Annotated in this window: 94 protein-coding genes, 3 tRNA genes and 3 pseudogenes (1 of these 100 running past the window's edge); 58 read left to right on the top strand and 42 right to left on the bottom strand. The window is 72.2% G+C overall.

Going from position 1 to position 115343, the window contains the following annotated elements:
* On the top strand, window positions 1–371 hold the end of the coding sequence (locus AB0O11_RS20345) for a glycosyltransferase 87 family protein (RefSeq protein WP_363388625.1). 1207 nt of this gene lie to the left of the window's left edge; the window shows 371 of its 1578 coding nt (coding positions 1208–1578); its start codon lies off the left edge, out of view; its stop codon occupies window positions 369–371.
* Between the two features lie 63 nt (window positions 372–434).
* Here the strand turns inward: AB0O11_RS20345 and AB0O11_RS20340 are convergent, their stop codons facing one another.
* From AB0O11_RS20340 to AB0O11_RS20330, 3 genes are all read right to left on the bottom strand, one after another.
* On the bottom strand, window positions 435–1469 hold the full coding sequence (locus AB0O11_RS20340; RefSeq protein WP_363388622.1) for an alanine racemase: 1035 nt from the start codon (window positions 1467–1469) through the stop codon (window positions 435–437).
* A gap of 13 nt (window positions 1470–1482) precedes the next feature.
* Window positions 1483–2601 (bottom strand): peptidoglycan bridge formation glycyltransferase FemA/FemB family protein, encoded by a 1119-nt coding sequence (locus AB0O11_RS20335; RefSeq protein ID WP_363388619.1) that lies wholly within the window; start codon window positions 2599–2601, stop codon window positions 1483–1485.
* Window positions 2602–2804: 203 nt separating this feature from the next.
* Window positions 2805–3104, bottom strand: coding sequence for a hypothetical protein (locus AB0O11_RS20330; RefSeq protein WP_224277694.1), 300 nt, complete (start codon window positions 3102–3104; stop codon window positions 2805–2807).
* Between the two features lie 320 nt (window positions 3105–3424).
* Between AB0O11_RS20330 and rpsF the strand changes: the two genes are divergently transcribed.
* The 4 genes from rpsF to rplI all read left to right on the top strand — a co-directional run bounded on the left by rpsF (window position 3425) and on the right by rplI (window position 5197).
* Window positions 3425–3715: a 30S ribosomal protein S6 gene (rpsF, locus tag AB0O11_RS20325; protein WP_188298654.1), complete on the top strand. Its 291-nt coding sequence runs from the start codon at window positions 3425–3427 to the stop codon at window positions 3713–3715.
* Window positions 3716–3811: 96 nt separating this feature from the next.
* Window positions 3812–4417 (top strand): single-stranded DNA-binding protein, encoded by a 606-nt coding sequence (locus AB0O11_RS20320; RefSeq protein WP_363388616.1) that lies wholly within the window; start codon window positions 3812–3814, stop codon window positions 4415–4417.
* Window positions 4418–4496: 79 nt separating this feature from the next.
* The gene (gene rpsR, locus AB0O11_RS20315; RefSeq protein WP_030059640.1) at window positions 4497–4733 is read left to right on the top strand and encodes a 30S ribosomal protein S18; all 237 of its coding nucleotides are present in this window, start codon (window positions 4497–4499) and stop codon (window positions 4731–4733) included.
* 17 nt (window positions 4734–4750) lie between these two features.
* Entirely contained in the window at window positions 4751–5197 is a 447-nt protein-coding gene (rplI, locus tag AB0O11_RS20310; protein ID WP_224277698.1) for a 50S ribosomal protein L9, read from the top strand.
* Window positions 5198–5271: 74 nt separating this feature from the next.
* On the opposite strand, the gene AB0O11_RS20305 is transcribed toward rplI, so the two are convergent.
* Entirely contained in the window at window positions 5272–6618 is a 1347-nt protein-coding gene (locus AB0O11_RS20305; protein WP_363388612.1) for an MATE family efflux transporter, read from the bottom strand.
* A 451-nt stretch (window positions 6619–7069) separates the two neighbouring features.
* Here AB0O11_RS20305 and dnaB point away from each other — a divergent pair, with 451 nt between their 5' ends.
* Window positions 7070–9892 carry a replicative DNA helicase gene (gene dnaB, locus AB0O11_RS20300; RefSeq protein ID WP_363388609.1) on the top strand — a complete coding sequence of 941 codons (2823 nt, stop codon included), beginning with the start codon at window positions 7070–7072 and terminating at the stop codon, window positions 9890–9892.
* Between the two features lie 29 nt (window positions 9893–9921).
* On the opposite strand, the gene manA is transcribed toward dnaB, so the two are convergent.
* Window positions 9922–11121, bottom strand: coding sequence for a mannose-6-phosphate isomerase, class I (gene manA / locus AB0O11_RS20295; RefSeq protein ID WP_363388606.1), 1200 nt, complete (start codon window positions 11119–11121; stop codon window positions 9922–9924).
* A gap of 316 nt (window positions 11122–11437) precedes the next feature.
* Between manA and AB0O11_RS20290 the strand changes: the two genes are divergently transcribed.
* A complete protein-coding gene (locus AB0O11_RS20290; RefSeq protein ID WP_363388604.1) occupies window positions 11438–12202 on the top strand; it encodes a polyprenol monophosphomannose synthase in 765 nt (254 codons plus the stop codon).
* An 81-nt stretch (window positions 12203–12283) separates the two neighbouring features.
* Here AB0O11_RS20290 and AB0O11_RS20285 read toward each other — a convergent pair whose 3' ends face one another.
* The gene (locus AB0O11_RS20285) at window positions 12284–12694 is read right to left on the bottom strand and encodes a helix-turn-helix domain-containing protein (RefSeq protein ID WP_363388601.1); all 411 of its coding nucleotides are present in this window, start codon (window positions 12692–12694) and stop codon (window positions 12284–12286) included.
* A gap of 108 nt (window positions 12695–12802) precedes the next feature.
* Between AB0O11_RS20285 and AB0O11_RS20280 the strand changes: the two genes are divergently transcribed.
* From AB0O11_RS20280 to AB0O11_RS20235, 10 genes and pseudogenes are all read left to right on the top strand, one after another.
* Window positions 12803–13450: an NAD(P)H-dependent oxidoreductase gene (locus AB0O11_RS20280; RefSeq protein WP_363388598.1), complete on the top strand. Its 648-nt coding sequence runs from the start codon at window positions 12803–12805 to the stop codon at window positions 13448–13450.
* A gap of 142 nt (window positions 13451–13592) precedes the next feature.
* Complete coding sequence (locus AB0O11_RS20275; RefSeq protein WP_363388596.1) at window positions 13593–14549, top strand: MBL fold metallo-hydrolase; 957 nt, start codon at window positions 13593–13595, stop codon at window positions 14547–14549.
* Window positions 14550–14565: 16 nt separating this feature from the next.
* A pseudogene (locus AB0O11_RS20270) lies at window positions 14566–15508 on the top strand (NTP transferase domain-containing protein).
* The gene (locus tag AB0O11_RS20265) at window positions 15505–16713 is read left to right on the top strand and encodes a molybdopterin molybdotransferase MoeA (protein ID WP_363388593.1); all 1209 of its coding nucleotides are present in this window, start codon (window positions 15505–15507) and stop codon (window positions 16711–16713) included. The pseudogene AB0O11_RS20270 and the gene AB0O11_RS20265 overlap by 4 nt, the downstream one beginning before the upstream one ends.
* Window positions 16714–16840: 127 nt before the next feature.
* A complete protein-coding gene (locus AB0O11_RS20260; protein WP_363388590.1) occupies window positions 16841–17902 on the top strand; it encodes an NAD-binding protein in 1062 nt (353 codons plus the stop codon).
* Window positions 17903–17944: 42 nt separating this feature from the next.
* Window positions 17945–18922, top strand: coding sequence for an NAD(P)H-quinone oxidoreductase (locus AB0O11_RS20255; protein ID WP_363388587.1), 978 nt, complete (start codon window positions 17945–17947; stop codon window positions 18920–18922).
* Window positions 18923–19071: 149 nt separating this feature from the next.
* Window positions 19072–19896, top strand: coding sequence for a hypothetical protein (locus tag AB0O11_RS20250; RefSeq protein WP_363388584.1), 825 nt, complete (start codon window positions 19072–19074; stop codon window positions 19894–19896).
* Window positions 19897–20217: 321 nt separating this feature from the next.
* Window positions 20218–20832, top strand: a complete 615-nt coding sequence (locus AB0O11_RS20245) for a bacterial proteasome activator family protein (protein WP_363388581.1) — start codon at window positions 20218–20220, stop codon at window positions 20830–20832.
* 293 nt (window positions 20833–21125) lie between these two features.
* Window positions 21126–22571 (top strand): protein kinase, encoded by a 1446-nt coding sequence (locus tag AB0O11_RS20240; protein ID WP_363388578.1) that lies wholly within the window; start codon window positions 21126–21128, stop codon window positions 22569–22571.
* A 112-nt stretch (window positions 22572–22683) separates the two neighbouring features.
* Window positions 22684–24393, top strand: a complete 1710-nt coding sequence (locus tag AB0O11_RS20235; RefSeq protein ID WP_363388575.1) for a protein kinase — start codon at window positions 22684–22686, stop codon at window positions 24391–24393.
* A gap of 5 nt (window positions 24394–24398) precedes the next feature.
* Here the strand turns inward: AB0O11_RS20235 and AB0O11_RS20230 are convergent, their stop codons facing one another.
* Together AB0O11_RS20230 and AB0O11_RS20225 are read right to left on the bottom strand one after the other, a co-directional pair.
* The gene (locus tag AB0O11_RS20230) at window positions 24399–25502 is read right to left on the bottom strand and encodes a phosphotransferase (RefSeq protein ID WP_363388573.1); all 1104 of its coding nucleotides are present in this window, start codon (window positions 25500–25502) and stop codon (window positions 24399–24401) included.
* Window positions 25503–25567: 65 nt separating this feature from the next.
* Entirely contained in the window at window positions 25568–26227 is a 660-nt protein-coding gene (locus tag AB0O11_RS20225) for a response regulator transcription factor (protein WP_074001879.1), read from the bottom strand.
* Between the two features lie 419 nt (window positions 26228–26646).
* On the opposite strand from AB0O11_RS20225, the gene pdhA reads away from it, so the two are divergent.
* Genes pdhA through AB0O11_RS20210 form a run of 3 tightly spaced genes read left to right on the top strand, consistent with a single transcriptional unit; the run spans window position 26647 to window position 30242 of the window.
* On the top strand, window positions 26647–27807 hold the full coding sequence (gene pdhA, locus AB0O11_RS20220; protein ID WP_363388569.1) for a pyruvate dehydrogenase (acetyl-transferring) E1 component subunit alpha: 1161 nt from the start codon (window positions 26647–26649) through the stop codon (window positions 27805–27807).
* Window positions 27804–28781 carry an alpha-ketoacid dehydrogenase subunit beta gene (locus AB0O11_RS20215; RefSeq protein WP_363388701.1) on the top strand — a complete coding sequence of 326 codons (978 nt, stop codon included), beginning with the start codon at window positions 27804–27806 and terminating at the stop codon, window positions 28779–28781. The genes pdhA and AB0O11_RS20215 overlap by 4 nt, the downstream gene beginning before the upstream one ends.
* Before the next feature lie 15 nt (window positions 28782–28796).
* Window positions 28797–30242, top strand: coding sequence for a dihydrolipoamide acetyltransferase family protein (locus tag AB0O11_RS20210; protein ID WP_363388567.1), 1446 nt, complete (start codon window positions 28797–28799; stop codon window positions 30240–30242).
* A gap of 91 nt (window positions 30243–30333) precedes the next feature.
* Here AB0O11_RS20210 and AB0O11_RS20205 read toward each other — a convergent pair whose 3' ends face one another.
* Window positions 30334–31299: an LPXTG cell wall anchor domain-containing protein gene (locus AB0O11_RS20205; protein ID WP_363388564.1), complete on the bottom strand. Its 966-nt coding sequence runs from the start codon at window positions 31297–31299 to the stop codon at window positions 30334–30336.
* Between the two features lie 399 nt (window positions 31300–31698).
* Between AB0O11_RS20205 and AB0O11_RS20200 the strand changes: the two genes are divergently transcribed.
* Window positions 31699–32895: a M64 family metallopeptidase gene (locus AB0O11_RS20200; protein WP_363388561.1), complete on the top strand. Its 1197-nt coding sequence runs from the start codon at window positions 31699–31701 to the stop codon at window positions 32893–32895.
* 155 nt (window positions 32896–33050) lie between these two features.
* Window positions 33051–34376: an MFS transporter gene (locus tag AB0O11_RS20195; RefSeq protein WP_363388558.1), complete on the top strand. Its 1326-nt coding sequence runs from the start codon at window positions 33051–33053 to the stop codon at window positions 34374–34376.
* Between the two features lie 214 nt (window positions 34377–34590).
* Here AB0O11_RS20195 and AB0O11_RS20190 read toward each other — a convergent pair whose 3' ends face one another.
* Complete coding sequence (locus AB0O11_RS20190; RefSeq protein ID WP_363388555.1) at window positions 34591–35412, bottom strand: maleylpyruvate isomerase family mycothiol-dependent enzyme; 822 nt, start codon at window positions 35410–35412, stop codon at window positions 34591–34593.
* A 174-nt stretch (window positions 35413–35586) separates the two neighbouring features.
* On the opposite strand from AB0O11_RS20190, the gene AB0O11_RS20185 reads away from it, so the two are divergent.
* The 3 genes from AB0O11_RS20185 (at window position 35587) to AB0O11_RS20175 (ending at window position 38314) form a co-directional block, all read left to right on the top strand.
* A complete protein-coding gene (locus AB0O11_RS20185; RefSeq protein WP_363388552.1) occupies window positions 35587–36384 on the top strand; it encodes a carbon-nitrogen family hydrolase in 798 nt (265 codons plus the stop codon).
* Window positions 36385–36533: 149 nt separating this feature from the next.
* Window positions 36534–37550, top strand: a complete 1017-nt coding sequence (locus tag AB0O11_RS20180; protein WP_363388549.1) for a GntR family transcriptional regulator — start codon at window positions 36534–36536, stop codon at window positions 37548–37550.
* 116 nt (window positions 37551–37666) lie between these two features.
* Entirely contained in the window at window positions 37667–38314 is a 648-nt protein-coding gene (locus AB0O11_RS20175; RefSeq protein ID WP_363388546.1) for a hypothetical protein, read from the top strand.
* Window positions 38315–38324: 10 nt separating this feature from the next.
* Here AB0O11_RS20175 and AB0O11_RS20170 read toward each other — a convergent pair whose 3' ends face one another.
* On the bottom strand, window positions 38325–39107 hold the full coding sequence (locus AB0O11_RS20170; RefSeq protein ID WP_363388543.1) for an SLATT domain-containing protein: 783 nt from the start codon (window positions 39105–39107) through the stop codon (window positions 38325–38327).
* Window positions 39108–39474: 367 nt separating this feature from the next.
* Here AB0O11_RS20170 and purD point away from each other — a divergent pair, with 367 nt between their 5' ends.
* The 4 genes from purD (at window position 39475) to AB0O11_RS20150 (ending at window position 45751) form a co-directional block, all read left to right on the top strand.
* Window positions 39475–40722, top strand: a complete 1248-nt coding sequence (purD, locus tag AB0O11_RS20165) for a phosphoribosylamine--glycine ligase (protein WP_363388540.1) — start codon at window positions 39475–39477, stop codon at window positions 40720–40722.
* A 640-nt stretch (window positions 40723–41362) separates the two neighbouring features.
* The gene (locus AB0O11_RS20160; protein WP_363388537.1) at window positions 41363–42961 is read left to right on the top strand and encodes a hypothetical protein; all 1599 of its coding nucleotides are present in this window, start codon (window positions 41363–41365) and stop codon (window positions 42959–42961) included.
* A 228-nt stretch (window positions 42962–43189) separates the two neighbouring features.
* The gene (locus AB0O11_RS20155; protein WP_363388534.1) at window positions 43190–44797 is read left to right on the top strand and encodes a N,N-dimethylformamidase beta subunit family domain-containing protein; all 1608 of its coding nucleotides are present in this window, start codon (window positions 43190–43192) and stop codon (window positions 44795–44797) included.
* Between the two features lie 54 nt (window positions 44798–44851).
* Window positions 44852–45751, top strand: a complete 900-nt coding sequence (locus AB0O11_RS20150) for a phosphoribosylaminoimidazolesuccinocarboxamide synthase (protein WP_363388531.1) — start codon at window positions 44852–44854, stop codon at window positions 45749–45751.
* A gap of 25 nt (window positions 45752–45776) precedes the next feature.
* Here AB0O11_RS20150 and AB0O11_RS20145 read toward each other — a convergent pair whose 3' ends face one another.
* The 7 genes from AB0O11_RS20145 to AB0O11_RS20115 form a co-directional block, all read right to left on the bottom strand.
* Complete coding sequence (locus tag AB0O11_RS20145; protein ID WP_363388528.1) at window positions 45777–46397, bottom strand: response regulator transcription factor; 621 nt, start codon at window positions 46395–46397, stop codon at window positions 45777–45779.
* Between the two features lie 13 nt (window positions 46398–46410).
* The gene (locus tag AB0O11_RS20140) at window positions 46411–47703 is read right to left on the bottom strand and encodes a sensor histidine kinase (protein WP_363388525.1); all 1293 of its coding nucleotides are present in this window, start codon (window positions 47701–47703) and stop codon (window positions 46411–46413) included.
* 58 nt (window positions 47704–47761) lie between these two features.
* Complete coding sequence (locus AB0O11_RS20135) at window positions 47762–48592, bottom strand: ABC transporter permease (RefSeq protein ID WP_363388522.1); 831 nt, start codon at window positions 48590–48592, stop codon at window positions 47762–47764.
* Window positions 48589–49599 carry an ABC transporter ATP-binding protein gene (locus tag AB0O11_RS20130; protein ID WP_363388519.1) on the bottom strand — a complete coding sequence of 337 codons (1011 nt, stop codon included), beginning with the start codon at window positions 49597–49599 and terminating at the stop codon, window positions 48589–48591. The genes AB0O11_RS20135 and AB0O11_RS20130 overlap by 4 nt, the downstream gene beginning before the upstream one ends.
* A gap of 171 nt (window positions 49600–49770) precedes the next feature.
* A tRNA-Gly gene (locus AB0O11_RS20125) sits at window positions 49771–49846 on the bottom strand.
* A 39-nt stretch (window positions 49847–49885) separates the two neighbouring features.
* Window positions 49886–49958: transfer RNA gene (locus AB0O11_RS20120), tRNA-Gly, on the bottom strand.
* 143 nt (window positions 49959–50101) lie between these two features.
* The gene (locus tag AB0O11_RS20115; RefSeq protein ID WP_030056585.1) at window positions 50102–50419 is read right to left on the bottom strand and encodes an Lsr2 family protein; all 318 of its coding nucleotides are present in this window, start codon (window positions 50417–50419) and stop codon (window positions 50102–50104) included.
* A 467-nt stretch (window positions 50420–50886) separates the two neighbouring features.
* Between AB0O11_RS20115 and purS the strand changes: the two genes are divergently transcribed.
* From purS to AB0O11_RS20095, 4 genes are all read left to right on the top strand, one after another.
* Entirely contained in the window at window positions 50887–51141 is a 255-nt protein-coding gene (purS, locus tag AB0O11_RS20110; RefSeq protein WP_049654013.1) for a phosphoribosylformylglycinamidine synthase subunit PurS, read from the top strand.
* The gene (gene purQ / locus AB0O11_RS20105) at window positions 51138–51815 is read left to right on the top strand and encodes a phosphoribosylformylglycinamidine synthase subunit PurQ (protein ID WP_363388516.1); all 678 of its coding nucleotides are present in this window, start codon (window positions 51138–51140) and stop codon (window positions 51813–51815) included. The genes purS and purQ overlap by 4 nt, the downstream gene beginning before the upstream one ends.
* Window positions 51815–54070, top strand: a complete 2256-nt coding sequence (gene purL / locus AB0O11_RS20100; RefSeq protein ID WP_363388514.1) for a phosphoribosylformylglycinamidine synthase subunit PurL — start codon at window positions 51815–51817, stop codon at window positions 54068–54070. The genes purQ and purL overlap by 1 nt, the downstream gene beginning before the upstream one ends.
* Window positions 54071–54136: 66 nt before the next feature.
* Window positions 54137–54949 carry a sterol carrier family protein gene (locus AB0O11_RS20095; protein WP_363388511.1) on the top strand — a complete coding sequence of 271 codons (813 nt, stop codon included), beginning with the start codon at window positions 54137–54139 and terminating at the stop codon, window positions 54947–54949.
* A gap of 76 nt (window positions 54950–55025) precedes the next feature.
* On the opposite strand, the gene AB0O11_RS20090 is transcribed toward AB0O11_RS20095, so the two are convergent.
* Window positions 55026–55823: a DUF3152 domain-containing protein gene (locus AB0O11_RS20090; RefSeq protein WP_363388508.1), complete on the bottom strand. Its 798-nt coding sequence runs from the start codon at window positions 55821–55823 to the stop codon at window positions 55026–55028.
* 221 nt (window positions 55824–56044) lie between these two features.
* Between AB0O11_RS20090 and AB0O11_RS20085 the strand changes: the two genes are divergently transcribed.
* Window positions 56045–56464 (top strand): DUF3151 domain-containing protein, encoded by a 420-nt coding sequence (locus AB0O11_RS20085; RefSeq protein WP_049659647.1) that lies wholly within the window; start codon window positions 56045–56047, stop codon window positions 56462–56464.
* Window positions 56465–56557: 93 nt separating this feature from the next.
* Here AB0O11_RS20085 and fbaA read toward each other — a convergent pair whose 3' ends face one another.
* A complete protein-coding gene (fbaA, locus tag AB0O11_RS20080) occupies window positions 56558–57580 on the bottom strand; it encodes a class II fructose-bisphosphate aldolase (protein WP_363388505.1) in 1023 nt (340 codons plus the stop codon).
* Between the two features lie 367 nt (window positions 57581–57947).
* On the opposite strand from fbaA, the gene AB0O11_RS20075 reads away from it, so the two are divergent.
* A complete protein-coding gene (locus tag AB0O11_RS20075) occupies window positions 57948–58667 on the top strand; it encodes a VTT domain-containing protein (RefSeq protein WP_363388503.1) in 720 nt (239 codons plus the stop codon).
* A gap of 85 nt (window positions 58668–58752) precedes the next feature.
* On the opposite strand, the gene pyrE is transcribed toward AB0O11_RS20075, so the two are convergent.
* The 4 genes from pyrE to AB0O11_RS20055 all read right to left on the bottom strand — a co-directional run bounded on the left by pyrE (window position 58753) and on the right by AB0O11_RS20055 (window position 62956).
* A complete protein-coding gene (pyrE, locus tag AB0O11_RS20070; RefSeq protein WP_224284783.1) occupies window positions 58753–59289 on the bottom strand; it encodes an orotate phosphoribosyltransferase in 537 nt (178 codons plus the stop codon).
* Window positions 59290–59333: 44 nt separating this feature from the next.
* A complete protein-coding gene (locus AB0O11_RS20065; protein WP_363388499.1) occupies window positions 59334–60341 on the bottom strand; it encodes a hypothetical protein in 1008 nt (335 codons plus the stop codon).
* A gap of 283 nt (window positions 60342–60624) precedes the next feature.
* Window positions 60625–62271, bottom strand: coding sequence for a polyamine aminopropyltransferase (locus tag AB0O11_RS20060; RefSeq protein ID WP_363388496.1), 1647 nt, complete (start codon window positions 62269–62271; stop codon window positions 60625–60627).
* Between the two features lie 154 nt (window positions 62272–62425).
* Window positions 62426–62956, bottom strand: coding sequence for a DUF2617 family protein (locus AB0O11_RS20055; protein ID WP_363388493.1), 531 nt, complete (start codon window positions 62954–62956; stop codon window positions 62426–62428).
* A 616-nt stretch (window positions 62957–63572) separates the two neighbouring features.
* On the opposite strand from AB0O11_RS20055, the gene AB0O11_RS20050 reads away from it, so the two are divergent.
* Window positions 63573–64091 carry a hypothetical protein gene (locus AB0O11_RS20050; protein ID WP_363388490.1) on the top strand — a complete coding sequence of 173 codons (519 nt, stop codon included), beginning with the start codon at window positions 63573–63575 and terminating at the stop codon, window positions 64089–64091.
* Window positions 64092–64098: 7 nt separating this feature from the next.
* Here the strand turns inward: AB0O11_RS20050 and AB0O11_RS20045 are convergent, their stop codons facing one another.
* Window positions 64099–65259: a pyridoxal phosphate-dependent aminotransferase gene (locus tag AB0O11_RS20045; protein WP_363388487.1), complete on the bottom strand. Its 1161-nt coding sequence runs from the start codon at window positions 65257–65259 to the stop codon at window positions 64099–64101.
* Between the two features lie 88 nt (window positions 65260–65347).
* On the opposite strand from AB0O11_RS20045, the pseudogene AB0O11_RS20040 reads away from it, so the two are divergent.
* Both AB0O11_RS20040 and AB0O11_RS20035 read left to right on the top strand, forming a co-directional pair.
* Window positions 65348–65623 (top strand): annotated as a pseudogene (locus AB0O11_RS20040) (UTRA domain-containing protein); the annotation flags it as partial.
* Between the two features lie 133 nt (window positions 65624–65756).
* Window positions 65757–66857: an alanine racemase gene (locus AB0O11_RS20035; protein WP_363388484.1), complete on the top strand. Its 1101-nt coding sequence runs from the start codon at window positions 65757–65759 to the stop codon at window positions 66855–66857.
* A gap of 94 nt (window positions 66858–66951) precedes the next feature.
* Here AB0O11_RS20035 and AB0O11_RS20030 read toward each other — a convergent pair whose 3' ends face one another.
* The 3 genes from AB0O11_RS20030 to AB0O11_RS20020 all read right to left on the bottom strand — a co-directional run bounded on the left by AB0O11_RS20030 (window position 66952) and on the right by AB0O11_RS20020 (window position 71680).
* On the bottom strand, window positions 66952–67509 hold the full coding sequence (locus AB0O11_RS20030) for a YbjN domain-containing protein (protein WP_363388481.1): 558 nt from the start codon (window positions 67507–67509) through the stop codon (window positions 66952–66954).
* Between the two features lie 494 nt (window positions 67510–68003).
* Complete coding sequence (gene clpB / locus AB0O11_RS20025; protein ID WP_363388478.1) at window positions 68004–70610, bottom strand: ATP-dependent chaperone ClpB; 2607 nt, start codon at window positions 70608–70610, stop codon at window positions 68004–68006.
* Window positions 70611–70726: 116 nt separating this feature from the next.
* Complete coding sequence (locus tag AB0O11_RS20020; protein ID WP_363388475.1) at window positions 70727–71680, bottom strand: LysR family transcriptional regulator; 954 nt, start codon at window positions 71678–71680, stop codon at window positions 70727–70729.
* Window positions 71681–71750: 70 nt separating this feature from the next.
* On the opposite strand from AB0O11_RS20020, the gene AB0O11_RS20015 reads away from it, so the two are divergent.
* From AB0O11_RS20015 to AB0O11_RS20000, 4 genes are all read left to right on the top strand, one after another.
* Window positions 71751–72860, top strand: a complete 1110-nt coding sequence (locus AB0O11_RS20015; RefSeq protein WP_363388472.1) for a TDT family transporter — start codon at window positions 71751–71753, stop codon at window positions 72858–72860.
* Window positions 72861–73532: 672 nt separating this feature from the next.
* Window positions 73533–74522, top strand: coding sequence for a LuxR C-terminal-related transcriptional regulator (locus AB0O11_RS20010; RefSeq protein ID WP_363388469.1), 990 nt, complete (start codon window positions 73533–73535; stop codon window positions 74520–74522).
* Window positions 74512–75480: a helix-turn-helix domain-containing protein gene (locus AB0O11_RS20005; protein ID WP_363388466.1), complete on the top strand. Its 969-nt coding sequence runs from the start codon at window positions 74512–74514 to the stop codon at window positions 75478–75480. Before AB0O11_RS20010 ends, AB0O11_RS20005 begins: the two co-directional genes overlap by 11 nt.
* Window positions 75473–76435, top strand: a complete 963-nt coding sequence (locus AB0O11_RS20000) for a LuxR family transcriptional regulator (RefSeq protein WP_363388463.1) — start codon at window positions 75473–75475, stop codon at window positions 76433–76435. The genes AB0O11_RS20005 and AB0O11_RS20000 overlap by 8 nt, the downstream gene beginning before the upstream one ends.
* A gap of 7 nt (window positions 76436–76442) precedes the next feature.
* Here AB0O11_RS20000 and AB0O11_RS19995 read toward each other — a convergent pair whose 3' ends face one another.
* The gene (locus AB0O11_RS19995) at window positions 76443–77060 is read right to left on the bottom strand and encodes a hypothetical protein (RefSeq protein WP_051709310.1); all 618 of its coding nucleotides are present in this window, start codon (window positions 77058–77060) and stop codon (window positions 76443–76445) included.
* Window positions 77061–77355: 295 nt separating this feature from the next.
* Here AB0O11_RS19995 and AB0O11_RS19990 point away from each other — a divergent pair, with 295 nt between their 5' ends.
* Window positions 77356–77553 carry a hypothetical protein gene (locus AB0O11_RS19990; protein ID WP_363388460.1) on the top strand — a complete coding sequence of 66 codons (198 nt, stop codon included), beginning with the start codon at window positions 77356–77358 and terminating at the stop codon, window positions 77551–77553.
* A 133-nt stretch (window positions 77554–77686) separates the two neighbouring features.
* On the opposite strand, the gene AB0O11_RS19985 is transcribed toward AB0O11_RS19990, so the two are convergent.
* The 5 genes from AB0O11_RS19985 to dnaK all read right to left on the bottom strand — a co-directional run bounded on the left by AB0O11_RS19985 (window position 77687) and on the right by dnaK (window position 83180).
* Window positions 77687–78688 (bottom strand): helix-turn-helix domain-containing protein, encoded by a 1002-nt coding sequence (locus AB0O11_RS19985; RefSeq protein WP_363388458.1) that lies wholly within the window; start codon window positions 78686–78688, stop codon window positions 77687–77689.
* A 189-nt stretch (window positions 78689–78877) separates the two neighbouring features.
* Window positions 78878–79408, bottom strand: a complete 531-nt coding sequence (locus AB0O11_RS19980) for a helix-turn-helix domain-containing protein (protein ID WP_363388455.1) — start codon at window positions 79406–79408, stop codon at window positions 78878–78880.
* 7 nt (window positions 79409–79415) lie between these two features.
* Complete coding sequence (dnaJ, locus tag AB0O11_RS19975; RefSeq protein WP_224281947.1) at window positions 79416–80576, bottom strand: molecular chaperone DnaJ; 1161 nt, start codon at window positions 80574–80576, stop codon at window positions 79416–79418.
* 145 nt (window positions 80577–80721) lie between these two features.
* The gene (gene grpE / locus AB0O11_RS19970; protein ID WP_363388450.1) at window positions 80722–81342 is read right to left on the bottom strand and encodes a nucleotide exchange factor GrpE; all 621 of its coding nucleotides are present in this window, start codon (window positions 81340–81342) and stop codon (window positions 80722–80724) included.
* Entirely contained in the window at window positions 81339–83180 is a 1842-nt protein-coding gene (dnaK, locus tag AB0O11_RS19965) for a molecular chaperone DnaK (protein WP_363388447.1), read from the bottom strand. The genes grpE and dnaK overlap by 4 nt, the downstream gene beginning before the upstream one ends.
* A gap of 308 nt (window positions 83181–83488) precedes the next feature.
* On the opposite strand from dnaK, the gene AB0O11_RS19960 reads away from it, so the two are divergent.
* From AB0O11_RS19960 to AB0O11_RS19945, 4 genes and pseudogenes are all read left to right on the top strand, one after another.
* Window positions 83489–85714: a heterodisulfide reductase-related iron-sulfur binding cluster gene (locus AB0O11_RS19960; protein WP_363388444.1), complete on the top strand. Its 2226-nt coding sequence runs from the start codon at window positions 83489–83491 to the stop codon at window positions 85712–85714.
* Between the two features lie 343 nt (window positions 85715–86057).
* Window positions 86058–87131 (top strand): annotated as a pseudogene (locus AB0O11_RS19955) (NDP-sugar synthase); the annotation flags it as partial.
* A gap of 219 nt (window positions 87132–87350) precedes the next feature.
* The gene (locus AB0O11_RS19950) at window positions 87351–88343 is read left to right on the top strand and encodes a Yip1 family protein (RefSeq protein ID WP_363388442.1); all 993 of its coding nucleotides are present in this window, start codon (window positions 87351–87353) and stop codon (window positions 88341–88343) included.
* Between the two features lie 95 nt (window positions 88344–88438).
* Window positions 88439–89329, top strand: coding sequence for a metal-dependent hydrolase (locus AB0O11_RS19945; protein WP_224281316.1), 891 nt, complete (start codon window positions 88439–88441; stop codon window positions 89327–89329).
* 73 nt (window positions 89330–89402) lie between these two features.
* On the opposite strand, the gene dcd is transcribed toward AB0O11_RS19945, so the two are convergent.
* Together dcd and AB0O11_RS19935 are read right to left on the bottom strand one after the other, a co-directional pair.
* The gene (gene dcd, locus AB0O11_RS19940) at window positions 89403–89978 is read right to left on the bottom strand and encodes a dCTP deaminase (protein ID WP_363388439.1); all 576 of its coding nucleotides are present in this window, start codon (window positions 89976–89978) and stop codon (window positions 89403–89405) included.
* 71 nt (window positions 89979–90049) lie between these two features.
* Window positions 90050–90271: a hypothetical protein gene (locus AB0O11_RS19935; RefSeq protein WP_174315667.1), complete on the bottom strand. Its 222-nt coding sequence runs from the start codon at window positions 90269–90271 to the stop codon at window positions 90050–90052.
* A 276-nt stretch (window positions 90272–90547) separates the two neighbouring features.
* Between AB0O11_RS19935 and AB0O11_RS19930 the strand changes: the two genes are divergently transcribed.
* Window positions 90548–90621, top strand: a tRNA-Gly gene (locus tag AB0O11_RS19930).
* An 803-nt stretch (window positions 90622–91424) separates the two neighbouring features.
* The gene (locus AB0O11_RS19925) at window positions 91425–92360 is read left to right on the top strand and encodes a hypothetical protein (RefSeq protein WP_363388437.1); all 936 of its coding nucleotides are present in this window, start codon (window positions 91425–91427) and stop codon (window positions 92358–92360) included.
* 393 nt (window positions 92361–92753) lie between these two features.
* On the opposite strand, the gene AB0O11_RS19920 is transcribed toward AB0O11_RS19925, so the two are convergent.
* Both AB0O11_RS19920 and AB0O11_RS19915 read right to left on the bottom strand, forming a co-directional pair.
* Window positions 92754–93353, bottom strand: a complete 600-nt coding sequence (locus tag AB0O11_RS19920) for a GNAT family protein (RefSeq protein ID WP_363388434.1) — start codon at window positions 93351–93353, stop codon at window positions 92754–92756.
* A 23-nt stretch (window positions 93354–93376) separates the two neighbouring features.
* Entirely contained in the window at window positions 93377–94789 is a 1413-nt protein-coding gene (locus tag AB0O11_RS19915; protein WP_363388431.1) for a hypothetical protein, read from the bottom strand.
* A 373-nt stretch (window positions 94790–95162) separates the two neighbouring features.
* Here AB0O11_RS19915 and AB0O11_RS19910 point away from each other — a divergent pair, with 373 nt between their 5' ends.
* From AB0O11_RS19910 to alaS, 6 genes are all read left to right on the top strand, one after another.
* On the top strand, window positions 95163–95996 hold the full coding sequence (locus tag AB0O11_RS19910) for an aspartyl/asparaginyl beta-hydroxylase domain-containing protein (protein WP_363388428.1): 834 nt from the start codon (window positions 95163–95165) through the stop codon (window positions 95994–95996).
* A gap of 36 nt (window positions 95997–96032) precedes the next feature.
* Window positions 96033–96905: a hypothetical protein gene (locus AB0O11_RS19905; RefSeq protein WP_363388426.1), complete on the top strand. Its 873-nt coding sequence runs from the start codon at window positions 96033–96035 to the stop codon at window positions 96903–96905.
* Window positions 96902–97501, top strand: a complete 600-nt coding sequence (locus AB0O11_RS19900) for an LOG family protein (RefSeq protein WP_363388423.1) — start codon at window positions 96902–96904, stop codon at window positions 97499–97501. The genes AB0O11_RS19905 and AB0O11_RS19900 overlap by 4 nt, the downstream gene beginning before the upstream one ends.
* Window positions 97498–98049 (top strand): phosphoribosyltransferase family protein, encoded by a 552-nt coding sequence (locus AB0O11_RS19895; protein WP_363388420.1) that lies wholly within the window; start codon window positions 97498–97500, stop codon window positions 98047–98049. Before AB0O11_RS19900 ends, AB0O11_RS19895 begins: the two co-directional genes overlap by 4 nt.
* Window positions 98046–98714: an HAD family hydrolase gene (locus AB0O11_RS19890; protein WP_363388417.1), complete on the top strand. Its 669-nt coding sequence runs from the start codon at window positions 98046–98048 to the stop codon at window positions 98712–98714. Before AB0O11_RS19895 ends, AB0O11_RS19890 begins: the two co-directional genes overlap by 4 nt.
* A 229-nt stretch (window positions 98715–98943) precedes the next feature.
* Complete coding sequence (gene alaS / locus AB0O11_RS19885) at window positions 98944–101604, top strand: alanine--tRNA ligase (protein ID WP_363388414.1); 2661 nt, start codon at window positions 98944–98946, stop codon at window positions 101602–101604.
* A 63-nt stretch (window positions 101605–101667) separates the two neighbouring features.
* Here the strand turns inward: alaS and AB0O11_RS19880 are convergent, their stop codons facing one another.
* Together AB0O11_RS19880 and AB0O11_RS19875 are read right to left on the bottom strand one after the other, a co-directional pair.
* Window positions 101668–102174, bottom strand: a complete 507-nt coding sequence (locus AB0O11_RS19880) for a GNAT family N-acetyltransferase (RefSeq protein ID WP_363388411.1) — start codon at window positions 102172–102174, stop codon at window positions 101668–101670.
* 125 nt (window positions 102175–102299) lie between these two features.
* The gene (locus AB0O11_RS19875) at window positions 102300–102845 is read right to left on the bottom strand and encodes a hypothetical protein (protein WP_363388408.1); all 546 of its coding nucleotides are present in this window, start codon (window positions 102843–102845) and stop codon (window positions 102300–102302) included.
* Window positions 102846–103002: 157 nt separating this feature from the next.
* Between AB0O11_RS19875 and AB0O11_RS19870 the strand changes: the two genes are divergently transcribed.
* Complete coding sequence (locus AB0O11_RS19870; protein ID WP_363388405.1) at window positions 103003–103779, top strand: hypothetical protein; 777 nt, start codon at window positions 103003–103005, stop codon at window positions 103777–103779.
* A 345-nt stretch (window positions 103780–104124) separates the two neighbouring features.
* On the opposite strand, the gene AB0O11_RS19865 is transcribed toward AB0O11_RS19870, so the two are convergent.
* On the bottom strand, window positions 104125–104601 hold the full coding sequence (locus AB0O11_RS19865) for an ASCH domain-containing protein (RefSeq protein ID WP_363388402.1): 477 nt from the start codon (window positions 104599–104601) through the stop codon (window positions 104125–104127).
* The gene (locus AB0O11_RS19860; protein ID WP_363388399.1) at window positions 104598–106652 is read right to left on the bottom strand and encodes a GNAT family N-acetyltransferase; all 2055 of its coding nucleotides are present in this window, start codon (window positions 106650–106652) and stop codon (window positions 104598–104600) included. Before AB0O11_RS19860 ends, AB0O11_RS19865 begins: the two co-directional genes overlap by 4 nt.
* Before the next feature lie 508 nt (window positions 106653–107160).
* Here AB0O11_RS19860 and AB0O11_RS19855 point away from each other — a divergent pair.
* Window positions 107161–107712 (top strand): hypothetical protein, encoded by a 552-nt coding sequence (locus AB0O11_RS19855; RefSeq protein ID WP_363388396.1) that lies wholly within the window; start codon window positions 107161–107163, stop codon window positions 107710–107712.
* Window positions 107713–107726: 14 nt separating this feature from the next.
* Entirely contained in the window at window positions 107727–115292 is a 7566-nt protein-coding gene (locus AB0O11_RS19850) for a LamG-like jellyroll fold domain-containing protein (RefSeq protein WP_363388698.1), read from the top strand.
* The last annotated feature ends 51 nt before the right edge of the window (window positions 115293–115343 follow it).

The following is a 115343-nucleotide window of genomic DNA, read 5'->3' as shown; positions in this document are numbered from 1 at the left end:
TCCTGGTCTGGCAGGCCTGCGAGGTGCTCTACACCTTGGGCATCTGGTCCCACCTGGGCCTGGTCACCGGCTCCAAGCAGCACGGGATCGGCGAGGGCTGGTACCACTTCGCGATCGGGCTGCACCTGCTGGGCACGCTCTACCTGGTCGCCCTGGTGGTCCGCGACGTCCTCCACCCGGACCGCGACCCGGTCCGCTGGGACGGCAGCGACGACCCCTCCGGCGGGGTCCTGGACCACGCCCCGGACGTGTTCGTGCTGGGCACCGCCCGCCGGCTGCGCGAGGAGGAGACCTACGCCGGATACGCGCCGGCCGGCCCCGAGCAGTGGCTCACCGAGCCCGGACTGCCGGAGCCGGCCGAGAAGCCCTAGGGCCCGTCTTCAAACCCCGCCCTCCGGGCGGACGACGGGGGTTTGAAGACGGACCCTAGCGGCTCAGCGGTCCACCACGCGGTCGAAGTGCGTGGTGGTGTGCCGGACCTGGAGACCGAGTTCCTCGCCGATCGCCGGGGGCTTGGTCTCCCCGTCCAGGAACAGCAGCGAGACCTGCATGTGCGGCGGCTCGGCGAACCACAGCTGCTTGCCGGCCCAGTGGAACGGCGACTTGGTCTTGTTGACCGTCGCCAGGCCGGCCCGGGCGATGCCCTTGGCCCGCGCCCCCATGCTCTGGAGGTACTTGGGCGCCTCCAGGCCGATGCCGTGCGCGGTGCCGCCGGCGACCACCAGGATGTGGCCGTCGGTGGGCGCCGGGTGCTGGCGGTAGCCGTAGCGGTCGCCCTTCTGCACCGGGGTGACGTCCAGGACGGTGGCCCGGACCTCCAGCGCGGCGTGGTCGCCCAGCCAGAGCCGGGTGCCGATCCGGGCCCGGAAGACCGTCTGCGGGTAGCGCTGGGCCAGCTGGTCCATGCCGGCCGCGCCGAGGTGGCTGACGAACACGGTGTGCACTGGGATGCCGGCCGCCACTGCGGTGTCCACCCAGTACGCGACCTCCTCGACCGGGCTGGAGCCGTCCGGCCGGTCCATCGGCAGGTGCAGCGCCAGGCCCTCGAAGGCGACGCCCTCCAGGTCGGCGGCGACCGTGCGCAGGTCGGCCGCGCTCACGCCGTGCCGGCGCATGGTGGTCATGCACTCCAGCACCACCCGGGCGCCGTGCAGCGTACGCAGCGCGTCCACACTGGCCACCGTCCGGATCACCCGGGCGTGCGGCAGCGGGAGCACCTCCTCGCCGACCCGGTACGGGGTGAGCACCAGCAGCTCGCCGCCGTACCACTCGGCGGCGTCGGCCGCCTCGTACGCGGTACCGACGGCGAGCACCCCGGTGCCCAGCAGCGTCGCCTCCTCGGCCAGCCGGTGGTTGCCCAGGCCGTAGCCGTTCCCCTTGGCGACCGGCACCAGGCCGGGGAACTCGGCGAGGACGGAGCGCTGGTGGGTGCGCCAGCGTTCGGTGTCGAGGTAGAGCGACAGCGTCATCGGGTCAGCCTCCTCAGCGGCGGGACATGTAGAGGTCGAGGGCCTTGTGCAGCAGCTTGTTGAGCGGGAAGTCCCACTCGCCGAGGTACTCGGCCGCCTGGCCGCCGGTGCCGACCTTGAACTGGATCAGACCGAACAGGTGGTCGTCCTCGTCCAGGGTGTCACTGATGCCGCGCAGGTCGTACACGCCGCCGCCGAGGGCGTAGGAGTCGCGCATCATCCGCCACTGGATGGCGTTGGACGGCTTGACCTCGCGCTTGTGGTTGGCCGAGGCGCCGTAGGAGTACCAGACGTGCTCGCCGACCACCAGCATCGTGGTGGCGGCCAGCGGCTCGCCCTCGTGGTAGGCGATGTAGAGCCGCATGCGGTTCGGGTCCTCGGACACGAGGGCCTTCCACATCCGCTGGAAGTAGGCCAGCGGGCGCGGGGTGAACTTGTCGCGCTCGGCGGTGACCAGGTAGAGCTGGTGGAAGATCGGCAGGTCGTCGTAGCCGCCCTGGACCACCTCGACGCCGCTCTTCTCGGCCTTCTTGATGTTGCGGCGCCAGAGCTGGTTGAAGCCCTTCTGGATGTCGTCCAGCGAGCGGTTGGCCAGCGGAACCTGGAAGACGTAGCGGGGCTGGACGTCACCGAAGCCGGCGCCGCCGTCCTCGCCCTGGAGCCAGCCGGCCTTGCGCAGCCGGTCGGCCACCTCGAAGGCGCGGGCCTCGTACCAGTCGGCCTCGACGTCGCGCAGCCGCTTGGCCTGCTTGGCGGCGATGGCCTCCTTGATGGTGGGGGCGTTCCAGCGGCGGATGACCACCGGCGGGCCCATCTTCACCGAGAACGCGCCCTGCGACTTGAGGTGCGCCAGCATCGGGGAGAGCCAGCGGTCGAGGTCGCGGTCGAACCAGTCGATGACCGGGCCCTCGGGCAGGTAGGCGAGGTAGCGCTTGAGCTTCGGGAGCTGGCGGTAGAGGACCAGGCCGGCGCCGACGAGCTGGTCGGCCTCGTCGAACCAGCCGATCGACTCGGACCGCCACTCGGCCTTCACGTCACCCCACGACGGCACCTGCATGTGGCTGGCCGAGGCGCGGCTCCTGATGAAGGCGAGGTGCTCCTCGCGGGTGATCGTCCTCAGGCGCAGGCTCATTGCTCGGTGCTCCTCGTCGGTCGGGCTGCGGTGGCCCCAGGTTCTCGGGCTGACCTTATCGTCCGGGGCTCGGGCGCCCGTCGCGGCGGGCACGACGGCGCCCCCGTCGGGTACCTGTCTCCTCTGCAGATACGCGACGGGGGCGACGAGGGTTCCGGGCGGGCCCTGTGGGCTCGGTCCCAGCGGGTCGGGCGCGGGGCGGTTCAGCCCCAGAGACCGCCGCGGGCGATGCCGAGGTAGAAGCCGAGCGCGGAGGCGCCGAGCGTGATCATCAGGACGAAGCGCTCGGCGGTGGTGACCGAGACGAACATGCCCCACAGACCCGTGATGATGCCGAACAGGCCGGTCCACGAGGTCAGCAGGTGCAGGTTGTGGAAGAACGAGGTGGTGAAGGCGATCACGCCGAGGAGAGCGGTGATGCCCACCAGGGTGTTCTCGCGCGGGTGCGGGTGGCCGTCGGTGTTCAGCGTGAGCGCGGGCATGCGATGGACGGATTGGGCCATGGGTCCCACCTCCTGGCGTGGAGACGAACGGGCAGGAATCCCGTTCCGTCCAGATTGCGGGGGTTGGGTCGCTCTCACAACCCCTATGCGTTTTGTTCGGCCGTCCGGGTGCAGGTAGGCTGTGCCGTCTGCACTGGTGTAGTTGTGCCCCCTTGCGCCCTCTTCCGGGCGACACCCTCTTTCGGGTGGAGCGGGGGCCGACTGTCCGACCCTCCCGTTACGGTGGGCCGGAGTCGTCACTGCTCCGGTGCCGACGCTACGCACAACCCTCCTGCCACGGAGAGACCGTGGCCGCTGAGTCCAAAGGAGGTGGGTTACTCATGCGTCACTACGAGCTGATGGTCATCCTCGACCCCTCGGTCGAGGAGCGCGCTGTCTCCCCCCTGATCGAGAGCTTCCTCGCTGTCGTCCGCAACGCCGGCGGCAAGGTGGAGAAGGTCGACACCTGGGGTCGCCGCCGTCTGGCTTACGAGATCAACAAGCAGTCCGAGGGCATCTACTCGGTCATCGACCTCAAGGCCACGCCTGAGGTCGTCAAGGAGCTCGACCGCCAGCTGGGCCTGAGCGAGTCGGTTCTGCGGACCAAGGTCCTGCGCCCGGACACCCACTGAGCCACCTCTGAGGCCTTCGGGTCTCGGGTAGCTCGCGTCCGCTGTTTCACGTGAAACAGCGGTGAACGGACATCTTCCCGAGAGGTCATCACCACCATGGCAGGCGAGACCGTCATCACCCTCGTCGGCAATCTCGTCGACGACCCCGAGCTGCGCTTCACCCCGTCGGGTGCGGCGGTCGCGAAGTTCCGCATCGCGTCCACCCCCCGCACCTTCGACCGTCAGACGAACGAGTGGAAGGACGGCGAGAGCCTCTTCCTCACGTGCAACGTCTGGCGGCAGCCGGCGGAGAACGTGGCCGAGTCGCTGCAGCGCGGCATGCGCGTCATCGTGCAGGGCCGACTGCGCCAGCGGTCTTACGAGACCAAGGAAGGCGAGAAGCGGACGGTCTTCGAGGTCGAGGTCGACGAGGTCGGCCCGAGCCTGCGCTCGGCGACCGCCAAGGTCACCCGGGCCAACCGGTCCGGCGGCCCCGGTGGCGGCTTCGGCGGCCAGCAGGGTGGCGGCCAGGGCGGTGGCGGCTGGGGCGGCGGCGGTGGCGGCCAGCAGGGCGGCAGCGGCTGGGGTGGAAACTCCGGCGGCGGCCAGTCCGGCCCCTCCGACGACCCCTGGGCCTCCAGCGCCCCGTCCGGTGGCAACCAGGGCGGCGGCTGGGGTGCCCCGTCCGGTGGTGGCGGCTACTCGGAAGAGCCCCCGTTCTAAGAGCTGACAGATTTCGTGCGGCCCGGCCGCCGGCGTCCTCGGACGCTTGCCGGGCCGTGAACCCCAAATGGAGCACACAATGGCGAAGCCGCCTGCTCGCAAGCCGAAGAAGAAGGTTTGCGTCTTCTGCAAGGACAAGGTCAACTACGTTGACTACAAGGACACGAACCTGCTGCGGAAGTACATCTCCGACCGCGGCAAGATCCGTGCCCGTCGGGTGACCGGCAACTGCACCCAGCACCAGCGTGACGTCGCCACGGCCGTGAAGAACAGCCGTGAGATGGCGCTGCTGCCCTACACCAGCACCGCGCGCTAAGAGAGGGTGACCGAGTAATGAAGATCATCCTCACGCACGAGGTGCCGGGTCTCGGCTCCGCCGGCGAGGTCGTCGAGGTCAAGGACGGCTACGCCCGCAACTACCTGGTTCCGCGTGGCTACGCCATCCGCTGGACCAAGGGTGGTCAGAAGGACGTCGACGCCATCCGTCGCGCCCGCAAGATCCACGAGATCCAGACCCTCGAGGCCGCCAACGAGGTCAAGGGTCAGCTCGAGGGCGTCCAGGTCAAGCTGGCCGTCCGCTCGGGCGAGGCCGGCCGCCTGTTCGGCTCGGTGACCCAGTCCGACGTCGTCGAGGCCATCAAGGCCGCCGGCGGCCCGGCGGTGGACAAGCGCGCCGTCGCGATCGCCTCGCCGATCAAGACCGTGGGCTCCCACAAGGTCTCGGTCAAGCTGCACTCGGACGTCGTGGCCAACCTCGACGTCGCCGTCGTGGCTGCCTGAGCTCCGTAGCGAAGGCCCGAGGGCCGGACTCCTCCGGGAGTCCGGCCCTCGGTCTTTTCCGGTCCGGTCCGGCCCTAGCCGCGCACCGCTCCGGTGACCAGCCACCTGCCGCCGCGGGCGCGCCAGGCCAGGAAGCCGGCCCGCAGCAGCATGAACAGGTTCATCGCCCACCAGAGCCCGGCCAGTCCGGTGCCGGTGGCCGGCACCGCCAGGGCCACCGGGACGAACACCGCCAGGGTCGCGAGCCCGGCCCAGGCCAGGTAGGGGCCGTCCCCGGCGCCCATCAGCACGCCGTCCAGCACGAAGACCAGGCCGGCCACCGGCTGGGTGAGCGCGAGCAGCAGCAGGGCGGTGTCCAGCTGGGCCCGGACGGCCGGATCGGGCGTGAACAGCGGGACGTACAGCGGGCGGGAGACCACCACCAGCAGGCCGAGCACCAGCCCGGAGACGATGCCCCACTCGACCATCCGCCGGGTGGCGGCCCGGGCGCCGGAGGCGTCCGAGGCGCCCAGGTAGCGGCCGATGATGGCCTGGCCGGCGATCGCGATGGCGTCCAGCGCGAAGGCCAGGAAGTTGAACAGCGTCATGGTGATCTGGTGGGCGGCCACCTGGTCGTCGCCGAGCCGGGCGGCCACCGCGGTGGCGGTCATCAGCACCGCGCGCAGGCTGATCGTCCGGATCAGCAGCGGGCCGCCGGCCCTGGCACTGGCCCGGATGCCCGCCGCGTCCGGACGCAGCGAGGCCCGCTCCCGGCGGGCGCCGCGGACCACCACGACCAGGTAGGCGGTGGCCATCCCGGTCTGCGCGAGCACGGTGCCCCAGGCCGAGCCGGCCACCCCGAGCCCGGCGCCGTACACCAGACCGGCGTTCAGGCCGATGTTGGCGGCGAAGCCCGCGACGGCCACCACCAGCGGGGTGCGGGTGTCCTGGAGCCCGCGCAGCACCCCGGTGGCGGCCAGCACCATGAGCATCGCCGGGATGCCCAGGGAGCTGATCCGCAGATACGTCACTGCATGCGGTGCGGCGGTCGCCGAGGCACCGAGCGCGTCGGCCGCCCAGGGGGCCAGCAGCAGGGTGAGGAGGACCACCGGGACGGCCAGGCCCAGGGCGAGCCAGATGCCGTCGATGCCCTGCTGCACGGCGCCCCGGCGGTCCCCGGCGCCGATCCGGCGGGCGACCGCCGCGGTGGTGGCGTAGGCCAGGAAGACGAACACACCGGTCGCGGTGGAGAGCGCCGCGGAGGCGACGCCCACCCCGGCCAGCTGGGGGGTGCCGAGGTGGCCGACGATCGCCGAGTCGGCCATCAGGAAGAGCGGTTCGGCGACGAGTGCGCCGAAGGCCGGGACGGCCAGGGCGAGGATCTCCCGGTCGTGCCGGCGTCGCGGGGCGGCCGGAGCGGGGGTCGGGGGCGAGGCGGTCATGGGCTCCAGGCTACTCATCCACAGGTAATGGATGTAAGTGGCTCGTGGCCATTACTCGTCATCCTGAGCGACATGGTTCGTCCGCTCTGTGCCCACAGCCATTCGGAGGTGTGTGAAGAATTTCTCATGCACAGGCCCGGGAAGAGGTAATCCCAGGTCAGCAGGTTGACAGTGGATCGATCGTCCGGTTATCCACAGGGACGTCCACAGGGGTGTCCACAGCTTTGCGGCAGTTCTCCACAGGACGGGGCCGTTCATCCACACCCCCTGTGGATAACCGCCTTGGCGCAACGGTGCCCGGCGCCTTAGCGTGGGCCCTCCGCCCGACACTCGCACCGCTCCGGCGTCCGATTTGTCGGAGCCGTGGCGTACAAAGAGGGGCGGATCCGCTCCACCCAGCCACCGGCAAGCCCGCTCCAACTTCGCACCACTCGCTGATCGGGGAACACGCGTGACCGGCCCCCAGTACGACGACCACGACGCCCCGCCGCCGGAGGATGACTGGCAGACCGCCGAGGACCCCTTCCCGGCCGGCGCCTTCGACGACGCACCCTTCCCGGACGGCCCCGGTGACCGGCTTCCGGTCTCGCGCGGCCGCGGCGAGGGGCGTCAGGGCGGTGGCCGCGACGGGTTCCAGCAGGGCGGCAAGGGCGGTTTCCAGAAGGGTGGCAAGGGCGGGCGGCCGGAGGGCGGCTGGCAGCGCCGGGACGAGGGCGACGGCGGCGGGGCGGAGGGCTTCGAGCGTGTTCCGCCGCAGGACCTGGACGCCGAGAAGTCCGTCCTCGGCGGCATGCTGCTCTCCAAGGACGCCATCGCGGACGTGGTGGAGGTGCTCAAGCCGGCCGACTACTACCGGCCCGCGCACGAGATGATCCACGGCGCGATCCTCGACCTCTACGCCCGCGGCGAGCCGGCCGACCCGATCACCGTGGCCGGCGAGCTGACCAAGCGCGGCGAGCTCCAGCGCGTCGGCGGCGCCTCCTACCTGCACACCCTGGTCAACTCCGTCCCGACCGCGGCCAACGCCGAGTACTACGCCCAGATCGTCAACGAGCGCGCCGTCCTGCGCCGGCTGGTCGAGGCCGGCACCCGGATCGCCGGCATGGGCTACGCGGCCGAGGGCGACGTGGACGAGATCGTCAACGCCGCCCAGGCGCAGATCTACGCCGTCACCGAGCAGCGCACCAACGAGGACTACGCGCCGCTCGCCGACATCATGGAGGGCGCCCTCGACGAGATCGAGGCGATCGGCTCCCGGCAGGGCCAGATGTCCGGCGTGCCGACCGGCTTCGCCGACTTCGACCAGCTCACCAACGGGCTGCACCCGGGCCAGATGATCGTCATCGCGGCCCGCCCCGCGATGGGCAAGGCTCTGGCCCTCGACACCCCGCTGCCGACCCCGAGCGGGTGGACGACCATGGGCGAGGTGCGCAAGGGCGACCACCTCCTCGACGCAGACGGGAAGCCGACGCGCGTGGTGGCCACCACCGAAGTCATGACCGGGCGGTCGTGCTTCGAGCTCCTGTTCGATGACGGCACCTCCGTGATCGCCGACGCGGATCACCAGTGGCTGACCGAGACCCGCGCCACGCGCGGGTCGGGCCGCGCCGGTGAGGTCAGGACGACCAAGGAGATCGCCGCGACGCTGCGGTGCGACACCGCCGACCAGCGGAACAACCACTCGGTGCGGAACACGGCGCCGCTCGACCTTCCTGACCGGGACCTCCCCGTTCCGCCGTACACGCTCGGCGCCTGGCTGGGTGACGGCCACAGCGACGCCGCGAGGATCACCTCGGCGGACCCGGAAATCGTCCGGCGCATCGCGGGGGAGGGCTTCGAGGTGGTCCCCGTGGGAGCCTCGTTGAGCTACGCGCTCAGGTTCGCCGTGGCGGAGCCCGAGCGCTTCGAGCGGGCCTGTGTCGTCTGCGGCAAGGTCTTCGTGCCCGCGCTCGCCCACGTGCGGACCTGTGGGAAGTCCTGTGGCGGCAAGGCCCGCTTCGTCTCGGCGCCCGTTGCGCCCACCATCTGCGTGGACTGCGGAACCGAGTGCTCCTCCCCGTTCTCCGAGCCCCGTTGCCACGCGTGCACCAGGAAGCACGGAAGCCTGCTGGTGGTCCTGCGCGAGCTGGGCGTCCTCGGGAACAAGCACATCCCCGAGGCGTACCTGCGCGGCTCGGTCGGTCAGCGCCGGGCGCTCCTGGCGGGGCTGCTCGACACCGACGGGACCGTCACGAACACCGGATCGGTGCAGTTCGCGGTGACCAACCGGGCTCTGGCCGAGGGCTTCCACGAGCTCATCGTCGGCCTCGGCTACCGCTGCGGCATGACCACCAAGCGGGTCGAGGGGCGATCGGAGGAGTCCTCGACCCTGTACGTCATCACGTTCACGCCGTCCGACGAGGTGTTCGGGCTGGAACGGAAGCGGACGATGCACGAGGCCCGCCGGCGTCCGGCCACCCCGAGGCTCGGGCAGCGGTTCATCGTTGCCGCTCGCGAGATCGACTCCGTCCCGGTCCGCTGCGTCCAGGTCGACAACCCGGAGCACCTGTACCTGGCAACCCGGTCGATGGTCCCCACACACAACTCGACCCTCGCGCTGGACTTCGCGCGCGCCTGCTCGATCCACCACAAGCTGCCGAGCGTGATCTTCTCGCTCGAAATGGGCCGCAACGAGATCGCCATGCGCCTGCTCTCCGCCGAGGCCCGGGTGGCGCTGCACCACATGCGCTCCGGGAACATGACGGACGACGACTGGACCCGGGTCGCCCGCCGGATGCCCGACGTCAGCGAGGCACCGCTGTTCATCGACGACTCGCCGAACCTGTCGATGATGGAGATCCGCGCCAAGTGCCGCCGGCTGAAGCAGCGCAACGACATCAAGCTGATCGTCATCGACTACCTCCAGCTGATGCAGTCCGGTGGCTCCCGGCGGGCCGAGAACCGTCAGCAGGAGGTCTCGGACATGTCCCGTAACCTCAAGCTGCTGGCCAAGGAACTGGAAGTCCCGGTCATCGCGCTGTCCCAGCTGAACCGTGGCCCCGAACAGCGCACCGACAAGCGGCCGATGGTCTCGGACCTCCGCGAGTCCGGCTCGATCGAGCAGGACGCCGACATGGTCATCCTGCTGCACCGCGAGGACGCCTACGAGAAGGAGTCCCCGCGGGCGGGCGAGGCCGACCTGATCGTCGCCAAGCACCGTAACGGTCCGACCGCGACCATCACGGTGGCCTTCCAGGGCCACTACTCGCGCTTCGTCGACATGACCCGGGACTGAGGAAGCCCGGGTCATCCCCCACGGGGCGGTCAGACGGTGACGGTGGCGCGGAAGAGCGTGGTACCGGCGCCGGAGAGGCGGGCCGGGGTGCCGGTGGCGGGGAGGAAGGCGGACTGGCCGCGGGCGAGTTCCAGGACGGTGCCGTCCGCCCCGGTGAGGCGGGCCGCGCCCTCGGTGCAGAGCAGGATCTGCGGGGTGCGGCCGTCGATCGCGCGCTCGACGCCGTCCAGCGTGAAGCGGGAGAGCCGGAACTCGTCGATCGGGACGGGGTAGAGCTCCTCGCCCGGGGTGGCCTCGACCAGGACGGGGGCCAGCACCTCGGGGGCGCCGGCCTCGAAGACCACGACCTTCAGCAGCTCCGGCACGTCGATGTGCTTCGGGGTGAGGCCGGCCCGCAGCACATTGTCGGAGTTGGCCTGAAGCTCGACGCAGATGCCGGACAGGTAGGCGTGCGGCACCCCGGCGCCCAGGTAGAGCGCCTCGCCGGCCCGCAGCCGGACGTGGTTGAGCAGCATGCCGGCGATCAGGCCGCGGTCGTCCGGGAAGTCCTTCGCGATCCGGGCGTACGGGGCGTAGTACCAGTCCGGATCGCCGGTGTCGTACTCCGCCAGCGTCTCGGCCGTTTCCCGGACGGTCTTCGCGGCCGTCTCGTCGTCCATGGTGAGGATGGCGGCCAGGGTGCCGCGCAGCGCCTCGGCCTCGTCCTCGACGCACAGCAGGTCGATCAGCGGCTCCAGGCCGTTCACCGAGAGCCGGGCCATCAGCTCGGCCGCCTCGCCGGCCCCGCGGAAGCCGCACAGGCCCTCGAAGTCGCCCAGTGCGCAGACCATTTCGGGCTTGTGGTTGGCGTCGCGGTAGCTGCGCTCGGGGGCGTTCAGCGGGATCCCGAGGGCGTTCTCGGCGGCGAAGCCGGCGCGGGCCTGCTCGATCGTGGGGTGGGCCTGGATCGACAGCGGGGTGCCCGCGGCCAGGACCTTGAAGAGGAACGGCAGGGTCGGGCCGAACCGGGCCGTGCTCGCGGCGCCCAGCTCGCCCTCGGGGTCGGCCGCGATCAGCTCGTCCAGCGGGCGCGGGCCGTCGCCGCGGTCGGCGCGGGACGGGTCGCCGGGGTGGGCGCCCATCCACAGCTCGGCCTGCGGCTCACCGGTCGGCTGCTGCCCGAGCAGTTCGGGCAGGGCGGTGAGCGACCCCCAGGCGTACGGGCGGACGGTGTTGAGGAGCCTGTCCATGCGCGCGGTCCTACTCCTTCGCTGTCTGGGCGGGTGTGCCGGATCGCCGGGGCGGGCCCGGCGGTGCGGGCGTGGGCAAGGGAACGACCCTAGCCGAACGGTGTCACCCACGGGGAAACGGCGGGCACCGGGTGGGAGTGCCACGGTCGAACCGGTGGTTCCCGGGCGCGGTAGTAGAATGCCTGGACGCAGTAGCCTCCGCCCTGCGCGCAGTTCGCCACCGAGGTCCTCCCCGGCGGGTTGCCGGCGGAGCCGCGTTCCAGAGTGCGGGCGCCGGTGTTCCGAGACCCCCCGCCATCGGCCGAGAGGTTTGTACGTGACCGTGAACCAGCAGAGTTTTGCTGATCTCGGCAAGGTCCTGGTGATCATCCCGACCTACAACGAGGCGGAGAACGTCGAGCGGATCGTCGGCCGGGTCCGCGCCGCCGTGCCCGAGGCGCACGTCCTGGTCGCCGACGACAACAGCCCCGACGGCACCGGCGAGCTGGCCGACAAGCTGGCCGTCGAGGACCAGCACGTCCACGTGATGCACCGCAAGGGCAAGGAGGGCCTGGGCGCCGCCTACCTCGCGGGCTTCCGCTGGGGCATCGACAACGGCTACGACGTCCTGGTCGAGATGGACGCGGACGGCTCGCACCAGCCCGAGGAGCTGGACCGGCTGCTGGGCGCGCTGCGCGGCGCCGACCTGGTGCTGGGCTCGCGCTGGGTGCCGGGCGGCCGGGTGGTGAACTGGCCGAAGTCGCGGCTGCTGCTCTCGCGCGGCGGTTCGACCTACTCGCGGCTGATGCTGGGCGTGCCGATCCGGGACGTCACCGGCGGCTACCGGGCGTTCCGCAAGGAGACCCTGCTGGGCCTGGGCATGGACGAGGTCGCCTCGGCCGGGTACTGCTTCCAGGTCGACCTGGCCTGGCGCACGGTGAAGGCCGGGTTCAAGGTCGCCGAGGTGCCGATCACCTTCGTCGAGCGCGAGCTCGGGGCGTCCAAGATGAGCCGCAACATCGTCGTCGAGGCACTGTGGCGGGTGACCACCTGGGGTGTCACCGACCGCCTGGCCCGGCTGCGCGGCGCGCGGAAGCGCTGAGGACTCCGCTCGGGTGAAGGGCCCGTCTGCTGGTGACAGCAGGCGGGCCCTTGCGCATGTCCGGGGGCGGTCAGGCGCGGGTCAGCAGCCGCCGCTCCTGAGGGCGCTCTCCGGCAGGTAGCGGTCGGCCCAGACGGCCAGTTCGTGCAGCGCGGGCTTGAGCGCGACGCCGCCTTCGGTGAGCCGGTAGCTGACCCGCAGGGGCGGGCCGGCGTCGACCTCGCGGACCACCAGTCCGGCCTCGGCCAGTTCGGTCAGCCGGTCGGAGAGCATCCGCTCGCTGATGCCGGGGACGGCGCGGCGCAGCTCGGAGAAGTAGGCCTGGCCGCCGTTGTTGAGCACGCCCAGCAGCATTCCGGTCCAGCGCTTGCCGAGCAGGGTGAACACCCGGCCCAGGGCCAGGTCGGTGTTCTGGCAGGCGTTCTGGGCACCTGCGTCGCACGCGGCGGGTGTGGGCGGGACGCCGTCGGTCACTACCTCGTGCTGGGCCATGGGATCCAGCGTACTCGACCCGTCACTAGCAACTGTAGAAAAGTAAGCTGCTACTGTACTTTCAGCTGCAACGAAATCAGCAGCTACTTATTCTCTGGAGGCCCCGCCATGCCCACGCTCCTGCACATCGACTCCTCCGCGGTCACCGACGGCTCCGTCTCCCGCGAGGTCACGGCCGCCTTCCGGGCCGCCTGGGAGGCCGAGCACCCCGAGGGCACGGTGATCTACCGGGACCTCGCCGCCGATCCGCTGCCGCACCTGGACGTGCACGGCATCAGCGCCGGGTTCGCCCCGGCCGAGGCCCACAGCGCCGAGCAGTCCGCCGCCTTCGCGCTGCGCGACGAGCTGATGGGCGAGCTGGAGCGGGCCGACGCCGTGCTGATCGGCAGCCCGATGTACAACTTCACGATCCCGTCGACCCTCAAGGCCTGGCTGGACCAGGTGATCCTGATGGGCCGCACCGCCGGCGAGCAGCCGTCCGCCAAGGGCACCCCGGCCACCGTGGTCGCCGCCCGCGGCGGCTCGTACGCGCCCGGCGCCCCGCGCGAGCCCTACGAGTTCGTCACCACGTACCTGGAGAAGGTGCTGACCGGGATGCTTGGGCTGGAGGTCGACTTCATCGTCCCGGAGTTCACCCTGGCGCCGGCCGTCCCGGCGATGGCCGACTTCATCCCGAACGCCGCCGAGTCCAAGGCCCGGGCCCTGGAGCAGGCCGCCCGCCGGGCCAAGGAGCTCGCCGCCCGGGCCGCGGTGTGACGTGACGCGGAAGGCGTGCCGCACCGGGCGCGCCTTCCGCGGAATCGGGCAGCAGTGCTCCCATGCTGTAGGGCGCAGGAGAACCGACCGCGCGGGGAGGGTCCGCGCCGGGAACCCGTCCGCCGACCAGAGGGAGCAGCCCGTGACGTCGTCCCCGCCCGAGGAGAGCGCCGGCGGCGAGCCCGCGGACACCCAGCCCATCGAGCTCCCCGGGGCGGAGCGGCCCGCCCGGCCGCTGGAGGTCGCCGTCTTCACCGGCCCCGAGTCGGCCTTCTTCGCCACCTCCACACTGATCCTCGGCGAGCGGACCGCGATCCTGGTGGACGCCCAGCTGACCCGCAGCGCCGGGCGCGAGCTGGCCGAGTGGGTCGCGGGCAAGGGCAGGCGGCTGCTCGCCGTCGTGGTCACCCATCAGCACCCGGACCACTACTTCGGCGCCGAGGAGGTGCTGCGGCTCTTCCCCGACGCGCAGCTGCTGGCCGCCCCGGCCGTGGTCGACGGCATCCGGCGCACCGTCGCCGCCAAGGTCGCGCAGTGGAAGCCGGTGTACGGCGACGACATCCCGGACCACCCGCTGATCCCCGCCCCGCTGCTGCCGCAGCCGCTGATGCTCGACCGCCAGGTGATCCCGGTGCTGCTGCTCGGCCAGGCCGACTGCGGGGACTCCACGGTCGTCCACGTGCCGAGCATCCGCACCGTGATCGCCGGGGACTTCGTCCACAACGGCACCCACCCCTGGACCGCCGACACCACCCCGGCCCAGCGCACCACCTGGGGCCACAACCTCGGCCGGATCGCCGACCTCGGCGCGGACCGGGTGATCGCCGGCCACCGGGCCCCGGACCAGGGCGACGACGCGGCCCGGGTGCTGGCCTTCACCGGCGAGTACCTCCAGGACTTCGACCGGCTGCTGGCCGCGCACCCGGACGACCCGGAGGCGCTGGTCACGGCGATGAACGAGCGGTACGGGGAGCTCACCCTGCCGTCCTTCCTGGAGCTGGGCGCGGCGGCCAACACCGCCCGTGCGGCCGAGGCCGCCGGGTCCGGGGCCGAGGCGGGTCCGGAGCCCACGGAGAACGGCGGGACCGCGGCGGAGTAGGGCGGATACTGGCCGCATGACGCCGTACGACGTGATCGTCCCGGCGGGCGGGACCGCCCGGCGCCTCGGCGGGGCCGACAAGCCGGGCCTGACGGTGGGCGAGGCCACCCTGCTCGACCGGGTGCTCGCCGCCTGCGCCGGCGCCCGCACCACCGTCGTGGTCGGCCCGGCCCGGCCGACCGCGCGGGCCGGAGTCCGCTGGACCAGGGAGCAGCCGCCCGGTGGCGGGCCGGTCGCCGCCGTCGCGGCCGGGCTCGACCTGGTCACCGCGGACACCGTGCTGCTGCTCGCCGCCGACCTGCCGTTCCTGGACGGGCGGACGGTGGAGCGGCTGGTCACCGCCCTCGACGGGGCCGGGGCGAACGGGGACGCCGCCGTGCTGGTGGACGCGGGCGGCCGCGACCAGCCGCTCGCCGCCGCCTACCGGACCGCGGCGCTGCGCGACGCGCTGGCCGCCCTCGGCGACCCGGCCGGCCAGTCGCTGCGGCGCTTCCTCGGCGGGCTGAGCGGGATACGGGTGGCCGACACCGACAACGCCGCCCACGACTGCGACACCTGGGAGGACCTGGAGCGGGCCCGCGAGCGCGACCGGAGCCGAACCCCGCCGACGCCGGCACCGGGGTGTGATCGAAACGACGTGCCCCGCACACGGGGCGAACACCTCGGGGAATCCGCCGATCGGGCAGCATGGGCGCATGGAGCGCACGCTGGATGACTGGATCGCCGAGGTCAAGGCCGACCTGGGCATCGACCTGGACGTGGACGTCCGTGGTCTGCTCGACACGGCCCGGGTGGTCGCGCACGGAGTGGCCCGGCCGGCCGCGCCGCTGACCGCCTTCCTGATCGGCTACGCGGCCGCCCAGCGGGGCGGCGGCGCGGAGGCCGTCGCCGAGGCGTCCCGGCGGACCGAGGCCCTCGCCGAGGGCTGGGGCGCCGCCGACCGGCCGGGCGAGTCGTGAGCACGGTCGGACGGACCACCGTGGCCGCACCGTCCACCGCCCCCGACGTGCTGAGCTGGCCCCGGGCCCGCGAGACCGCGCGCCGGGCCGGGCTGAGCCCGTTGCCCGGGGTCGGAGTCCCGCTGGCCGAGGCGCTGGGCCGCACCCTCGCCGAGCCGCTCGGCGCGCTGACCGACCTGCCCGCCTTCGACACCTCCGCGATGGACGGCTGGGCGGTCGCCGGTCCCGGCCCGTGGCGGGTCGCCGGCCGGGTGCTGGCCGGAGGGGCCGAGCCGGCACCGCTGGCCGACGGCACCGCCGTGGAGATCGCCACCGGCGCCCAGCTGCCGGCCGGCGCCACCGCCGTACTGCGCCGTGAGCACGGTCGGACGGACGGCGCGCTGCTGTACGACCGCGGCCCGCAGCCGCTGACCACCGGCCAGGACGTCCGCCCGCGCGGCCAGGAGTGCCGCCGGGGTGAGGAGTTGCTGCCGTCCGGCACGCCGGTCGGGCCGGCCGTGCTCGGCCTGGCCGCCGCCTGTGGCCACGACCGGCTGCCGGTCCACCGCCGTCCGAAAGTCCAACTGCTCATTCTTGGCGACGAGTTGCTCATCTCCGGGGTGCCCGGGCCGGGCCTGGTCCGGGACGCGCTCGGTCCGCTGCTGCCGCCCTGGCTGCGGGCCGCCGGTGCCGATCCGGCCGAAGTCCGGTACGTCCGGGACGACTTCGATCTGCTCCTGGCCGCGCTGCGGCACTCCGCCGCCGATCTCGTGGTCACCACCGGCGGAACGGCCGCCGGGCCGGTCGACTTCCTGCACCGGGCGCTCGCCGAGGCCGGTGCCCGGCTGCTGGTGGACGGCGTCGCCGCCCGGCCGGGGCACCCCATGCTGCTGGCCGAACTCCCCGGCGGCCGCCACCTGGTGGGCCTGCCGGGCAATCCGCTGGCCGCCGTCGCCGCGATGGTCACCCTCGTCCTGCCGCTGCTGCACGCCCGCAGCGGACGGACCGTCGGCGCCCCCGTCCTCGCCCCCGCCGCGACGGTGCTGCCCGGGCACCCGACGGACACCCGGCTCCAGCCGGTCCGGCGGACCGCCGAGGGCGTCCTGCCGCTGGCCTTCGACGGACCGGCGATGCTGCGCGGGCTCGCCCGGGCCGAGGCGCTGGCCGTGGTGCCGCCCGGCGGGGCGGCGGCGGGCGAGACGGTCGAACTCCTGGAGGTGCCGTGAGCGAGCGAGGCACAGGGGTCCCCACGGCCGGAGGCCGGGGGAGAACCATCACGAGGTGCGCGTGCGGCGAAGCGGCTGCCGAACGGTGGGGGCACCCCGGTCCGGACGCCGGGGGAGAGGTGGGCGCATGAGCCGCCTGCGACGCAACCCGGCACCCGGCACCGAGCCGTGGGCGGACGCCGGGATCGTGCTGCCCGCCCGCCGGGCCGCGCCCGCCGTCCGGCAGGTCGGCTCCCGGCTGCTGCTGGCGCTCGCCGTACTGGTCGCCACCACGTTCATCGTCTACTTCGACCGGGCCGGCTACAACGACAACGCCGGCGATGGGCTCAGCTTCCTGGACGCGGCGTACTACGCCACGGTGACGCTCTCCACCACCGGGTACGGCGACATCACCCCGTACAGCGACAGCGCCCGGCTCACCAACATCTTCGTGATCACCCCGCTGCGCGTGGTGTTCCTGATCATCCTGGTCGGCACCACCCTGGAGGTGCTCACCGAACGGACCCGCCTGCAATGGCGGTTGAACCGCTGGAGGTCCACCGTGCGCGAGCACACCGTCGTCATCGGCTACGGGACGAAGGGCCGCAGCGCCGTCGACACCCTGCTCGGACAGGGGGTGAAGAAGGAGGAGATCGTCGTCGTCGACCCGCAGCGCAAGGTGATCGACCACGCCGCCCAGCACGGCCTGGTCGGGGTGGTCGGCGACGCCACCCGCACCGACACCCTGGTGCGCGCCGCGCTGCCCACCGCCGCGCGGGTGGTGGTCGCACCGGAGCGGGACGACACCGCCGTGCTGATCACGCTGACGGCCCGCCAGCTGAACAAGTCCGCCACCGTGGTCGCCGCCGTCCGGGAGGACGAGAACGCTCCGCTGCTGCGCCAGAGCGGTGCCGACGTCGTGGTGACCAGCTCCAGTTCGGCCGGGCGGCTGCTCGGGCTGTCGATGCTCAGCCCGCACGCCGGGGCGGTGATGGAGGACCTGCTGACGTACGGCAAAGGGCTGGACGTGGTGGAGCGCCCGGTCACCCGGGCCGAGGCCGGGCACAGCCCGCGCGAGTGCGCGGACCTGGTGGTCGCGGTGGTCCGGGGCCGACGGGTGCTCAACTACACCGAGCCGGAGGCCGCCGTGCTCCAGCTCACCGACCGGGTGATCGTCATCAAGTCCAGCGGAGTCGCGCCGACCGGCTGAGCCACGCCGTGGAACCGCCCCGGCCCGCAGTAGGTTCGGGGCATGTATGCGATGACGATTCCCGTACCCGGCGGTCCCGAGGCACTGGTCTGGGCCGAGGTGCCCGACCCGGTGCCCGCCGAGGGCGAAGTCCTGGTCGAGGTGGCGGCCACCGCCGTCAACCGTGCCGACCTGCTCCAGCGGCAGGGCTCCTACAACCCACCGCCCGGCGCCTCGCCCTACCCGGGGCTGGAGTGCGCCGGGCGGATCGTCGCGCTCGGGCCCGGGGTGTCCGGCTGGGCGGTCGGCGACGAGGTGTGCGCGCTGCTGGCCGGCGGCGGCTACGCGCAGCGGGTCGCGGTGCCGACCGGTCAGCTGCTGCCGCTGCCCAAGGGGCTGTCCGTCGAGCAGGCTGCGGCGCTGCCCGAGGTCGCCTGCACGGTGTGGTCCAACGTCTTCCTCACCGCGCACCTGCGGCCCGGCGAGACGGTGCTGCTGCACGGCGGCGCGAGCGGGATCGGGACCCTGGCGATCCAGCTCGCCAAGGCGGTCGGCGCCCGGGTCGCGGTCACCGCGGGCAGCCCGGAGAAGCTGGCGCGGTGCGCCGAGCTGGGCGCGGACATCCTGATCGACTACCGCGAGCAGGACTTCGTCGAGGCGCTCCGGGAGGCCACCGGCGGGACCGGGGCGGACGTGATCCTGGACATCATGGGTGCCAGGTACCTCCAGCGGAACGTGGACGCGCTGGCGGTCAACGGGCGGCTGGTGATCATCGGACTCCAGGGCGGGGTGAAGGGCGAGCTCGACCTCAACGCGCTGCTGCGCAAGCGCGGGGCGGTGATCGCCACCAACCTGCGCGGACGGCCGCTGGCGGAGAAGGCGGCGATCGTGGCGGCGGTGCGGGAGCACGTGTGGCCGCTGGTCGAGTCCGGGGTGGTGAAGCCGGTGGTGGACCGGGTGATGCCGCTGGCCGACGTGGCCGAGGCGCACCGGGTGCTGGAGCGCGGGGAGCAGGTCGGGAAGGTCGTGCTGCGGGCCTGAGCGCCGGGAAGCCGGCGGCGGGTCGGTAACGGAACCGGGGGTAAATCGCCCGAAATGCCGTACGGGCCGGAGCGTGCGAGCCTGGTCCGGAGCAGTCCCGCCGCCGATCCCGCCTCCGGGCGCCGTCGGCCGTCGGAAGGATTCCGACCGTGGCCGCATCACTGCACGCACCCCTTGGGCCGCTGCCCGCGGCGCCGCATCACCGTCGTACTTCCCGCCGCTCACCGGGCCGCGCGCAGCGGCTGATCGCGGCGGCCGTGCTGGGGCTCACCCTCCCGCTGGCCGCCGCCTCGGCGGCGGTGGCGCTGCCCTCGCCGGCGGCGTTGCCCTTGCCGGTGACCCTGTTTTCGCCGGAGGGGCGGTCTTCGCCGGAGGGGCTGTCCTCGCCGGGGGCCGGGACGAGTGCCGAGCCGAGTGCCGAGCCGAGCGCGTCCAGGGCGGCGGCTGCGCGGCTGCGGCACCGGCCGCGGCGGCCGCTGCCGCGTTCACACCTGGGCGGCGGCTTCCCGCAGGCCCACCGGCATCACCTGGCCTCGCTGCCCGGGCGCTCCGGTGCCGCCGTGGAGCAGCCTCCCGACCAGGCTCCGGCGCAGGGCGTCGAGCGTGCTCCCGTCCAGACCTCGGCGCACGCTCCCGACCAGGCTCCGGCGCAGGGCGTCGAGCGTGCTCCCGGCCAGGTGCCGGACCAGGCCGTCGAGCAGGCTCCCGGCCAGGCCCCGGCGCAGAGCGTGGCCGAGCGGCCGGAGGCCGACGCGGAGGCCGGGATCCCCGGCGGTGCCGCCTCTCCGGTCCCGGCCGCTCCGGACACCGTCGCGGCGGCCGCCGGAGAGCCGGTCGCGCCCGTCGCCGCCGTGCCCGCGCTCTTTCCCGCCCGCTGGCAGGACGCCTCCACCACCCAGCTCCCGCTGGGCGTCGGCCTGGGACTGATCGGCTGCGGCCTGGGACTGGTCGGCCTGCGGCTGCGCAAGGGCTGACGTGCAGGGGCCGCGGCCGGCAGGGCAGTGGCCCCCGCCGGGTGTGGAGATCCGGTGCGGGGCCGGGACCGGTTTTCAGGTCCGGCGCGCCCGGGACGGGCCGCGGTTTCGGCGGGGGCGGTGCGGCGGGCCGGTGCGGGCGGGGCCGGGGCGCCGCCGGCGGGCGGTCGGTGGGCAGTCGGCGGACGGGACGCGGGAACTGAGTACCCGTACGGATTCCCGCGGGGCGCCCGGCGGCGTACCTTCGTCACGGGTGGCGCAGGACGGCGGGACGACCGGGGGCTTCCGCCCGACCAACCCCAGTGAGGGAGAATGTCGTTCATGACGAATCCGATGAACGAGCGCCCGTCGCAGGAGCCCTTCCGGGCCGCCGGCGGGCAGTCGCAGGACGGCCAGAAGGTGCTGATCGTCGGACCGGACGGGCTGCCCGTGGGCCAGGGGTTCGCGGGCACGGCTGGGGGCGGGGACGACGAGGGCGACGTGCCGCGTGAGCTCCCGGTGACCGAGATGGTCGAGCAGCCCGCCAAGGTCATGCGCATCGGCAGCATGATCAAGCAGCTGCTGGAGGAGGTCCGGGCGGCGCCCCTCGACGAGGCGAGCCGGGCCCGGCTGAAGGACATCCACGCGAGCTCGATCAAGGAGCTCGAACTGGGGCTGGCCCCGGAGCTGGTTGCCGAGCTGGAGCGGTTGTCGCTGCCGTTCACCGACGACACCATCCCGACCGAGGCCGAGCTGCGGATCGCCCAGGCCCAGCTGGTCGGCTGGCTGGAGGGCCTGTTCCACGGCATCCAGACCGCTCTGTTCGCGCAGCAGATGGCGGCGCGGGCCCAGCTGGAGCAGATGCGGCGGGCGCTGCCGCCCGGTCTGCACAGCGGCGAGCCGGACGAGGACGAGCTGGGCCAGGGCCGCGGCATCCGCTCCGGCCCCTACCTGTAGCCGCAGCCGGCGGTACCCGCCGGTAGGTACGTCCGGACCGCCGTCGGACCGGACGTACCACGACGATCCGTCCCGGCCCCGGGCCACCCGCGTCGAGCGCCGGTGGCCCGGGGCCGGGCCCGGCCCTGGACCGATCACCGTCGGCGTGAGCCGATACCCTGGCCCCTGTCGCCGGCCGGTGGAACCGCCGCGGCAGGGGCCCGCCAGGCCAGCGGGCCGGGCCCACCACGCACGGACGAGACCGAACGTCAGGCTGCGGCAAGCACGGCCGAGCCGAGGGGGAGCAGAGGACCATGAGCGAGCACGGCAACGCGGCGGTCGAGGGCTTCTCCCGGGGCAACGGCCGCTATGTGCTGCAGCGGCTGCTGGGCGAGGGCGGCATGGCCTCCGTGCACCTCGCCTACGACAGCGTGCTGGACCGGCAGGTCGCGCTGAAGAGCATGCACAGCGAGCTGGGCCGGGACGACTCGTTCAAGGAACGGTTCCGCCGCGAGGCCCAGGCCGTGGCCCGGCTGGAGCACCCCAACATCGTCACGGTGTACGACAGCGGCGAGGACGTCGCCCCGGACGGCTTCAGCACGCCGTACATCGTCATGCAGCTGATCGACGGCAAGGGCCTGCGCGAGGCGATCAACGAGGCGATCGGCCAGCACGGCGCGATGCCGGCCGAGGACGCGCTGAAGGTCACCGTCGGCGTGCTGAACGCGCTGGAGGCCTCGCACGACATGGGCCTGGTGCACCGCGACATCAAGCCCGGCAACGTCATGTTCGACCGCAAGGGCAACGTCAAGGTCATGGACTTCGGCATCGCCCGCGCGCTGGAATCCGGCGTCACGTCGATGACCCAGACCGGCATGGTGGTCGGCACCCCGCAGTACCTCTCGCCCGAGCAGGCGCTCGGCAAGCCGGTGGACGCCCGCTCCGACCTGTACTCGGTCGGCGTGATGCTCTTCGAGATGATCACCGGGCAGCTGGTCTTCGACGGCGACTCGGCGTTCTCGATCGCCTACAAGCACGTCCAGGAGGAGCCGCCGGCCCCCTCCGCCCTCAACCGCTCGATCACCCCCGAGGTGGACGCCTTCGTCGCCCAGTCGCTGCGCAAGGACCCGGCGCACCGGTTCCAGAGCGCGGCGGCGATGCGGGACGAGGCGGAGCGGCTGATCGCGGCCGCCAAGGGCGGCGACAGCGGGCACAAGCTGCAGGCCAGCACCCCGCTGGTGATCAACGAGGGCCCGCGCTCGGTGCACGCTGCTCCGCAGGCCCCGCAGACGCAGCAGCCGCAGTACCTCCAGCAGGGCGGGCAGCCGCAGTACCAGACCCCGCCGCCCGCCTACCAGACGCCGCCGCAGGCCCCGCACACCCCGCACCCCCAGTACCTCCAGCAGGGCGGGCAGCCGCAGTACCAGACCCCGCCGCCCGCCTTCCAGCCCCCGCGGCCGCAGGCCCCGCACACCCCGCACCCCCAGTACCTCCAGCAGGGCGGGCCGCAGGCGCACACCCCGCCGCCGCAGCCGATGCCGCCGTACCAGCAGCCGAAGCAGCCCACCAGCGGCGGCGGCTGCTCGACGGCCGCGGTCGTGATCGGGATCATCATCGGCGTGCTGGTCCTGGCGGGCATCATCATCGCGATCGTGGTCAACAAGGCGAACCAGAAGACCGGCGGCAAGTTCAGCCACGCACCCCTTCCCGCCAACATGCTGGTCGTCGACCTCCCGGCCGACCGGAATGGCCTGCTCTGAGGGTTTCCGGCAGGTCCGGGGGTGCCACGGCGGTCCGCCGGAGGCGGTAGCGTTCGGGGATACGTAAGCGACAGGGCACCGCGATCCGAGCGAACGCCCGGGGCGAGGAGCGATGGCACAGACGCAGCAGCCGGACGACGACGCGGGTGTCCGGGCGGTCGGCCGGACCGGCGGAACCCCGAGGATTCCCCAGCCCGGCGCCGAGGCCGCGACCTCGGCGCTGCCCCCGGTCGCCGCGGGCGGCCCGCAGACCCCGGGCCGCGGCACCGCGGTGCCGCTGAGCACCGTCGGCGACGGCCGCTACCGGCTGACCCACCGGCTCGGGCGCGGCGGCATGGCCGAGGTGTTCGCGGCCGAGGATGTGCGGCTCGGCCGCACCGTCGCGGTCAAGCTGCTGCGCGGCGACCTGGCCCAGGACGACGTCGCCCGGCTGCGTTTCACCCGCGAGGCACACGCCGTCGCGGCGCTCAACCACCACTCGATCGTCTCGGTATACGACACCGGTGAGGAGTACGTCGGGGACGAGTCCACGCCGTACATCGTGATGGAGCTGGTCGAGGGCCGCACCGTCCGCGAGCTGCTGGCGGACGAGGAGGCGCCGCCGGTCGACCAGGCACTGATCATCATCGCCGGTGTACTGGAGGCGCTCGCCTACAGCCACCGCAACGGCATCGTCCACCGCGACATCAAGCCCGCCAACGTGAGCATCACCAACGCCGGCGCGGTCAAGGTGATGGACTTCGGCATCGCCCGGGCGCTGACCGGCGGGGCCACCACGATGACCCAGACCGGCATGGTCATGGGCACCCCGCAGTACCTCTCGCCCGAGCAGGCGCTCGGCAAGCCGGTCGACCACCGCTCCGACCTGTACGCGGCCGGCTGCATGCTCTACGAACTGCTCACGCTGCGCCCGCCGTTCACTGGCGACACCCCGCTGTCGGTGGTCTACCAGCACGTCCAGGACCCGCCGGTGCCGCCCTCGCAGGCCAACGGCCGGGTGCCGGCCGGCCTCGACCCGCTGGTGCTGCGCTCGCTCGCCAAGAACCCGGACGACCGCTTCCAGGACGCCGACGAGTTCCGCGCCCACGTGCAGCACGCGCTGCGCGAGATGCACGACGCGGCCGGGGCCGGCTGGGTCGGCGCGGCCGCGGGCGACACCGGCGCGACCCAGGTGCTCCGGCCGGACCAGACCGCGGCCACCGCGGCCTTCGGCGCGGTGCGCCCGGGCGACCAGACCTCCGTGCTGCCGTACTCGACGGGCGGCCCGCACACCCCCTCCTCGCCCTACCCGGCGGCCGGCGGCCCGTACGGCGGCAACGGCGCGGGCGAGGACGACGAGGGCCCCGGCCGGCGGCGCGGGCCGTGGGCCTGGGTGGCCGGTGCGATCGCCGTGCTGGTCGCGGCCGGTGCGGGCATCGCGTTCGCGCTCAGCGGCGGCGACAAGATCGACCCCGCGGTGCCCTCGTCGCAGGTCCCGGTGGTCGGCACCACCGAGTCGACCACGCCGGCCCAGAGCGGCCTACCGACCCCGCCCGCCTCGGTCTCCGGCACCAAGAAGCCGCAGCAGCCGACCGACCCCGGCAACAACAGCGGGAACAACACCGGGAACAACGGCAACAACATGTCGCCGTCGCCGAATTCGGGCAAGCACTCACCGACCCCGACGTCGACCGGGACCGCCAGCCACACGCCGACGGCGACCGCGCCGGCGTCGACGGCGCCGGCGTCGACGGCGCCCCCGCAGAACGGCGGGGGCAGCCCGCCCGCCAACTCGGCCCCGCCGACCTCGAAGTCGACGCCGGCCGGGCCGCTGACTCCTTGACCCGGTCAGTTGGTGAAGGCGTCCAGGACCTGCTCGTACTCCTGGCACCACCACGCCAGCTGCCCCGCGGAGGCGGGGTAGAGCGGGTCGGCCCGGTGGTCGGCCCGCTGGTAGCGCCACTGCAGCATCCAGAAGTCGTTCAGCCGCTCCCACCAGACCCGGTGGACGGCGGCGGCCAGGTGCTCGGCGGTGGCGGCACCAGAGGCCCGGTACGCCTGTGAGTAGCGGCGGACCCGGACCAGGTCGAGGACGCCGGACGACCGGTCGTTGAAGAGCAGCGTGGCAGCCCGGACCGCCTCCTCGGCGCGTGGCTGCGGTCCGAGCTTGTCCCAGTCCAGGACGGCCGCCACCCGGCCGCCGCCCTGCGGGTCGTCGTCGTACAGCAGGTTGAGGCCGTGGAAGTCGCCGTGGGTCCAGCCGGTGGGCGGCGCAGCCTCCGGGGCGGGGCGACGGTGGGCGTGTTCGGCGAGCAGTTCCAGCCGTTCCGTGAGCCGTTCCACCACCAGGGCGTCCAGCTCCCCGGCCGGGTGGTGCTTCCGGGCGCGGCGCCGCAGGTCGCGGGCGAGTCCGGCGCTGTCGGCGGGGTCGGAGCTCCGGTAGCCGACGGGTTGTTCGAGCGGGGCGCAGACGTCGTCGAGCGCGCCGTGCAGCCGGCCGAGCAGCGCGCCGAGCGCGTCGCACTGCGACGGGTCGAGCTCGCCGCCGTGCCGGTGCCGGCCGTCGACCCAGGGGAACAGCGCGAACAGCCGGCCGCCCCGGGCGGCCACCGTGCCGGACCGTTCGGCGCAGGCCAGCGGGGGTGTGACGGGCAGTCCGAGGGTGTTCAGCGCGGCCATCGCGCGGTGGTGGGCGAGGATCTTCGGACGGCTGGCGGTGGCGGAGTCGACGTAGCACTTCAGGAAGTGCGGACCGGCCTCGGTGGTGACCAGGTACCCCCGGTTCAGCAGGCCCTCGGCGACGGGTTCGGCGGTCAGCAGCCGTCCTACCCGGTAGCGGGCCAGGACCTCGGCGAGCGCGCCCAGCGGGACGGGTGGGCTGAGGGTCCCCATCGGCGGTGCGGAGAGGTCGGGGCGGGCCGGGGCGCAGGCGAGGGTCTGGCTGAAAGTCACGTGGAGAGGTTATGGCCCCTTTGCAGGGGCCCTTGACAAGCCGTCAGTTCTGTGCAGCCGTCCGGTCAGTACTGGTGGTCGGCCTGGTGCCGCGCCACGAAGGCGGCCGCCTGGGTGCGCCGCTCCATGCCCATCTTGGCGAGCAGACTGGAGACGTAGTTCTTCACCGTCTTCTCGGCCAGGTGCAACTCGTTACCGATCTGACGATTTGTCATACCTTCGCCGATCAGGTCGAGGATCCGCCGCTCCTGCTTGGTGAGTTGGGCGAGCCGCTCGTCCTCCTTCTCCCCGCCGTCGCGCAGCCGGGCGAGCACCCTGCTGGTGGCGACCGGGTCGAGCAGCGAGCGGCCGGCCGCGACGTCCCGGACGGCGGTGATCAGGTCGGTGCCGCGGATCGCCTTCAGCACGTAGCCGGAGGCGCCGGCCATGATCGAGTCGAACAGCGCCTCGTCGTCCGAGAACGAGGTCAGCATCAGGCACTTGATCTCCGGCAGCTTGGACCGGATCTCGCGGCAGACCTCGACCCCGTTGCCGTCCGGCAGCCGGACGTCGAGCACTGCGACGTCCGGGTGGACCGCCGGGATCCGGGTGAGTGCCTCGGCGGCCGTGCCGGCCTCGCCGACCACCTCGATGTCGTCCTCGACCGAGAGCAGATCGTGCACGCCCCGTCGGACGACCTCGTGATCGTCGAGCAGGAACACCCTGATTTGTCCGTTATCAGTCACGTCCAAAGCCTCCCATATCATCCTACGAAAGACCTATCGCCCGCACTCCCGTCACGACGGGATCCGGCCACAGCCGTCCGAAACCGATACCGAGAACCCCCTTACGCACGGGCGCCTGCCCGGATAACGTGCGCTGGTGTCCTGAAGGCGCTCGAATTGAGAGCTGCGTCACGCCGACCGTCACCCCCACCCTTCCGACGGCGAGCCGAACGCAGCACCCTCGGGGTTGTAGGCCCTGAACAAGTAGGACGTCCTAGCGCAAGCGCGTCGAGGGCGGACGCTGGGTAACGTTCTCGTGAGGGACGCCGTCGGAACAGGATCACCACTGCCCCGCAGGGGGAGCGCACACCCACGCGCGCCCCGCGAGGCGGTGACCGGACCGGTCACCGGCGACCCCGGGTGGCCGGACAGACCGAGGAGTGAACGTGACCGTCAAAAGCACGGCGAGGGCTCGCAAGAAGGCGGCCCCCGGCGTCCCTGACACCCTCCGCGCCACGGGCAAGGACGCCCAGCCGGAGCTCGTCCAGTTGCTCACGCCGGAAGGCGAGCGGGTCGAGCACCCGGACTACCCCCTCACCACCACTCCCGAGGAGCTGCGCGCCCTCTACCGCGACCTGGTGCTGGTGCGCCGGTTCGACGGCGAGGCCACCGCGCTCCAGCGGCAGGGCGAGCTGGGCCTGTGGGCCTCGCTGCTCGGCCAGGAGGCCGCCCAGGTCGGTTCCGGCCGCGCCATGCGCCCCGGCGACTACGCCTTCCCCACGTACCGCGAGCACGGCGTGGCCTGGTGCCGCGACGTCGACCCGCTGAACCTGCTCGGCATGTTCCGCGGCGTGAACCACGGCGGCTGGGACCCGAACGAGAAGAACTTCCACCTGTACACCATCGTGATCGGCGCGCAGGCCCTGCACGCCACCGGTTACGCGATGGGCGTCAGCAAGGACGGCGCCGACGACGCGGTGATCGCGTATTTCGGCGACGGTGCCTCCAGCCAGGGCGACGTCAACGAGGCCTTCACCTTCGCCTCGGTCTACAACGCCCCGGTGGTGTTCTTCTGCCAGAACAACCAGTGGGCGATCTCCGAGCCCACCACCACCCAGACCAAGATCCCGCTGTACCGCCGCGCCTCCGGCTTCGGCTTCCCGGGCGTCCGGGTCGACGGCAACGACGTGCTGGCCTGCCTCGCTGTCACCCGCTGGGCGCTCGACCACGCCCGCAGCGGCAACGGCCCGGTGCTGATCGAGGCGTTCACCTACCGGATGGGTGCCCACACCACCTCCGACGACCCCACCCGCTACCGGCACGCCGAGGAGACCGAGGCCTGGAAGGCCAAGGACCCGATCACCCGGCTCCGCGCCCACCTGGAGAAGGAGGGCCTGGCCGACGAGGCGTTCTTCGCCGCCCTCGACGCGGAGAGCGAGCAGTTGGGGCTGCGGGTGCGCGAGGGCGTGCGCGGCATGCCGGACCCGGACCCGACCCTGATCTTCGACCACGTGTACAGCGAGCCGCACACGCTGGTCGATGAGGAACGGGCCGAGTACGTCGAGTACGCGGCCTCCTTCGAGGCGGGGGAGACCCACTGATGGCCGGTCAGCTGAGCATCGCCAAGGCGCTGAACGGAGCGCTGCGCACGTCGCTGGAGAACGACCCGAAGACCGTCCTGATGGGCGAGGACATCGGCAAGCTCGGCGGCGTCTTCCGGATCACCGACGGCCTCCAGAAGGACTTCGGCGAGGACCGGGTGATCGACACCCCGCTCGCCGAGTCCGGGATCATGGGTACCGCGATCGGCCTCGCGCTGCGCGGCTACCGCCCCGTCGTGGAGATCCAGTTCGACGGCTTCGTGTACCCGGCCTTCGACCAGATCGTCTCCCAGCTGGCCAAGATGCACGCCCGTGCGCTGGGCCACGTCAAGCTGCCGGTCACCGTGCGCATCCCCTACGCGGGTGGTATCGGTGCGGTCGAGCACCACAGCGAGTCGCACGAGGCGTACTTCGCGCACACCGCCGGTCTGCGCGTGGTCACCCCGTCCAGCGCGCACGACGCGCACTGGATGCTGCGGCAGTCGATCGAGTCCGACGACCCGGTCATCTTCCTGGAGCCCAAGCGCCGCTACTGGGACAAGGGCGAGGTCGGCGCCGCCGCCGACCTGGGCCTGCACGACGCCCGGATCGTCCGGTCCGGCACCGACGCGACGCTGATCGCGTACGGCCCGATGGTCAAGGTCTGCCTGGAGGCCGCCGCGGCTGCCGAGGAGGACGGCCGCCGGCTGGAGGTCGTCGACCTGCGCTCCCTCTCCCCGGTGGACTTCGCCGCGCTGGAGGAGTCGGTCAAGCGCACCGGTCGGGCCGTCGTGGTGCACGAGGCGCCGGTCTTCATGGGCATGGGCGCCGAGCTGGCCGCCCGGCTCACCGAGAAGTGCTTCTACCACCTGGAGGCGCCGGTCCTGCGGGTCGGCGGCTACCACGCGCCGTACCCGCCGTCCCGGGTCGAGGAGGCCTTCCTGCCCGACCTGGACCGCGTGCTCGACGCCGTCGACCGCGCGCTGGCGTACTGATACCGGGGAGCGAAGATGACCACCGAAGTTCGCTCGCTCCGCGAGTTCAAGATGCCCGACGTGGGCGAGGGCCTCACCGAGGCCGAGATCCTCAGCTGGTACGTCAAGCCCGGTGACACCGTCACCGACGGGCAGGTCGTCTGCGAGGTCGAGACCGCCAAGGCGGCGGTGGAGCTGCCGATCCCGTTCAACGGGGTCGTCGAGCAGCTCTTCTTCCCGGAGGGCGCGACGGTCGACGTCGGCACCGTGATCATCTCGGTCGCGGTGGCCGGCGAGGCGGGGGCCGCTCCGGCCGCCGTGCCCGCGCCCGCCCCCGTCGCCGAGGCGCCGGCCGCCGAGGCCGAGGCCGAGCCGGAGCGCCGGGAGGTGCTGGTCGGGTACGGCCCGCGCACCGGCGGCACCCAGCGCCGGGCCCGGCGGACGACCACCACCAAGACCTCCGTCACCGCGTCGAAGACGGCTCCGGCCGCGCCCGCCGCCCCGGTCGCCCCGGCTCCGGCCGCGCCCGCCCCGGTGGCCGAAGTGCCGGTCGGTGAGCGGCCGTTGGCCAAGCCGCCGGTGCGCAAGCTGGCCAAGGACCTCGGCATCGACCTGCGGGCCGTCACCCCGACCGGCCCGGACGGCGTGATCACCCGCGAGGACGTGCACGCCCACGCCGCGGCCCAGGCCGCTCCGGCGGCTCCGGCCGTCGAGGTGACCGAGGTGGCCGAGGTCGCCGAGGTCGCCGGGGTCGAGGTGCCGGTGTCCGCCCCCACCGCGGGCGACGTCCGGGTGCCGATCAAGGGCGTCCGCAAGGCGACCGCGCAGGCGATGGTGGCCTCGGCCTTCACCGCCCCGCACGTCACCGAGTTCGTGCAGGTCGACGTGACCCGCACGATGAAGTTCGTCCGCCGGCTCAAGGAGAGCGGCGAGCTGGGCCGGGACGTCCGGGTCAGCCCGCTGCTGCTGGTCGCCAAGGCGCTGCTCACCGCGATCAAGCGCCACCCGGAGATCAACGCCCAGTGGGACGAGGCGGCCCAGGAGATCGTGATCAAGGGTCAGGTGAACCTCGGCATCGCCGCGGCCACCCCACGCGGCCTGATCGTCCCGAACATCAAGGACGCCGGGTCCAGGACCCTGTCCGGCCTGGCCGTCGCGCTCGGCGAGCTGGTGGAGACCGCCCGCCAGGGCAAGACCTCGCCGGCCGACATGCAGGGCGGCACGGTCACCATCACCAACGTCGGCGTCTTCGGCGTCGACACCGGTACCCCGATCCTCAACCCGGGCGAGGCGGCCATTCTCGCCTTCGGCGCGGTCCGGGAGCTGCCGTGGGTGCACAAGGGCAAGGTGGTTCCGCGTCAGGTGACCACGCTCGCGCTCTCCTTCGACCACCGGCTGGTGGACGGGGAGCTGGGCTCCAAGGTGCTGGCCGACGTGGCCGCGCTGCTGGAATACCCGAAGCGCCTGATCACCTGGGGCTGACGGCCCGGTAGGACCTCGCAGGACCGAAGAAGGGGCCCTTCTCCGCACCGCCGTGCGGAGGAGGGCCCCTTCGTTGCGACCGCCCGTTCGACTAGCGCTGGGGACGGAGTCGGCGGACGGCGATCAGGACGCCGGCTCCGAGGGCGAGGAGCGCGGCGGAGGAGACGGCGAGGAAGGTGTTGGTGGAGGAGGAGCCGGTCTGGGCCAGCTCGGGGGTGCCGGCGGGCGCCGTGGTGGCGGGGGCTGCGGCCGGGGTCGAGGTCTTCGGGGCCTCGGGGGCGGCCGGGGCGGTGTCCTTGGTCCTGTCGGCGGCGGGCTCGGCGGGCTCGGCGGGCTTGGTGTCCTTGGTGGGCGTCGGCTTCGGCTTGGCCGGGGTGGTCGGCTTCGCGCTGGGGGCGGGGGCGGCGGCCCGCGCCACGTGGAAGCTGCGGGACTCGCTGCTCGTGATCGGGAACCCGGGGGCCTTCGCGAGGGCGACGAACTCGAGCCCGGTCGTCTCCTTGGGAGCCTTCGCGGAGAGCCCCACCCGGAACAGGAAGTTCGCGGCCCGACCGTTCTCCAGGCGCGGGGCGGTGGTCGCCGGGGACTCGACGGAGTACAGCGACGGGTCGCAGCCGCCGTGGACCAGCTTGACCGGCTTCCAGCCGCCCGCGGAGGCGACCTCGACCGTGACGTCCTTGGCCTCCAGGCCGCCGGCGGCCGGGTTGTAGATCCCGAGCAGCGCGGAGACGTTCTGGTACGGGGCGCCGGTGAAGTTGGTGACGCTGACGCCGACCTCGACCTTGGGGCCGCCCGCGGTGATGGTCCGGTTGCCCGGGGTCATGATGAACCCGGCCTGGTAGGAGCCCTGGTGGTCGGCGGCGGGCGCCTCGGCGACGCTCGCGGTGGTCTTCGCGCGGGTGGTGGTGTCGCTCTCCCCGCAGGCCCAGGCGGTGTCGGTGGCGAGGAACTGGACGCCGCCGGCGAGGACGGCGGTGGCGGCGAGGGCGGCGAGGCGGCGGCGGCCGGAGAGCGTGCGGTCATTCTTCGCAAAACGGGTGATAACGGGCATGCGCATGACGTGACTCCCCAGGGTCATCGTGCTGATGGTGTGAGTGGGTGAAGACGACCGGCCCCGCTCCTGCCGAGCGGAAGCGCCCCCCGGCTCTGCCGGTCTCGCTCTCCGTGCCTTCACCCGTATAGACGCGCATCCTCGGCGGGGGTTGCAGATGAGTTCCGAAGAATTTTCGGACTCTTCGGCGGGCTTCGGGGGCCACTCAGGTAGTGGTTGGTATGACATGAATGATCCGGAAGGTCCGGATCGTTCGGCCAGGTCGGTGACTTTTACGCGGCCGGATAGGGGAGCCCCACCGGTCAGGGTACGTCTCCGTTCCACCACCCGGGCGACGCCGGGTGACCGGAGCCCGGAGGGCGCACCCGTATGCCGCGTGGCAACCCTGGCCGTCTCGTCCGGAGTGTGGCCGCACTCGTGCTGGTGTCCGTCGCCGCCCTCCCGGCCGCCGTGGAGCTGGCCGGCCCCTCGCCGTTCGGTGTGATCGGGCCGGGGGCGCAGACCGACCGGGCGGCGCCGCCGCACGCGGGCCTCCGCGCCGACCAGCGGGCACCCGAGGCCGCCCCGACCATCGACATACGCCGCACCGGGGACCCGGCCAACCGGATCACCCTGGTGCTGCTCGGCGACGGTTACACGGCCGACGAGCAGGACCTCTTCCGGCAGCAGGCCGACAGGGCCTGGCACGCGCTGATGGACATCGAGCCCTTCCGCACCTACCAGGGCTTCTTCAACATCAGGCGGGTCGAGGTGGTCTCCCCGGTCTCCGGGATCGCCGAGTCCGAGAGCCGCGGCCACAAGAGCGCCACCCCGCTCGGCATGCACTTCTGGTGCGAGGGCACCGCCCGGCTGCTCTGCGCCGACGAGGCCGTCACTGCGCGGTACGCGGGCGACGGCGCCGGGCCGCAGTACCTGATAGCGCTGGCCAACTCCGCCGAGTACGGCGGCGCCGGCGGTACCGGGGTGACCACCCTCGCGGGCGGCAGTCCGGACGCCGGGCGGATCATCCAGCACGAGATCGGGCACACCGTGGGGGACCTCGGCGACGAGTACGACAGTGCCCCGGACGACGCCGACTACCCGAACCTCGCCACCCTCAACGCCGACGACATGCGCAGGAAGCAGACCAAGTGGTGGCGCTGGCTCGGCGCCGAGTCCCCGGACGGGGCCGGGGTGATCGGGGCGTACCGCAGCGCCAACGGCCTCTACCGGCCCACCCCGGACTCGGTGATGCGCACCCTGGGCAGCGCGTACAACCTCCCCTCGCGGGAGGCGATCATCGAGGAGCTGTACCGCAAGGTCCGGCCGACCGACGCCCCGCTGCCGGCCCCCGGCGAGGTGGCCGGGCGGCCCCGGCTCGACGTCCGGCCGCTGCCGCTGACCGGCCCGCGGCAGCTGGAGGTGGAGTGGACGGTGGACGGCGTCCCGGTGACGCCGCAGCCCGCCGACGGCTCCTGGCTGGACACCGCCCAGCTGGAGCTGGCCCCGGGCCGGACGGCCACCGTGACGGCGACCGTCCGGGACACCACCGACTGGGTGCGGGACGAGGCCTTCCGGGAGCGCTACATGACCCGCTCGGTGTCCTGGACGCTGACCGGCTGACGCCCGGTTCGCGCCACCCGGATCTGGGCGTCCAATCATGGGATGACTAGTCTGGTCGGACTATGACCGCGGAGCCCGATCGTTCAGCCCCGTCCCTGTCCGCACCCGCTCCCCGATCCACGGCCGAGCCCCCGGCCGTCCCCACGCCTGTGACCGTGCCCGCGCTCGCACCCGCACCGCCCGGCGGTCGCGCGGCCTGGCTGGCCTGGTCCGTCGGCGTCAGCGTCTACATCCTGGCCGTCATTCACCGCACCAGCCTCGGCGTGGCCGGACTGGACGCCGCCGACCGCTTCGGCATCGGCGCCTCGGCGCTCTCCACCTTCTCGATCCTCCAGGTGCTGGTCTACGCGGCCATGCAGATCCCGGTCGGCCTGCTGGTCGACCGGTTCGGGCCGCGCCGGGTGCTGCTGCTCGGTGTCCTGCTGCTGAGCGCCGGTCAGCTGGCCTTCGCGTTCAGCTCCGCCTTCGGCCCCGCGCTGGCCTCCCGCGCCGTGCTCGGCTGCGGTGACGCGATGACCTTCATCAGCGTGCTGCGGATCGCCGCCCGGTGGTTTCCGGCGGCCCGGAACCCGTTCGTGGCCCAGCTGACCGGCCTGGCCGGGATGGGCGGCAACCTGGTCACCACCGTGGTGCTCGCCCGGGCGCTGCACAGCGAGGGCTGGACGCCCACCTTCACCGCGATCGCCCTGCTGGGTGTGGTGGTGTTCGCGCTGGTCGCGCTCCTCCTCCAGGACACGCCGTCCCACCAGGAGGCCGCCGTACGGCCCGACGCGACCCTGCCCGACGCGGCCCGGCCCGACGCCGTATGGCCCGACGCGGTACGGGCGGCGCGGCCGAAGGCCGGCCGGCAGGTCCTCGCCTGCTGGCGGGAGCCGGGCACCCGGCTCGGGCTCTGGATCCACTTCACCACCCAGTTCCCCGGCAACGCCTTCGGCCTGCTCTGGGGCCTGCCCTACCTGGTGCAGGCGCAGGGCATGTCCCGGGCCGGGGCCGGCGGGCTGCTGACCCTGCTGGTGCTCAGCAACATGACCTTCGGCTTCGTCTTCGGCCGGCTGCTCTCCGCCTCGGCGCGGGCCCGGATGCCGATCGTGCTGACCGTCATCGTGACCACCGCGCTCGGCTGGGCGCTGGTGCTGGCCTGGCCCGGTGGCCACCCGCCGACCTGGCTGCTGGTCGGGATCATCCTGGTGATGGGCAGCAACGGACCGGCCTCGCTGGTCGGCCTCGACTACGCGCGCGCCCGCAACCCCGCGGAGCGGCTCGGCACCGCCTCCGGGATCGTCAACATGGGCGGCTTCATCGGCACGATGATCACCCTGTTCGGCATCGGCGTGCTGCTGGACGCGCTCTCCCCGGACGGCACCGGGGCGTACTCGGCCACCGCCTTCCGCTGGGCGTTCTGCTGGCAGTACGTCCCGCTGGCGCTGGGGACGGCGATGATCCTCAGGCTGCGACGGAAGGTCATGGCAGCCAACCCGTAGGGCTTCCCACCTGCGGAAACGTCATGACCCTCAGGGCCTCTGATCGGTAACCCCTGCTGGAAGCAGGGGTTACCGAACGGGTGTCGGCGCCGGTGTCCGCCCGGAACGACGAGGTCGAACGGGTGAGGTGCCGGCGCCGGATCGACGCATGGACGCACGGGTCGTGCCGACCCAGCGCGCGTCGGTGCGGGTAGGCCGGGTGGTGCCCGCAGGCTCAGATGGTGACCGAGAAGTTGGCCAGCACCCGCTCGGCCAGTTCCCGGTCGCCCTCGACGGAGACCCGGCCGGGCCGGCCGCGGCCGCAGGCGAGCCGCAGGTAGGTCTCCCAGTCCATGGTGAGCTGGACGTCGGGGGCCAGACTGATCGACTCGTCCACGGTGCAGTGGCCGGTGGAGTCCACCCGGACGGTGCGCAGGAACTCCACCGGGCCGGTGACGTCCAGCACCAGGGTCGTCCCGGCCGGGGCCCCGGCCTTGGTGGCGACGGCCTTGGGCAGCAGCTCCAGCAGCAGGTCCCGGGTGATCAGGGCGGCCGGGGCGTCCAGGTTGCCCGGGGTCTCCAGGGCCCGGCGCAGGTCCTGCTCGTGCACCCAGACATCGAAGGCCCGCATCCGCAGCAGCTCGTGGTACGGAACGTCCCTGGCCAGCGGCCCGGCCGGCCAGCGCACCGGCTCGCCGGGCGTCTGCTTGGCGTTCCGCAGCGCCCGGGCGCGGCGGATGATCGTGTACTCCAGCTCGCTGGTCATCTCCAGCGCGGTGTGGCAGCGGCGCTTGTCGACCGGCAGTTCGATGTAGCGGGCGAACTCGGTGGTCACGTGACGGAGGTCACGCGGCAGCGAGTGGATCGGGCGCGGGTCGCCGAGCAGGTCGGACTCGACCGCGATCACGTGCGAGACGACGTCCCGGACGGACCAGCCCGGGCACTCGGTGGCCCGGTTCCAGGAGTCCTCGGGAAGGCGGGCGACCAGCTCCGATATGGACTCGATGGTCTGGGTCCACGCCTCGGTGTAAGCCTGCACGGTCTGGTTGTCCGTCACGGGAATCTCCGGCCCTCCGTCAGCTTCCTTGCCGCCTGTGCCCCGCCGTCACGGCCGACCGGGATGGTCCGGCTTTCCGGGCGCACACGCTAACCGCACGTTACGCTGCCGGGAGACAGCTGGGCAGCGCTTTCGGGTGACGATCGTAGGTCTCTTGCCGTGGACGGTGGTACTGTGCGCGCTTCATTGATCCAACTCGCGGTTTCCGACGTGGAACCCCCCGCCGAGCGGAGGGCTCGGGCGGCGGCCCTGGTGCGGGCGCAGCAGGGCGCAGATCTGGTGGTGCTCCCGGAGCTGTGGCCGCTCGGCGGCTTCGCCTACGACCTCTGGTCGGACGGTGCGGAGACGCTGGACGGGCCCACCTCGGACGTGATGTCGGCCGCGGCCCGGGCCGCCGGGGTCTGGCTGCACGCCGGTTCGATCGTCGAGCGCGATCCGGACGGGCCGATCTACAACACCTCGCTGCTGTTCTCCCCGGACGGCGAGCTGGTGCACACGTACCGCAAGATCCACCGGTTCGGCTTCGACAGCGGCGAGGCGGTGGTGATGGGTGCCGGGCAGGAGATCGTCACCGCGCCCACCGACTTCGCCACCCTGGGCCTGGCCACCTGCTACGACCTGCGCTTCCCGGAGCTGTTCCGGGCGCTGCTGGACGCCGGCGCGCAGCTGCTGGTGGTCCCGGCGGCCTGGCCGGCCCGGCGGCGCGAGCACTGGACGCTGCTGGCCCGGGCCCGGGCGGTGGAGGAGCAGGCCTTCGTGCTGGCCTGCAACACCGCCGGTACGCACGCCGGGGTCGAGCAGGCCGGGCACAGCATCGTGGTGGACCCGTGGGGCCGGGTGCTGGCCGAGGCGGGGGCGGACGAGCAGGTCCTGACGGTCGAGTTCGACCCGGCCGAGGTGGCCGAGGCGCGGGCGGAGTTCCCGGTGCTGCGGGACCGTCTGCTGGGGATCCCGGCGCCGGTCCAGCGCTGAGCCGGAGCGGGGCCGGGGCGCGGCGGACGGCGTTCCGGGAGGGTTGGTTCGTACCGGGGTCGGTCGGGTTTGAGAAGATGAGCACTCGTCGTGTTCCCCGCCGGCCCGTACGAGGGCCGGCACGGTAGGCCGCCCGAGGAGGTCGCCCCATGCCTGACAACGGCGCAGGCGACACCCCCCGCCCCGTCATCCACCGCAACAGCCTGCGCGAGCAGATCGCCGGCGCGCTGCGCGAGGAGATGATGGCCGGTCGACTCGCGGCCGGCCGCAACTTCACCGTCAAGGAGATCGCCGAGCTGTACGGCGTCTCCGCGACCCCGGCCCGCGAGGCCCTGGTCGACCTCGGCGCGCAGGGTCTGCTGCGGGCCGAGCACCACCGCGGCTTCACCGTGCCCGAGCTGGGCTGGGACGACTTCCTGGAGATCTTCGAGTCCCGGGTGCTGATCACCGACAGCTTCCACCGCCAGTACGCCGCCCGCCGTGCGCTGCCCGACCTCGGCCGGCTGCCCTCGCTGCACCGCCGGGCCGACGCGGCGGTGCGGGCCGCCCGGGCCGGGAACCTGGACGTGATGGTGGGCTGCGACCGCCGGTTCTGGCAGGAGGTCGGCGGGCTGCTCGGCAACCGCCGGATCGCCGACTACCTGGACTGGCTGCGGGTGCAGTCCTGGATGTTCGCCGCGCCCTACCTGCGGGAGCTGCCCGTGCTGGGCGGGGTCTGCTGGGAACGCCACCCGGACCTGGTCGAGGCGATCGAGGCCGGCGATGTGGCCGGTGCGCACCGGATCATCTGCGAGTACAACCTGTACACCGTCCGGCTGCTGGCCGGGCTGGCCGGGCAGTCGCTGGAGTCGGTGACCGTCCTGGGGCTGCTCACCGAGGCCGTCGGGGAGGAGCCGCCGGCGGCGGACGTCGAGCCGCCGCCCGCGTCGGCGGCCCCGCCGGAGCCGGCCGCCGGGCCCGCGGACGAGCCCGGCGCGGGACGCGTCGAGCGGAGCCGCCGCAGCGACGAGGTGGGCCGGGAACTCGGCCGTGAGCTGGGCCTGGGCCTCGGCCTGGTGCCGCAGCCGCGCGCGACGCAGTACGGCCGGTTCGGCCGACGGCTGCCCGAGCCGCCCCCGGAGGCCCCGCGGGGACGGCCCGACCCGCACGCCGCACCGGGCCGGTAGGGTGGCGGGCATCGTTACCGGGCGCCCCGTGAAAGGGCCGTCCGGGTACCGACCCAACTCCCGTCGTCGCCCCGCCTCCGCGGGCGATCCCCGCCTCCGGAGAGGAACTGCCGGCCATGGCCTGCGACCTCTGGCTCGTCCCGCTGGTGGACGTGCTGAGCCACAGCCCCGACAACCCCTTCCGGGACGACCTCGCGCTCTACAACTCGGTGCTGGTCTCACGCGGGCTGCCCGAGGTGCCGGTCTACCGGTTCGTCCCGGGCATCAGCGGTGCGGTCGAGCCGATAGCCGCGTTCGACTACGACTCGCTGCACTTCCTGCGCCGCGCCTACCTGTTGGGCCTCACCGGACTGGACATCACCCCGGTCGACGCGCTCGGCGGCGACTACGAGCAGCTGCTGGAGATGTTCGAGAGCAGCGCCGAACAGTCGCACCTGGTCTGGCACTTCGACCACGCCGGCGCGTACGTGCCGGTCGAGTTCGCGGTGCCGCTGGTGGACGACACACTGCTTGCTTCCGGCGGCCCGCTCGGCTCCAGCCACGGGCTGCTGCGCGAACTCCAGGCCGTCGCACCGGCGCTGGGCATCGACCCGCTCAACCCGCCGGACCCGACCCGGCCGCTCGGCCCGACCGGCCTGGAGCAGCCGTTCGGGCCGCCGATCGACGACGTCCACCCCTTCGCCCGGGAGCGGCACGCCTGGTCGGGCCTGTACGCGGCGGCGACCAGGAGCGTCACCCAGGGCTCGATGATCGTCTTCGCCTGACCTCCGGGCACTACCGCAGCGGCCCCTCCGGCGGCCGCTGACGCGGCATGGTGGGCCGGGTGCCCGGCGGCGGCAGCACCCGCACCTGGGCACCCACCCCGGGCTCGCTGCGCCCGCCCCAGGCCCCGCCGGACTGGGTGGGCAGCTGGGTCATCGAGGCACGGAACTCCAGCATCCACTCCGAGGTCTCGGAGCGGACCATGTCCGACACGTCCTCGCAGAACCGGCGCAGCACGCCCAGGCAGCGTTCGGCGGCCTCGCCCGCGGTGCCCTCGGTCGGGCCGAGCACCTCGCGCACGCACTCCGACGCCCAGTCGAACTGGAAGGCCTCCAGGCGGCGTTGCAGCGCCTGCCCGGTGGAGACGTCCCGCATCCAGCCGGAGGTGAGGCCGAAGACCCGGTCGGCGGCCAGGCAGGCGGCGGAGAGTGCGAAGCCGACGTAGCCCCAGCTGGTGCCGTGCGCGAAGGCGCCGGCCAGGTCGACCAGCGGGGCGACCACCCCGCCCACCGCGAAACCGGCCGCACCGAACCGCAGCAGGCGCGCCCAGCGGCGCTTCCAGACCCGGTCCCGGCGGTACCACTCGATCGCCTCGACCGCCCGCTCCTCGGACCAGCGGTAGAGCTCCTCCAGCCGTTCGGCGGGCTCGCCCCAGTCCCCGAGGGGGAACTGGCGGGCGCTCAGATCGGCTCGGTGTCGGGTGGAGGCTCGTCGGACGACGGCGGCGGGCTGGTCCTCCTCACCGATCTCCTTGCCCCAGGCACTCTCCTCGGGCTGCATTTCCGGCTGGCTCACCTGTGGGGCTCCCTGTGGCGGGCGGACTGCTGGGTCTGTCGGCGCAACGGCTGACGTGGCGTCCGCCGATGGTTCTCCAACAGCACTTCTTACCGCCAAATGGCTGACCGTGGGGGCGCTTCTCCGTCGATCGTTACTGGTTTCGGCCACCGGAACCCGAGGTGGGCGGGTTGCGGGGGTCGGCGAGATTTCACCCGTCCGAGCGAGGGTCCGGTGACCCGGCGTCGTGACCCGACCACCCACCGCCGAAACGGCCCGGCCGGGCTTGGAGGATCCTCCGGCGCGCCCGGCGTACGGAGATCTTCTCCTGGAGGATCCGACGGGACCGGAGAGCGACCGGAACAGGCCACCGACTACGCTGCCAGGCGTGAAGGTCCTCGTCATCGGCGGCGGCGCCCGCGAACATGCCCTGTGCCGCTCTCTGTCCCAAGATCCCGCAGTGACCGAACTGCACTGTGCCCCGGGCAACGCCGGGATCGCACAGGTCGCGGCGGTCCACCCGGTCGACCAGCTGGACGGTGCGCAGGTCGCCGCGCTGGCCGGCCGGCTCGGCGCCGGCCTGGTCGTGGTCGGCCCGGAGGCCCCGCTGGTCGCCGGCGTCGCGGACGCCGTCCGCGCGGCCGGCATCCCGGTGTTCGGCCCGTCCGCCGCGGCCGCCCAACTGGAGGGCTCGAAGGCCTTCGCCAAGGACGTGATGGCCGCGGCCGGCGTCCCCACCGCCCGCTCCTACGTCTGCACCACCGCCGCCGAGGCCGCCGAGGCGCTGGACGCCTTCGGTGCCCCGTACGTGGTCAAGGACGACGGCCTGGCCGCCGGCAAGGGCGTCGTGGTCACCTCCGACCGCGAGGCCGCGCTGGCGCACGCCGCCGCCTGCGAGCGCGTGGTCATCGAGGAGTACCTGGACGGCCCCGAGGTCTCGCTGTTCGCGATCACCGACGGCACCACCGTCGTCCCGCTCCAGCCCGCCCAGGACTTCAAGCGCGCACTGGACGGCGACGAGGGCCCCAACACCGGCGGCATGGGTGCCTACTCGCCGCTGCCGTGGGCGCCCGCAGGGCTGGTCGAGGAGGTCCTGGAGACCGTCCTCCAGCCGACCGTGGACGAGCTGCGCCGCCGCGGCACCGAGTTCTCCGGCCTGCTGTACGCGGGCCTGGCGCTCACCTCGCGCGGCACCCGGGTGATCGAGTTCAACGCCCGCTTCGGCGACCCGGAGACCCAGGTCGTGCTGGCCCGGCTGCGCACCCCGCTGGCGGGCGTGCTGCTGGCCTCCGCCACCGGCACCCTGGACCAGCTCGAGCCGCTGCGCTGGGACGAGGGCGCAGCCGTCACCGTGGTCGTCGCCTCCGAGGGCTACCCGGCCGCCCCGCGCACCGGCGACCCGATCGAGGGCCTGGCCGAGGCGGAGGCGGACGGCACCGCGTTCGTGCTGCACGCCGGGACGACGGCGGGCGAGGACGGCCGGGTGCTGAGCGCCGGCGGCCGCGTCCTGTCGGTCACCGCCACCGGCGCCGACCTGGCCGAGGCGCGCGGGCGCGCGTACGCCGCGGTGGACCGGATCTCCCTCAAGGGCGGCCAGCACCGCACCGACATCGCGCTGAAGGCGGCCACCGCCTGAGGCGTCGGCGTCCGCGCCGCCCGCGGCCCCCGTGCGAACCGTTCGCACGGGGGCCGCGGTGCGTCGCACCCACGGTGCGGGGCGGCGGCGGGCGGGCCCCGGCAGGGGTGAGCGAGTCCCGAACAACCGAGCCCGCCGGTCAACCCCATGGGCGCAGCGTCCCGGGCGTTTCGGGGTCGGAGCGGCCGCAGGGGCGGACGCACTGTTCGGCCGACGGATTCCAGTCCATCGGGTGACAGCACCCGCATCCGGCTGACGCAACCGGTTGTTCGGCCTTATGGTGCGCTGGATCGCGGTGCGCGGGGCCCGTGCGCCGGGGTCGCCGCCGGGTAGCGGTGCTCCCACGGGGGGATGCTGGACGGCGTCCGGCCGGGCGGTCGTCCGGGTGCTTCGCACCGGACCGGTCGCCTTCGTCCGGGCGGCGTCACCGGAACGACCGGGCGGTGTCACCGGGACGAGTGGTAACCGGGGCGATCCGGAACGCCCACCCGGACCGGGGCGTCGAAAATGTCAGTAGCGCCACGCAGCATGCACTACCGGGGATCGGACACCTCCGCTTCCCGGTCGGAACTGATCGTTTCGAGTCGGCTCAGTGCCCGAAGCCGGGCGCCCGAGGGCTCCGAAGGGGGTGCCGCACCGTATGGCCGCAGTCGACATCGCGCGCGCTCACGCCCAGGCGGTCCTGCGGGTCCGGGGCCTCGCCCGGGCCGCCGCCGCCCTGCCCGCCGCCGTCGCGGTGGTCCTGTTCGCGGGCCGGTTCACCGGCCGGATCGGCGCGCCCGGGGCCGCCGACGCGGCGGGCTGGGACGCCGCCCGCTGGGCGGTCTGCGCGGTCGCCGCGCTGACCCTGCTGGTGGCCGGGCTGACCGCCCGGGCCCTGCGCCGGGCCGTCCCGCCGTGCACCCCGGCCGTCCCGCTGGACCGCGCCGAGGCCCCCGAGCTGTACCGGCTGATCGACGAACTGGCGGACCGGCTGGACGTGCCCGCGCCCTCCGCCATCGCCCTCACTCCGGACTGCGACAGCTGGCTGGAGGACATCCCGGCGGCCCGGCGGACGGCACCGCCGAGGCCGCACCCGCTGCGGCCGCACCCCGAGCCGCCCGCCCCCGTCCTGGTGATCGGCTCGCCCTTCCTGTGGTGGATGCGGGCCGGGGAGCTGCGCGCCCTGCTCGCCCCCGTGGTGGCCGGCACCGCCGCCTCCGCCGACCCGGAGATCGCCGCCGCCCGGAGCTTCCTGCGCAGCCTGGACGCCTGTCTGGACTCCGGCGGCGGTCCGGCCCCCGGCCTCGGCGGCGGCACCCTGGCCGCCCCGCCCCGGCCGCCCCGGGGCGGTCCGGCCGCACTCGCCGAGCGGGTCATCCGCCGCATCACCCGCCGCCTGCTCGGCGCCTGCCGGGGCCACTCCGCCGAGCTGGAACGCTCGGTCGCCGGCTGGGCCTCCGAGCAGGCCAGGACGGTCGACTACGGCCTGCGGATCGCCGCCCAGGAGCAGGTCGGCCTGGCCTACGCGGGCTGGGACCGGCTGCTCACCCGGGTCGCGCTGCCCGCCTGGCGGCTCGGCCGCCACCCGGCCCACCTCAACGCCGGCGTGGTCTCCGCGCTCACCGAGCTGTCCCGGCGCGACCGGCTGGCCGACGGCTACGGCAGCCGGCTCGGCGACCGCCCCGCCTGCGACCTGCTGGAGGAGCCCGGCGCCGTCGACCGGGCGGTCTCCCGGCTCGCCGCAGACCTGTTCTTCGGCCGTCCGGAAGCCGGCACCTGGCACGAGCTGGAGTGGGCCGACTACCCGGCCGACGTGGTGGACGCCGGCTGGCGGGCGGGCGCCGCCACCCTGCAGACCGCCCTGGACCGGCTCGCCCCGCGGCCCCGCCCCGGCGCCCCGACCCTCACCCGGCTGCTGGGCCGGCTCGCCGAGGGCGACGGCGAGCTGCTGGCCGCCGCGCTCGCCGCCCAGCTGGCCCGCACCACCGCCCCGGCCCCGCTGCTCGAACCCGACCGCAGCGGCCGCGACCTGCTGGTCGACCACGTCACCGCGATGGTCTGCTGCGCCGCCGTGGACACCACCGGCGGCGCCCCCGGCCTGGACTGGCTGGACGGCCCGGTGCTGCTGCTCGGCGGAGTGCGCCGCACCGACCTGGCCGGCCCGGTCGCCCAGGCCGTCGAACAGGGCCAGGACGGCCCGCTGCGCGCCTGGCTGGACGCCGCCGACGTCCGGCTGGAGAAACCCGTCCGCCTCTGATGTCCCGGGCGTCCCAGGAGGGCGCTCGGCACCGCCGCGCGCGCCCCCGATCGGTTCGGACGCCGGGCGTCTTCGCAGGCCGGAGGCCCTGCCCGGGAGGCGCGCGAGATTCCCTGCACCAATTGCTACCGGAGGGTGACGTTGCGCCAGCACTCTGTGGTGTATTAGACCGCACGCACATCCGGGGGGCACGTGCCAACCGGGCGGAAGTGCACCTGGGAGGGGCGCGTGGGGACCGAACTCAACCGCCGCTGGGAGTCGGGGACGCACGCCTACAGCGTCTCCGACCCCTTCGGCCAGGGCCCGCTGCCCTGGCTGCGCAGCCCGGACCAGTACCTGGCCGGCGCGGAGGGCGCCGTCCCCTGGTACGTCTCGGTGGACGCGCCCGGCCAGCAGCCGCTGATCGCGGGCACCCGGCCCAAGCCGTCGGTGGGCACCCCACAGGGCGCCAACGACGTGGACCAGCAGATCAAGGGCTTCGCCTCGGCCGGGGTGATCCGCCCCGGCGGCTCGGTGGACTTCCGGGTCACCGTCAACCCGCCCCGCGAGTTCACCGTGGACGTCTTCCGGATCGGCCACTACGGCGGCGACGGCGCCCGCCACGTGACCTCCAGCCCGCTGATCGCCGGTCTCGCCCAGCCCGCCCCGCTGGTCGCCGACCGGACGGTCTCCTGCCACCACTGGTGGCACTCCTGGCGGCTGCAGATCCCGACGCACTGGAAGCCCGGCTCCTACGTCGCCGTGCTGACCACCGCGGACATGCTGCACCGCAGCCACATCCCGTTCACCGTCCGGGACTTCGAGGAGCAGGGGCACACCGCCGAGCTGCTCCTGGTGCTCCCGGACGTGACCTGGCAGGCGTACAACCTGTTCCCCGAGGACGGCCGCACCGGCGCCAGCCTCTACCACGCCTGGGACGGCCGGGGCGGCCTGGTCGGCGAGCCCGAGGCGGCCGTCACCGTCTCCTTCGACCGCCCGCACGCCACCGCCGGACTGCCGCTGCACGTCGGCCACGCGTACGACTTCATCCGCTGGGCCGAGCGCTACGGCTACGACCTGTCGTACGCCACCGCCACCGACCTGCACGCCGGCCTGGTGGACCCGTCCCGGCACCGGGCGCTGGTCTTCCCCGGCCACGACGAGTACTGGTCCGAACCGATGCGCCGGGCCGCCGAGCGGGCCCGGGACGGCGGCACCTCGCTGGTGTTCCTCTCCGCCAACACCATGTACTGGCGGGTCGAGCTGACCGCTGCCGCCTCCGGTGAGCCCAACCGGCTGCTCAACTGCCGCAAGCGGCAGAAGGTCGTCCCCGGCAGCCCGGCCGCCGGCGCGTCCGGCGCGGCCAGCGCGCTGTGGCGGGACGCCGGAGAGCCCGAGCAGCACCTGCTCGGGGTGCAGTACTCGGGGCGGGTCGCCGCGCCCGTCCCGCTGGTCGCCCGGCACACCGCGCACTGGCTCTGGGACGGCACCGGCCTCCAGGAGGGCGACGAACTGCCCGGGCTGGTCGCCGGCGAGGCCGACCGCTACTACCCCAAGGTCGCGCTGCCCGAGCACGTCGAGCGGGTGCTGCTGGCACACTCGCCGTACCAGGACCTGGCCGGCCGCACCCGCTACCAGGAGACCTCGCTGTACCGGGCGCCCAGCGGCGCGTATGTCTTCGCGGCCGGCACCTTCGCCTGGTCGCCCGCGCTGGGCCGTCCGGGCCTGACCGACGAGCGGATCCAGCGGGCCACCGCCAACCTGCTGGACCGGCTCTGCAAGAACCAGCCGTCGATCCCGGGCCCGACGGCCGGAGAACCGGCGTTCCGCGGTCGTGAAAGACTGCGGGGGCAGTGACCTCCCCTTTCACGGTGCCCCCGCCCGTGAACGACCCCTGAGGACTGAGACACCTTGAGCGGATTTGTCACCAAGCCCGAGCCGGTCCAGGTACCCGGCCTGGTCCACCTGCACACCGGCAAGGTGCGCGACCTCTACCGCACCGAGTCGGGTGAGCTGGTCATGGTGGCCAGCGACCGGACGTCCGCCCACGACTGGGTGCTGCCGAACGAGATCCCCGACAAGGGCCGCATCCTCACCCAGCTGTCGCTGTGGTGGTTCGAGCGGATCGCCGACATCGTCCCCAACCACGTGATCTCCACCGAGGTCCCGGCCGGCGCCCCGGCCGACTGGAAGGGCCGCACGCTGGTCTGCCGCAGCCTGGAGATGATCCCGGTCGAGGCGGTCGCCCGCGGCTACCTGGCCGGCTCCGGCCTGGCCGAGTACGAGGAGAACCGCACGGTCTGCGGCATCGCGCTGCCGGAGGGCCTGGAGAACAGCTCCGAGCTGCCCGCCCCGATCTACACCCCGGCGCTCAAGGCCGAGGTCGGCGAGCACGACGAGAACGTCTCCTACGAGGAGACCGCCCGCCGGATCGGCGCGGATCTGGCCGCCCAGCTGCGCCGCACCACCCTGGACGTCTACGCCCGGGCCCGGGACATCGCCCGCGGCCGCGGCATCATCCTGGCCGACACCAAGTTCGAGTTCGGCCTGCTGGACGGCGAGCTGGTGATCGGCGACGAGGTGCTCACCCCGGACTCCTCCCGCTACTGGCCCGCCGACGAGTACCAGCCGGGCCGCTCGCAGTCGTCCTTCGACAAGCAGCTGATCCGCGACTGGCTGGTCTCCCCTGCCTCCGGTTGGGACCGTTACAGCGAGCAGCCGCCGCCGGCGCTGCCGGCCGAGATCGTCGAGCAGACCCGGGCCAAGTACATCGAGGTGTACGAGCGGCTGACCGGGACCACCTGGGCGTAATGCCTCGACGCCCGCGGGTACGGCCTCAGATCCAGCCGTGCTCGCGGGCGATCCGCACTGCCGCGTGCCGGTTCTCGGCGCCCAGCTTGGTGGCCGCCGAGGACAGGTAGTTGCGCACCGTGCCCTGGGAGAGCGAGGCCCGCTCGGCGATCTCGGCGATCGAGGTGCCGTCGGCGGCCAGCTCCAGGACGTCCGTCTCGCGCGGGGTCAGCGGGGTCTCGCCGGCGCTGATCGCGTCCGCGGCCAGCTCCGGGTCCACGTACCGGCCGCCGGAGCGCACGGTGCGGATGATGCCGGCCAGGTCGGCCGCCGAGACGGTCTTCGGCAGGAAGCCGCGCACCCCGACCTCCAGCGCCCGCTTCAGGTAGCCCGGGCGGCCGTGCCCGGTGACGATCATGCAGCGGCAGTCCGGCAGCAGCAGGCGCAGCTGGGCGGCCACCTCGATGCCGTCCTTGCCCGGCATCTGGAGGTCCAGCACCGCGACGTCCGGGCGGTGCGACTGCGCCATCGCCAGCGCCTCCGGGCCGGAGCCGGCCTGCGCGACCACCTCGATGTCGTCCTCCAGCGAGAGCAGCGCGGCCAGCGCGCCCCGGATCAGGTGCTCGTCGTCGGCGAGCAGGACGCGGACGGGCGCGGTGTCGGTCATCGGGCGACCTTCCTCAACGGCGGATCAGCGGTCGGAGCGGGACGGTGGCGAGCATCCGGAAGACGCCCGCCTCGGCGGCCGGCACGGTCAGCTCGCCGTCGTGGGCGGCGAGCCGCTCGCGCAGTCCGCGCAGCCCGGTGCCGCTGCCCTGGGAGGGGAACGGGACGTCGGGCACCCCGTCATTCTCCAGTTCCAGCACGGCCCGTCCGTCCTCGGTCCGCAGCCGGATCAGGCAGCGGTCGGCCTCGCTGTGCCGCAGCACGTTGGTGGTGGCCTCGCGGATCACCCAGCCGAACACCGACTGCACCGGGGCCGGCAGCTCGTCGGCGTGCTCGCCGAGGTCGATCTCGCAGGTGACGTCGGCCGAGCGCAGCACGGCGCGGGCGCCGATCGCCTCGGCGTGCAGGTCGGCGGTGCGGTAGCCGCGGATGACGTCCCGGACCTCGCGCTGCGACTCCTGGGCGATCTTCTGCACCTCGGCCATCTGGTCGGCGGCCTCCTCGCGCCCCCGGCGGGCGAGCTGGACGGCGAGCTCGCTCTTCAGCGCGATGGTGGTGAGGTTGCGGCCCATCACGTCGTGCAGGTCGCGGGAGAAGCGCAGCCGCTCCTCGGCGACGGCCAGCCGGGACTGCGCCTCGCGGGCGGCGTCCAGCTCCCAGACCACCGAGGTCAGCCAGGCGAAGCTGCGGCAGGTCGCCCCGAGGACGGGCAGCGTGATCAGGACGGCGACCAGCATTCCGGCGGTGCCGGCGACGCCGTACCCGGCCAGCGCCATCGCCGGGGCCACCAGCAGGAACCCGCCGAGGGCGGCCAGCGCGGCTCGGGGCAGCGACAGTCCGATGGACGCCGGGCCGAAGGCTATGGCGAGCAGGAGGGACGAGGCCGTGGAGGTGAACGCCGTTCCCTGCGGGCCGTCCGCCCCACTGGCGTTCGGTCCGGACAGCAGGACGGCCCAGGAGCCGGCCACCGCGAACGCGCCGTTGACGGCCAGCCAGCGCAGGTGGTCGGTGGGGCGCTTCAGGTAGTGGTCGAGCGAGGTGCGGCAGGCCCGCAGGCCCAGCAGCGTCGAGGTGAGTGCGACCAGCAGGGCGATCCGGACCGTTCCGATGGAGCCCGGCAGGTCGGCACGGGCCCCGGCGGCGAGCAGCGTGATCGGGAGCAGCAGCAGCGGCAGCGAGTAGAGCGACCAGCGCAGGTACAGCTCGGTGCGCTGGGGTTTGCTCAGGTTCGTCCAGCTGTGAAGCGGCGACCGCAGTTTCAATTCTTCCGCCCCCAGTTCGACCACGATCATGCTTGTTGCCTTCATATCAGAGGTTGAACCGAGGGCGGTCCTTCGGATTGCTGTTCGTTGCTCAGCCGGAGGCTCAGCGGCGCGGCTCCCAGCGGAAGTAGCGCACCGCGCCCCAGACCGCCAGGCCCAGCCAGATGGTCCCGGTGACCAGGTGCGAGCCGGCCGCGCCCCAGGAGCCGGCGAAGCCGGTCGCGGCGGCCGAGCCGTCGGTGCCGAACCAGCCGACGCGGATCAGCTGGAAGGCCGGGGTGGTCGGCAGCAGGCGGCAGATGTCGGCCAGCTGCTTGGGCATGACCTCCAGCGGGATGAACAGGCCGGAGCCGAGCTGCATGACCAGCATGATCGGCAGGGTGGTGATGCCCGCGCTCTCCACGGTCTTGGTGAAGGCGCTGGACAGCGCGGCCAGGGCGATCATGGTGGCCAGTGCCAGCAGCAGGCCGACCAGCATCAGCACCGGGTTGACCGGCACGGCCAGGTGCAGGCCGAGGCTGCCGCCGATCCCGATCAGGGCGGCCATCAGCAGGCCGAGCACGAGCGAGGGGACGGCGGTGCCGAGCAGGATCTCGATGTCCCGGGCCTCACCGGTGCGCAGCCGCTTGAGGACCAGCTCACCGCGCCGGCCGACGTACGCGGCGGTCAGGTTGTAGTACACGACGAAGGCCAGGATCATCCCGACCGAGCCGTAGACCAGCAGCGAGTCGACGTCCAGCCCGGGGTTGGTCTCGGCCTGCTTCGCCAGCGTGCTCTGCAGGGTGAAGATCAGCACCAGCGGCAGCAGCAGGGCGGTGAACAGGGCCGTGCGGTTGCGCAGCAGCAGGGTGGCCTCGGCCCGGCCGAGGGCGAGCAGCCGGCGGACGGTGGTGCTCTGCGGGCCGGTGGCGGTGGGGGCGGCGACGGTGGTCATCGGGCGGATCCGATCAGGCGGCGGCGGGCGGGACGGGTGGCGGCGGCGGGCGCCTGAGGCGGGTTCTGGTGGGCGGCCTCGGAGGCGATCGCGAGGAAGGCCTCCTCCAGCGAGGCGCTGCGGGCGTCCAGGGCACCGAGCGCGATCCCGTGGTGCCGGGCCCAGCCGAGCAGGTCGGTGAGGGTGTCCTGGAGCCCGACGGTCTGCACGGTGACCTTGCGGCCGTCGACGGCGACCTCGGCCCCGGCCAGGACGGGCAGCGCGGCCCCGGCGAACTCGGGCAGTTCGAAGGAGATCCGGGAGGGCCGGCCGGCGATCACGTCGGCGACGGTGCCGGAGGTGACGACCTGGCCGCCGTGCATGATGGCCAGCCGGTCGGCCAGTTCCTCGGCCTCCTCCAGGTAGTGCGTGGTGAGCAGCACCGTGGTGCCCTGGGCGCGCAGCTCGCGGACCAGCCGCCAGACGGCGGCGCGCGCCTCCGGGTCGAGGCCGGTGCTGGGCTCGTCCAGGAAGAGCACCTCGGGGCGGCCGAGCAGGGCCATCGCGAGGTCCAGCCGGCGCTTCTCGCCGCCGGACAGCTGCTTGACCCGGACGTTCGCGCGGTGGCCGAGGCCGACCAGCTCCAGCGCCTCCGCCACCGGGCGGGCGCCGCTGGTCATGCCGGCCCAGGCACGGCCGGTCTCGGCGGCGGTGAGCTCGCCGGGGAAGCCGCCCTCCTGGAGCATGATGCCGATCCGCGGGCGGACGGCGGCGCGCTCCTTGAAGGGATCCCGGCCGAGCACCCGGACGGTGCCGCCGGTGGGCGCGGCCAGACCCTCGACGACCTCCATGGTGGAGGTCTTGCCGGCCCCGTTGGTGCCGAGCAGGGCGAACAGCTCGCCGCGGCGGACGGTCAGGTCGACGCCGCGTACGGCGTGGTACCCCGTGGTGCCGCCGCCGTAGTGGCGGTGCAGGTCGGTGACCTCGATCACGTCTTCGCTGGGGCGGGAGGGCCGGCTCGTTTCCATGCCTCAAGCCTTCCGCCGACCGGGCCGCGCGGGCAGTGCGCGCCGTCATGACATCGCGGTGGGGATGCACGGGTCGGCGATGACAAATGTCATGGCCGTACCCCCGGTCGAACTCGCGGGCGCCGGGGAGGAATGCCGAAGGGCCCCCTCGATCGAGGGGGCCCTTCGTACTGGAGCGGACGACGAGATTCGAACTCGCGACCCTCACCTTGGCAAGGTGATGCTCTACCAACTGAGCCACGTCCGCAGGTCAAACTATTGAGTTGTGCTGTGCTCGCGCACTGCGAGCGGACGACGAGATTCGAACTCGCGACCCTCACCTTGGCAAGGTGATGCTCTACCAACTGAGCCACGTCCGCATGGTGCCTGGTGGGGCACCCGCCGCCTCTTCGGATCTCTCCGTTGCGGCGACGAGGAATACTCTACAGCATCGTTCGGGGTGGTCGCCCCACCCTTTCGGTCCGGGTGGGCGGGGCGACCGGGGAGCGGGTCCCCGTGCGGCTCAGTTCGCCTCGGCGAACGCCTCGTACACGTGCTTGGGGATGCGTCCGCGGGCCGGCAGTTCCATCCCGCGCGACAGGGCCCAGGCGCGGACGGCGGCCGGGTCCGGGGTGAGGGCGGTGCGGCGGAAGGACTTTCCGGTGCGGCTCTGGCGGCGGCCGGCGGCGACGAACGGGGCGAGGGCCTCCCGCAGCTTTTCCGCGTTGTCCACGGACAGGTCGATCTCGTACGACTTCCCGTCGACGCCGAAGTGGACGGTTTCCGCGGCGGCGCCGCCGTCCAGGTCGTCGGAGAGCGTGACAACTACACGCTGAGCCATGGGTGTCAATCCTCTCGGGCAATTCGGCCGCCGGTCCGCGGGGGTACGCCGGGGCCTGATGTGCACCAACTCGCGCAAGCACGTACGGGCGGGCCGGACGGCTCGCCTGATACGCAGCACTTGCCGCGACAGGTGGCCCTATTCTGCACCCGAAGGGGGCCGAAATCGAAGAGTCCGGCATTCTTTTCCGGATATTCACGTCTCTCCGCGGGACTCTCGGATACCGATGTGCGGGACGGGCGGATCTGTCCCCAAGTGCCGTATTCGGGTGTTCTCCGGACGGCGTGGTTCCGAGTGCCGAATCCGCGGAAACCGGTCGGCCCGGACGGGTGGCGAGGAGCCTGGATCCCTTGCGGCGTAAGGGTCTCGGGTCTACGCGCGTCGCTATCCCCGGCCAGCAATCCTGCCCGAAACCACGGGTAGTCTGGAGCTCCCCCGCCTCACCGAAGACACCACCGGGAGTGCCAGTGGCACGCGTCGTAGTCGACGTCATGCTCAAGCCGGAGATCCTCGACCCCCAGGGACAGGCGGTGCAGCGCGCACTGCCCCGTCTCGGATTCACCGGGATCGCCGACGTCCGCCAGGGCAAGCGTTTCGAGCTGGATGTGGAGGGCCCGGTCGACGACGCGGCGCTCGCCCGTATCCGCGAAGCCGCCGAGACCTTTCTCGCCAACACCGTGATCGAGGACTTCACCGTCCGGGTCGAGGAGGAGGGCAAGTGACCACCCGCGTCGGCGTCGTCACTTTCCCCGGCTCGCTCGACGACCGCGACGCCCAGCGGGCGGTCCGTCTCGCCGGCGCCGAGCCGGTCGCCCTCTGGCACCGTGACAAGGGTCTCCACCAGGTCGACGCCGTCGTCCTGCCGGGCGGATTCAGTTACGGCGACTATCTGCGCTGCGGTGCGATCTCCCGCTTCTCGCCGGTGATGGAGACCGTCATCGAGCAGGCGAAGCTCGGAATGCCGGTGCTCGGTATCTGCAACGGCTTCCAGGTGCTGTGCGAATCGCACCTGCTGCCCGGTGCGCTGACCCGGAACGACTCGCTGCACTTCATCTGCCGCGACCAGAAGCTGCGCATCGAGAACGCCGGCACCGCCTGGACCCGGGATTACTCGGCGGGCCAGGAAATCGTCGTCCCGCTGAAGAACGGCGAGGGCCGCTTCGTCGCCGAGGAGCGGGTGCTGGACGAACTGGAGGCGGAGGGCCGGGTCGTCGCCCGTTACCTGGACGTCAACCCGAACGGTTCGTACCGCGACATCGCCGGCATCACCAACGCCGCCGGCAATGTCGTCGGCCTGATGCCGCACCCGGAGCACGCCGTGGAGCCGCTCACCGGTCCGACCACCGAGGGCCTGGGCTTCTTCACTTCCGTCCTGAAGCAGCTGGTGAACGCCTGATGAGCCTCGACACCGTCAAGAACGCCGAGCAGACCCCGGACGCCGCCCAGCCCTGGGCCGAACTCGGCCTCAAGAAGGACGAGTACGCCCGCATCCGGGAGATCCTCGGCCGCCGTCCGACCGGCGCCGAACTGGCCATGTACTCGGTCATGTGGTCGGAGCACTGTTCGTACAAGAGCAGCAAGGTCCACCTGAAGCAGTTCGGCGAGAAGAAGCCGGATTCGGACGCGATGCTCGTCGGCATCGGCGAGAACGCCGGCGTCGTCGACGTCGGCCAGGGCTACGCGGTCACCTTCAAGGTCGAGTCGCACAACCACCCGTCGTACATCGAGCCCTACCAGGGCGCGGCCACCGGCATCGGCGGCATCGTGCGCGACATCCTGGCGATGGGCGCCCGCCCGGTCGCCGTGATGGACCCGCTGCGCTTCGGTGCGGCCGACCACCCGGACACCCGGCGCGTGCTGCCCGGGATCGTCGCGGGCATCGGCGGCTACGGCAACTGCCTGGGCCTGCCGAACATCGGCGGCGAGGTCGTCTTCGACTCCTGCTACCAGGGCAACCCGCTGGTCAACGCGCTGTGCGTGGGCGTCATGAAGCACGAGGACATCCACCTCGCGCAGGCCTCCGGCGCCGGCAACAAGGTCATCCTGTACGGCGCCCGCACCGGCGGCGACGGCATCGGCGGCGTCTCGGTGCTGGCCTCCGAGACCTTCGACGACACCAAGCCGGCCAAGCGCCCGGCGGTCCAGGTCGGCGACCCGTTCCAGGAGAAGCTCCTGATCGAGTGCACCCTGGAGATCTTCCGGGAGAAGCTCGTCAAGGGCATCCAGGACCTCGGCGGTGCCGGCCTGTCCTGCGCCACCAGCGAGCTGGCCTCGGCCGGCTCCGGCGGCATGCGGATCGAGCTCGACACCGTGCACCTGCGCGACCGCACGCTCTCGCCCGAGGAGATCCTCATGAGCGAGTCGCAGGAGCGCATGTGCGCGATCGTGGAGCCCGACAAGGTCGACCGCTTCCTGGAGATCTGCGAGAAGTGGGACGTCATCGCCAACGTCATCGGTGAGGTGACCGACGGCGAGCGCCTGGAGATCTACTGGCACGGCGAGCTCGTGGTGGACGTCCCGCCGCGCACCGTCGCCCACGAGGGCCCGACCTACCAGCGCCCGTACGCCCGCCCGAGCTGGCAGGACGCGTTGCAGGCCGACGCCCCGACCGCCGAGCGGCTGGCCCGCCCGACCACCGGCGAGGGCCTCAAGGCCGACCTGCTGAAGGTCGCGAGCCACCCGAACCAGGCCTCCAAGTCCTGGATCACCGACCAGTACGACCGCTACGTGCTCGGCAACACCGTGCTCTCGGTCGGCGAGGACTCGGGCATGATCCGGATCGACGAGGAGACCAACCTCGGCGTCTCGGTCGCCACCGACGGCAACGGCCGCTTCGCCAAGCTGGACCCGTACACCGGCGCCCAGCTGGCCCTGGCCGAGGCGTACCGCAACGTCGCGGCCGGCGGCGCCAAGCCGCTCGCCGTCTCCGACTGCCTCAACTTCGGCTCCCCCGAGGACCCGGACGTGATGTGGCAGTTCGCCGAGGCCACCCGCGGCCTGGCCGACGCCTGTCTGGTGCTCGGCACCCCGGTCACCGGCGGCAACGTCTCGCTGTACAACCAGACCGGCGAGGTCGCCATCCACCCGACCCCGGTGGTCGCGGTGCTCGGCGTCATCGACGACGTCACCCGGCGCACCCCGCTGGCCTTCGCCGAGGAGGGGCAGCTGCTCTACCTGCTCGGCGACACGGCGGACGAGCTCGGCGGCTCGGCCTGGTCGCAGGCCGTCCACGACCACCTCGGCGGCCTGCCGCCCAAGGTGGACCTGGAGCGCGAGCGGCTGCTCGGCGAGATCCTGATCGCCGCCTCGCGCGACGGCATGATCGACGCCGCGCACGACCTGTCCGACGGCGGTCTCGGCCAGGCGCTGGTGGAGAGCTGCCTCAAGGGCGGTCACGGTGCGCGGATCGTCGTGCCCGAGGGCCAGGACCCGTTCGTCCTCCTGTTCTCGGAGTCGGCCGGCCGCGCCGTCGTGGCGGTGCCGCGCAGCGAGGAGCTCCGGTTCAACGACATGTGCACCGCGCGCGGCCTGCCGGCCACCCGGATCGGTGTCGTGGACGGCGACAGCCTGGACGTCCAGGGCCAGTTCAGCGTCTCGCTGGCCGAGCTGAAGGACGCCCACACCGGCGTCATCGAGGCCCTGCTGGCCTGACGCACGGCTCCTGAGGGGCGGGCGGTTCCTGGTGGACCGTCCGCCCCTCGGCGTATGTTGAGGCCCATGCCTGCCAAGCCCCGTACGTACCAGCCGCAGAAGGTCCGCGCCGGTCTGGCCGGCCAGACCCGGGCGCTGCGCGCCGCCGTTGCCGCGCTTGGCACCGGGCAGCTGGACCTGCCGACCCGGCTGGGGCAGTGGCGGGTCCGCGAGCTGCTCGCCCACCTCGCCGTCCAACTCGAGTACGTCCCGGCGCACCTGGACGACCTGTCCCAGGGGCGGGCGCCGCTGGACCTGCTGGGCTGGGTGGCCGGGGTCGGTGCTGTCGCGCCGCTGCTGGACGAGCAGGCCCGGGAGCGGAGCGCGGCGGAGTTCGCCGGGGACGCGGCCTCGGCGGCGGCCGCCTTCGGACGGGCCGCGGACGCCCTGACCGCCCTGCTGGAGCGGCCCGAAGCCGCCGACCCGGCCCGCAGGTTCGAGATCCGGCTGGGCTCGATGGCGCTCTCCGACATGCTGGTCACCAGACTGGTGGAGACGGTCGTGCACGCAGACGACCTGGCCGACGCGCTCGGCCTCGACGCCTTCCCGCACGACCGCCAGGCCCTCGCCGCCGTCACCCGGCTGCTGGCCGACGCCCTCGCCGACCAGGCGCCCGGCGGCGCGGTCGAGGTGCGGGTCCCGCCGTACGCGGTCGTCCAGGCCGTGCCGGGGCCGAAGCACACCCGGGGCACCCCGCCCAACGTGGTGGAGACCGACCCGCTGACCTGGATCCGGCTGGCCACCGGCCGGGCCGACTGGGCGGCGGCGGTCGAGGCCGCCGAGGTGTCCGCCTCGGGGGAGCGCAGCGACCTGCGGGCGTACCTGCCGGTGCTCGGCTAGGGCCGGTCCTCGGACCCGTGTCCGCGGGGCGCGTGAGGACGGGCCCCGCCCCGTCGCGCCGCGGCTCCCGTCCTGGCTAGGGGACGGACGGCCCGCCGAGGTACCCGCCCTCCGCGGAGTACGGCCAGGCGTTGGGCGTGCAGCCCTTGAGGCCGTAGATCTGCTGCATCATCGCGGGTGCGGGTTTGCCCTCTCCCGGGCAGCCCTCGTGCCCGTGGCCGATCCGGTGGCCCACCTCGTGGTTGATGATCAGCGCCCGGTACTCCTCCAGCGGTCCGCTGAACTGGGGCGAACCGGTGTTCCAGCGCTTGGAGTTGACGAGCACCTGGTTGCCGACGTTGCAGTTGACCTCGCCGTGGGTGTCCAGGCCGGAGGCGCCGCAGATCCGGTCCACGGTGGCCGGTGAGGCGATCTTCACGGTGAAGTCGTACGGGCCGGTGGCGACCAGCTGGAAGCCGTTCTTGCGGTCGTTGGTCCAGCCGCGCTTGTCGCCGAGGATGCCGTGGATCTGCGCGGCGGCGGCCGGGGCGTCGATGCCGATGCCGTCCTCGACCTCGACCCGGTAGCGGCGCACGGTGCCGTGCCCGACCGGCTTGGCGGTGGCGGGTGCGACGGTGAAGGTGCCGGCGCCCTTGGTGGGGCCGGGGTCCGGCCCGGCGGGGGCGGGCGGTGCGGTCTGCGGCGGGGTGTCGGCTGCTGCCGGGGCGGGAGCCGGGGGCGGGGTCTCCTCCGACGGCGCCGTGGCGGCCTGCTCGGCCGGCGGAGCGACCCTCGCCTGGGTGGTCGGGGCGGCGGCCGGGGTCCCCGCGGGGCGGTTCAGCATGACCGCCGTGGCGCCCAGGACCAGTACGGCGAGCGCTATTGCCGTGAGCATGCCAGGGCCGACTCTCCGCCGCGGTCGGCGGCGTCGGCGACCGCCCTTCCGGGGCGGTGCGGCGCGCCTGCCGACGGATCGGGCTGCGGACATGATCATCACACTGACATGGGGAACGGGTGAATGTCCATGTCCCCGGTGTGCGGCGTTCGGGGCGCGGGAAGCGGTGGCCGTCCGGGACGGCGGTTGACCCCTGCGTCTCGGATGGCAGACTTCAGGGCATGGCGATTCACAGGAACCTTCTCGACGGTCCCGAACCGACCCTCCTCCCGGAGGAGGAACGGCCCTACCGGATGCTGGCGGAGGAGTCGGCCTCCCCGACCCAGGTGGCGGCCGAGTTCCCGGTCTTCTGCCTGGCCTGGGCCATGCTCGCCGACGACGCCTACGCGGCCGGCCGGTACGTCGAGTCGTATGCCTACGCCCGTACCGGCTACCACCGCGGCCTGGACGCGCTGCGGCGCAACGGCTGGAAGGGCCACGGCCCGGTGCCGTGGGAGCACCGCGGAAACCGCGGCTTCCTGCGCTGCCTGGCGGCGCTCGCCCGGGCGGCCGGCGCGATCAAGGAGACCGAGGAGGAGGCCCGCTGCTGGCAGTTCCTGAAGGACAGCAGCGCGGAGGCGTACGCGGAGCTCAAGCAGTAGGACACCCCCCGACGTGCGGGTGCCCCCGGCGGTCTCCGCCGGGGGCACCCGTGTTTCACGCTTCGGGCGTGGGCCGTACGTCGGGCGCGGGCCTCACTTCAGGCGCTTGCCCGCCGAACGCAGCTGCTCGGCGGCCTCGACCACGCGGGCGGCCATGCCGGCCTCGGCCAGCTTGCCCCAGGTGCGCGGGTCGTAGGTGCTCTTCTTGCCGACCTCGCCGTCGACCTTCAGCACGCCGTCGTAGTTGGCGAACATGTGGCCGGCCACCGGGCGGGTGAAGGCGTACTGGGTGTCGGTGTCCAGGTTCATCTTCACGACGCCGTTCTCCAGCGCGGTGGCGATCTCCTCGGCGGTCGAGCCCGAGCCGCCGTGGAAGACGAAGTCGAACGGGTCGGTCTTGCCGTACTGCTTGCCGATCGCGTCCTGGAGCTCGCGCAGCAGCTCCGGCTTCAGCACGACGTTGCCCGGCTTGTACACGCCGTGCACGTTGCCGAAGGAGGCGGCCAGCAGGTAGCGGCCCTTCTCGCCCAGGCCCAGCGCCTCGGCGGTGCGCACGGCGTCGTTGACGGTGGTGTACAGCTCGTCGTTGATCTCGTGGGTGACGCCGTCCTCCTCGCCGCCGGTCGGGGTGATCTCGACCTCAAGGATGATCTTGGCGGCGGCGGCCTGGGCCAGCAGCTCCTGGGCGATGGCCAGGTTGTCGGAGAGGGTCTCGGCCGAGCCGTCCCACATGTGCGACTGGAACAGCGGGTTCTCGCCCTTGGCCACGCGCTCGGCGGAGATCGCCAGCAGCGGGCGGACGTAGCCGTCCAGCTTGTCCTTCGGGCAGTGGTCGGTGTGCAGCGCGACGGTGATGTCGTACTTGGCGGCGACGATGTGGGCGAACTCGGCGAGTGCGACGGCGCCGGTCACCATGTCCTTGTTGTGCTGGCCGCCCAGGAACTCCGCGCCACCGGTCGAGATCTGGATGATGCCGTCGCTCTCGGCCTCGGCGAAGCCGCGCAGCGCGGCGTGCAGCGTCTGCGACGACGTGACGTTGATCGCCGGGTAGGCGAACTTGCCCGCCTTGGCCCGGTCGAGCATCTCGTTGTAGACCTCGGGAGTTGCGATGGGCATGCGATCCGCTCCTGTCGGGTTGCGGCGTACGGACGGTGCAGTCCGACGCTGTGTACGCCTTCGTGACGACTCGGTGCCGGCCCGCCGACGCGCGGCGTTGCGGTGTGGCTCTCCGGCACCAAGGTTCGAGGCGACCTCCGCGGTACGGCCATGAGGGTGGTGTGCCACCGCGGACCGGACGCCTGTGCCATCTTCCCAGACTCGTGCCCGCAGGTCAGCAGGAGCCCGCCATGCGGAACGTTGCGGGGCACGGGCGCGGGCCGGTCCCCGGACGGCTCCGGCGGGGGTCGGGAGCGGCCCCGGCCGGGGCACCGCCGGCACGGGTACGCCCGCTTCGCCGGCAAGGTACGCCCGCTATCCTGCGCCCGTGGACTACAACCAGCTGGCCGTCAACCTGCTCGACGCCAAATCCCTGATCTCGTCCCTCGGCGCCATCGGGCTGATCGCGATCATCTTCGCGGAGACCGGCCTGCTGGTCGGCTTCTTCTTCCCGGGCGACTCGCTGCTGATCCTCGCAGGCGTCGCCGCCTCGAGCGCCGCCTCCTCGGTGCTCGGCGACGGTGCCAGGCTGCCGATCACCCTCCTGCTGATCGGCTGCCCGATCGCGGCGATCGCCGGTGCGCAGCTCGGACACCTGATCGGCGTCAAGGTCGGGCCGAAGATGTTCGACAAGCCCGATTCGAAGATCTTCCGCCGTGAGTACGTCGTGAAGGCGGAGGAGTACTTCAACAAGTTCGGCTCCGGCAAGGCCGTGGTGCTGGCCCGTTTCATGCCGATCATCCGCACGTTCCTGAACCCGGTCGCCGGCACCCTGGAGATGCCCGCCCGGACCTTCTTCGTCTGGAACGTGATCGGCGGTGTGCTGTGGACCGAGTCCATGCTGCTGACCGGCTACTTCTTCGGTGACGCGCTCGCCCCGGTGATCGACAAGTACCTGATCCCGGCCGTGCTGCTGATCGTCCTGCTCTCGATCTCGCCGATCCTGATCGAGGTCATGCGCGAGCGGAAGAAGAAGCGGGCCGGCGGCGCCGAGGCCGTCGAGGAGAGCCAGGTCCAGGCCGGCGGCGGCCGGCACCGGCGGGGCTGAGCGCCCGGCGCTCCGGATACGGCGAGGGCCGGTGCTGTTTCACGTGAAACAGCACCGGCCCTCGCCGTTCGTCGTGTCGGCCGGGTCAGAGACCCAGGTCGTCCAGGTTGTACGCGGTCACGTACTCCAGGCCTTGGGCCTCGACGGCGGCCGCGCCGCCGCGCTCCACGATCACCGCGACGCCGACCACCTCGGCGCCCGCCTCGCGCAGCGCCTCCACGGCGGTCAGCACCGAGCCGCCGGTGGTGGAGGTGTCCTCGACGGCCAGCACCCGGCGGCCCTTGACGTCCGGGCCCTCGATCCGGCGCTGGAGGCCGTGCGCCTTGCCGGTCTTGCGCACCACGAAGGCGTCCAGCTGCTGCCCGCGTGCGGCGGCGGCGTGCAGCATCGAGGCGGCCACCGGGTCGGCACCCAGGGTCAGACCGCCGACGGCGTCGTACTCCAGGTGCGAGGTCGCGTCCAGCATCACCCGGCCGACCAGCGGGGCGGCCACGCCGTCCAGCGTGATCCGGCGCAGGTCGACGTAGTAGTCGGCCTCCTTGCCGGAGGAGAGGGTGACCTTGCCGTGCACGACGGCCTTGTCCTTGATCTGTGCCAGCAGGGCGTCGCGGTCGTTGCTCATGAGCGTTCAGTCTAGGCCCTGGTGGTCCTGGCGGCGCTCCGGGCTCAGCGCCGGCGCAGCGCCCTGACCAGCACCACGGCACCGCCCAGCAGGGCCACCGAGCCGCCGATCACCCACGGCACCGCGCTGCGGCCGCCGGTGCCCGGCACCACGATCCCGCCGGCCTCCCCGCCCCAGCGGGACGCCGCGCGGGCCCGCGCGCTGCGGGCCGGCAGTGCCGGGGCGTACGGGCCGCGCGGCGGGGCGTGGTCCACCTCCTCGGCGGACCGGCCGACGATGCTGCGGCGCACCGGGCCGGTGAGCACCGGCTCGTCCTCGTACGCGAAGAGCGGCTCGGCGGGCAGTTCCTCGGCGACGCCGTCCTGCTCGGCGGCGCCGTCCGCGTCCTCGACGTCGTCCTCCTCGTCGTCGGCGGAGCCGGTCGGCAGACCGAAGCGCTCGGCGTCGGCGTCGGAGAAGGCGATCAGGTCGGAGAGGTCGTCGTCCAGGTCGTCGCCGGGCTGGTCCTGGCGCTCCTCGATGAAGACCACACCGGCGTCGGTCCCGGCGGCTCCGGACTCGGCCGGCTCGGTGTCCTCCTCCTGGTCCTGGTCCTGCGGCTGCTCACCCTCCGGGGCGACCAGCGCGGCGGCGAACCTGTCCAGCAGACGGCGGCCGGTGGCGTCGAGGGTCTCCTCGTCGAACTCGGTCAGCCGGCCGGTGGCGCTCAGGTCGCCGGTGAAGCGGATCGCCGCGGTGCCGTCCTCGGCGCCGTCCGCGACGCTGACCCGGACGGTGGCGGTCACCTCACCGCTGCCCCGGACCTCCTCGCCCTCGGCGAGCACGGTCAGCACGCCCTCCCGGCCCTCGATCAGCGACAGCACGCCCTTGTACGTGATCGTGGAGCCGCCGATCCGCAGCTTCAGCCGGCCGCCGATCTCCTCGGCCGAGCCGGCCCCGACCGCGGCCGGCTCGGTGCTCAGCCCCGGCACGCTCCGGGCCAGCAGCGCCGGATCCTGCAAGGCCTGCCGCACCAGCTCGGCGGACATCGGGACGACAACCTCATGCTCCATGTCACGGAGCCTACCGACTGGGCCCCGTCCGGTCCCTACCCACCACCACCAGATTTTTCCCGCCCCACCTGTTCCCTTGGCCATCGCACCATCGGCCCTCCGGCCCCACGCCCGCCCACCCGGCCCACGCCGCCGACGGGCCCGGGCGATCCGCCTCCCCGGTCCCTCGGCCCGCACTGCGTGCGCCCGGGGCCCTGCCGTGTCGGCGGTTTCCAGGGGCCGCCTTCTCCAGGCCGTTCTTCCCGCGGCGTCAGCCGGCGGGGGCAGGGCCTGCGGGCCGTCCTCAGCGGGGGCCGAGGAGGGTGAGGGCGGCCGGGGGCCGGGTGGGGCGGAGGGCGGTGAGGCGGGTGGTGGAGCCGTGGAGGGTGTCGGGGGTGAGGGCGCGGGGCGGTGGGGCGTCGGGGGCGAGCGTGAGCGGGGGCTGGGCGGCGGCGGCGAGGAGGAAGTTCTGGGCGCCGTCCGGTGGGCCGGGGCGGCAGGTGGCGGCGGCGCTGCCCGGGACGGCGTACGGGGCGGTCCGCAGGCCCGCCGTCCGCAGGCCGGACTCGATCTGCCAGAGGCCGTCCAGGTCGCTCCCGGCACGGACCGCGATCCGCCCGCCGGGCGAGAGCAGCCGGGCGGCGAGGCCGTAGAACTCCTGGGAGTGGAACTTGACCGGCCCGCCGTCGGCCGGTGCCGGGAGGTCGGCGAGCACCACGTCGTACGGTCCGTCCCCGCCGGAGCCGCCCGCGTCTCGCAGCCAGGCCATCGGGTCGGCCGCGATGGTGCGGACCCTGGGGTCGTCCAGTGAGCGGCCGCCGAGGGCGGCGAGCCCGGGGTCGGTGCGGGCGAGCCGGGGGAGGGCGGGGTCGGCGTCGACCAGCCGGACGGCGCGGACGCCCCGGTGCCGCAGCACCTCCCGTAGGGCGAGCCCGTCGCCGCCGCCGAGCAGCAGGACCCGGGCGTCCGGGCCGGCCGCCATGGCGGGGTGGACCAGGCCCTCGCTGCCCCGGTACTCGTCGGGCCCGCAGACGGCGAGCCGGCCGTCCAGGTAGAGCCGGAGCGGGCCCTCGGCGGGGCCGGTGAGCACGATCTCCTGGTACCGGCTGCGGGTCGCGTAACGGACCTGGTCGCCGTACAGGGCGTGCCGGGCGGCGCGCTCGACGGCTTCGGAACCGGCCGCGGCCGCCGCGAGCACGGCGAGGACCAGCAGGCAGCCGCCCCAGAGCAGCCGTCGTATCCGGCGGGCGGGTTCCTCGCGGAACAGCCAGAGCACCAGGGCCGCCCCGGCGACGGCGTTGACCGCGCCGGTGAGCAGCGCGCCGTCGCCCGGTCCGAGGGCGGGCAGGATCAGGAACGGGAAGGCGAGGCCGCCGATCAGCGCGCCCACGTAGTCGGCGGCGAACAGGTCGGCGACGGCCCGCCCGGCGTCCTCGCGCCGGATGCGCTGGATGAGGGTCATCAGCAGCGGGATCTCGGCGCCGATCAGGATGCCGATCAGGCAGGTGAGGCCGACCATGGCGGCCTGGTAGCGGCCGATCCAGGCCCAGCAGGAGTAGAGCGCGAGGACGGAGAGTCCGCCGGTGAGCGCGAGCGCGCACTCGACCAGGGCGAAGGCGGTGGCGGGCCGGCTGGTGAGCCGCTTGGCGAGCAGCGAGCCGAGGCCCATCGCGAACACCATGACGGAGAGCACGACGGAGGTCTGGGTGACCGTGTCCCCGAGCACGTAGTCGCCGAGCGCCACGAGTTCGAGCTCGTAGACGAGTCCGCAGGCCGCGCAGACGAACGCGGCCAGCAGGACGGTCAGGCGGGCGAGCCGGGGGCGGGAGCGCATCCGGGACGGACGGCGGGTGGGCAGGAGTGGGGCGAGGCCTCGCCCGGGCCGGGGTGGGGTGCCGTCGTCGAGGTCCACTCGCGGGCGTGCGGGCGGACCGGCCGGATGGTTGATCACGAACAAACGCTAGGGGACGTGCGGGACGGATGGCTGCGCCCATCCGACGGACAGTGAGTGACGTCGGATTGACGAACCGTTCCTGCGTGCGATTCGTCGGCCTGCGTCGGGCGGCCTCCGGCCGGATCGGTGTTCCGGTCCGGGCTCCGGGCGGTCATGCCCCGGACAGCACCAGCGAGGAGCGGGTGCACACCAGCTGCCCCTCCTGCGGGTAGGCGTGCCAGGTGCGCCAGAGGAGCCGGTCCGTGCCGCCCTGGGTGACCAGCGCGGTGAAGGCGCTCGGGTCGCCCGGGAAGACCCCGGCGAGGCCCCGTGGGTGCCCCTCGACCAGGGCCAGCAGCTCCTGGGCGCGGGCCGCGAAGTCGTGCGGGGGCAGCACCTCGATCCGGGCGGCGAACTCGTACTCCCAGCCGCCGACCTGCTTGGCCACCCGGGCGGGCAGCGGGGTGCGGCGGCCGGGCAGGCAGGCGACGGTCTCCAGGCACCGGCCGGGGCCCGCGTCGATCACCACCTGGTGGGAGGCGCCCAGCAGGCGCAGCTGGAGGGTTCCGGACGGGCCCGGGCGGCCGCCTCCGTCGAGTCTCAGGTCGCGGACGGCGAGAGCGGGCAGCGGTTCGCCGCCGAGGCACCAGGCGAGGTCACCGGCCCGGGTGTCCGTGTAGGAGGTCTGCAGTGTGGTGAGCATGCTCGGCTCCGCGTTTCAGCTCCGTGCGCGCCCGCCGAGCAGCAGCGAGTAGGCCTAGGCGATGGCGAGGCTGTTCGTGGCTGTGCGGCCCTGGGCGCGGCCGACCGTGGAAGGAAGGATTCCGGCTGGAGATTCAGCAGCAGAGAAGCACGAATACGCCGGGTCCGTCGGTGATTTACCCAACTTTGTCAAGCATTCACCGCTTCGAGCACACCTGCTTCCCGACTCTGATCGAGTCCATGGGCGACTTTGCACAGTGATTGCCCCTGCCACCGGATTGCGCGCCGTGTGCGCCGGGTGTGCGCTGTCCAGGTGCATCACATGCCGCCGCCCTCCGTGCGCGGGGCGTGGAGGGCGGCGGGGGAGTGCCGGGAGGGTCGGCAGAAATGCCTCAGAGGCATTGAACGGGCAAGCCGATCAAGGAAGTTGGTGATCCATTAGAACTGGTGCCGGATCGCGGGCATCCCCGTTCGAAGGGCGTGAAAGGGGGCGTGCGGCCCATCGCAGGCGCCGCAGGCGGGTGACGGCCTCCCGGAGGACCTGGTCCGCTTTGCAGAAAGTGAAGCGGACCAGGCTACGCCGGCAGCTGGATGCAACCGCACCGGAGAGTGATCGGATGAGATGGACAGTCTGGGAGATTCCCGGCTGGCACGAGGATGAACGGCTTCGCGAGTTCTACAAGAACGCTTTCCATCCTGAACTGATCGATGACATCGCCGTGTACCGCGAGTCGGCGCGGGACGGCAGCCCGCATGCCGGCCGGTTGCGTGCAAGCCTGGAGTACCTGCTGGACGAGCGGCCCGCTTCGACCAGGGAGTGGCGGAGCCTCACCCGGTACTCGTTCCAGTCGGAGGAGGAGCTCTACGGATTCCTCGCGGACGTCCGTGCGTATTTCTACGGTGAACGCGTTGAGCCGCCGATCGCTCCCGCGCCCGGACCTCTACGACTACTTCTACGGAGAGAGGTCGGAGCCGCCGGTGGCACCGGACCCCGAGGCCCCGATGCCGGACTGGGTCCGGAAGCAGTGGTCCTGAACCGATTCCTCCCGGACGTGTACAACTGCCGGACGACGGTTTCCAGTCCGGACACCGGAGTGCCCCACGGCTTCGACGCCAGGCCCCTGGCCCCGCAGTAGCCGCCCGTCAGAGCCGCCGCAGGCGGGTGACGGCCTCCTGGAGGACCTCGTCGCGCTTGCAGAAGGTGAACCGGACCAGGCTCTGACCGGCTTCGGCGTTGTCGTAGAAGACCACGTTCGGGATGGCGACGACGCCGCAGCGCTCGGGCAGGGAACGGCAGAACTCCATGCCGTCCTTCTCCCCGAGCGGGGTGATGTCGGTGGTGATGAAGTACGTGCCCTCGGGGGTGAACACCCGGAAGCCCGCCGCCGAGAGACCGTCAACCAGCAGGTCCCGCTTCCGAAGCAGGTCGGCGCGGAAGGTGTCGAAGTAGCTGTCGGGGAGGCGGAGCGCCTCGGCGACGGCGTACTGGAAGGGGCCTGCGCTCACGTAGGTGAGGTACTGCTTGGCGGTGCGGACCGCCGAGACCAGCTCCGGGCTCGCGGTGACCCAGCCGACCTTCCAGCCGGTGAAGGAGAAGGTCTTGCCGGCGGAGGAGATGCTGACGGTGCGTTCGCGCATGCCGGGCAGGGCGGCGACGGGGTGGTGGGTGGCGCCGAAGACGAGGTGTTCGTAGACCTCGTCGGCGACCACCAGCAGGTCGTGTTCGGCGGCGAGGGCGGCGATGCCGGCGAGCTCGTCGGCGGTGAGGACGGTGCCGGTGGGGTTGTGCGGGGTGTTGATCAGCAGCAGCCGGGTGCGCGGCGTGATCAGCGAGCGCAGTTCGTCCAGGTCGGGGCGGAAGTCCGGGGCCCGGAGGGTGAGCGGGATCCGGGTGGCGCCGGCCATGGCGATGCAGGCGGCGTAGGAGTCGTAGAAGGGTTCGAGGGCGATCACCTCGTCGCCGGGCTCCAGTAGGGCGAGCAGGGTGGCGGCGATGGCCTCGGTGGCGCCGGCGGTGACCAGCACCTCGGTGTCCGGGTCGTACGTCAGGCCGTGGAAGCGCTGCTGGTGCTCGGCGATGGCGGTGCGCAGTTCGGGGATGCCGGGGCCGGGCGGGTACTGGTTGCCGCGGCCCTCGCGCAGGGCCCGTACGGCCGCCTCGCGGACCTCCTCGGGCCCGTCGGTGTCCGGGAAACCCTGCCCGAGGTTGATCGAACCGGTGGCCGTGGCCAGGGCGGACATCTCGGCGAAGATCGTCGTCCCCATGCTCGCCAGTCGGCGGTTCAGCAGCGGCCTGGTACCCATCGGTGGCTCCTCACGGCTCGTCGTCAGGGCCATCCTCTGACGGTCGGCGAGTGATGGACAAGCATCCGCAACCCGCTGCCCCGATCCAACTGGTGCCGCAGCCGGGCCGAAGGTAACGGGTTCGGTGTACGCGGTGCTCGCCGAGTACCGGTCCACGCCGGTACGGAAGGTGGAGGAACTGCTGCCGGCCGTCGTGTCCGCCGAGGAGCGGGAACTCCTCGGCGTGGGCGCCCGCACTCCGGTGCTCCGGCTCGTACGCACCTCCTACCGGTCGGACGGCCGGGCGATCGAGTACTCGCATGACGTCTACCGGGTGGACGCCATACGAGTACGCGTGACCACCGGGAGCGGGCAGGGGCTCTAGAGGGCGAGGGCCGCGAGGCGGGCCGTTGCGCGCCTGGCCGGACGAGGTCGCCCCGCACGAGTTGCTCGAACTGATCCTTGCAGAGCGAGAATGCGTTCGGAATTCGGTTCGGTTCGAGTCGAAAAGGAAGCACATGAGCGCAATCCCCATGGAGATCGACACCCCGGACATCATGGTCGAGCTGGAGGTGCTGGACCGGAACATCGAACGCATGGCGGCCGCACTGCGGGCCAAGGGCCTGCGGCTGCGCCCCCATGCCAAGACCCACAAGATGCCGGAGATCGCCGCGCGGCAGCTCGCGGCCGGAGCGGTCGGGCTGACGGTGGCGACCATCGGGGAGGCCGAGGTCTTCGCCGAGCACGGCGTCACCGACCTCTTCATCGCCTACCCGCTGTGGATCGGGCCCCGGCAGGCGGAGCGGCTGCGAGGGCTCGCGGCCAAGGCCAGGATCGTGATCGGGACGGACTCCGCCGAAGCGGCCGAGGCCGCCGGCCGGCACCTCGGGGCCGCGGCCGGCGAGGTCGAGGTCATGGTGGAGATCGACAGCGGCCACCACCGCAGCGGGGTCCGCCCGGACCAGGCCGTGGAGGTGGCCCGCGCGGCGGCCGGCGCCGGGCTCCGGGTCGAGGGAGTGTTCACCTTCCCGGGTCACGGCTACGCGCCGGAGATGCCCGAGCGGGCGGCCGAGGAGGAGGAGCGGGCCCTCGGGGAGGCCGTCGAGCTGCTCGCCGCCGCAGGCTTCGAGGTCACCCGGGTGAGCGGCGGATCCACCCCGACCGCGGAGCTGACGGGGACCTCGGCGGTCACCGAGGCGCGGCCGGGCGTCTACGTGTTCGGCGACGCCCAGCAGCTCGAACTCGGGAGGTGCTCCATGGCGGACATCGCGCTGACGGTCGCGGCGACCGTCGTCAGCCGCCACGAGGGAGACGGGACCACACCCCGGCGGGTCGTCCTGGATTCGGGCAGCAAGGTCCTCGGCGGGGACCGACCCGCGTGGGCCACCGGCTTCGGCCGGCTGATGGAGCATCCCGGGGCCCGCATCACGGCGCTGTCCGAGCACCACGCCACCGTCGCCTGGCCCGACGACAGCGACCTGCCCGCACTCGGCGAGCGACTGCGCGTGATCCCCAACCATGTCTGCGTGGCGGTGAATCTCGTCGACGACGTCGCCGTGGTCAGCGGCGGCAGGATCGTGGACCGCTGGCGCGTGGCCGCGCGCGGCAGGAACGCCTAGGTCCGCCTGCCGCGGCTCGGGGATGCCGGGGACAGGAACGGCCCGCCACCGGCGCGGAGGCGGTGGCGGGCCGGACCGGAGTACCGGGACGGGATCAGGCCTCGTCGGTGCCCTCGGTGCTCTCGCCGTCCTCGCCCTCGATCTCGTTCTGGAGGCCGAGGCGCTCGGCGATCCACTGCTCGAAGCCGACCGCGGCCTGGGTCCAGTTGGCGGTGGTGGTGACGAAGTAGTCCAGGTTGACGCCGGCGCCGACGATCATCTGGGCCTCGCCGATCAGGCGCACCACGCCGTCCTCGTGGGTGTGGGTGTAGACCTTGGGCCAGAGGGTCTCGCGGTTCCACTCGTCGATCAGGTCGAGGATCTCGCCCTTCTTCTCCAGCGGGTACGCGCGGTCGTAGAAGGCGCGCACGGCGAAGAGCTCCTTCTGCTCGCCGCGGAACATGTAGTAGACGCGGAAGCCCTCCCAGGGGGCGGTGAGGTCGCCCTCCTCGTCCACGACGTGCTTGAGCTGCATCTGGTCCAGCAGCTGGGTGACCAGGTTCTGGTCCGGGACGATGATCGGCGGCGGGCCGGCCGGCCGCCCGCCCTGGCCGCCGGGCTGGCCGCCCTGGGGAACGCCGAAGGACGGGATGGACGACGGGTCGATGCTCATGGGGGTCCTCTTCCTCAGTGCACGTGGTGGCCGGCAATGAGAGGCCGCCCTTTCCACCTCCCATCCTGCCTCATTCGGGGCCCCGCTCACAGGGGCACCGAGGGGTGCGTCGATCTTCGTCCGGCGTTCTTCCCGGCGTTGTCGGCGCCCTTCGGCGGCGGGTGGAACGGGTGGCGGTCACCGAGGGTGTGCGGGGTGGGGTGCGGGCCGTCCGGAGGGGCGCGCGTGTGCCACGTCACGCACCGGGCGTGCGGGGTTCGCCTGCCGTACCGACCGGATGCGGTTGGCTCGCTTCGATCAAGTCCCTTACTGGCAGGGTGAGTTGATCAGCCCTGAGGCGGAATGTCCGGAATTGAGGGGGGAACAGGAGTGGGTGGTGCCGGGCCCGAGCCGGGGCGCCGGCCGAAGCCGGGCCCCGGGCCGCGGGTGCGGCACGGGCCGCCCCCGACCGCCGGAGCGGAGGGAGCGGCCCGTGCGCCGGACGCCCGACGGCGTCACTTCTCCAGCGGCCCCCGGCCGCGGACGGTGAGGCGGTCGCCCGCCTCGTCCCGCTCGACCAGGACGGTGTCCCCGTCGTGCACCGCGCCGGACAGGATCGCCCGGGCCAGCTGGTCGCCGATCGCGGACTGCACCAGTCGGCGCAGCGGGCGGGCGCCGTACGCCGGGTCGTAGCCGGTGAGCGCCAGCCAGTCGCGGGCGGCCTCGGAGACCTCCAGGGTGAGCCGCCGCTCCTGCAGCCGCTCGCCCAGTCGGGCCACCTGGAGGTCGACGATCCGGCTCAGCTCGCCGGTGCCCAGCGGCTCGAAGACCACGATGTCGTCCAGCCGGTTGAGGAACTCCGGCTTGAACGCGGACCGGACGGTGGCCAGCACCAGCTCCCGCTTCTCCGCCTCCGGGGTGGCCGGGTCGACCAGGTACTGACTGCCCAGGTTGGAGGTGAGGATCAGGATGGCGTTGCGGAAGTCCACCGTGCGGCCCTGGCCGTCGGTGAGCCGCCCGTCGTCCAGCACCTGGAGCAGGACGTCGAAGACCTCCGGGTGCGCCTTCTCCACCTCGTCCAGCAGCACCACGCTGTACGGGCGGCGGCGGACCGCCTCGGTGAGCTGGCCGCCCTCCTCGTAGCCGACGTACCCGGGCGGGGCGCCGACCAGGCGGGAGACCGAGTGCTTCTCGCCGTACTCGCTCATGTCGATCCGGACCATCGCCCGCTCGTCGTCGAACAGGAAGTCGGCCAGGGCCTTGGCGAGTTCGGTCTTGCCGACGCCGGTCGGGCCGAGGAAGAGGAAGGAGCCGGTCGGGCGGTCCGGGTCGGCGATTCCGGAGCGGGTGCGCCGCACTGCGTCCGAGACGGCCTGCACGGCCTCCGCCTGGCCGATCAGGCGTCGGCCCAACTCCTCCTCCATGCGCAGGAGTTTGGCGCTCTCGCCCTCCAGCAGCCGGCCTGCCGGGATGCCCGTCCAGGAGGCGACCACGTCGGCCACGTCGTCCGGGCCGACCTCCTCCTTGACCATCGACGCGGAGGCATCCTGGTCTGCCGCGCGCTCCTGGGCGTCGGTGAGCTCCTTCTCGGCGGCCGGGATCTCGGCGTACATCAGCTTGGAAGCCCGCTCGAAGTCGCCGTCACGCTGGGCGCGTTCGAGCGCGCCGTGCAGGTCGTCCAGCCGCTCCTTGAGCTCGCCGACCCGGTTGAGGCTCTTCTTCTCCTGCTCCCAGCGCGCCGTCAGCACGCTCAACTGCTCGTTCTTGTCGGCAAGGTCGCGCCGCAGCCGGGCCAGCCGGTCCACCGAGGCGGGGTCCGACTCCTTCTCCAGGGCCAGCTCCTCCATCCGCAACCGGTCCACGGAGCGCTGGAGTTCGTCGATCTCGACCGGGGAGGAGTCGATCTCCATCCGCAGCCGGGAGGCCGCCTCGTCGACCAGGTCGATCGCCTTGTCGGGCAGGAAGCGGGAGGTGATGTAGCGGTTGGACAGAGTGGCCGCGGCGACCAGGGCGGCGTCCGAGATCTGCACCTTGTGGTGCGCCTCGTACCGGCCCTTGAGACCGCGCAGGATGGCGATCGAGTCCTCCACGCTGGGCTCGCCGACCAGCACCTGCTGGAAGCGGCGCTCCAGGGCCGGGTCCTTCTCGATCCGCTCGCGGTACTCGTCCAGCGTGGTGGCGCCGACCATCCGCAGCTCGCCGCGGGCCAGCATCGGCTTGAGCATGTTGCCCGCGTCCATCGCGGAGTCGCCGCCGGCGCCCGCGCCGACCATGGTGTGCAGCTCGTCGATGAAGGTGACGACCTGGCCGTCGGAGGCCTTGATGTCGTTCAGGACGGCCTTCAGCCGCTCCTCGAACTCGCCGCGGAACTTGGCGCCCGCGACCATCGCGCCGAGGTCCAGCGCGACCAGCCGCTTGCCGCGCAGCGACTCCGGCACGTCGCCGGCCACGATGCGCTGGGCCAGGCCCTCGACCACGGCGGTCTTGCCCACGCCGGGCTCGCCGATCAGCACCGGGTTGTTCTTGGTCCGGCGGGAGAGCACCTGGACCACCCGGCGGATCTCGTGGTCGCGGCCGATCACCGGGTCGAGCTTGCCGTCCCGGGCGGCCTGGGTGAGGTCGGTGCCGTACTTCTCCAGCGCCTTGTAGGTGCCCTCCGGGTCCGGTGAGGTGACCCGGCCGCTGCCCCGGACGTCCTTGAACGCGGCGAGCAGCGCCTTCGGCGTGCCGCCCTGGTGCGCCAGCAGCTCGGCCACCTGGCCGCCCTCGGCGGCCAGGCCGACCATCAGGTGCTCGGTGGAGACGTACTGGTCGTCCAGGTCGTCGGCGCGCTTGCCGGCCTCGGTGAGCACCGCGATGGTGTCCCGGGCGAGCTGCGGCGCGGCGACCGTCGAGCCCATCGCGCTGGGCAGCGCGGCCGCCTGGCGGCGGGCCTCGGCGTCGACCCGGGAGACGTCGGCCCCGACCGCCTCCAGCAGGGGCCGGGCGATGCCCTCGGGCTGCTCCAGCAGGGCGATCAGGATGTGCACCGGCCTGACGTCCGGGTTGCCGGCCGTGCCCGCCTGCCGGATCGCGGTGGCCAGGGCGTCCTGCGTCTTGGTGGTGAACTTGCTGGCGTCCACTGCTGGGGGGTCCTCCCTCGTCGTCCTTCACTGCTGCTGCGTGCGGCGCCGCGTACCTGCTGTCGCGTACCGCTGCGCTGCTACGTACAGCATGCACTAAGTTGAGTCTATTCCGCTCAACCTTTTTCGGTCCCGGCTTCTGCTCGACTTCTCGGTGAACGCCCGACGGACTGCCGGGTCAGGCCCAGCAGCTCCCGGGCCGGCCCGCCCGGCCGCTGCCCGGCCGGCCACACCGCGCGCAGCGGCCGCCGCAGGTCCAGCTCCTCCACCAGCGGCACCTCGACCAGCCGCCGGGTGGCCAGCTCCTCCATCACCGCCAGCTCGCTCAGACAGACCGGCCCCGCCCCGGTCATCGCCGCCGCCTTCAGCGCGGTGGACGAGGCCAGTTCCATCCGGGGCCGCGCCGCGCCCCCGTACGGCCGCAGGGCCGTCTCCAGCACCTCCCGGGTGCCCGAGCCGGGCTCGCGCAGCACCAGCGGGGTGGCCGCCAGCTCGGCTCCGGTCAGCGGGGCGCGGCGGCGCGCCCACGGGTGGCCGGGCGCCACCACGACCACCAGCCGGTCCGCCGCCACCACCACACCGGCCAGGCCGGGTGGGGTGGACGAGCCCTCGACGAAGCCGAGGTCGGCGTCCCCGGCCAGGACGTGCCCGGCGACCTCGGCCGAGTTCGCCGTCCGCAGCGTCACCGCCGTCCCCGGGCTGGCGTCGGACAGACCCAGCAGCCAGCCGGGCATCAGGTACTCGGCGACGGTCAGGCTGGCCACCACCCGCAGCTTGGCGTCCCGCCGCTCGCGCAGCGCGTCGATCCCGGCGTCCAGTGCCTGCGCCGCCTCCACCACCTGCCGGGCCCACTCGACCACCAGCCGGCCCGCCTCGGTCGGCCGGCTGCCCGTGGGCGAGCGGTCCAGCAGGGGGAGGCCGATCTGCCGCTCCATGCCCTTGATCCGGGCGCTGGCGGCCGGCTGGCTGACGCCCAGCTCGGCCGCCGCCCTTCCGACGCTGCCCAGCCGGGCCACCGCGAGCAGCAGTTCCAGGGCACCGAGTTCGGGGACGTGCGAGGAGAGGGCCATAGGTTCAGGCTATGCCCTCATAGAAGTCCCGGCGCTACCGGCCGCCGGTCTTCCGGGCGACGGTGGGGGTATGTCCACTCTGGCCGGTATCCGTCCCCTCGCCCGCCCCGCCGTCCGCCCCCGGCTCGACCTCGCCCAGCTCGGCCCCAACTGGTACGCCGCCGTGATGGGCACCGCGATCCTGGCGAACGGCGCCGCCGTCCTGCCGGTGCGGCCGCCCGGGCTGACCGGCTTCGGCGAGGTGATGTGGGCGCTCGCGCTGGCCGCCCTGCTGGTGCTGGCCGGGGCCCGGCTGGTCCACCTCACCCGGCACCGCGAGGCGGCCCGCGCCCAGCTGCTGGACAACCCGGCCACCGCGGTCTTCTACGGCTGCCCGCCGATGGCGTTGCTGGCGGTCGGGCTGGGCACCCTGCTGCTCGGCTCCCGGGTCATCGGCACCGGCCCGGCGGTCGCCCTGGACGCGGTGCTGTGGAGCGTCGGCACCCTGTACGCGCTGGCCGTGGCCGGCGGCATCCCGTACCTGATGATCACCCGGCACCCGGTCTCCGCCCTGGAGGCCAACCCGACCTGGCTGCTGCCGGTGGTCGCCCCGCTGGTCGCCTCCGCCTGCGGCCCGGCGCTCGTCCCGCACCTGCCGGCCGGGACGGCGCAGCAGGCCATGCTGTACGGCTGCTGGGCGCTGTTCGGGGTCGGTCTGCTGGCCACCCTGGTGCTGCTGCCGGTGGTGTTCACCGGGCTGTTCCACAGCAAGCTGCCCGCCCTGGCGCTCACCCCCTCGCTGTTCCTGGTGCTCGGCCCGCTCGGCCAGTCCGTCACCGCGGTCCACCAGCTCGCCGACGCCGCCCGCCCGGTGCTGCCCGCGCTGGCGCCCGCCATGGTCGACCTCGCCGAGCTGTACGGCGTGGCGGTGATCGGCGTCGCGATGCTCTGGCTGGCCGTCGCGCTCACCGCCAACCTGCGCGCCCGGCGGGCCGGGATGCCGTTCGCGATGACCTGGTGGGCGTACACCTTCCCGGTCGGCACCTGCGTCACCGGTGCCTCGGCGCTCGCCCGGCACACCGGTTTCGGGGGCTTCAGCGGGCTGGCCGCCGGCCTGTACCTGCTGCTGGCGTTCGCCTGGGTGCTCGCCGCGGGCGGCACCGCGGCCGGGCTGGCACGGGGGCGGCTGCTCGCCCGCTGAGGCCGCGGCGGCGCCCGTCCCCGCGCGCGGACGCGCAGCTCAGGAGCGCGCCGCGGATGCAGGAACCTGCACGGCCGGGATGACGGTGTACGGCCAACCGGCAGGGGTGTCGGGCAGCGCCGACACCCCTTGCTGGCCCGGGCCCCGACCGGAATCCGCCCCACCGCCCGATCCGCCGCACCCGCACCGGCGTGCAGATAGCTGCAATTGCGCGAACCTGCACTCGGGCGGCACTTGTTCACCGGCCGTCACGCTGTGAGGGTGGAGACACGCCAAGTCGTCCAGGCACCGCAGCCTGATGGTGGCGACTCGCTCTTCGAAACTGACCGCAGGCGCGACACCCCGCGCCCACGGAACGGGGGGGAAGAGCGCCGGCCGGGGCCATGTGTGGTGATGGCCTCCGAGCCGGGCCCGTCGAGGCGTTGCTGCTCCGCCTCGACGGGAGCGCCCTGGCATTGGCGTACCGATGGCGGCCCCCGGACGACCCGGCGTGCGACGGCACCCGGGCCCGGGGGTCCGCCGTCCCGCCCGGTACCGTGACCGCCTGACCCATGATCACGCCGTACCGGCCCACCGGTACCGTGAGCCCGCCCGGCCCACCGGTGCCGCGACTCGCGCGGCGGGGAGCGCGGGCAGCACCAGGGGAGAGGCATCCGGCAGGGAGAGTGCGACGTGACGGCGGAACCGGCGGTCACGCCGTACCACGGGCCCGTGGGCGAGGAGCCCGACGAGGCCGCCCGGCAGCTGTACCTGGCCATCATCGCCGAGGGCGGCCGCGTCCCCACCGGCGAGGTCGCGGACGCCGACCGGGGCGCGCTCCAACAGCTCATCGACATCGGCCTGTTGATGGCCAATACGCTGGACCGCTGCTACACCGCGGTCAGTCCGCGCTCGGTCAGCGACCGACTGGGCGCCGAGCTGCGCAGCGAGGCCACCCGGCTGCTGGTCCGCGCGGAGAACCTCCCGGGCGCCCTGGACGGCCTCACCCGGGCCTACGACGCGATGCCCCGCCCGACCGGCCGGGCCGGCGGCGCCGTCCACGTCGAGGGGCACGTCCACATCCGCCAGCGGATCTCCCAGCTGGTCTCCGACTGCCGCTCCGAGGTCCTCACCGCACAGCCCGGCCACCGGCCCGCCGACACCCTCCAGGTCGCCCTCCTCCAGGACGTCCAGCTGCTCCAGCGCGGCTGTTCGCTGCGCACCATCTACCAGCCGGTCGCCCTCGCCGACCCGCCCGCCCTCGCCTACGCCGAGGAGGTCACCCGGCACGGCTCGCTCATCCGCGTGCTCGACGAGCCCTTCCAGCGGCTGATCGTCTTCGACCGGTCCGTCGCCGTGATCTCCGCCAACGACGACAACAGCACCGCCGCCTTCATCACCGACCCGGCCACCATCACCTACCTGGTCGGCACCTTCGAACGCGACTGGGCGCGCGCCGACACCGCCGAGGCCGCCGCCGTCGGCCAGGCGCCCGCCCGCACCATCGCCGACCGCGTCGGCCGGCTGCTCGCCCGCGGCCTCACCCAGCGCGCCGTCGCCACCCGGCTGGGCCTGAGCGAACGCACCGTCGCCGCCCACATCTCCCGGCTGCGCGACCGCTACGGCGCGCAGACCCTCTTCCAGCTCGGCTGGCTGATGCGAGGCGCCCGCGATGACCGATGAGCCCAGCCCGGCCGAGCGGGCCCTCTACCTCGCCGCCGTCCTGAGCGGCGGCCGGCTGCGCCCCGAGGACCTCGCCCCCGGCGACCGCCCCGCCCTGGCCGCCCTCGTCGCCCGCGGCCTGCTCACCCCCACCGTCACCGGCTGGACCGCCGCCGGCCCGCGCGCCCTCGGCGACCGGCTCGGCCTCGAACTGCGCACCCGAGCCGTCCGCCTGTTGCAGCACGCCGAACGGCTCCCGGACACCTTCGGGCCGCTGGCCCGCGCCTACGACGCGGCCCGCCACCCGGGCTCCCCGCCCGTCGACCTCGGGGCCGCCGGACCAGGGGCCGTCGGTTCCGGGGCCGGCACCGTCGACGCCGTCGCCGAGGTGCGCAGGCGGATCAGCCAGCTCGTCTCGGAGTGCCGGGAGGAGGTCCTGGCCGCCCAGCCCGGACCGCGCCCGCTCGAAGGCCTCCGGATGGTCCTCGCCCAGGACCTCTCACTGCTCCGCCGAGGCTGCTCGCTGCGCACCGTCTACCAGCCCGTCACCCTCGCCGACCCCGCGGTACGGGGCCAGGTCGCCCTGCGCACCGGGCAGGGCGCCCAGGTCCGGGTCCTCGCCGAACCGTACGAGCGGGTGCTGGTCTTCGACCGCGCGGTGGCCGTCATCCCCGCCGCCGAGGACCGCAGCCGGGCCGTCTTCCTCACCGACCCCACCACCGTCGCCTACCTGGTCGCCCAGTTCGAACGCGACTGGGCCCGCGCCACCCCCGCCGGCCGCCACCTCGACCCGCCGTCCGTCACCACCGTGCGGATCGGCCGGCTGCTCGCCCGCGGCCTCACCCAACGGGCCGTCGCCACCCGGCTGGGTGTGAGCGAGCGCACCGTCGCCGCCCACATCTCCCGGCTGCGCGACCGCTACGGCGCCCACACCCTCTTCCACCTCGGCTGGCAGCTGAGGGGAGCGCGTGATGCCTGAGCTCGATCTGCTCGACGCGGACGCCCGGGCCCTCTACCTGGCCGTCCTGCGCGAGGGCGGCCGGATCCGGATCGCCGACGTCTCGGCGGAGGACGCGCAGACCGTACAGGTTCTGCTGGACCTCGGTCTGCTCAAGCCCTACGTCTCCGACGGCTCGCTCAGCGCGGTGGACCCGCGTTCGGTCACGGCCCGGATCGGCGCCGACATGCGCGCGGCCGGAACCCGCCTGCTGACCCGGGCCGCGGAACTGCCGGACCTGTTCGACGACCTCACCGCCGCCTACGACGCGGCGCCCCGCCGCCGCGACCGCTTCGGAACCACCCAGGTCATCGAGGGCATGGAGAACATCCGGCACCGGATCTCCCAACTCTCCGAAGAGCTCCGCCACGAGGCGCTCTCCGCCCACCCCGGCGGCGCCCGGCCGACGGACGCCGCCGACGACACCGTGGACCACGCCCGCCGCTTCCTGGAGACAGGCGGCTCGATCCGTACCCTCTACGAGTCCGCGGCCCGGCTCGACGCCTCGACCGTCCGACTGGCTGCCCGGCTGACCGACATCGGCTGCCACATCCGGGTCGTGCCGTTCTCGTTCTCCAAGATGATGATCTTCGACCGCGCCGTGGCCGTGGTCGCCGCCGCACCGCAGGGAGCCAGCGCGGCCGTGATCGAGGACCCGGCCGTGGTCGACTTCCTGGTACGGACCTTCGAGCTGCAATGGCAGGACGCCGAGGGCGTCAACTGGGCTGCAGGTTCCAGTGAGGTGTCCGCCCACGACCAGGTCGGCCGACTGCTCGCCCGGGGGCTCACGCAGCGGGCGATCGCCAGCCGGATGGGGCTGAGCGAGCGCACCGTCGCCGGTCACATCGCCCGGCTGCGTGAGCTCTACGACGCGGAGACGCTGTTCCAACTGGGCTGGCAGCTGCGGGGGGCCCGGACGGGGGAGTCCGGTGGGTAGCCGCTGCTCAGCCGGTGGCGGCGCCGGTCGGCCAGTAGCCGGGGACCGGGGGCTGCTGCCGGGGGACGTTGAACTGCTCGCCGGGGGCGGTCCAGAAGCCCTCGCGCAGGGAGAGCGCCATGCCGGCCCAGTCCAGGGCGGTCTCCACCGTGTGGTTGAGGGCCTCCTGCGACCAGGTGTCGTCGAAGACCAGCGGCAGGACGGGGGCGACCTGCTCGATGGTGGCGATCAGCGGGTTGTGGGTGATGGCCTCGTCGACGAGCAGGACGATCGGCTTGCGCAGCGCCGACGCCCAGCCGAGCTCCAGGCTCACGCCGGCCGAGAGCGGGGCCCCGACGTAGGCGAACACCAGGTCGGCGGACTGGAGGGCGCGGAAGTCGGAGGGGACGCGGGGCTCCGGCGCGCGACCGGAGATGGTCCAGGCGTCGCTGTGGTGCGCGCTGTACACGGCGGCACCGCTGCGGAGCAGGGTGGTGCGGAGCGTCGTCAGCCGCGTCCGGCTGGCGAGGGTCACCACGCTGTCGGCCGGCCCGGTCAGTCGCATCAGCGGGGCGGCCAGGAACACACGTGCACGCCGACCCTCAGGGGCCTGGCTGTCGTGGTGACGCAGGTAGGGCTCGGTCATGTCGACTCCGGGGAAAGGCCGACCGGGTTAGGAAGTGGTGCCGGCAGGCGTTGAGAATGGTTGCTTCTTCAAGTTGTCCGGTGCCCTGCTATGGTCAAATTGACAGTACAGCAACAGAATTGTCGGTTGATGCTGGACCATCGGGGGCGAACTGATCGTCCATCGGTGGCCCCTGCTCCGTCCAGAGCTTCCCGGTGTCATGTGACTGCCTGGCAGGGAGATGACGCGTTCGTGAGTGTGCGGGTATTGGCAGGCTCGTATGCCCTGCGGCAACATGTGGTCGGTAAGTTTGCCGATGCTGCGTTCGAAGCAGATGACAGAAGGGGTGGGTATGTCTCACTTGTGCCGTTTCGTCCGTAAGGCGGTTCTGCCTCTGGTTGTCGGCGCGGCTGCATTGCTGGGCGGATACCTCGCGGTCGACCACGTGCAGGGCGCGCCCGATTCCTCGGCCGTTGCCTCCGTCGCCGTCCTCGACGACATCAGCTGGGGCTAGTCGCGCGTCGGGCGGATCCGAACCCGGGACCGTCCGCTGGGCGGCTTCGGCCTCGGCCCAGTGATTCGTGTGCGGAGTACCAGGGCGTGTCCCGACCCGGCGCAGACTGACGCGCTACCGGTGCGAGTCGGCCCTACGGTCGTTTCCCGCCGGCGGATTCGGCCTGCGCGAGCGCGTACCCGAGCTGGAACAAGGAGTCCACGTTGTGCTCCTCGCGCATCTCGGCGATGTGGCGTGCCAGGGTGCGTTCGCTGATTCCCAGGCGTCTCGCGATGACTCTGTGGTTGGTTCCCGCCAGCAACAGATCGATGATCGTCTGGCGGAGCCGCGAGACCACTTGCTGGGGGACGGCGCGGTCCCCGTCGAAGTCCAGTGCGCGACTCCAGCTCGGTTCGAATACCTGCTCGGCAAGATAGCTCGCCACGGCCGGTTCGTGGATGAACGCCGCCATGTTCAAGTCGTGCGCGACCGGGATGACGGCGATTTTCCGGTCTATGACGATGAGGCGGGTATAGGGCTCGTCGAGGGTCCTGTACTGCCCGCCGGCCTTGGCCAGGCGCGCCACGTAGTCCCGAGTGGGCTGGTGGTAGCGCGTGCTGGCGTGGTAGATCGTCCGTATCTCCGTGCCGTTGCCCAGCATGGCGAGGTCCCGGTCGATCACCGAAGCCAGCAGCTCGGGAGGTCTCGGGCCGCCCGGTTGAAGTGCCAGGGCTTCTTCTGCGCCCGCGTCGGCGTACTGCTGCATCTTCTGATTTATCAGCACTTTTCCATGGACATACTCGATTGAGCCGCCACCCTGCCCGGGGGTGTGAAACTCCTGGGCGAGTTCGCTCAATTCGGCGGGCAGTGCGACCGACCGGGAAAGAAGGTCGAGCGCCTGCCGCTGCCATGCGCTGCTGAGGCTATCCGAGAGCTGGGTCGGGTCGATGGCAACCAGGTGGTCCGGTCCATCGAGGTCCGGGACCAGAAGTCCTATCCGGATCAATTCGTCCTGCGGACCCGACTCCTCCGGGGCCGCGGCGACTTGTGGCGTGCGGCCACCGGCGCTGACGATTCGCAGGAAGAGCGCACGGGCTTCTGCCGAGAGTATTGGTGCCCCACTCGCGATGGGGCCGAATTGAGCTCGTCCACTCATGTCGGCTCCTTGCCGTTGACCCAAACCCGCCGGGACCCGTCCCCCAGATCCTAGGGCGCGTGACCATTGCTGACGATGAGGTCGCCGCTCCTCCTGAACCGGGCCGATCGCCGGATCGACACTCTCTCACCACACGGCGGCCGCCGGCACCCCCCGAGAGGAGGGACCGGCGGCCGGTGGATCGTCAGGTCAGCGCTTGGGGCGCCAGACGACGAGGGCGCTGGACTGCGGGGTGGGGGGCTGGTACGGGACGAGGTCGCGGCGGTAGGAGGCGTGGACGGCGGCCTCGCGCTGCTGGAGGGCGGTGGCGGCGCCCTCCAGGGAGTCGACCAGTTCCGCGACGCGGGACTGGAGGGCGGTGACCTGGTTCTCCAGCTCGATGATCCGCTTGATGCCCGCCAGGTTGATGCCCTCGTCCTGGGAGAGCCGCTGGACCTCGCGCAGCTGCTGGATGTCGCGCGCGGAGTAGCGGCGGCCGCGGCCGGCGGTGCGGTCGGGGCAGACCAGACCGAGGCGGTCGTACTGACGCAGGGTCTGCGGGTGCAGGCCGGACAGTTCGGCGGCCACGGAGATGACGTACACCGGGGTGTCCTCGGTGAGGACGTACTGCGGTGGGGCCGCGGCGGCCCGGCGGGTGCGGCGGGGGCCGGCGCCGGGCAGGCCCTCGCCGATGCCGGGGCCGATCGGGGTGTCGGGGTCGATCGGGTTCATCGGGGACATCTGGTCGTCACGCTCCCTTCGCCGCCCGGAAGAGGGCGGCTCGCGGATCGTCGGAGGCGGTGGCCTCGCGGTACTGCTCCAGGGCGTTCAGCGCGTCACCGGTGACGTGCTGGGGCACCACGACCTCGACGGTGACGAGGAGGTCGCCGCGGGTGCCGTCCTTGCGGGTGGCACCCTTGCCGCGGGCGCGCATGGTGAGGCCGTTGGCGCTGCCCGGGGGGAGCTTGAGCTTCACGGACGGGCCGTTCAGCGTGGGCACCTCGATGGTGGCGCCGAGCGCCGCCTCGGGGAAGGCGACCGGGACGGTGACGGTGAGGTTGTCGCCCTTGCGCCCGAAGACCGGGTGCGGGTCGACGTGCACGGTGACGTAGAGGTCACCGGGCTGCCCGCCGCGCTCGCCCTGGGCGCCCTTGCCCTTGAGCCGGATGCGCTGGTCGGCCTGGACGCCGGCCGGTATCCGGACCTGCATGGTGCGGGCCGAGCTGGCCCGGCCGCTGCCGTGGCAGTCGGGGCAGGGGTCGTCGACGATCATTCCCCGGCCGCGGCAGTCCTTGCACGGCTCGGAGAGCGCGAAGGCGCCCTGGCCGCGGCTGACGGTGCCCGCGCCGACGCAGGTCGGACAGACCCGCGGGGTGGTGCCGGACTTGGCGCCGGTGCCGTTGCAACCGCGGCAGGGGGCCTGGCTGGTCATCCGCAGCGGGACGGTCGCGCCGTCCACCGCCTCCTCGAAGGAGAGCGTCACCTCGGTCTCGACGTCGGCGCCGCGCCGGGGCTGGGCCTGCCGGGTGCCGCCGCGGTTGAAGAGGCCGCCGAAGACATCGCCGATGCCGCCGCCACCACTGCCGCCCTGGCTGCCGCTGAAGAGGTCGCCGAAGTCGAAGCTGTAGCTGCCGGTGCCGCCGGGGCCGCCGCCGGCCCGGAAGCCGCCGTTGGCGAAGAGGCTGCGGGCCTCGTCGTACTCCTTGCGGCGCTTCTCGTCGGAGAGGACGTCGTACGCCTCGGAGATGTCCTTGAACCGCTCCTCGGCCTTGGAGTCACCCTTGTTGGCGTCGGGGTGGAACTCGCGCGCGAGCTTGCGGTAGGTCTTCTTGATCTCGGTGGCGGTGGCGTCCTTGGGCACGCCGAGGACCTTGTAGTAGTCCTTCTCCACGTAGTCCTTACCGCTCACGGCTTCCGCCACCTCCCGAGTCCATCGTCACTGTGCTGTCAACAGCAACTGAAAGAAGAGCCGTTGACAGCGCGCTGCGGAGCCGGCCGCCGTACTGGCCGGCGTACGACTCCGCAGCGCACTGGTTGTCAGCTGTCACAGGTTGTCAGCTGTCCGAGCCACCGTCGGACTTGTCCGTGTCGGCGGACTTCGCCTCGGCGTCCGAGGAGGACGCCTGGCTGCCGGGCTGGGGCTCCGCGACGGCCACCATCGCCGGGCGGATGATCCGCTCGCCGATGCGGTAGCCGGGCTGGAGGATCTGCACGCAGGTGTCCTCGGTGACGTCCGAGGAATAGCTGTGCATCAGCGCCTCGTGCATGGTCGGGTCGAAGGGCTCGCCCTCCTTGCCGAACTGCTGGAGGCCCAGCTTGGCGACGACCGTCTCCAGCGACTCGGCGACGGACTTGAAGCCGCCCGTGACCTCGCCGTGCTCGCGGGCGCGGCCGATGTCGTCCAGGACCGGGATCAGCGACTCCAGGATGTTGGAGACGGCGATCTCGCGGACGGTCAGCCGGTCGCGCTCGACCCGCTTGCGGTAGTTCTGGTACTCGGCCTGGAGGCGCTGGAGGTCACCGGTGCGCTCGGCGAGCTCGCGCTTGGCGGCGGCGACGTCCTCCGAACCGGACTCACCGGCGCCGGCCGCGGCGGCCTCCTCGGCAGCCTTGATCACGGCCTCCTCGGCGGCGGAGTCGTCGCCGGGCTTGCCGCCCTGCGGCTTGTCCGTCATGCCGCACCGCCCTTGGGCTTCTCGTCGTCCACGATCTCGGCGTCGACGACGTCGTCCTCCTTGGCCTGGGCGGAGTCACCGGAGGCGGCGGCACCGGCGGGGGCGTCGGCGTTGGCGTACAGCGCCTGGCCGAGCTTCTGCGCGGTGGTGGAGACCTTCTCCGAGGCCTCGCGGATCTTCGCGATGTCCTCGCCCTTCAGGGCCTCCTTGAGCTCGCCGATGGCGGTCTCGACCTCGGTCTTGACGTCGCCCGGCAGCTTGTCGGCGTTGTCGGCGATGAACTTCTCGGTCGAGTAGACGAGCTGCTCGGCGGAGTTGCGGGTCTCCACGGCCTCGCGGCGCTTGTGGTCGTCCTCGGCGTACTGCTCGGCCTCGCGGCGCATGCGGTCGACCTCGTCCTTCGGCAGCGAGGAGCCGCCGGTGACGGTCATCTTCTGCTCCTTGCCGGTGCCGAGGTCCTTGGCACCGACGTGCATGATGCCGTTGGCGTCGATGTCGAAGGTGACCTCGATCTGCGGCAGGCCGCGCGGCGCCGGCGGCAGGCCGGTCAGCTCGAACATGCCGAGCTTCTTGTTGTACGCGGCGATCTCGCGCTCACCCTGGTAGACCTGGATCTGCACGGACGGCTGGTTGTCCTCGGCCGTGGTGAAGATCTCGGAACGCTTGGTCGGGATCGTGGTGTTGCGCTCGATCAGCTTGGTCATGATGCCGCCCTTGGTCTCGATACCGAGGGACAGCGGGGTGACGTCCAGCAGCAGGACGTCCTTGACCTCGCCCTTGAGGACACCGGCCTGGAGCGCGGCGCCGATGGCGACGACCTCGTCCGGGTTGACGCCCTTGTTGGCGTCCTGGCCGCCGGTCAGCTCCTTGACGAGCTCGGCGACGGCCGGCATGCGGGTCGAGCCACCGACCAGGACGACGTGGTCGATCTCGGAGAGCGAGATGCCGGCGTCCTTGATCACGTTGTGGAACGGGACCTTGCAGCGCTCCAGCAGGTCCGCGGTCAGCTGCTGGAACTGGGCGCGGGTGAGCTTCTCGTCCAGGTGCAGCGGGCCCTCGGCGGAGGCCGTGATGTACGGCAGGTTGATCGAGGTCTCGGAGGACGAGGACAGCTCGATCTTCGCCTTCTCGGCGGCCTCGCGCAGACGCTGGAGGGCCATCTTGTCCTTGGACAGGTCGACGCCGTGGCCGGCCTGGAAGACCTTGACCAGGTGGTCGACGACGCGCTGGTCCCAGTCGTCACCACCGAGGTGGTTGTCACCGTTGGTGGCCTTCACCTCGACGACCCCGTCGCCGATCTCCAGCAGGGAGACGTCGAAGGTGCCGCCGCCGAGGTCGAAGACCAGGATGGTCTGGTCGTCCTTGTCGAGGCCGTACGCGAGGGCGGCCGCGGTCGGCTCGTTGACGATGCGCAGGACGTTGAGGCCCGCGATCTCGCCGGCCTCCTTGGTGGCCTGGCGCTCGGAGTCGTTGAAGTACGCCGGGACGGTGATGACGGCGTCGGTGACGGTCTCGCCCAGGTACGCCTCGGCGTCGCGCTTCAGCTTCTGCAGCACGAAGGCCGAGATCTGCTGGGGGTTGAAGTCCTTGCCATCGATGTTGATCTTCCACCCGGTGCCCATGTGGCGCTTGACCGAGCGGATGGTGCGGTCGACGTTGGTGACCGCCTGGCGCTTGGCCACCTCGCCGACCAGGACCTCGCCGTTCTTCGCGAAGGCGACGACGGACGGCGTGGTCCGCGCGCCCTCGGCGTTCGTGATGACGGTGGGCTCGCCACCCTCCAGAACGCTGACGACCGAGTTCGTCGTGCCGAGGTCGATGCCGACCGCGCGTGCCATCGTAGATACCTCCACGGAAGAGTTGAGCTTTACGGGCTCAAGGATGCACGACACGGTGCGCGGCGTCAACAGGTATGAGCGCGGGCCGCTCAAGTTTGCTGAGCTCGCCCGCGCCGGGTGGTGCGCCACGCCGGGCGGGGGTGCGCCCACGTGACTGTCGCCATAGCTTGGGAATCTTCTGGAGAACTGTTGTCCACCGGTAATGTCCGGGCCGACGGCCCGGCAAGTTACCGACCAGTACACTCAATTCGAAGACCGTAGAACCGCAGAGCCTGCTCAACCGCAAAGCCGCAGGAGACGGAGAGCCGATGCAGCTAGCAGCGATCGTCATCTCGCTGGTCACATTCGTGATCGGCACCGCGCTCGCCGCCCGTGCGGCGCTGTACATCTACAAGGTGGTCCGCACCGGTGCGCCGGACTCCACCCGCTTCGGGCAGCCCGCCCAGCGGGTGAAGACCGTCGCGACCGAGTTCGTCGGCCACACCAGGATGAACCGCTGGGGGGTCGTCGGCGTCGCCCACTGGTTCGTGGCGGTCGGCTTCTTCAGCCTGGTGCTGACCCTCGTCAACGCCTTCGGCCAGCTCTTCGACGCCGACTTCGCGTTGCCGATCATCGGCCGCTGGATGATCTGGCAGCTCTTCGTCGAGCTGATCGGCACCCTGACCACGCTGGGCATCCTGGTCCTGATGGTGATCCGGCTGCTCAGCCTGCCGTCCAGGTCCGGCCGCAAGTCCCGCTTCGCCGGCTCGATCGCCTGGCAGGCCTTCTACGTCGAGTACACGATCCTCGGCATCGGCATCTGCATCCTGATGCTGCGCGGCCTGGAAGGCGCCCTGGAGAACGTCGACTCGTACGGGCCGGAGCACCTGGTCTCGTACCCGCTGGTCTCCGCCTTCAGCGGCGTCTCGCACGGCACGCTGGAGAACCTGATCTACCTCTTCGCGACGCTGAAGATCACCATCTCGTTCGCGTGGGCGACCACCATCGGCCTCAACCCCTCGATGGGCGTGGCCTGGCACCGCTTCCTCGGCTTCTTCAACATCTACTTCAAGCGCGAGGAGGACGGCGGCACCGCGCTCGGCGCCCTCCGTCCGATGACCAGCAACGGTCAGCCGATCGACTTCGAGGACCCGGCCGAGGACGCCGTCTTCGGCGTCTCCCAGGTCGAGCACTTCTCCTGGAAGGGCATCCTCGACTTCTCCACCTGCACCGAGTGCGGCCGCTGCCAGTCGCAGTGTCCGGCCTGGAACACCGGCAAGCCGCTCTCCCCGAAGCTGCTGATCATGAGCCTGCGCGAGCACGCCTACGGCAAGGCGCCGTACCTGCTGGCCGGCGGCGGCAAGGACGCGGAGGGCGAGGAGAAGGCCACCTCCGAGCAGCTCGAGGACGTCCCGGCGGCCGCCCTGGCCGAGGCCGAGCGCCCGCTGATCGGCACCGCCGAGGAGAACGGCGTCATCGACCCGGACGTGCTGTGGTCCTGCACCACCTGCGGCGCCTGCGTCGAGCAGTGCCCGGTGGACATCGAGCACATCGACCACATCGTCGACATGCGCCGCTACCAGGTGATGATCGAGTCCTCGTTCCCGACCGAGGCCGGGACGATGCTCAAGAACCTGGAGAACAAGGGCAACCCGTGGGGCATGGCCACCAAGGCGCGCCTGGACTGGGTCAAGGAGCTCAAGAAGGAGACCGGCATCGAGGTGCCGGTGATCGGTGAGGACATCGACCCCGCCGAGGTCGAGTACCTCTACTGGGTCGGCTGCGCCGGCGCCCTGGAGGACCGCGCCAAGAAGACCACCAAGGCCTTCGCCGAGCTGCTGCACACCGCGGGCGTGAAGTTCGCGATCCTCGGCAAGGAGGAGTCCTGCACCGGTGACTCCGCCCGCCGCCTGGGCAACGAGTTCCTGTTCCAGATGCTCGGCGCGCAGAACGTGGAGACGCTGAACGCGGCCCTGGAGGACGCCCCGGTCAAGCGGATCGTGGCCACCTGCCCGCACTGCTTCAACACCATCGCCAACGAGTACCCGCAGCTGGGCGGCCACTTCGAGGTCATCCACCACACCCAGCTGCTCCAGCACCTCATCGACGAGGGCAAGCTCGTCCCGGTCCACCCGGTCGAGGGCCTGATCACCTACCACGACCCCTGCTACCTGGGCCGTCACAACAAGGTCTACACGCCGCCGCGCGCGATCATGGACAAGGTCCCCGGCCTGCGTCAGCAGGAGATGCACCGGCACAAGGAGCGCGGCTTCTGCTGCGGCGCCGGCGGTGCCCGGATGTGGATGGAGGAGCGCATCGGCAAGCGGATCAACACCGAGCGCGTGGACGAGGCGCTGTCGCTCAACCCGGACATCGTCTCCACCGCCTGCCCGTTCTGCCTGGTGATGCTCTCCGACTCGGTCAACGGCAAGAAGAACGAGGGCGCGGCCAAGGAGCACCTGAAGGTGGTCGACGTGGCCCAGCTGCTGCTCGACTCGGTGAAGGCCCTCCCGCCGGCCGAGAGCGAGGAGCAGCCCGCGACGGTGGACGCGTAACGACCGCCGCAGAGCCCGCTGTTCGACAGTTCTGCTACAACTGCCCGGCCCGGTGGACGCCACGAACGCGACCGCCGGGCCGGGCTGTTGGGCGGCTCGCACGGCTCGCGTCGGTGCGGCCGGCGCACGGGGGCGTGGCGGCAATCGCACAGGTGCCGGACGGGTATTCGGTCGGAAGCAAATACAGTAGGCCCGGACCGGCCTCGTGCCGGTCGACCCGTTCCGGACGGAAGCCCCGGGCGGGTGGCGACCCGCGCCGGCCGGACGGCCGGGTCCAGACCGACGACGAGGTGTCGGCCCGCCGGGCCGGGCCGCAGAGACCACAAGGGGAACAGCGCAGACCATGACCGAGGCAATCATGCTGGTCGGTGGTAAGGGCACGCGACTGCGTCCGCTGACCACCCACACCCCCAAGCCGATGCTGCCGGTGGCAGGTGTCCCGTTCATCGCGCACCAGCTGGCCCGCGCGGCCGCCGCTGGCGTCACCCGCGTCGTGCTGGCCACCTCGTACCTGGCCGAGGTGTTCGAGGACCACTTCCAGGACGGCACGCCGTACGGCATCGAGCTGGTCTACCTGACCGAGCGCGAGCCGCTGGGCACCGGTGGGGCCATCCGCAACGCCGCCTCGGGCCTGACCTGCGGACCGGACGAGCCGGTCCTGGTGTTCAACGGCGACATCCTCTCCGGCGTCGACATCGCCGCCCTGCGCGACGGCCACGTGGCCGCCGGGGCCGACGTCACCCTGCACCTGACCCGGGTCGAGGACCCGCGCGCCTTCGGCCTCGTCCCGACCGACGAGGACGGGCGGGTGCTGGAGTTCCTGGAGAAGCCGGAGACCCCGGAGCAGATCGTCACCGACCAGATCAACGCCGGCTGCTACGTCTTCACCCGGTCCGTGATCGACCGCATCCCGGCCGGCCGGGAGGTGTCCGTCGAGCGCGAGACCTTCCCGGAGCTGCTGGCCACCGGCGCGCTGCTGCGCGGCGTCGTCGACACCTCGTACTGGCTGGACCTGGGCACCCCGGCGGCCTTCGTCCGAGGCTCGGCCGACCTGGTGCTCGGCAAGGTCGACTCCCCGGCCGTTCCCGGCCCGACCGGCGACGCCCTGCTGCTGCCCGGCGCCGCCGTCCACCCGGGCGCGGTGCTCAGCGGCGGCACCGTGGTCGCCGAGGACGCGGTGGTCGAGGCCGGCGCGATCGTCGAAGGCAGCGTGATCCTGCCGGGCGCGGTGATCGGCCCGGACGCCCTGGTCAAGGACTCGATCGTGGGCGCCTTCGCCACCGTCGGCGACCGCTCGGCGCTGGACGGCGCGGTGATCGGCGACGGCGCGATCGTGGAGTCGGACAACGAGCTGCCGAACGGCATCCGGATCGCCTGCGGCACCCTGCTGCCGGTCGGCGCCGTCCGCACCTCGGCCGGCCCGGGTGGCTGCCCGGCCGGTACCAGCGCGGCCGCGGCGGTGCACGGGCCGTCGATCGGCGCACAGCGGTAGACACGGGGTCCGGGGCCCTGGAGCCTTGGAGCCCGCGGGCCTGTTCCGCGGGTTTTCGGCCCCGTTCGTCTCAGCCTCGCTGCAAACCGGCCCCGGCTCCGTCCGGGGCCGACGCGGGCCGGGCCGGACGGGTACCTTCGGACCGTGGCTGGTAATCGATACGACAGCGGTCAGGGCGCGGACCGTCCGCACGGCGGGTGGTCGGCCCCTCCGTCGGCGGCGCCCGGGGGGACGGACGGGCCGGAGTACTTCACGGCCCCGCACGCGGCGGCGCCCGGCGGCGCGCCCGGCGGCCCGGAGCACGGGGCGGGGGACGGATACGACCCGTACGCGGCGGACCGGCCCGGCAGCACCCGGGCCTTCCCGGTCGCCGACCCCTACGCGGTCGGCGGTCCGTACGGGCAGCAGCCGCCGTACCAGGGGCACCCCGGCCAGGAGCACGGCTACTACGACGACGGCCGCGGGCAGCAGCCGCCGTACGGCCCCGCGCAGGGCTACGGCCAGGACCAGGGTTACGACCAGCAGCAGTCGTACGGCCAGGACAACGTCGCCGTCTACCGGGCCGGCGGCCAGTCCGCCCCGCACGTCGCCGGGCCCCGGCCGCACTGGCGCGAGCTGTTCACCGGCCTGTTCCGCACGCCGACCGCGATCTTCGACCGCACCCGCGACCACCAGGTCTGGCTGCCCGCCCTCACCGTCTCGCTGCTGTACGGCGCGCTCGCGGTGCTCGGCATCGGGCTGACCCACGACGACATCGTCAACTCGACCTTCACCGTGGCGCTGACCGGCATCATCGCCGCCGCCATCGGCTTCACCGTGACCGGCGCGCTCTTCGGCGGGGTCACCTACGCGCTGGCCCGCCAGCTGGGCGGCGACGGTCCGTGGAAGGCGACCGTCGGCCTGGCCGCGCTGATCGGCTGGCTCACCGACGTGCCCCGGCTGCTGCTCGACCTGGTGCTGCCCTCGGGCAGCGCCGTCGTCCAGGTCGTCGGCTGGGCCACCTGGATGCTCTGCGCGTACCTGCTGACCAGCATGGTCCGGCGGCTGCACGACCTGCCCTGGGGCAAGGCCGCGGCCGCCTCGGCGGTGCAGCTGGTCGCGCTGCTGGTGCTGATCAAGCTGCCGACGCTGGGCTGAGGGGCCCGACGGGCGGAGGGCAGAATGGGGGGCGGGCCGCGGCCGAGCGCCGGGCCCGCCCCACCCTCGTCGTCCCACCTTCACCGGAGCCAGGCATGACCCTCCCCACCACCCACGTCAGCTTCCCGGCCGGGGCGGTGACCGGCGAGTCCCCGGTGCTCGCGGTGCACCCGCTGGCCGACGGCCGGTACGCCGTCGTCACCGAGGCGACCCCGTTCCACCCGCTCGACCACACCTGGCCCGACCAGCCGGCCGACCTCGGCACCCTGACCGTGGACGGCACCGAGCTGGCCGTGGTCGACTGCCTGACCGGTGCCGTCGGCCCGGAGGGCGGGGAGCTGCTGGTCGGCGCCGACATCCCGGTCCGGCGCGGCGACGAGGAGTGGTCCTGGCTGGTCCTGCACGTCCTCGACACCGACCCGGGCGACCTCGTCGGCCGCACCGTCGCGCTCGCCGTCGACGCCGAGCGCCGGGGCGCCCTCAGCGCCTCGCACAGCGGCTGCCACCTGCTCGCCCTCGCCCTGAACGCCGCGCTCGCCCCGCGCTGGCGCAAGGACCCGGGCCGCTCGGACGCCTTCGGCCACCCGGACTTCGACAGCCTCGCCATGGCGAGCTCGGTGATGGACACCGCGGCCAGCACCGACACCTACCGGCTCGGCAAGTCGCTGAAGAAGAAGGGCTTCACGGTGGACGCCACCGAGGAGTTCCCGGCCCTCGCCGACGCCCTGCCGGCCCTCACCGAGGCCGTCAACGCCCGGCTGGCCGCCTGGGTCGCCGCCGACGCCCCGGTCCGCATCGAGGTGCCCGGCCCCGAGCTCACGGCCCGCCGCCAGTGGCACTGCGAGCTGCCCGAGGGCGGCGCGCAGATCTTCTGCGGCGGCACCCACCTGCACCACCTCGGCGAGCTGGCCGAGCTGCGCACCGAACTGCGGCTGTCCGAGGACGGCACCGAGCTGGTCGCCGTCACCAGCCCCAAGCGGGCCTGAGAACGCCGCGGGCGGCCACCCCTCGCGGTGAGGGGTGGCCGCCCGTCGTGCGTGCGCTCCGTGGGTCCTGGGGTCAGACCTTGCTGCGGTGGAAGTTCAGGAACGAGCGGGACGGCGTCGGGCCGCGTTGGCCCTGGTAGCGCGAGCCGTAGCGCTCCGAGCCGTACGGGTGCTCCGAGGGCGAGGAGAGCCGGAACAGGCACAGCTGTCCGATCTTCATGCCCGGGTACAGCTTGATCGGCAGCGTCGCGACGTTCGACAGCTCCAGGGTCACGTGGCCGCTGAAGCCGGGGTCGATGAAGCCGGCCGTGGAGTGGGTGAGCAGGCCCAGCCGGCCCAGGCTCGACTTGCCCTCCAGCCGGGACGCGACGTCCTCGGGCAGCGTGATGACCTCGTACGTCGAGGCCAGCACGAACTCGCCGGGGTGGAGGATGAACGCCTCGTCGCCCTCCGGCTCGACCAGCCGGGTCAGGTCCGGCTGCTCCTCGGAGGGGTCGATGTGGGGGTACTTGTGGTTCTCGAACACGCGGAAGAAGCGGTCGAGGCGCACGTCGATACTCGACGGCTGGATCATCGCCGGGTCGAACGGGTCGATGACGACCCGGCCCAGGTCGATTTCGGTCCGGATGTCCTTGTCAGAGAGCAGCACGCTTCGAGGTTACGTGCAAGAAAGGGCCCCGGACGAATCCGCCCGGGGCCCACCTGTCCGTCCGTCCGCCGTCAGGCCAGGAACTCCGCGGCCTCCAGCCGCATCGCCCGCGCCAGTTGCGGCTCCGACAGCTCCCGCACGTCGGCCAGCACCGAACTCCGCAGCCGTCCGCACTGCGGACAGCGGATCAACCGCCCGGGCCCGAGCCGGCCCGGACCGAGGTTCTGCATCGGGAACGTGGTGGTGCTGAACAGGTGCCCCTCGGCACAACGAACGACGGCGCGCTGCTCCATCGATCCCCTTCCCATCCCTAACCCAGTACTCACCCGTACTCGTGCGCCCCGGCGGCCGAGCTCCGGGACAGCGTCACATTAGGGGATGTTCCGGACATTCCTCACCGTGGCTCGCCGCCCCGGCCCCCACCCGCCGGGGCACTCGCACGCGGCCCAAACAGTACGCCCCCACACCTGCCCCAGTGGGCTCCGCCACGTCCGCAGACCCCCTGTGCAACCACCGTCGCGGATGGGGTACAGTGACACTGGATCGAGCGGTCTCTGACAGCTCATCAGGCGGGCGTAGTTTAATGGTAGAACATGAGCTTCCCAAGCTTAGAGCGCGAGTTCGATTCTCGTCGCCCGCTCCAGCAGTAAAGCCCCAGGTCAACGGCCTGGGGCTTTCGCATTGTCTAGACCAATCCGACCCCGCCGTGCCAGATCCGTGCCAGAAGGGCGGGCGCGGATCCGGCTCGGGGTCCTCTCGCTGCGGCCTTCGCGCGGGTGTGTTCAGCGGTGGTAGTCGGCCGGGCGGAAGGCGGACAGCTGATTGGAGTTGCCGTTCCACGTGCCGTACACCTGCATGTAGCGGTCGCCCTTGTCCTCGGGGTCGTCCCCGCGGAGGGGTCGGAGAAGGACGACCCGTAGGAGCTGTCCATCTCGGCCTGGAGCTGATCGCAGGAGACTCCCACGCGCTCCGGCGGGAGCCGGGCCGCCAGCTCCCGCAGTTCCTTCAGCCGCTCCTCGGGGATCGGGTTCGCGTTGGTCATGAGCCCACCACTCCTTCACGTCGGGCGTGCGCCGGAAAGCCGGCCGCCTGCGATGACTTACCGTCAGGAGTACAGTCCCGCTAGCGGGTTCGGTAGGGCGCCACGCCGGCCATCCTCGACATTCGGACGGACCCGGCCTGCCCGGGAAGTAAACCCGCCATCCGTGTCGTGGCACGATCGAGGCACCGGGGCTGTCGGCCGGTGGTCAAGTGGGCAGGCTCTCCTTGCCACTTGGCCACCGCTGTCTGACCGTTCGTGATGCGCTGATGTGTGATCGTGATCGCTCACTGATCGTGTCGATCTTCGAACGGTGCGTGTGCTACGTTCCGTGCTCCAACCGAAAACAGGCGACCCCGGCAGCGCGCCAACGCTCCGGGGTCCGGCAACAGGAGCTGACACTCCCGATGCGCGTCCATCGTAGCGCCCACGTGCGCAACTTCACCGTGCTGCCCAACGCCGTCCTGCAGTACCGACGGCTCTCCTACACCGCCCGCGGCCTGCTCGCGGACCTCCTCTCCCGCCCCGACGGCTGGCACGAGGACGGCCGGCACATGGCCGACACCAGCCCCCAGGGACGCGGCGCTGTCCGCAAGGCCCTGAAGGAGCTGGCCGAGGCCGGTTTCTACCGGGTCGAGACGATCCGGATGCCGGACGGCACCCTCCGCACCGAGAACCACGTCTACGACACCCCACAGCTCGCGGTACCGGGTGCCGCCCGTCCGGCGTCCGGTATAGCGACCACCGGGCCCGTCGGCGCCCTTGTAGTAAAGGACCTGGACAAAGAACCCTCCCTCCCCGCCGACCTCGTCGACGGCCAGGCGGTCGGCGGCGAGCTGGAGGAAGAACAACAGGACACCGGTGAGGCTGCCTCGCTGCCGGACCAGCAGGTCCGCGAGGCGGTCGCCGCGCTCTTCCGGGCGATCCGGCCCGAGCCGCGTCTGCGCCTCGGTGAGGCCGAGGCGCGGAAGCTCGCCCCGCTGGTCGTCCAGTGGCTGGAGCGCGGCGCGACCCACACGGACCTCGCGCAGGCGCTGCTGCCCGGACTCCCCGCTCCCGTGCACTCGGCAGCAGCGGTGATCCGCTATCGCCTGGAGCGCAAGATGCCGCCCGCGCACGCTCCTGTACGCCCCGCAGCGGCCCGGTGCGCGGAGTGCGCCCAGTGCCACGACCCCGTACCGCAGCCGGGCATCTGTCGCCCCTGCGCGGGCCTCGGCGAGCGCACGATCGCCGTCGGGGGCGGCGAAGCGGTCACTCGCAGTGGGGTGGCCCGCGCCAGGGAAGCTCTGCGTGCGGCCCGATCAGTGGGGCTGGGTTTCGGCAGCCTGGTCCCGACCGGCTGACCGACACGTCCACCCGACAGCAGGACTACCGGGGGGATCGGCGACCAGCTCGAACGACGGTGGCGGCCGGGGCGCCTGGCAGCCGGCCGGGGTTCTCGGCCCTGCGGGGTGGGCTGTGCCGGACAGGACGGCTCGTCATTGAGCAGGATCGAGCGCCAGACTCGCTCCTGGAGTTCGCGGATGCAGGGCCCGCAGGCGTACATGGGCGCCTGGGCGCCGGCGACGTGAGCGGGGCCGATCCACAGGACACGGGTCCACTGCTGGTCGCAGTGGAGCCAGCAGAAGCCGTCGACCCAGGCGTTGCCGTCGTCGGTCGCCGGCGGGTCGGGCACGTCGCCGCGGGCGAACCCGGCGATGCCGGGGATCACGATGTGCGGCTCGGGCAGCAGGGGATCACCTTCCCGGGCTGTGCTCGCCATCGGATTCAGCGGCTCCGTTCGCTTCCAGCCCGTCGATCGGTGTCCACTCGTGCTCCAGGATCGAGTAGGTGATGGAGTCGCGCCAGGCACCATGGACGTAGACGTGGTCGCGGATCCGGCCGTCCTCGGTCATTCCTGCGCGGAGAAGCGTTCGCGCGGATGCCTCGTTGAGGGGTGAGCGGGCGGCCCAGATGCGGTGCAGGCCCAGGACGTTGAAGCCGAGGGCGCAGAGCAGGTGGACGGTCTCGGTGCCGAGGCCCTTGCCCCATGCGGCCGGGTGGAGGGCGAAGCCGATGGTGGCCGCTTGCTGGGGTTCGGTGGCCAGGCGCGCGTAGCCGATCAGCCGGCGCTCGCCGCGTCGGGTGATGGCGAGGCAGTACTCAGTACGCGGGGTGGCGTGCGCGGAGTCGATGGAGCGGGCGGTGATCGCTTCGACCTGCTCGCGGGTGCGGGGTTCGAAGCTGAGGTGCCGGGTGGCCTCGGGGTCGCCGTAGATCTCCAGGAGGTCGTCGGCGTCCTCGGGTTCGACTTCGCGCAGTGCCAGGTTGGGGCCGGTCAGGCGGAGTGGGGTCATGGCTGCGGAGCCTATCCGCGAGGTCACCGGACGAGGGCCGAGGTGGGGGTGGCGGTGAAGGCCTCGATCTCCTGGCGCAGACCGGCCGCCGCGCTGCCGCTGCTGCGTCGGCCGGCGCCGTGCAGGGCGGCGTGGACGCGTTGGGCGCTGCTGACGATGCCGAAGTTCCGTTGCACGACGGGGAGGTCGAGCACGGGGCGGACGGCCTCGGCGGCGCCCTCGATCTCGCCGCGGGCGATGCGGGCGAGGGCGAGGTCGGTCTGGGCGCCGGCCTGGTCGCCGAAGGCCCACTCGTCCTCGGTGGCGTTGCGGTAGGCGGCAACGGCGGCCTCGGACTGGCTCTCGCCGAGCGCCGGGTCCTCGCCGAGCTGCACGGTGGCCTCGGCGACGTAGTAGAGCTGGCGGGGCAGCGGGAAGGTCATGATGCCGCCGAAGGCGTCGAGGTCGTCGGGTTCGACGGTCGTGCGGGTCTCCTCGGCCTGCTGGATGGCGGTGCGGGTGGCCTCGCCGTTGCCGAGGAGTGAGTGGGCGCGGGCGGAGAGGCAGGCCAGCCAGACGCTGGTGGTGCCACGGGCGTTGCCGATGGCGCCCTGTCCGAGGGCGGCGTAGTCGGCGGCCTCGCCGGGGCGGCCGGCCCAGTAGGAGATGAGCGACTGGAGCGAGCGGACCCAGGCGCGCATGGCGTGGTGGTCGGCGTTGTCGGCGCAGACGAAAGCGGTGCGGGCCTGCATCATGGCGGCACTCGGGTTGCCCAGGTCGTGGCTGGCCTTGGCGAGCATGCCGGAGGTGATCCCGGCAAGCAGGTACAGCTCGCGGGCCTGCGACGGCTTGGCCCGTCCGTGTTCCAGCAGTTGGAAGGTGAGGTCCTGGACCTCGACCAGGTCGCCGAGCAGGGTCGGTAGTGCCAGCTTCGGGTAGGCGACGGTCAGCCGCCGTACCTCGTCGTGGATCTGGCCCAGGGTCTCCGGGCCGATGCTGCTGCCCTCCGCCATCGCGGTGAATCGAAGTGCACGACGAGCCGCCATCGTGACCTGCCTTTCCAATTCCGTGGTGCCCGCGTCGAAGCGGGGCTCGCTGCTGAACGGGCCACCAACAGGCAGTGCGGCTGCCTGCCCGGGCGGGAGGAGGACAGGGACCGGCCGTGGTGGCGGGACTGCGAACGAGGCGGTGGTGGCGAGCACGGGTACGGGGCCGGCCGGTGCGGGCGCGAGGAGTTGGTCGACGCCGATGCCGAACATGGCCTCCAGCACCCGGCACTGGTCCGGGTAGGGGCGGGTCTTCACCGCACCGCCGTACCAGCGCTCGAACTGCCGCTTGGAGACCGACAGGCCCCGGAGCCGGGGGTCGCGCTCCTGCTCGGCGGCCGAGTTCGCCGTCGCCTCGAACCTTAGACGGAAGGTCTCGTAGACCTGCCAGTGCCGCTGAAGCGTCAACACCCTTAGGAGTGTGGGAGTTTCAGCCACCGCGGATCATCTCCGTCCCCGTTCGTCTGCTCTGACGATAGCCATGGTCGCTCGACAGGAAACCCGTTCGAGGTCGTCTCAGCCGAGATGACGGCGACCGTGACGGCAGTCATGACGCGCACCGACATGGCTCGCCTCTCGGGATGGCGGAACGGTGGCGGCGGCCGCGTCGTATCGGTGCCGCACCTGGGGCCGCCATCCTGAACGCCACCTCGCTGTCCGTGCATTGCCGACAGCGAAGCGTGAGATCAAGTGCGCTGGGATCCGATCCGCGCCCGATCGACCCCATCCAGCACCACGTGCATTCCGGCTCGTCATGCCGCGAGCCGGCAACGGGAGGGAACCGATGGACAGCACCCTGACCGCTCTGGCCGGGCAGATCGCCCAGCTGGACGCCGTGGACTCCGCCCACCTGGAGCGGATGCGCCACGAAGCCCTGACCGCCCAGGCCCCCTGGAAGGCGGAGTACGGCGCCTACCAGTCCGGCGGCTGGTGGACCACCTCGCTGATGAACGCCTCCGGCGACGCCGCCGACGTGACGATCGGCGACTGCGCCGCCCGTCCGACCGACCTGCTGGGTCGGATGCCGGCCACCGCCGCGTTCCTGGCCGACCTCGGCCTGGACTTCATGTGGGTGCGGCTCGCCCGGCTGGAGGGCAACGCCTTCCTCTGGGAGCACCGCGACTACGACGACCTCGACCAGGTCGAGCGGCACAGGCTGCACGTCCCGCTGCACACCAACCGGTCTGCCTTCCTGGTCACCGGCGGCACCAAGGTGCACATGACGGGCGGGCGGATCTGGCGGCTGACGCCGACGTACGCCCACGGGGTGTGCAACCTGCTCGGCCCGGACCGGATCCACCTGATCGCCGACGTGTACGCCGACGATGCATACCAGCGCCTGGCCCGCCGACCCGCGCTCAGCCCGGCGGTCGCGGAGCCGCTGCCCGTCGCCGACCAGACGGTCCTGGCCGCGCGGCTGGAGAACGCCCGCAACATGGCCACCCTCGGCTACACGGAGGCGGCCGAGCGGATGCTGCTGCGGCTCTTCTACACCTACGCCCTGCCGGAGGGCACGGTCTACGACCTGATCGCCGAACTGCACACCTCCCTCGGCGACATGGAGGCCGCGACGCGCTGGGAGACCGCCAAGCGCCGCCTCCTCGCGATCCCCGCCTGATCCCAGCCCGCACCTACGCCCGGAAGGAAGAAGCGCATGCCCACCCTGCAACTGGCGGCGATCACCCAGGCCAACCGGCCCGCGCAGCTGCCGCTGCTGTCGAAGCTCGCCGACGTCCTGGCCACCTCCCCGGCGGTGACCCACCTGATGGTCCGAGGGTCGCTGGCCCACGGCACCGCCGACCGTCTGTCCGACGTCGACTTCGTCGCCGGCGTTCACGACGCCCACTTCCCGTCGTTCGTCGAGGCCCTGGACACCCTGATGCCGGTCGAGGCCGGCGCCCTGCTGCCCGGCTGGCGCGACACGATCGTCGCCGACCTCGGCGGTGTCGGGATGGTCTTCCTCGTCCCGGACGAGGGCAAGCTCCACCAGATCGACCTCTACGTCGCACCGGCCTCCCGGATCCCGCGGCTGCAGGAGACGGTCAGCACTGCCGTCCTCCTCGACCGCCGGCCCGGACCGGTCGCCGCGCCGGACGTCGCGGCGGCCGAGAGCTTCGCCGCCGCCTTCCTCGCCCGGCCGCGTTCCTGCGCCGAGCTGCTGATCGAGCACCTGGTGCTGGCCGTTCTCCTGCACAAGCGGATCAAGCGCGGCCAGCGGTTCGTGGCGTACTCCGAGTGGCACCGGCTGCACACGGCCACGAAGGACCTGATCAAGACCGCCCTGGCCCCCGCCTCGCGGTTCTGGGGCTGGTACCAGCTGCGTGAGGAGATCGCCGTCACCCCGATCGGCCGCGCCTGCCTGGGCGACCTGGACGCCGCGATCAGCGGCCCGGCCATCCCGGAGGCGGCCGACGTCACCGAGGCGATCGAGCGGGTGCTCGCCCTGGCCGAAAGGGCCTGCCCGCAGGCGCTCGACGGCCTGCACGACGCCGTCGCCGCCTACCGCACCTACCAGGAGCTGGTGTGAATGCACTTCACCTCGCGGGCCCGGCCGCCAGCCGGGCCCGCGAGGGCCTGACCGCCGTCTTCTTCGGCGGCGTCGTCCCCGCCTCCCCCCAGGAGGAAGCGCTGGCCGAGGAGATCGGCCGGTCCCTCGCCCAGGCCGGCTACCAGCTCCTGCACGGCGGCTACAACGGGCTGATGGAGGCCGCCGCCCGCGGAGCCGGAGGCCAGGGAGCCACGGTCACCGCCGTCACGCTGACCGGCAAGCACGACGAGTGGGGCGCGTTCAACCCCCACATCACCCTGTCCGTCCACGTGCCCGACCCCGGCGCCCGCCTCAACCACTACCTGGAGAACGCCGACCTGGTAGTCGCCATGGGCGGCGGAGTCGGCACCCTCCACGAGCTGACCGCCGCCCTCTACTACGCGACCACCATCCGGTCCGTGCCGGTCTGTCTCGCGGGCGCGTCGGCCCTTCGCCTGCTCGCCTTCCTGCGCGAGGAGCGGTGGCTGTACGAGACCCCGACCCGGCCGCTCGGCTTCCTCACCACCGTCGAGTCCGCCGAGGCCTTCCGCGCCCACCTCGCCTCGCTCGACACCACCCCGATCGGAGGAGCATGACCACCCGCACCCCGTCGGCCGGCCTCGCCGCCCGACTCGCCGAAACCGCGTGCGTCAACGCCCCGTTCAAGCTCGCCGATGGCGGCCGGCTCGACGCATACTTCGACGAGTACCGGCTCGCCTCAGACCCCGCGCTCCTGCGCGACACCGCCACCGCCATGGCCGACCTCGTCCCCGACGACGCCCAGGTGCTCGCCGGTATCGAACTCGGCGGCGTCCCCCTCGTCGTGGCGCTGTCCGCCGCCACCGGCCTGCCCGCTGTCTTCGTGCGCCGCAAGCCCAAGGGCTACGGATCGTTCCACCAGGTCGAAGGCCTTCCCATCGAGGGCCGGCGCATCGTCCTGGTCGACGATGTGGTCCGCTCCGGTGGCCAACTGCTCCACATGGCACGCATCCTGCGGATGGTGGGCGGACCGGTCACCCACGCGCTGTGCGTCCTGGAGCGCCCGCTCGGCGGCCGGACGCTGCTGGCCGATCACCGCGTCACGCTGCACTCGCTGTTCACCGAGGACGACCTGCCGGCGCCCCGGGCGGGTGGTGCCGCGTGAAGCGGGCCGTGCTCTTCGACCTCGACGGCGTCCTCGTCGACAGCCGTGACGCCCAACTCGCCACCCTGGCAGGCTATGCGACCGCTGCCCTCGGCAAGCGGGTGGCCGTCGCCGATCTTCCGGCCGACGCCGCGACCACCCCGCGCGAATACGTCCTGTCCGACCTCGGACTGGACGGATCGATCAACGAGGAAGGCTGGGCCGCGGCGAGCGCCACGGCCACCCTGACCGCCGAGGTGTTCCCCTACGTCGCCGAGACCCTCGCCGCACTCCGCGAAGCCGGAGTCGGCACCGGTGTCGTCACCCTGCGAAGCCGCGAACGGGTCAACTGGCTGCTGCCGCAGGACGTCCTCGACCAGCTGGACACCGTCGTCTGCTACGAGGACGCCCAGCCCAAACCCGCCCCCGACGGCGTCCTGCTCGCCCTCGACCGGCTCGACGTCACCCCGAGAGCAGGCATCTTCGTCGGCGACACCGAGACCGACATCCACGCCGCCCACGCCGCGGGCGTCACCGCCGTCGGCGCAGGCTGGGGCTTCGCCGGCCCCGAAGCCCTCACCCGGGCCGGAGCCCACCTCGTGATGCCCCGCGCCGACCACGCCGCCTTCGTCCTGCCCCTCCTGGTCGGAATCGGCCGTCAGGAGGACAACTCCAAGCGATCTTGACCCCCGAGCCGCTACTGTTGGTGGCGCAGTCGCAGCGGACCGTTGCGTCCGTTGTCGGCTGCGTCACCTCAGAGCGACGGATACCGGAGTCATGGTCTACACCGTGGGGGCGCGAGCTATCTGCGCCGAGCTGGAGAACTGAGAACCACTCAGTCCTCGTTCTCGGCCCAGCTCGGCGTGTGATCACCCCCCCACCTCTCCGCGACTCTTCCGTGAGGGCCATACCGCCATGCGCTCGACGCAGATCCGCTCCACCTTCCTGGACTTCTTCACCTCGCGCGGCCACCGCCACGTCCCGTCCAGCCCGCTCATCCCCTCCGACCCGACCCTGCTGCTGGCCAACGCCGGCATGAACCAGTTCAAGCCCTACTTCCTGGGCGAGGTCACCCCGGAGTACCCCCGCGCCACCACCATCCAGAAGTGCGCCCGCACCTCCGACATCGACAACGTCGGCCGCACCAACCGGCACGCCACGTTCTTCGAGATGATGGGCAACTTCTCCTTCGGCGACTACTTCAAGGCCGACGCCATCGCCTACGCCTGGGAACTCCTCACCCAGGGCTACAACCTGGAGAAGGACCGCCTCTGGATCACCGTCCACCAGAGCGACGACGAGGCCGAACAGCTCTGGCGCAAGATCGGCGTCCCCGCCGAACGCATCCAGCGCCTCGGCGCGGACAACTTCTGGGACATGGGCGTCCCCGGTCCCTGCGGCCCCTGCTCCGAGGTCAACTACGACCGGGGCCCGGCCTTCGGGCGCGAGGGCGGACCGGCTGTCGACGGCGAACGGTACGTCGAGATCTGGAACCTCGTCTTCATGCAGTCCATGCGCGGCGAGGACGACGACAACGGCACCTTCCCGATCCTCGGCGACCTCGCCCAGCAGAGCATCGACACCGGCCTCGGCCTCGACCGTCTCGCCGCGATCCTCCAGGACGTCGAGAACGTCTGCAGCACCGACCTCCTCCTGCCCACCCTCACCACCATCCAGGAACTCGCCGGCCGCGACTACCCGGGCAGCGGCTCCGGCGGCGAGGAGAAGGTCTCGTTCCAGGTCGTCTCCGAGCACGCCCGCTCCATCGCCTACCTCATCGCCGACGGCGTCCTGCCCTCCAAGGACGGCCGCGGCTACGTCCTGCGCCGCCTGATGCGCCGCGCGATCCGGCACGCCCGCATGCTCGGCATCGACCAGCCCGTCCTCGCCCCGGCCACCGCCAGCGTCATCGCCAACCTCGGCGACGTCTGGCCCGAACTCACCCGCCAGGCCAGCCTCATCGAGCAGGTCGTCACCGCCGAGGAGGAGTCCTTCACCCGCACCCTCACCCAGGGCACCCGGCTGCTCAACGCCGCCATCACCCGCAGCCGCGGCAGCCGCTCCACCACCCTCACCGGGGACACCGCCTTCGAACTGCACGACACCTACGGCTTCCCCGTCGAGCTGACCATCGAGGCCGCCCGCGATGCCGGGCTGACCGTTGACGAGGACCGCTTCACCGCCCTGCTCGCCGAACAGCAGAAGCGCGCCAAGGCCGGCGGCAAGGCCAAGACCGCCGAGGCCCTGCGCCGCCAGGACGCCTACCGCGAACTGTCCTCCCGCCACGGCCGCACCGACTTCACCGGCTACGACCGCCTCGACACCGAGGCCACCGTCCTCGGCCTCATCTCCGACGGCGCCGTCGTGCCCGGCGCCGACCAGGGCAGCACCATCGAGCTGGTCCTGGACCGCAGCCCGTTCTACGCCGAGTCCGGCGGCCAGGTTGGCGACACCGGCACCATCCGCACCACCGGCGGCGCGCTCCTGGAGGTCCTGGACACCAGGCTCGGCCTGGAGGGCTTCCACGTCCACACCGTCCGCATCCGCGAAGGCGAGATCCGCACCGGCGAGCGGGCCGAAGCCCTCGTCGACGGCCCGCGCCGCGACGCCGTCGCCCGCTCCCACTCCGCCACCCACGTCCTGCACGCCATGCTCCGCCGCACCCTCGGCGACCACGCCCGCCAGCACGGCTCCCTCGTCGACGCCGGCCGCCTGCGCTTCGACTTCGCCCACTTCTCCGCCGTCGACGCCACCCAGCTCGCCGCCATCCAGGCTCTCGTCAACGACCACCTCCTCGACGACCCCGAAGTCCGCATCTGGCACGCCACCCGCTCCGAAGCCGAGGCCGCCGGCGCCACCGCCCTGTTCGGCGAGAAGTACGGCGACCACGTCCGCATCGTCGACATCGGCGACTTCTCCCGCGAACTCTGCGGCGGCACCCACGTCCCCCACGGCTCGAACGCCGGCCCCGTCCGCATCCTCGGCGAAGCCTCCATCGGCTCCAACCTCCGCCGCATCGAAGCCCTCACCGGCCGCGACGCCCTCACCTACCACGACACCGAACGCCGCCTCCTCGAAGAGCTGTCCGCCCTCCTCGGCACCCGCCCCCAGGACGCCCCCGACGCCCTCCGCAAGCGCCTCAACACCCTCACCACCGCCCAACAGGAACTCGCCCGACTCCGCGACGCAGAACTCCACACCCGCGCCCAGCAACTCGCGGCCTCCGCCCGTGCCGTCCCCGGCGGCCGGATCGTCACCGAGACGGTCACCGGCCTCGGCCCCGACGAACTCCGCACCCTCGCCACCAGCACCGCCGACCTCCTCGGTAGCGAACACGCCATCGTCGTCCTCGGCACCGAACACGACGGCAAGGCCCTCCTCGCCGCCGCCGTCACCCGCAGCCTCCACGACACCGGTACCCAGGCCAGCGAGATCCTCGTTCCGGCTGCCCGCGTGGCCGGTGGCGGAGCCGGCGGCAAGGGCGCGGTCGCCAGCGCTGGCGGGCGGCACCCCGAAGCCCTCGACGAGGCGCTCACCATTGCTGCCCAGGACGCTGCCCGAGTCCTCGGTCAGTAGCTCAGGCGCCTCGCGCGAGCGGTCGGTGTCTTCCCGACTCGGGAGAACATCGACCGCCCGTTTTCACCGCCCGTGCTCGGCGGCCTCCGCAAGGTCTTTCAGCAGGACCACGCTCTCGTAGTTGGTCACGTCCCACCGCCACCTTCCGATGGGCTGGTACCCCCGTCGGTGGTACCAGCCGATCAAATCAACCGCTTGGGTGGAGGTGTCGATGACCGCCTTCGTGGAATCAAGGGCAACGATGCGTTCCTCAGCAAGGGTTAGCAGACGCTGTCCAAGACCCGTTCCCTGACGGGCCGGGTCGACCGCCAACTGCCAGAACGAGCCCGCTCCCACCGGGGCCGGATACGCCTCGGGCACCGCGTACGGAGCCGCCACTGTCACCGACCCGAGTAGCTCGGCACCCCTCACAGCGAGCCAGCACTCCCCCTTCGCCACCCGATCAGCCGTGTCCTGTGTGGACTGATAAGACGCGAAGAAGAGCCGGCCAGCCGAAGCATGATCGGCATAGGCGCGGTGCAGCAGACGAGTCAGCCCCGCAACAGAGTCACCCTCGGTGAACCGTCGCATGACGACAGGCGCACAGTGCGATGGGGGCGGGGACGTGCGGGCTGACCATGACACCACAGCACCAAGTGTCGGCTGAATGCTGACCTGCGGCATTTCGAGTAAGCAGTGCCCAGGAGGCTCTGTCGTCACCTGCTTCGCTCGTAGCGGACGATGGCCGCACCCAGGTCGCTCTCCAGCTCGTTGATCCAGCCACCGCCAAGCCACGCCATGATGCCCTTGTCCTGATAGTCCTGCGGTCCTACCGGCTCTGGGGCCATGGATGTCACGTACTGTCCGGCTCCGCCTTGCAGGGTGAGATGCACCCGTACGACACGCGCAGCACTGGCGTCGAGTACGAGGAGCATCACAGACCGTTGCCGGCTCAGAGATTCGCCGTTCAGTTCCTTGATCAGCCAGCACCAGTGAGCGGATACCTGCTGGTAGCGGGCCCCATCGGGACCGCGAAGCGGTCCAGTCGCAGACACGCGCATGCGGTGGAAGGTCTCGCCTCGGTACGGTCGCAGCCGCTCAACGGCCTCAGCCAGGAGATTCCTGAGCCTCTCCTGCTCACGCTGCCGTTGATCCTTCTCTTGCGTTTGCTGAGCTTCCCGCAGGTCGTGCTGCCGTCTCGCCTTGCTGATCGCGTCGTCGAGCCCCATGCCTTGACGGTATCCCGCAATGCTGATGTGCATGCCGACTTCACCTGATTCCTCTGGGAAACGGCTTCGTTACGCCACTGAGGGCATTGCCGGTGGCTTGATGGCGACTACCGGGCAGCGCTAACGGCCGATGCTGTCGGTCCTCTCCGCTACGTTTTGCATGACTGGCAGTCAGGTTAGGGAGGGCTTCATGGATCGAAAGCCGCGACGCAACTACAGCAACGCAACCATCGCCGGTCTCATGACGCTTGCTCGCGGTGGGTGCTACGCGCCTGACTGCAATGTCGCCACCATCCGTATGATCAACGGCGTGCCTGTGCTCAACTTGGAGATCGCCCACATCCGGGCACTCGAAGAGGGCGGAAAGCGGTTCGACCCAGAGTGGTCGGAAGAGGAGCGCAATAGCTTCGCCAACCTGATTCTGCTATGTACCGCACACCACAAAGTTGTCGACGGCGCCAGCAGCGACAAGTACCCCGCGGACGTTCTTCTGGCCTGGAAGGTCGCTCGCGAGGCTGACGGTCTCGACGCCCTGGCAGGGCTGGGCGCCCTCACCGAGGGCAAGCTCACAGCGATGATCGCCACCGCCCAAGGCGAACTACTCGACCGAGTCAGCCCCGCACTAGAAGAGTTCAGCAAGACCGCCCCCGAACTGGCCTCACTGCTCAAGGTGCTGACCGCAGAGTTGGCAGACCCGCGGGTTCACGGCTTCGGAATCTCCGAGGACGGGATCGAGATGCTGTACAGGTCATCGCGAATCCTGGCCAACCTGGAAGACACCGCCAGTATGTTGGCCGGCGCCGCGCACACTCTGGCCAACCTGGAGGACAGTGCCAACACGTTGGCCGACGCCGCCGACGCGCTGGTTAATCTTGAGGGCTTGGCGGCGATCCTGAAGAAGGCAGCCGGGGAAGCCCGGAGTGCCGCGAACGCGCTGGTCGATGCCCGGGTCTCCCAAAGATACTAAGCAGCTCTTACCGGTTGCAGTTTTGGTTGCATGCATCCCTGTCCAGCCCCGTTCGGAGTCTGGCCGACGAGCCGCTTCGCGTAGATCGGCGAGCATGTGACCGTCCCCGCACGACCGCACGAGCCTTTGGAAGGTGTGTTTGGGTGCCCCCGAATCGCGTGCCTGGAGGAATCCGCCGCCGTTCTTCCCGTCTGGCCGCCACGGGGAGCTGAGATGTGGCTGTGCTCAGCACATGGGCTGGCTGTCGAAGGCGGTGGCGGGCGCCCTATGGAGGCCGTGCCAGATCCGTGGACGCCGGCACTGACGCCAACCGGCCGAGACTGACGAACGGGGCCGCGGAAATTGCTACGCGAGCGCCGGAGCACCCAGGACGCTGAGGAGGGCAGGTCCGGCTGCCGTAGAGACCTCGGCCATTTGCCGGAGGGCTTCGCCTGGCAGGTATCGGTAGCTCTGCGGCGGGTGGAACGTTCCGGCGGACCTCAAGGCGCCGAGCGTGACTGGCTCCTTGAAGGTGACCGGTGCCTCCAGCGTGAGGCCACTGGCCTGGGCGGCACCGCTCATGTATTCGTCGTACTCGCGACGGGTGATCCCCGTGCGGGAGCGGCTGGCGGCCCACACCTCGCTCGGGGATCCGACATGGACGGAAGCGACGCGGGCGGTGCCGACCAAGGCCATCGTGGGAGCCGTGGCGTAGATCACGACAGGAGTCCCAGGGGGAACGGCGACTCGCTGTCGGCGCACCTCAACGGTCTTGCTGCCCGCAAGGATCGCGGTCGCAAAACGCGGGTGGACTGAGAGCAGGAGTGCGCGTTCCTGGTTCACGTCGGTCGGTGCCCTTCCTGGTAGGCCGCTTCGAACAGCCTGTTGTCGATCTTCGTCAGCGACATCACGGACAACGGTAGACCCAGACCCTTCGCCAGGGACTTCAGGCGTCGGTACGTCACCGGATTGGGGAAGAGCTCGGTGTCCGAGAAACGCAGAGCCATGGCCGTACCTGAGGTGGAGTTGGCCACTTTCTTGCGGATCTCCTCCAGACCATATACGCCCAAGTGTTCGAATTGGGCAAAGAGGGCCTCGGCTGTGTCGACGACCACCTGCTCAAGCCGAGAACAGCCGATCGCCATCTGTCCTTCCTGGCTGGACGGGTCCTGGCTGACGTACCAGAGGAGGCGGGCTGGGACGCTCTCGCCGCGGTGTCCCGAGGCGCGGTAGTAGGCGTGCTCCCTGCTGATCCCCAGCTCGTTTCGTCGAGGCAGAAGGGACACAGGCATGTTGAACAGTTCGGTCGACCAGACAGGGTTGATAGGGACGATGAACGACGGCAGCTCGGAGTCCATGACCTTGGCAGGCCACCACGATCGCTCAACGACGCTGGCGACCTCAGCCGGCAGCCCGGTGGGGAGAGCCAGCGCCGTCGTGCCCAGCTCTCGTGATGCAGTATCGGCGGCTTCGGTGACGACTGCTGCCGTTCCACAGACATCCACGACGAGCGCCGCCAGACCGTCCTGGTGAGCGAGGAAGCCATCATCGCGAGCTGCGACGTGTGCCGCGGTGGACGGGAACGGGTCGGTGATGTGCACGACGTGGGCACCGTACGAGCGGGCGGTCTGCTTCAGCGTGAACAGCACCTGGCGGGAGAGGGTCTCTTCGAGCGGATGGGTAGCGGTACGCAGAACTGGGACGAGGAGCGTCCGTCCGTCTACGGCCCAGGCGTACAGTGCAACCGGGTGCCCCTCGCCGTCACGGATGAGCTCGCGGCGCCAGCTGAGGGGGCTCCGCTCTAGACTCTTGAGACGGTTTGCGAAGTCCGATCCGCTGTCGCTGCTCGATTGTTCGAAGAACGCGACCAGTTCGGCCTCACCGCGCGGCGCGACCTCACTGATGCGGAATTCGGTACCCATGAGATCGGCCGGCCGGTACACCTGGGCCTGCCGCAATTCGTCGACATGCATTGCTACGTCTGCTGGGGCCACGATGCGGACTCCGACGGCATTCCATGCGACATCAGCCAGTCGTGTCAGCGACGGGTCATGGGTGGCCAGCACGTGCACTCCGGAGGCTGCGGCCTCGGCGACGTATCGCAGTCGCGCTTCAAGCTCCGTTAGCCCGGGATCGGCCTTGGCCGCTGCGTCCAGCAACTGGCGGCTCTGCAGTGCCACAGTCTGTGGATCGGGGCTGAGCTCGCGAAGGCCGGCGGCGGCCGCTCGCTGGTGGACGCGCTCGGCCTCATTCTCAATGTCCCGGATGTCCTGGTAGAGGTACGGGGTGAAGACCAGCTCAACCAGATCGGTCATCCATCCGGCTTCGAGCGCCTGGGACTCGGCTGCTTCTGAGGACGGCTTCCGTCCGCGGAGATGGGCGAAGACGCCGTGGTCGATCGCGACGGTCAGCTGCGCGTCGCTGTCCACCTCGGCGAAGAGGCTGGGATGGCGGAAGTCCAACCACCAGCCGTCCAGTACGTGCCCTTGCTTGCTGCGGCCCTTCACCTCGCCGCGCGGGATGAATCCGAGCTTCGTCCACATCCCGGTGAGCCCGTAGTCACGCCTGCACTTCGCCTTGATGCCGAAACGCTGGCCGTGGTGGGCCCGGATGGTTTCGATCAGCAGCCGGGCGATGCCCTTGCTACGGTGTTCCTGGGCTACACAGAGATGGGCCAGTCGAACATGGGGCGTCCGCTTCGGCAGACCGAACAGCGCATACCCGACGACCACACCGTCCTCGATGGCTGCGAGAAGCCCGCCGTCTTCCGCCATCTTCGAGTAGGCGGGCGGTGTCATCAGCCCCAGCGTCTTGGTGTAGCGATCACCGAGCGCGATGGACTCGGCCAACAGCTCATCCTGAGCCGGAGACACCGACACGACCTTGATCCCCATCGGACCCCCTCAACTGAGCTGCACCAAGCAGCCTCGTTCTCAGCCATGTCTGTCTCAGCTGGCACCTAAACCTCGGAAGGGCGATTCCGTCGCCAGTCGTGCCAGACGCGTGCCAGAACGGGTCGTGAACGGCGGACAGCAGTGGTCTGCGTCGGGTGTCCGACGGGCTGGCCATGCCGGTATCGGTACAGGTCAGGAGCACCTCTCGGGTCGAAGGACCAAAGATTCCCAAGCTTAGAGCGTGAGTTCGATTCTCGTCGCCCGTCCCATTGAGAAAGCCGCAGGTCAGCGACCTGCGGCTTTCGTGTTGTCTGGACCAATCCGGCTCCGCCGTGCCAGATCCGTGTCAGAAGGCCCGGCTGTGAGGGCCGCCGACGGAGTGAGTGGCCGGGTCTGGGCGTGACCGCTTCCCCTGAGCGGCCGTTGGTATGGACATGACCATTCGTGCGAGGAGGGCCAGGAGGGCGATCTCGCGGCCTTCACGGACAGTAGCGAGCGCGCGGGCACCGTGCGCAAGGCCTTCCATCGGCTGAAGGGGGAGCCTGCCCGCTACGCGGACGGCGACGAGGTCGACGTCCACGACGTCCCGCCGAAGCTCGTCGCCCGCACCAACTTCCCCGCCCCCCTCTACGACCGCGTCGGCGGCAGCAGCGCCTTCGTCCGCACGCCGTACCGGCTCTCCAACGGGCACGGCTTCTACAGCCGGCCCGAACGCCGCGAGGGCCTCCACTGCCCCAAGCGCGACGGCGTCGGCACCGTCGTGCAGTGGGAGAAGTCCTGGATCGCGGGCAACGACACCGACTCCAAGGTTTTCCTCTGCTTCGACGGCCGCTACTTCATCGACCAGGAATACCTCACCTGGGCCGATGGCGAGAGGAGCCGGCCTCGGACCCGGCGATCCGACTCGGCAGTCCGGGGAGGCTGGGGCGGATGGCGGGATCGCCGATGTGCCGTGGCGCGAAAGTGTCTTGATCGGCAGTCACATCCAGTGAAACCGTGGGCACGTTCTGTGTTGATCGCGTGGCTGTCGGGAGTGCCGCGGCCACCAGGCATGAGGTGACGGGTTTGACGGAGATGCAGCACCTGGCGAAGGTCTACAGCGACCGCGCCTACGTTCACACCACGACCGTTCGGCACCAGGGCAGCACGGTCGCGTTCGCGATGGACGACCAGCGGCGGATCGTCTACAGCGTCCTGGACCTGTCGCAGCACGACGAGGCGAAGGGCGAGGCCGACGCGGCCTACTGGTCGGAGGACCCGCTGACGCTGCGCTTCCCCTCCGAGGTGACGCGGGTCGGCTACGCGGTGGCCGGCTCGGTGCGGATGCCGGTGGTCAAGCGCGGCGGCCGGGTGGAGGCGGACCCGGCGGAGCGGCTGGAGGAGCAGGAGCTGGACCGGTTCCTGTCGAGCACGGCCCGCCTCGGTGCAGCCGCCCCCTTCCACGTGGTCTCCGACGGCACCCACCTGTACGTGCTGCGCCAGTCCGTACGGGCCGACCACTCCGACGCGGTGTTCCGGCTCGCCGACGGCACCGGCTCCTCGGGCGACCCGGCCCGCACGGACTACCTGGCCAAGGACGGTGAGGGCAAGGTCGCGGTGGTCGACGCGACCCTGCTGTGCGACCGCTTCGTGCTGGCCGGCGGCGAGTTGAAGCCGGTGCTGGAGGTCCGCTACCGGCGCAGCCGGCACAAGGGCCGCCCGGACTCCGCCAAGGACAGCCTCGGCACCCAGGACATGGAGGGGCAGCCGTTCGTCGAGCCGACCCAGGAACTGTCCTTCGTCCGCAACCTCTCCGGCGGCCGGTTCACCGCCCTGCTGGTGCCCACCGCCGTGCACGGCCGGGAGCGCTGGCAGATCTTCGCGCACAACGACGCCAGCGGCCGGATCGACGGCTTCAGCGTCGAGCGCGGCCGGGACGGCCTGTTCAACACCCAGGGCACCCAGGCCTGGACCAGCCCCGACCCGCGCTACCGGGACGCCGTCTATGAGAGCGCGCCCGGCACCTGCCCGTTCACCGGCCGTCCGCTGGTACCCGCCGGGGGCGAGGGCGGCCGGGCCGGGACAGCGCTGCGCTTCGACGGCGTCGACGACGTGGCTGAACTGCCCGGCAGCGCCCTCGACCTGGCGAACCGCGACTTCACGGTGGAGTTCTGGGCCCGGCGCACCGCCACCGGGGGCCGCGAGGACTTCCTGATCGGCCACGGCGCGCCCAGCGGCGTCCGGCTGCGCACCCTGCACATCGGCTTCCGCGGCGACGACACCTTCACCTTCGCCTTCTACGGCGACGACCTGAACGTCCCGCAGCGCACCACGGACACCGACTGGCACCACTGGGCCTGCGTCTTCGTCCGGGACACCCGCGAGCAGATCGTCTATCGCGACGGCGTCGAACTCGGCCGTCGCACCACGGACATGCCCTACGCCGGCCTCGGCGGTCTCACCCTGGGGCGCGGCATCCGTTCGTACGGTCGCGGAGAGCTGGACGAGGTCCGGATCTGGCTCCGCCCCCGCGGCGGCAGCGAGATCGCCGCCGACCGGGGCCGCCGCCTGATCGGCAACGAGCCGGGCCTGGCCGTCTACTACCGCTTCGACGAGGGCTCCGGCGGCACGCTGCACGACCAGACCGAGCACGCCCGGCACGCCGCGCTGAGCGGCGGCCCCGCCTGGGTCACCTCCGAGGCCCCGGTCGGCGAGGACTCCGCGGTGAGCCGCAGTAGCTTCGCTTTCACAGGGCGCCGGGTGGTCTCCGGCCTGTCCGCGTTGCTGCACCACCAGCAGGAGGCCTCGCCGGCCGGCTACGACCGGGCGGCCAAGCCGGTCAAGCGCCAGGCCAGGGTGCTGCTCGCCTGCACGACCGGCGGGCCCGACCCGGTGACCGGCAAGGCCACCGAGGAGGCGTATGTCGCCACCCTGGACCTGGGGGTGGGCCGGGACGGCCGGCTGGCACAGACCCCGGAGGAGCTGGCTCTGCCGGTGCTGGCCGCCCCGGAGTCCAGCGGGAACGTGGACGCGGCGAGCGAGGTGGACGCCCAGGTGGCGAAGCTGACCCGGGACGTCGCCGCGACCGAGGCCGAGATCTCCCGACTCCAGACCGAGACCGCCGAGATTCCGGAGGTCGAGCGCCAGCGGGCCGAGGCGCGCGCTGCGCTGGAGAACGATCCCACCTACTGGCGCTACCGGCTGCGGTTCAAGCTGCAAAGGGACGGCAAGGACCAGTACCTCGCGGTGCAGGGCGACAGCAAGGACCGGGTCGCCCCGGTGGTGCGCACCGCGAACAAGCAGGCCGCGTCGACGATCTGGACCTTCGAGCCGACCGGCACCACGCTCAACGGCGTCACCTGCTACTTCGTCAAGAACGCCAACTCCGGGCACGACCTGAACGTCGAAGCCCGCTCCGTGGACAACGACGCCGCCCTGATCCAGTACTCCCGGGAGGCCGACAACGCCGCCACCCAGTTCGCACTCGACACCTGGAACGGCCACAGCCTGGTGGCCCGCCACAGTCGCAAGCCGATCGCGGCCCGGGACAGCCAGGGCGACCGCGTCGTGCAGTACGACTACGCGACGGTGAACGCCTCCGGCGAGAGCATCCTCGTCCTGGAGCGGATCGACAACTCGCTGAAGACCAGCCCCACCACCGACCGGCTGAACCGGCAGATCGCCGAACTCGACGACCGCCTCCAGCTCCTCGGCGTCAAGCAGGACCGGCTTGCCGAGCTGCGCCGTGACCTTGCCTCCCAGCAGGCCCGCCTGGCCGCGAAGCAGGAGGAGCTGGGACGGCTGACCGGCGGGGTGCGCGGCTCTGACGACATCGCCCTGCCGGTGCCGCAGCTCACCGTCGACCGCACCGGGCTGAGCGGCTCCGGCGCGCTGCTGGGCTTCGCCCGCGCCGCCGACCGTCCGTTCCTGCTGGACAGCGCCACCGGCAATGTCGTGCTCTACTTCCGGGGCTCCAACGGCCAGTTCTTCGCCGCCTACTACGACACCCAGGTGCTGCGCTCCTCCCGGCAGCTGGCCGCCGGCGAGCGGACGGTCTCCTTCACGGCCAGGGACGCGGCCACCGACCTCGCCGGAACCAAGATCGGCATCATGGAGGGGGACACCCCGGCGCAGGTCTCCCTGATGATCAAGCACAACGGGCAGACCGAACGGTGGCTCCACCTGCCCCGCCGGGCCGAGGACTTCGCCGCCGTGGTGAACGGCGCGCCTGAGCAGCCCGTCACGATCGGCACGGTGCTGCGGATCGACGGCGACGTCGTGCAATTCACCGAGGGCACCCTCGCCCCGCTGGCCGGCCCCGGCTTCGTGACCGTCGGTGGCCACGGCTTCCGCTTCGAGGGCAGCCACCCCACCGGGTCGAAGTCGCTGCGCCTGGGCGCGGGAGCGGAGCTGACCATCCTGAAGCCGGGGATGAGCGTGCAGCGGGTGCGTTACGACCACCGCTGGTCCGAGGCCTCCCAGCCCGGCAGCACCCTCGCCGAGGGCTCCCGGCTGGTCACCGTCGACCCCGGCGGCCTCGCCGAACTGCCGTTGGGCGGTGCGGACGGCCTGGTGCGCGGCCACGGCGGGCGCTGGCGGGCCGACATGCCGGGCCGCGCCTACGCCTTCGACGGCAAGGGCCGCTTCCTCGCCCTGCCCGCTGGGCAGCTGCCCCGCGCGGTGACCCCGGGGGACCTCACCCTGGAGACCTGGATCAACCCGGAGCGGGCGGAGGGTCCGGTACGGCTGCTGCACGCCAACACGGGGGACACCCCGTACGGCCTCGGCCTCCTCGGCACCCCGGTGGCCTCCGGGCTGGTCTTCGACGGCGTGGACGACGCCGCCGTGGTGCCCGGGGCCTTCGGCTTCGGGGACGGCGACTTCACGGTGGAGTTCTGGGCGCAGCGCACCTCGATCGACAGCCGGTCGCACTTCGTCCTCGGCCACAGCACCGACCAGCAGCGCGACGGCGAGAGCCTGCACATCGGCTTCCGCGCGAACGGCTTCTTCACCTTCGGCTTCTGCAACGACGACCTGGACACCACCCGGCGCTTCGGCGACACCAAGTGGCACCACTGGGCCTGCGTCTTCCTGTGCGAGAGCCGCCAGCAGGTGATCTACCTGGACGGCCAGGAGATCGCCCGGCGCACCGCCAAGGAGCCGTACCGGGGGCAGGGACGGCTCTCGCTGGGCACGGTGCTGTGCTGGCCCCGCGAGTTCGCCGCCGTCCGGCTGGACGAGGTCCGACTGTGGTCCAAGGCGCGCGGCGGCGACGAGCTGCGGGCCGACCAGGGCCGACGGCTGGCCGGCAACGAGCCCGGGCTGCTCGGCTACTGGACGTACTCGGCGCCGGCGCCCGGCGCCCCGGCCGCCCCGCCCGTCCTGGCCGACCGCTCCGGCAACGAGCGGCACGCCGAACTGCGCGGCATGCCGACCCCCGCCCCGGCCCGCGCGCCGATCGCCGACGGCGGCTACCGCGTCGTCGCGGCCGTCGGGGACCGTCGGGTGGTCAGCCGGGAGAGCTTCCCGCTGCGTGAGTGGAGCCACCTCGCCGTGGCCTACCAGCAGTCCTGGGCGGTCGAGTTGACCGGCGACGCCCACCTCGAAGTCCCGGACGACGACGCGCTGGACATCGCCGACGATCTGACCCTGGAGGTGTTCGCCCGGGTCGACCGCCTCGGCGAGACCCAGGGCCTGCTCTCCAAGGGCCGCACCGCCGACGGCGTCGGCGGCAGCGTGCCGTACCGGCTGGCCGTCCTGCCGGACGGGCGGCTGGAGTTCGCCTTCGAGGAGCCCGACGGCCGGGCCGTGCGCTTCACCTCCACCGAGGGCGTGAAGACCGGGCAGTTCCACCGCATCGCCGTGGTCCGCAAGGGCGGCCGCTCGATGCAGGAGCAGAAGGGCACCAAGGAGATCACCACCGCCGGGGCCGACGGCAAGCCGGTCACCCAGAGCGTCGAGCTGGTCGAGTCGCTCGCCGTGCGGGAGTGGCAGGACATCCGCTTCCACCTGGACGGCCGGGAGATCGGCGCCGCCCGCTACGAGGGCCCCGGCCCGCGTGGCAACGACGCCCCGCTGGAGCTCGGCCGGGCCCGTGCGGGCGCCACCGTCCAGCAGCTGACCGGGGTGCTCGCCGAGGTCCGGATCTGGGGCGCCGCCCGGGACGCCGCCCGGCTCGGCACCGCCGTCACTGCCCGCGACCGCGGCCTGGTCGCCCACTGGCGCTTCGAGGAGAACGCGGGCGGCACCGCGGCCGACGTCACCGGCTCCCACCCGGCCCGGCTGCGCGGCGCCCGCTGGGTGCGCAATCCCGACCCGCGCGGCAGCGTCTTCCGGCTCTACCGCAACGGCGTCGCGGTGGCCTGCGACCCGGCCGGCACCCCGGGCCTGCCCGACACCGCCGCCTTCGCCGCGACAGGTGACCCGCAGCTGACCCTGGGCGCCGTGCTCAAGGGCGGCAAGCCCGCCGAGGCCTTCGACGGCGTGCTGGAGGAGGTGCGGATCTGGCGCACCGCCCGCACCCACGAGCAGCTGCTGGACAACCTGTTCACCCGGCTCAAGGGCGAGAAGGAGGACCTGGTCGCCTACTGGCCGTTCGACCGGGACTCCACCGAGGCGAGCGCAGCCCAGGTCCGCGACGAGGGCCTGCGCGGCAACCACCTGGAGCTCGGCCCCGAGGCCACCCGCCCGCGCACCGTTCTCTCCAGCGCCCCGGTCTCCAACGACGCCGCCCAGGTCCGCTCGGCCCTGGCCGGCCTGCGCACCCCGTTCCACCAGAGCGTCTCCGCCGCCCCGGCCGTCGCCGAGTACGCCGACATGCAGTACGGCTCGCGCGGCGAGGCCTTCGGCGTCCTCAAGCGCGCCTACAGCTACCTCCAGGACGGCCGCTGGCACCTGATCACCGGCTACAAGGTCGGCGAACTGGTCAGCGAGTGGGTCAGCCAGATTCAGTTCGACCCGCAGCTGATCGGCTACGTCGAGGGCGCCCCGCCGATCCCCTCGGAGAACCTCACCGCAGGACTGACCGACCCCGGCAGCGACACCTTCGAGGGTGCCTCCACGGTCAAGCTCACCGAGGCCGAACAGGTCGTCCGCTCGCTGTCCTCCGCCAAGGAGCGCAGCGTGGACGCCGCCTTCGGCTTCGCGCTCTCCAACGAGGTGGACGTCGACGTCTGGATGATCACCGCCCCGCTCGGCTTCGGCATCGCCAAGTCCATCGCCAAGGGCGGGGTCTCGGCGAGCGTGCGCGGCAACCTGGAGTTCTCCAACAGCTGGGCCGAGGACACCTCCGTCTCCCAGGGCGAGAACACCGCCCGGACCGCCAAGGTCTCGCTCACCGGCCACTGGGAGGACCCGGGCCGGCTGCTCAACCCCACCGCCGGGCGCAGGTACGTCCCGGCCAACACCGGCTTCGCCGTCGTGCAGTCGCAGACCGCCGACGTCTTCGCGCTGCGCCTGGCGCACAGCGGCGCGCTGGTCGCCTACCGCATCCAGCCCAACCCGGACATCCCCAAGGACTGGAACGTCGTCCCGTTCCCGATCAACCCCCGCTACACCAAGCAGGGCACCCTGGACGGCACCGTCGGCTTCGACGAGCGCGGCAAGGTCTTCGACCCCGAGTACCAGGGGGCCCGCGAGCGGGGCGAGTACAGCTACTTCAAGCCCCGCGAGGCCTACGCGCTCAAGCGCCGCATCCAGCGCGACCAGCAGCGCCTGCACAGCTACTACGACAGCGTCTCCACCGAGACCCACGCCCCCGACCCGCTCGCCCAGAAGGCCGGCCGGGTGCTCGGCGGCGCGATCGGCGCGGACGCTGCCCCGGCCCGCGGCCGGGAAGCCGCCGACAGCGCCACCGGGCAGGGCTTCTCCCGGCGCGACCTGGTCAACACCTACGTGTGGACGGCCGCCGGCGGCTTCTTCGCCGAGACCACCGAGACCACCGACGTGGTCAGCGAGACCACGGCCGGCTCGTACTCGCTCTCCGGCTCGGTGGGCACCTCGATCGGCACGTCCTTCCAGATCGCGGGCATCGGCATCGGCGCCCAGCTCGACGCCTCCGTGGGCGGCGGCATGACCGCCACCCGGGCCCGCGGCAAGGAGGCCACCCGCTCCTTCGGGCTGGAGGTCGAAGTCGCCCCCAGCAGCAACCTCCAGAGCTACGACGGAGACCGCAACCCGGTCTTCGACCGGGACGGCAACCCCGTCAAGGTGCCCGGCAAGGTGGACGCCTACCGCTTCCTCAGCTTCTACCTCGGGGAGGACAGCGAGCATTTCGACAGCTTCTTCCACAAGGTCGTCGACCCGGCCTGGCTGAACAACGGCAACGACCCCAACGCGGCGGCGCTGCGCCAGGCCCGGCAAGCCGACCGCAAGCCGCCGTGCTGGCGGGTCCTGCACCGCGTCACCTTCGTCAGCCGGGTCCTGCCCGACATCCCGCCGGCCGACGCGCCCCCGCTGGAGAAGGCCATGCGACAGCTGGACGTGGAGAGCAACTACGAACTCGTCCGCCGCCTCGACCCCTACGTGAAGTCCGCCGCCACCGGCCTGCCCGAACTGGCCGAGGCCACCCGCACCACGCTGGCCCGGGAGTTGCCGGAGCTGCTCCCGCACGCCGCGGACGTGATCGGGTTCCTCGCCCAGTACTACGGCGTGGAGGCCTGAGTCCCGGTGCCCCGGGGGGGGGGGGGGCCCCCCCCCCCCCCGGGCCCCGCG

Source organism: Kitasatospora sp. NPDC093102 (assembly GCF_040683915.1).
Taxonomy (GTDB): Bacteria; Actinomycetota; Actinomycetes; order Streptomycetales; family Streptomycetaceae; genus Kitasatospora.
Note: the sequence above shows the minus strand (reverse complement) of the source record. Positions and strands in the feature narration are given on the sequence as shown.

Coding starts and splice junctions, on each gene's coding strand:
- AB0O11_RS20335 (WP_363388619.1), bottom strand. CDS start 2,601: ATGAGCCTGCGCCTGAGGACGATCACCCGCGAGGAGCACCTCGCCTTC.
- AB0O11_RS19935 (WP_174315667.1), bottom strand. CDS start 90,271: ATGGAGCAGCGCGCCGTCGTTCGTTGTGCCGAGGGGCACCTGTTCAGC.
- AB0O11_RS20035 (WP_363388484.1), top strand. CDS start 65,757: ATGAGCGCAATCCCCATGGAGATCGACACCCCGGACATCATGGTCGAG.
- alaS (WP_363388414.1), top strand. CDS start 98,944: ATGCGCTCGACGCAGATCCGCTCCACCTTCCTGGACTTCTTCACCTCG.
- AB0O11_RS20175 (WP_363388546.1), top strand. CDS start 37,667: ATGGCCTGCGACCTCTGGCTCGTCCCGCTGGTGGACGTGCTGAGCCAC.
- AB0O11_RS19905 (WP_363388426.1), top strand. CDS start 96,033: ATGCCCACCCTGCAACTGGCGGCGATCACCCAGGCCAACCGGCCCGCG.
- AB0O11_RS20260 (WP_363388590.1), top strand. CDS start 16,841: ATGAGCCGCCTGCGACGCAACCCGGCACCCGGCACCGAGCCGTGGGCG.
- fbaA (WP_363388505.1), bottom strand. CDS start 57,580: ATGCCCATCGCAACTCCCGAGGTCTACAACGAGATGCTCGACCGGGCC.
- AB0O11_RS20000 (WP_363388463.1), top strand. CDS start 75,473: ATGCCTGAGCTCGATCTGCTCGACGCGGACGCCCGGGCCCTCTACCTG.
- dnaK (WP_363388447.1), bottom strand. CDS start 83,180: ATGGCACGCGCGGTCGGCATCGACCTCGGCACGACGAACTCGGTCGTC.
- AB0O11_RS19945 (WP_224281316.1), top strand. CDS start 88,439: ATGACCCTCCCCACCACCCACGTCAGCTTCCCGGCCGGGGCGGTGACC.
- AB0O11_RS20285 (WP_363388601.1), bottom strand. CDS start 12,694: ATGGCCCAGCACGAGGTAGTGACCGACGGCGTCCCGCCCACACCCGCC.
- AB0O11_RS19850 (WP_363388698.1), top strand. CDS start 107,727: ATGCAGCACCTGGCGAAGGTCTACAGCGACCGCGCCTACGTTCACACC.
- AB0O11_RS19960 (WP_363388444.1), top strand. CDS start 83,489: ATGCAGCTAGCAGCGATCGTCATCTCGCTGGTCACATTCGTGATCGGC.
- AB0O11_RS19920 (WP_363388434.1), bottom strand. CDS start 93,353: ATGACCCCACTCCGCCTGACCGGCCCCAACCTGGCACTGCGCGAAGTC.
- AB0O11_RS19880 (WP_363388411.1), bottom strand. CDS start 102,174: ATGCGACGGTTCACCGAGGGTGACTCTGTTGCGGGGCTGACTCGTCTG.
- AB0O11_RS19870 (WP_363388405.1), top strand. CDS start 103,003: ATGGATCGAAAGCCGCGACGCAACTACAGCAACGCAACCATCGCCGGT.
- AB0O11_RS20140 (WP_363388525.1), bottom strand. CDS start 47,703: ATGAAGGCAACAAGCATGATCGTGGTCGAACTGGGGGCGGAAGAATTG.
- AB0O11_RS19895 (WP_363388420.1), top strand. CDS start 97,498: ATGACCACCCGCACCCCGTCGGCCGGCCTCGCCGCCCGACTCGCCGAA.
- AB0O11_RS20210 (WP_363388567.1), top strand. CDS start 28,797: ATGACCACCGAAGTTCGCTCGCTCCGCGAGTTCAAGATGCCCGACGTG.
- AB0O11_RS20005 (WP_363388466.1), top strand. CDS start 74,512: ATGACCGATGAGCCCAGCCCGGCCGAGCGGGCCCTCTACCTCGCCGCC.
- AB0O11_RS20095 (WP_363388511.1), top strand. CDS start 54,137: ATGCCTGCCAAGCCCCGTACGTACCAGCCGCAGAAGGTCCGCGCCGGT.
- AB0O11_RS19875 (WP_363388408.1), bottom strand. CDS start 102,845: ATGCACATCAGCATTGCGGGATACCGTCAAGGCATGGGGCTCGACGAC.
- AB0O11_RS20030 (WP_363388481.1), bottom strand. CDS start 67,509: ATGAGCATCGACCCGTCGTCCATCCCGTCCTTCGGCGTTCCCCAGGGC.
- AB0O11_RS19925 (WP_363388437.1), top strand. CDS start 91,425: ATGCGCGTCCATCGTAGCGCCCACGTGCGCAACTTCACCGTGCTGCCC.
- AB0O11_RS20090 (WP_363388508.1), bottom strand. CDS start 55,823: ATGCTCACGGCAATAGCGCTCGCCGTACTGGTCCTGGGCGCCACGGCG.
- purL (WP_363388514.1), top strand. CDS start 51,815: ATGAGCCTCGACACCGTCAAGAACGCCGAGCAGACCCCGGACGCCGCC.
- AB0O11_RS19995 (WP_051709310.1), bottom strand. CDS start 77,060: ATGACCGAGCCCTACCTGCGTCACCACGACAGCCAGGCCCCTGAGGGT.
- AB0O11_RS20015 (WP_363388472.1), top strand. CDS start 71,751: ATGTCCACTCTGGCCGGTATCCGTCCCCTCGCCCGCCCCGCCGTCCGC.
- AB0O11_RS20280 (WP_363388598.1), top strand. CDS start 12,803: ATGCCCACGCTCCTGCACATCGACTCCTCCGCGGTCACCGACGGCTCC.
- grpE (WP_363388450.1), bottom strand. CDS start 81,342: ATGACGGACAAGCCGCAGGGCGGCAAGCCCGGCGACGACTCCGCCGCC.
- AB0O11_RS20065 (WP_363388499.1), bottom strand. CDS start 60,341: ATGGAGCATGAGGTTGTCGTCCCGATGTCCGCCGAGCTGGTGCGGCAG.
- AB0O11_RS19980 (WP_363388455.1), bottom strand. CDS start 79,408: ATGTCCCCGATGAACCCGATCGACCCCGACACCCCGATCGGCCCCGGC.
- AB0O11_RS20235 (WP_363388575.1), top strand. CDS start 22,684: ATGGCACAGACGCAGCAGCCGGACGACGACGCGGGTGTCCGGGCGGTC.
- AB0O11_RS20240 (WP_363388578.1), top strand. CDS start 21,126: ATGAGCGAGCACGGCAACGCGGCGGTCGAGGGCTTCTCCCGGGGCAAC.
- AB0O11_RS20055 (WP_363388493.1), bottom strand. CDS start 62,956: ATGCTCACCACACTGCAGACCTCCTACACGGACACCCGGGCCGGTGAC.
- manA (WP_363388606.1), bottom strand. CDS start 11,121: ATGGACAGGCTCCTCAACACCGTCCGCCCGTACGCCTGGGGGTCGCTC.
- AB0O11_RS20205 (WP_363388564.1), bottom strand. CDS start 31,299: ATGCGCATGCCCGTTATCACCCGTTTTGCGAAGAATGACCGCACGCTC.
- AB0O11_RS20050 (WP_363388490.1), top strand. CDS start 63,573: ATGAGATGGACAGTCTGGGAGATTCCCGGCTGGCACGAGGATGAACGG.
- rplI (WP_224277698.1), top strand. CDS start 4,751: ATGAAGATCATCCTCACGCACGAGGTGCCGGGTCTCGGCTCCGCCGGC.
- AB0O11_RS20130 (WP_363388519.1), bottom strand. CDS start 49,599: ATGGAAACGAGCCGGCCCTCCCGCCCCAGCGAAGACGTGATCGAGGTC.
- AB0O11_RS20085 (WP_049659647.1), top strand. CDS start 56,045: ATGGCGATTCACAGGAACCTTCTCGACGGTCCCGAACCGACCCTCCTC.
- pyrE (WP_224284783.1), bottom strand. CDS start 59,289: ATGAGCAACGACCGCGACGCCCTGCTGGCACAGATCAAGGACAAGGCC.
- rpsF (WP_188298654.1), top strand. CDS start 3,425: ATGCGTCACTACGAGCTGATGGTCATCCTCGACCCCTCGGTCGAGGAG.
- AB0O11_RS20045 (WP_363388487.1), bottom strand. CDS start 65,259: ATGGGTACCAGGCCGCTGCTGAACCGCCGACTGGCGAGCATGGGGACG.
- AB0O11_RS20145 (WP_363388528.1), bottom strand. CDS start 46,397: ATGACCGACACCGCGCCCGTCCGCGTCCTGCTCGCCGACGACGAGCAC.
- AB0O11_RS19990 (WP_363388460.1), top strand. CDS start 77,356: ATGCTGCGTTCGAAGCAGATGACAGAAGGGGTGGGTATGTCTCACTTG.
- AB0O11_RS20180 (WP_363388549.1), top strand. CDS start 36,534: ATGCCTGACAACGGCGCAGGCGACACCCCCCGCCCCGTCATCCACCGC.
- AB0O11_RS20245 (WP_363388581.1), top strand. CDS start 20,218: ATGACGAATCCGATGAACGAGCGCCCGTCGCAGGAGCCCTTCCGGGCC.
- AB0O11_RS19985 (WP_363388458.1), bottom strand. CDS start 78,688: ATGAGTGGACGAGCTCAATTCGGCCCCATCGCGAGTGGGGCACCAATA.
- AB0O11_RS20160 (WP_363388537.1), top strand. CDS start 41,363: ATGGCCGCAGTCGACATCGCGCGCGCTCACGCCCAGGCGGTCCTGCGG.
- AB0O11_RS19910 (WP_363388428.1), top strand. CDS start 95,163: ATGGACAGCACCCTGACCGCTCTGGCCGGGCAGATCGCCCAGCTGGAC.
- AB0O11_RS20340 (WP_363388622.1), bottom strand. CDS start 1,469: ATGACGCTGTCGCTCTACCTCGACACCGAACGCTGGCGCACCCACCAG.
- AB0O11_RS20020 (WP_363388475.1), bottom strand. CDS start 71,680: ATGGCCCTCTCCTCGCACGTCCCCGAACTCGGTGCCCTGGAACTGCTG.
- AB0O11_RS20320 (WP_363388616.1), top strand. CDS start 3,812: ATGGCAGGCGAGACCGTCATCACCCTCGTCGGCAATCTCGTCGACGAC.
- rpsR (WP_030059640.1), top strand. CDS start 4,497: ATGGCGAAGCCGCCTGCTCGCAAGCCGAAGAAGAAGGTTTGCGTCTTC.
- AB0O11_RS20330 (WP_224277694.1), bottom strand. CDS start 3,104: ATGGCCCAATCCGTCCATCGCATGCCCGCGCTCACGCTGAACACCGAC.
- AB0O11_RS20115 (WP_030056585.1), bottom strand. CDS start 50,419: ATGGCTCAGCGTGTAGTTGTCACGCTCTCCGACGACCTGGACGGCGGC.
- AB0O11_RS20135 (WP_363388522.1), bottom strand. CDS start 48,592: ATGACCACCGTCGCCGCCCCCACCGCCACCGGCCCGCAGAGCACCACC.
- AB0O11_RS20255 (WP_363388587.1), top strand. CDS start 17,945: ATGTATGCGATGACGATTCCCGTACCCGGCGGTCCCGAGGCACTGGTC.
- AB0O11_RS20305 (WP_363388612.1), bottom strand. CDS start 6,618: ATGACCGCCTCGCCCCCGACCCCCGCTCCGGCCGCCCCGCGACGCCGG.
- AB0O11_RS19860 (WP_363388399.1), bottom strand. CDS start 106,652: ATGGGGATCAAGGTCGTGTCGGTGTCTCCGGCTCAGGATGAGCTGTTG.